The 106,818-nt window shown below is 69.4% G+C and carries 140 protein-coding genes (1 of these 140 cut by a window edge); 103 read left to right on the forward strand and 37 right to left on the reverse strand.

The window, feature by feature from the left end:
• Nucleotides 1-194 precede the first annotated feature (194 nt).
• The 3 genes from ACZ6NZ_RS25205 to ACZ6NZ_RS25215 all read right to left on the reverse strand — a co-directional run bounded on the left by ACZ6NZ_RS25205 (nucleotide 195) and on the right by ACZ6NZ_RS25215 (nucleotide 2,861).
• Nucleotides 195-1,115: an ATP-grasp domain-containing protein gene (locus ACZ6NZ_RS25205; protein ID WP_465860502.1), complete on the reverse strand. Its 921-nt coding sequence runs from the start codon at nucleotides 1,113-1,115 to the stop codon at nucleotides 195-197.
• 13 nt (nucleotides 1,116-1,128) lie between these two features.
• Complete coding sequence (locus tag ACZ6NZ_RS25210) at nucleotides 1,129-1,464, reverse strand: hypothetical protein (protein WP_465860503.1); 336 nt, start codon at nucleotides 1,462-1,464, stop codon at nucleotides 1,129-1,131.
• A 443-nt stretch (nucleotides 1,465-1,907) separates the two neighbouring features.
• The gene (locus tag ACZ6NZ_RS25215) at nucleotides 1,908-2,861 is read right to left on the reverse strand and encodes a heme o synthase (RefSeq protein WP_366613391.1); all 954 of its coding nucleotides are present in this window, start codon (nucleotides 2,859-2,861) and stop codon (nucleotides 1,908-1,910) included.
• Nucleotides 2,862-3,127: 266 nt separating this feature from the next.
• Here ACZ6NZ_RS25215 and tkt point away from each other — a divergent pair, with 266 nt between their 5' ends.
• The 6 genes from tkt (at nucleotide 3,128) to pgl (ending at nucleotide 11,732) form a co-directional block, all read left to right on the forward strand.
• Entirely contained in the window at nucleotides 3,128-5,266 is a 2,139-nt protein-coding gene (gene tkt / locus ACZ6NZ_RS25220; protein ID WP_465860504.1) for a transketolase, read from the forward strand.
• Nucleotides 5,267-5,281: 15 nt separating this feature from the next.
• On the forward strand, nucleotides 5,282-6,457 hold the full coding sequence (tal, locus tag ACZ6NZ_RS25225; RefSeq protein ID WP_465860505.1) for a transaldolase: 1,176 nt from the start codon (nucleotides 5,282-5,284) through the stop codon (nucleotides 6,455-6,457).
• A gap of 141 nt (nucleotides 6,458-6,598) precedes the next feature.
• Complete coding sequence (locus ACZ6NZ_RS25230) at nucleotides 6,599-8,248, forward strand: glucose-6-phosphate isomerase (RefSeq protein ID WP_465860506.1); 1,650 nt, start codon at nucleotides 6,599-6,601, stop codon at nucleotides 8,246-8,248.
• A gap of 2 nt (nucleotides 8,249-8,250) precedes the next feature.
• Nucleotides 8,251-9,804 carry a glucose-6-phosphate dehydrogenase gene (gene zwf / locus ACZ6NZ_RS25235; RefSeq protein ID WP_366613383.1) on the forward strand — a complete coding sequence of 518 codons (1,554 nt, stop codon included), beginning with the start codon at nucleotides 8,251-8,253 and terminating at the stop codon, nucleotides 9,802-9,804.
• A complete protein-coding gene (locus ACZ6NZ_RS25240) occupies nucleotides 9,801-10,817 on the forward strand; it encodes a glucose-6-phosphate dehydrogenase assembly protein OpcA (protein WP_465860508.1) in 1,017 nt (338 codons plus the stop codon). The genes zwf and ACZ6NZ_RS25240 overlap by 4 nt, the downstream gene beginning before the upstream one ends.
• A 144-nt stretch (nucleotides 10,818-10,961) precedes the next feature.
• Nucleotides 10,962-11,732 (forward strand): 6-phosphogluconolactonase, encoded by a 771-nt coding sequence (pgl, locus tag ACZ6NZ_RS25245; RefSeq protein WP_366613379.1) that lies wholly within the window; start codon nucleotides 10,962-10,964, stop codon nucleotides 11,730-11,732.
• A 5-nt stretch (nucleotides 11,733-11,737) separates the two neighbouring features.
• On the opposite strand, the gene ACZ6NZ_RS25250 is transcribed toward pgl, so the two are convergent.
• The 8 genes from ACZ6NZ_RS25250 to rapZ form a co-directional block, all read right to left on the reverse strand.
• Nucleotides 11,738-12,079: an RNA polymerase-binding protein RbpA gene (locus ACZ6NZ_RS25250; RefSeq protein WP_366613377.1), complete on the reverse strand. Its 342-nt coding sequence runs from the start codon at nucleotides 12,077-12,079 to the stop codon at nucleotides 11,738-11,740.
• A 140-nt stretch (nucleotides 12,080-12,219) separates the two neighbouring features.
• On the reverse strand, nucleotides 12,220-12,480 hold the full coding sequence (gene secG, locus ACZ6NZ_RS25255; protein ID WP_121653040.1) for a preprotein translocase subunit SecG: 261 nt from the start codon (nucleotides 12,478-12,480) through the stop codon (nucleotides 12,220-12,222).
• Nucleotides 12,481-12,576: 96 nt separating this feature from the next.
• Nucleotides 12,577-13,368, reverse strand: coding sequence for a triose-phosphate isomerase (gene tpiA / locus ACZ6NZ_RS25260; RefSeq protein WP_465860510.1), 792 nt, complete (start codon nucleotides 13,366-13,368; stop codon nucleotides 12,577-12,579).
• Nucleotides 13,369-14,568, reverse strand: a complete 1,200-nt coding sequence (locus ACZ6NZ_RS25265) for a phosphoglycerate kinase (protein ID WP_366613373.1) — start codon at nucleotides 14,566-14,568, stop codon at nucleotides 13,369-13,371.
• Nucleotides 14,565-15,569 (reverse strand): type I glyceraldehyde-3-phosphate dehydrogenase, encoded by a 1,005-nt coding sequence (gene gap / locus ACZ6NZ_RS25270; RefSeq protein ID WP_278147101.1) that lies wholly within the window; start codon nucleotides 15,567-15,569, stop codon nucleotides 14,565-14,567. The genes ACZ6NZ_RS25265 and gap overlap by 4 nt, the downstream gene beginning before the upstream one ends.
• Nucleotides 15,570-15,835: 266 nt before the next feature.
• Complete coding sequence (gene whiA / locus ACZ6NZ_RS25275; RefSeq protein ID WP_030337350.1) at nucleotides 15,836-16,816, reverse strand: DNA-binding protein WhiA; 981 nt, start codon at nucleotides 16,814-16,816, stop codon at nucleotides 15,836-15,838.
• 54 nt (nucleotides 16,817-16,870) lie between these two features.
• Nucleotides 16,871-17,938 carry a gluconeogenesis factor YvcK family protein gene (locus ACZ6NZ_RS25280; protein ID WP_465860513.1) on the reverse strand — a complete coding sequence of 356 codons (1,068 nt, stop codon included), beginning with the start codon at nucleotides 17,936-17,938 and terminating at the stop codon, nucleotides 16,871-16,873.
• Nucleotides 17,935-18,837: an RNase adapter RapZ gene (gene rapZ / locus ACZ6NZ_RS25285; protein ID WP_465860902.1), complete on the reverse strand. Its 903-nt coding sequence runs from the start codon at nucleotides 18,835-18,837 to the stop codon at nucleotides 17,935-17,937. Before rapZ ends, ACZ6NZ_RS25280 begins: the two co-directional genes overlap by 4 nt.
• Before the next feature lie 253 nt (nucleotides 18,838-19,090).
• Between rapZ and ACZ6NZ_RS25290 the strand changes: the two genes are divergently transcribed.
• Together ACZ6NZ_RS25290 and recQ are read left to right on the forward strand one after the other, a co-directional pair.
• Nucleotides 19,091-19,435: a hypothetical protein gene (locus ACZ6NZ_RS25290; RefSeq protein ID WP_366613369.1), complete on the forward strand. Its 345-nt coding sequence runs from the start codon at nucleotides 19,091-19,093 to the stop codon at nucleotides 19,433-19,435.
• Between the two features lie 73 nt (nucleotides 19,436-19,508).
• The gene (recQ, locus tag ACZ6NZ_RS25295; RefSeq protein ID WP_465860515.1) at nucleotides 19,509-21,353 is read left to right on the forward strand and encodes a DNA helicase RecQ; all 1,845 of its coding nucleotides are present in this window, start codon (nucleotides 19,509-19,511) and stop codon (nucleotides 21,351-21,353) included.
• Between the two features lie 97 nt (nucleotides 21,354-21,450).
• On the opposite strand, the gene ACZ6NZ_RS25300 is transcribed toward recQ, so the two are convergent.
• The 5 genes from ACZ6NZ_RS25300 to rsgA form a co-directional block, all read right to left on the reverse strand.
• Nucleotides 21,451-22,110: a C39 family peptidase gene (locus tag ACZ6NZ_RS25300; protein ID WP_465860517.1), complete on the reverse strand. Its 660-nt coding sequence runs from the start codon at nucleotides 22,108-22,110 to the stop codon at nucleotides 21,451-21,453.
• A 1,255-nt stretch (nucleotides 22,111-23,365) separates the two neighbouring features.
• The gene (gene uvrC, locus ACZ6NZ_RS25305; protein ID WP_465860518.1) at nucleotides 23,366-25,354 is read right to left on the reverse strand and encodes an excinuclease ABC subunit UvrC; all 1,989 of its coding nucleotides are present in this window, start codon (nucleotides 25,352-25,354) and stop codon (nucleotides 23,366-23,368) included.
• Nucleotides 25,355-25,571: 217 nt separating this feature from the next.
• The gene (locus tag ACZ6NZ_RS25310) at nucleotides 25,572-26,063 is read right to left on the reverse strand and encodes a Rieske (2Fe-2S) protein (protein WP_366613476.1); all 492 of its coding nucleotides are present in this window, start codon (nucleotides 26,061-26,063) and stop codon (nucleotides 25,572-25,574) included.
• Nucleotides 26,064-26,224: 161 nt separating this feature from the next.
• Complete coding sequence (uvrA, locus tag ACZ6NZ_RS25315) at nucleotides 26,225-29,170, reverse strand: excinuclease ABC subunit UvrA (RefSeq protein WP_366613474.1); 2,946 nt, start codon at nucleotides 29,168-29,170, stop codon at nucleotides 26,225-26,227.
• Between the two features lie 204 nt (nucleotides 29,171-29,374).
• Entirely contained in the window at nucleotides 29,375-30,445 is a 1,071-nt protein-coding gene (gene rsgA / locus ACZ6NZ_RS25320) for a ribosome small subunit-dependent GTPase A (protein ID WP_465860520.1), read from the reverse strand.
• 178 nt (nucleotides 30,446-30,623) lie between these two features.
• Between rsgA and ACZ6NZ_RS25325 the strand changes: the two genes are divergently transcribed.
• Together ACZ6NZ_RS25325 and ACZ6NZ_RS25330 are read left to right on the forward strand one after the other, a co-directional pair.
• Nucleotides 30,624-31,340, forward strand: coding sequence for a maleylpyruvate isomerase family mycothiol-dependent enzyme (locus tag ACZ6NZ_RS25325; RefSeq protein ID WP_465860522.1), 717 nt, complete (start codon nucleotides 30,624-30,626; stop codon nucleotides 31,338-31,340).
• 7 nt (nucleotides 31,341-31,347) lie between these two features.
• Entirely contained in the window at nucleotides 31,348-31,998 is a 651-nt protein-coding gene (locus ACZ6NZ_RS25330) for an MBL fold metallo-hydrolase (protein ID WP_465860523.1), read from the forward strand.
• 11 nt (nucleotides 31,999-32,009) lie between these two features.
• On the opposite strand, the gene ACZ6NZ_RS25335 is transcribed toward ACZ6NZ_RS25330, so the two are convergent.
• Nucleotides 32,010-32,501 (reverse strand): helix-turn-helix domain-containing protein, encoded by a 492-nt coding sequence (locus ACZ6NZ_RS25335; RefSeq protein WP_465860524.1) that lies wholly within the window; start codon nucleotides 32,499-32,501, stop codon nucleotides 32,010-32,012.
• A 143-nt stretch (nucleotides 32,502-32,644) separates the two neighbouring features.
• On the opposite strand from ACZ6NZ_RS25335, the gene ACZ6NZ_RS25340 reads away from it, so the two are divergent.
• The 14 genes from ACZ6NZ_RS25340 to ACZ6NZ_RS25405 all read left to right on the forward strand — a co-directional run bounded on the left by ACZ6NZ_RS25340 (nucleotide 32,645) and on the right by ACZ6NZ_RS25405 (nucleotide 38,649).
• Complete coding sequence (locus tag ACZ6NZ_RS25340) at nucleotides 32,645-32,929, forward strand: hypothetical protein (RefSeq protein ID WP_465860525.1); 285 nt, start codon at nucleotides 32,645-32,647, stop codon at nucleotides 32,927-32,929.
• A gap of 178 nt (nucleotides 32,930-33,107) precedes the next feature.
• On the forward strand, nucleotides 33,108-33,392 hold the full coding sequence (locus ACZ6NZ_RS25345; RefSeq protein WP_465860527.1) for a hypothetical protein: 285 nt from the start codon (nucleotides 33,108-33,110) through the stop codon (nucleotides 33,390-33,392).
• 84 nt (nucleotides 33,393-33,476) lie between these two features.
• Entirely contained in the window at nucleotides 33,477-33,761 is a 285-nt protein-coding gene (locus ACZ6NZ_RS25350; protein ID WP_465860529.1) for a hypothetical protein, read from the forward strand.
• 35 nt (nucleotides 33,762-33,796) lie between these two features.
• A complete protein-coding gene (locus tag ACZ6NZ_RS25355; RefSeq protein WP_465860530.1) occupies nucleotides 33,797-35,329 on the forward strand; it encodes a DNA cytosine methyltransferase in 1,533 nt (510 codons plus the stop codon).
• Complete coding sequence (locus ACZ6NZ_RS25360) at nucleotides 35,326-35,514, forward strand: hypothetical protein (RefSeq protein ID WP_465860532.1); 189 nt, start codon at nucleotides 35,326-35,328, stop codon at nucleotides 35,512-35,514. Before ACZ6NZ_RS25355 ends, ACZ6NZ_RS25360 begins: the two co-directional genes overlap by 4 nt.
• A gap of 172 nt (nucleotides 35,515-35,686) precedes the next feature.
• Nucleotides 35,687-35,893 (forward strand): hypothetical protein, encoded by a 207-nt coding sequence (locus ACZ6NZ_RS25365; protein ID WP_465860534.1) that lies wholly within the window; start codon nucleotides 35,687-35,689, stop codon nucleotides 35,891-35,893.
• Nucleotides 35,890-36,153, forward strand: a complete 264-nt coding sequence (locus ACZ6NZ_RS25370; RefSeq protein WP_465860535.1) for a hypothetical protein — start codon at nucleotides 35,890-35,892, stop codon at nucleotides 36,151-36,153. The genes ACZ6NZ_RS25365 and ACZ6NZ_RS25370 overlap by 4 nt, the downstream gene beginning before the upstream one ends.
• Nucleotides 36,154-36,177: 24 nt before the next feature.
• A complete protein-coding gene (locus tag ACZ6NZ_RS25375; protein ID WP_465860537.1) occupies nucleotides 36,178-36,459 on the forward strand; it encodes a hypothetical protein in 282 nt (93 codons plus the stop codon).
• A gap of 1 nt (nucleotide 36,460) precedes the next feature.
• Complete coding sequence (locus tag ACZ6NZ_RS25380) at nucleotides 36,461-36,769, forward strand: hypothetical protein (RefSeq protein WP_465860539.1); 309 nt, start codon at nucleotides 36,461-36,463, stop codon at nucleotides 36,767-36,769.
• The gene (locus ACZ6NZ_RS25385; RefSeq protein WP_465860540.1) at nucleotides 36,766-37,365 is read left to right on the forward strand and encodes a hypothetical protein; all 600 of its coding nucleotides are present in this window, start codon (nucleotides 36,766-36,768) and stop codon (nucleotides 37,363-37,365) included. The genes ACZ6NZ_RS25380 and ACZ6NZ_RS25385 overlap by 4 nt, the downstream gene beginning before the upstream one ends.
• A complete protein-coding gene (locus tag ACZ6NZ_RS25390; protein ID WP_465860541.1) occupies nucleotides 37,365-37,661 on the forward strand; it encodes a hypothetical protein in 297 nt (98 codons plus the stop codon). The genes ACZ6NZ_RS25385 and ACZ6NZ_RS25390 overlap by 1 nt, the downstream gene beginning before the upstream one ends.
• Nucleotides 37,648-37,935 (forward strand): hypothetical protein, encoded by a 288-nt coding sequence (locus ACZ6NZ_RS25395; RefSeq protein WP_465860542.1) that lies wholly within the window; start codon nucleotides 37,648-37,650, stop codon nucleotides 37,933-37,935. The genes ACZ6NZ_RS25390 and ACZ6NZ_RS25395 overlap by 14 nt, the downstream gene beginning before the upstream one ends.
• Complete coding sequence (locus ACZ6NZ_RS25400) at nucleotides 37,935-38,231, forward strand: hypothetical protein (protein ID WP_465860543.1); 297 nt, start codon at nucleotides 37,935-37,937, stop codon at nucleotides 38,229-38,231. Before ACZ6NZ_RS25395 ends, ACZ6NZ_RS25400 begins: the two co-directional genes overlap by 1 nt.
• Complete coding sequence (locus ACZ6NZ_RS25405) at nucleotides 38,224-38,649, forward strand: DUF3307 domain-containing protein (protein ID WP_465860545.1); 426 nt, start codon at nucleotides 38,224-38,226, stop codon at nucleotides 38,647-38,649. The genes ACZ6NZ_RS25400 and ACZ6NZ_RS25405 overlap by 8 nt, the downstream gene beginning before the upstream one ends.
• Before the next feature lie 244 nt (nucleotides 38,650-38,893).
• Here the strand turns inward: ACZ6NZ_RS25405 and ACZ6NZ_RS25410 are convergent, their stop codons facing one another.
• Nucleotides 38,894-39,157, reverse strand: a complete 264-nt coding sequence (locus tag ACZ6NZ_RS25410) for a helix-turn-helix transcriptional regulator (protein WP_465860546.1) — start codon at nucleotides 39,155-39,157, stop codon at nucleotides 38,894-38,896.
• Between the two features lie 97 nt (nucleotides 39,158-39,254).
• On the opposite strand from ACZ6NZ_RS25410, the gene ACZ6NZ_RS25415 reads away from it, so the two are divergent.
• From ACZ6NZ_RS25415 to ssb, 22 genes are all read left to right on the forward strand, one after another.
• A complete protein-coding gene (locus ACZ6NZ_RS25415) occupies nucleotides 39,255-40,148 on the forward strand; it encodes a BRO family protein (protein WP_465860547.1) in 894 nt (297 codons plus the stop codon).
• 3 nt (nucleotides 40,149-40,151) lie between these two features.
• Entirely contained in the window at nucleotides 40,152-40,409 is a 258-nt protein-coding gene (locus tag ACZ6NZ_RS25420; protein ID WP_465860548.1) for a hypothetical protein, read from the forward strand.
• On the forward strand, nucleotides 40,409-40,840 hold the full coding sequence (locus ACZ6NZ_RS25425; protein WP_465860549.1) for a hypothetical protein: 432 nt from the start codon (nucleotides 40,409-40,411) through the stop codon (nucleotides 40,838-40,840). Before ACZ6NZ_RS25420 ends, ACZ6NZ_RS25425 begins: the two co-directional genes overlap by 1 nt.
• Complete coding sequence (locus tag ACZ6NZ_RS25430; RefSeq protein ID WP_465860550.1) at nucleotides 40,837-41,055, forward strand: hypothetical protein; 219 nt, start codon at nucleotides 40,837-40,839, stop codon at nucleotides 41,053-41,055. The genes ACZ6NZ_RS25425 and ACZ6NZ_RS25430 overlap by 4 nt, the downstream gene beginning before the upstream one ends.
• A complete protein-coding gene (locus ACZ6NZ_RS25435; protein WP_465860551.1) occupies nucleotides 41,052-42,092 on the forward strand; it encodes a hypothetical protein in 1,041 nt (346 codons plus the stop codon). The genes ACZ6NZ_RS25430 and ACZ6NZ_RS25435 overlap by 4 nt, the downstream gene beginning before the upstream one ends.
• A 17-nt stretch (nucleotides 42,093-42,109) precedes the next feature.
• Nucleotides 42,110-43,297, forward strand: coding sequence for a recombination directionality factor (locus tag ACZ6NZ_RS25440; protein ID WP_465860553.1), 1,188 nt, complete (start codon nucleotides 42,110-42,112; stop codon nucleotides 43,295-43,297).
• Nucleotides 43,294-43,692, forward strand: coding sequence for a hypothetical protein (locus ACZ6NZ_RS25445; protein WP_465860554.1), 399 nt, complete (start codon nucleotides 43,294-43,296; stop codon nucleotides 43,690-43,692). The genes ACZ6NZ_RS25440 and ACZ6NZ_RS25445 overlap by 4 nt, the downstream gene beginning before the upstream one ends.
• Complete coding sequence (locus tag ACZ6NZ_RS25450) at nucleotides 43,692-44,234, forward strand: hypothetical protein (RefSeq protein WP_465860556.1); 543 nt, start codon at nucleotides 43,692-43,694, stop codon at nucleotides 44,232-44,234. Before ACZ6NZ_RS25445 ends, ACZ6NZ_RS25450 begins: the two co-directional genes overlap by 1 nt.
• Nucleotides 44,231-44,716, forward strand: coding sequence for a hypothetical protein (locus ACZ6NZ_RS25455; protein ID WP_465860558.1), 486 nt, complete (start codon nucleotides 44,231-44,233; stop codon nucleotides 44,714-44,716). The genes ACZ6NZ_RS25450 and ACZ6NZ_RS25455 overlap by 4 nt, the downstream gene beginning before the upstream one ends.
• Entirely contained in the window at nucleotides 44,713-45,324 is a 612-nt protein-coding gene (locus tag ACZ6NZ_RS25460) for a hypothetical protein (protein WP_465860559.1), read from the forward strand. Before ACZ6NZ_RS25455 ends, ACZ6NZ_RS25460 begins: the two co-directional genes overlap by 4 nt.
• The gene (locus ACZ6NZ_RS25465) at nucleotides 45,321-45,797 is read left to right on the forward strand and encodes a hypothetical protein (protein ID WP_465860561.1); all 477 of its coding nucleotides are present in this window, start codon (nucleotides 45,321-45,323) and stop codon (nucleotides 45,795-45,797) included. Before ACZ6NZ_RS25460 ends, ACZ6NZ_RS25465 begins: the two co-directional genes overlap by 4 nt.
• Nucleotides 45,797-46,282: an ASCH domain-containing protein gene (locus ACZ6NZ_RS25470; RefSeq protein WP_465860563.1), complete on the forward strand. Its 486-nt coding sequence runs from the start codon at nucleotides 45,797-45,799 to the stop codon at nucleotides 46,280-46,282. The genes ACZ6NZ_RS25465 and ACZ6NZ_RS25470 overlap by 1 nt, the downstream gene beginning before the upstream one ends.
• Complete coding sequence (locus tag ACZ6NZ_RS25475; RefSeq protein ID WP_465860564.1) at nucleotides 46,279-46,644, forward strand: VRR-NUC domain-containing protein; 366 nt, start codon at nucleotides 46,279-46,281, stop codon at nucleotides 46,642-46,644. Before ACZ6NZ_RS25470 ends, ACZ6NZ_RS25475 begins: the two co-directional genes overlap by 4 nt.
• Nucleotides 46,637-46,870 (forward strand): hypothetical protein, encoded by a 234-nt coding sequence (locus tag ACZ6NZ_RS25480; RefSeq protein WP_465860566.1) that lies wholly within the window; start codon nucleotides 46,637-46,639, stop codon nucleotides 46,868-46,870. The genes ACZ6NZ_RS25475 and ACZ6NZ_RS25480 overlap by 8 nt, the downstream gene beginning before the upstream one ends.
• Nucleotides 46,863-47,888 carry a phage Gp37/Gp68 family protein gene (locus ACZ6NZ_RS25485; RefSeq protein WP_465860567.1) on the forward strand — a complete coding sequence of 342 codons (1,026 nt, stop codon included), beginning with the start codon at nucleotides 46,863-46,865 and terminating at the stop codon, nucleotides 47,886-47,888. The genes ACZ6NZ_RS25480 and ACZ6NZ_RS25485 overlap by 8 nt, the downstream gene beginning before the upstream one ends.
• On the forward strand, nucleotides 47,885-48,349 hold the full coding sequence (locus ACZ6NZ_RS25490; protein WP_465860569.1) for a protein-tyrosine phosphatase family protein: 465 nt from the start codon (nucleotides 47,885-47,887) through the stop codon (nucleotides 48,347-48,349). The genes ACZ6NZ_RS25485 and ACZ6NZ_RS25490 overlap by 4 nt, the downstream gene beginning before the upstream one ends.
• Nucleotides 48,346-48,651, forward strand: coding sequence for a WhiB family transcriptional regulator (locus ACZ6NZ_RS25495; RefSeq protein ID WP_465860570.1), 306 nt, complete (start codon nucleotides 48,346-48,348; stop codon nucleotides 48,649-48,651). Before ACZ6NZ_RS25490 ends, ACZ6NZ_RS25495 begins: the two co-directional genes overlap by 4 nt.
• Nucleotides 48,652-48,713: 62 nt before the next feature.
• Nucleotides 48,714-49,184: a hypothetical protein gene (locus ACZ6NZ_RS25500; protein ID WP_465860572.1), complete on the forward strand. Its 471-nt coding sequence runs from the start codon at nucleotides 48,714-48,716 to the stop codon at nucleotides 49,182-49,184.
• Nucleotides 49,181-49,720 carry a helix-turn-helix domain-containing protein gene (locus ACZ6NZ_RS25505; RefSeq protein WP_465860574.1) on the forward strand — a complete coding sequence of 180 codons (540 nt, stop codon included), beginning with the start codon at nucleotides 49,181-49,183 and terminating at the stop codon, nucleotides 49,718-49,720. Before ACZ6NZ_RS25500 ends, ACZ6NZ_RS25505 begins: the two co-directional genes overlap by 4 nt.
• Entirely contained in the window at nucleotides 49,717-50,850 is a 1,134-nt protein-coding gene (dnaN, locus tag ACZ6NZ_RS25510; protein ID WP_465860575.1) for a DNA polymerase III subunit beta, read from the forward strand. The genes ACZ6NZ_RS25505 and dnaN overlap by 4 nt, the downstream gene beginning before the upstream one ends.
• Before the next feature lie 65 nt (nucleotides 50,851-50,915).
• Entirely contained in the window at nucleotides 50,916-51,434 is a 519-nt protein-coding gene (locus tag ACZ6NZ_RS25515) for a hypothetical protein (protein WP_465860576.1), read from the forward strand.
• A gap of 2 nt (nucleotides 51,435-51,436) precedes the next feature.
• Nucleotides 51,437-51,913: a single-stranded DNA-binding protein gene (ssb, locus tag ACZ6NZ_RS25520; protein ID WP_465860578.1), complete on the forward strand. Its 477-nt coding sequence runs from the start codon at nucleotides 51,437-51,439 to the stop codon at nucleotides 51,911-51,913.
• A 285-nt stretch (nucleotides 51,914-52,198) separates the two neighbouring features.
• Here the strand turns inward: ssb and ACZ6NZ_RS25525 are convergent, their stop codons facing one another.
• Nucleotides 52,199-52,462, reverse strand: coding sequence for a helix-turn-helix transcriptional regulator (locus ACZ6NZ_RS25525; protein ID WP_465860580.1), 264 nt, complete (start codon nucleotides 52,460-52,462; stop codon nucleotides 52,199-52,201).
• Between the two features lie 115 nt (nucleotides 52,463-52,577).
• On the opposite strand from ACZ6NZ_RS25525, the gene ACZ6NZ_RS25530 reads away from it, so the two are divergent.
• From ACZ6NZ_RS25530 to ACZ6NZ_RS25640, 23 genes are all read left to right on the forward strand, one after another.
• Nucleotides 52,578-53,273 carry a hypothetical protein gene (locus ACZ6NZ_RS25530; protein ID WP_465860582.1) on the forward strand — a complete coding sequence of 232 codons (696 nt, stop codon included), beginning with the start codon at nucleotides 52,578-52,580 and terminating at the stop codon, nucleotides 53,271-53,273.
• A gap of 14 nt (nucleotides 53,274-53,287) precedes the next feature.
• Nucleotides 53,288-53,722 (forward strand): hypothetical protein, encoded by a 435-nt coding sequence (locus ACZ6NZ_RS25535; protein WP_465860583.1) that lies wholly within the window; start codon nucleotides 53,288-53,290, stop codon nucleotides 53,720-53,722.
• The gene (locus ACZ6NZ_RS25540) at nucleotides 53,719-54,006 is read left to right on the forward strand and encodes a hypothetical protein (protein WP_465860584.1); all 288 of its coding nucleotides are present in this window, start codon (nucleotides 53,719-53,721) and stop codon (nucleotides 54,004-54,006) included. The genes ACZ6NZ_RS25535 and ACZ6NZ_RS25540 overlap by 4 nt, the downstream gene beginning before the upstream one ends.
• The gene (locus tag ACZ6NZ_RS25545) at nucleotides 54,003-55,097 is read left to right on the forward strand and encodes a hypothetical protein (RefSeq protein WP_465860586.1); all 1,095 of its coding nucleotides are present in this window, start codon (nucleotides 54,003-54,005) and stop codon (nucleotides 55,095-55,097) included. The genes ACZ6NZ_RS25540 and ACZ6NZ_RS25545 overlap by 4 nt, the downstream gene beginning before the upstream one ends.
• A complete protein-coding gene (locus ACZ6NZ_RS25550; protein WP_465860587.1) occupies nucleotides 55,090-56,448 on the forward strand; it encodes a replicative DNA helicase in 1,359 nt (452 codons plus the stop codon). Before ACZ6NZ_RS25545 ends, ACZ6NZ_RS25550 begins: the two co-directional genes overlap by 8 nt.
• Nucleotides 56,449-56,462: 14 nt before the next feature.
• Nucleotides 56,463-57,215: a hypothetical protein gene (locus ACZ6NZ_RS25555; protein ID WP_465860589.1), complete on the forward strand. Its 753-nt coding sequence runs from the start codon at nucleotides 56,463-56,465 to the stop codon at nucleotides 57,213-57,215.
• Nucleotides 57,215-57,616 carry a hypothetical protein gene (locus ACZ6NZ_RS25560; protein ID WP_465860590.1) on the forward strand — a complete coding sequence of 134 codons (402 nt, stop codon included), beginning with the start codon at nucleotides 57,215-57,217 and terminating at the stop codon, nucleotides 57,614-57,616. Before ACZ6NZ_RS25555 ends, ACZ6NZ_RS25560 begins: the two co-directional genes overlap by 1 nt.
• Before the next feature lie 203 nt (nucleotides 57,617-57,819).
• Nucleotides 57,820-58,104: a hypothetical protein gene (locus tag ACZ6NZ_RS25565; RefSeq protein ID WP_465860592.1), complete on the forward strand. Its 285-nt coding sequence runs from the start codon at nucleotides 57,820-57,822 to the stop codon at nucleotides 58,102-58,104.
• The gene (locus tag ACZ6NZ_RS25570) at nucleotides 58,101-58,454 is read left to right on the forward strand and encodes a helix-turn-helix domain-containing protein (protein ID WP_465860594.1); all 354 of its coding nucleotides are present in this window, start codon (nucleotides 58,101-58,103) and stop codon (nucleotides 58,452-58,454) included. Before ACZ6NZ_RS25565 ends, ACZ6NZ_RS25570 begins: the two co-directional genes overlap by 4 nt.
• Nucleotides 58,451-59,122 carry a hypothetical protein gene (locus tag ACZ6NZ_RS25575; protein WP_465860595.1) on the forward strand — a complete coding sequence of 224 codons (672 nt, stop codon included), beginning with the start codon at nucleotides 58,451-58,453 and terminating at the stop codon, nucleotides 59,120-59,122. Before ACZ6NZ_RS25570 ends, ACZ6NZ_RS25575 begins: the two co-directional genes overlap by 4 nt.
• Nucleotides 59,123-59,132: 10 nt before the next feature.
• Nucleotides 59,133-59,318 carry a hypothetical protein gene (locus tag ACZ6NZ_RS25580; protein ID WP_465860597.1) on the forward strand — a complete coding sequence of 62 codons (186 nt, stop codon included), beginning with the start codon at nucleotides 59,133-59,135 and terminating at the stop codon, nucleotides 59,316-59,318.
• Entirely contained in the window at nucleotides 59,315-59,671 is a 357-nt protein-coding gene (locus ACZ6NZ_RS25585) for a hypothetical protein (RefSeq protein WP_465860598.1), read from the forward strand. The genes ACZ6NZ_RS25580 and ACZ6NZ_RS25585 overlap by 4 nt, the downstream gene beginning before the upstream one ends.
• Before the next feature lie 19 nt (nucleotides 59,672-59,690).
• Nucleotides 59,691-60,194, forward strand: coding sequence for a hypothetical protein (locus ACZ6NZ_RS25590; RefSeq protein WP_465860600.1), 504 nt, complete (start codon nucleotides 59,691-59,693; stop codon nucleotides 60,192-60,194).
• 20 nt (nucleotides 60,195-60,214) lie between these two features.
• The gene (locus ACZ6NZ_RS25595; protein WP_465860602.1) at nucleotides 60,215-60,448 is read left to right on the forward strand and encodes a hypothetical protein; all 234 of its coding nucleotides are present in this window, start codon (nucleotides 60,215-60,217) and stop codon (nucleotides 60,446-60,448) included.
• Nucleotides 60,445-60,771, forward strand: coding sequence for a hypothetical protein (locus ACZ6NZ_RS25600; RefSeq protein WP_465860603.1), 327 nt, complete (start codon nucleotides 60,445-60,447; stop codon nucleotides 60,769-60,771). The genes ACZ6NZ_RS25595 and ACZ6NZ_RS25600 overlap by 4 nt, the downstream gene beginning before the upstream one ends.
• On the forward strand, nucleotides 60,758-61,018 hold the full coding sequence (locus ACZ6NZ_RS25605; protein WP_465860605.1) for a hypothetical protein: 261 nt from the start codon (nucleotides 60,758-60,760) through the stop codon (nucleotides 61,016-61,018). The genes ACZ6NZ_RS25600 and ACZ6NZ_RS25605 overlap by 14 nt, the downstream gene beginning before the upstream one ends.
• Nucleotides 61,015-61,284 carry a hypothetical protein gene (locus ACZ6NZ_RS25610; RefSeq protein ID WP_465860607.1) on the forward strand — a complete coding sequence of 90 codons (270 nt, stop codon included), beginning with the start codon at nucleotides 61,015-61,017 and terminating at the stop codon, nucleotides 61,282-61,284. Before ACZ6NZ_RS25605 ends, ACZ6NZ_RS25610 begins: the two co-directional genes overlap by 4 nt.
• Nucleotides 61,277-61,540 (forward strand): hypothetical protein, encoded by a 264-nt coding sequence (locus tag ACZ6NZ_RS25615; protein WP_465860608.1) that lies wholly within the window; start codon nucleotides 61,277-61,279, stop codon nucleotides 61,538-61,540. Before ACZ6NZ_RS25610 ends, ACZ6NZ_RS25615 begins: the two co-directional genes overlap by 8 nt.
• A 209-nt stretch (nucleotides 61,541-61,749) precedes the next feature.
• Nucleotides 61,750-62,052 (forward strand): hypothetical protein, encoded by a 303-nt coding sequence (locus tag ACZ6NZ_RS25620; protein WP_465860610.1) that lies wholly within the window; start codon nucleotides 61,750-61,752, stop codon nucleotides 62,050-62,052.
• A 173-nt stretch (nucleotides 62,053-62,225) separates the two neighbouring features.
• Complete coding sequence (locus ACZ6NZ_RS25625) at nucleotides 62,226-62,420, forward strand: hypothetical protein (RefSeq protein WP_465860612.1); 195 nt, start codon at nucleotides 62,226-62,228, stop codon at nucleotides 62,418-62,420.
• Complete coding sequence (locus ACZ6NZ_RS25630) at nucleotides 62,417-63,016, forward strand: hypothetical protein (protein WP_465860614.1); 600 nt, start codon at nucleotides 62,417-62,419, stop codon at nucleotides 63,014-63,016. Before ACZ6NZ_RS25625 ends, ACZ6NZ_RS25630 begins: the two co-directional genes overlap by 4 nt.
• 105 nt (nucleotides 63,017-63,121) lie before the next feature.
• Nucleotides 63,122-63,868: a hypothetical protein gene (locus tag ACZ6NZ_RS25635; RefSeq protein WP_465860615.1), complete on the forward strand. Its 747-nt coding sequence runs from the start codon at nucleotides 63,122-63,124 to the stop codon at nucleotides 63,866-63,868.
• A complete protein-coding gene (locus tag ACZ6NZ_RS25640) occupies nucleotides 63,865-64,290 on the forward strand; it encodes a helix-turn-helix domain-containing protein (RefSeq protein ID WP_465860616.1) in 426 nt (141 codons plus the stop codon). The genes ACZ6NZ_RS25635 and ACZ6NZ_RS25640 overlap by 4 nt, the downstream gene beginning before the upstream one ends.
• A 137-nt stretch (nucleotides 64,291-64,427) precedes the next feature.
• Here the strand turns inward: ACZ6NZ_RS25640 and ACZ6NZ_RS25645 are convergent, their stop codons facing one another.
• The gene (locus ACZ6NZ_RS25645) at nucleotides 64,428-64,754 is read right to left on the reverse strand and encodes a hypothetical protein (RefSeq protein WP_465860617.1); all 327 of its coding nucleotides are present in this window, start codon (nucleotides 64,752-64,754) and stop codon (nucleotides 64,428-64,430) included.
• Nucleotides 64,755-64,810: 56 nt separating this feature from the next.
• Here ACZ6NZ_RS25645 and ACZ6NZ_RS25650 point away from each other — a divergent pair, with 56 nt between their 5' ends.
• The 25 genes from ACZ6NZ_RS25650 to ACZ6NZ_RS25770 all read left to right on the forward strand — a co-directional run bounded on the left by ACZ6NZ_RS25650 (nucleotide 64,811) and on the right by ACZ6NZ_RS25770 (nucleotide 89,839).
• The gene (locus tag ACZ6NZ_RS25650) at nucleotides 64,811-65,500 is read left to right on the forward strand and encodes a hypothetical protein (protein WP_465860618.1); all 690 of its coding nucleotides are present in this window, start codon (nucleotides 64,811-64,813) and stop codon (nucleotides 65,498-65,500) included.
• Between the two features lie 12 nt (nucleotides 65,501-65,512).
• Nucleotides 65,513-67,039, forward strand: a complete 1,527-nt coding sequence (locus tag ACZ6NZ_RS25655; protein WP_465860619.1) for a hypothetical protein — start codon at nucleotides 65,513-65,515, stop codon at nucleotides 67,037-67,039.
• Nucleotides 67,040-67,060: 21 nt separating this feature from the next.
• Entirely contained in the window at nucleotides 67,061-68,785 is a 1,725-nt protein-coding gene (locus ACZ6NZ_RS25660; protein WP_465860620.1) for a hypothetical protein, read from the forward strand.
• A 77-nt stretch (nucleotides 68,786-68,862) separates the two neighbouring features.
• The gene (locus ACZ6NZ_RS25665; protein WP_465860621.1) at nucleotides 68,863-69,186 is read left to right on the forward strand and encodes a hypothetical protein; all 324 of its coding nucleotides are present in this window, start codon (nucleotides 68,863-68,865) and stop codon (nucleotides 69,184-69,186) included.
• Nucleotides 69,187-69,260: 74 nt separating this feature from the next.
• A complete protein-coding gene (locus ACZ6NZ_RS25670; protein ID WP_465860622.1) occupies nucleotides 69,261-70,352 on the forward strand; it encodes a hypothetical protein in 1,092 nt (363 codons plus the stop codon).
• Between the two features lie 23 nt (nucleotides 70,353-70,375).
• Nucleotides 70,376-72,034, forward strand: a complete 1,659-nt coding sequence (locus ACZ6NZ_RS25675) for a hypothetical protein (protein WP_465860623.1) — start codon at nucleotides 70,376-70,378, stop codon at nucleotides 72,032-72,034.
• A 2-nt stretch (nucleotides 72,035-72,036) separates the two neighbouring features.
• Entirely contained in the window at nucleotides 72,037-72,393 is a 357-nt protein-coding gene (locus tag ACZ6NZ_RS25680; protein ID WP_465860624.1) for a capsid cement protein, read from the forward strand.
• Nucleotides 72,394-72,406: 13 nt separating this feature from the next.
• On the forward strand, nucleotides 72,407-73,648 hold the full coding sequence (locus ACZ6NZ_RS25685; RefSeq protein WP_465860625.1) for a phage major capsid protein: 1,242 nt from the start codon (nucleotides 72,407-72,409) through the stop codon (nucleotides 73,646-73,648).
• 2 nt (nucleotides 73,649-73,650) lie between these two features.
• Nucleotides 73,651-74,118 carry a hypothetical protein gene (locus tag ACZ6NZ_RS25690; protein ID WP_465860626.1) on the forward strand — a complete coding sequence of 156 codons (468 nt, stop codon included), beginning with the start codon at nucleotides 73,651-73,653 and terminating at the stop codon, nucleotides 74,116-74,118.
• Nucleotides 74,119-74,235: 117 nt separating this feature from the next.
• Nucleotides 74,236-75,684, forward strand: coding sequence for a glycine-rich domain-containing protein (locus ACZ6NZ_RS25695; protein WP_465860627.1), 1,449 nt, complete (start codon nucleotides 74,236-74,238; stop codon nucleotides 75,682-75,684).
• Nucleotides 75,685-75,702: 18 nt separating this feature from the next.
• The gene (locus tag ACZ6NZ_RS25700; RefSeq protein ID WP_465860628.1) at nucleotides 75,703-77,475 is read left to right on the forward strand and encodes a polysaccharide deacetylase family protein; all 1,773 of its coding nucleotides are present in this window, start codon (nucleotides 75,703-75,705) and stop codon (nucleotides 77,473-77,475) included.
• Nucleotides 77,476-77,489: 14 nt separating this feature from the next.
• Nucleotides 77,490-77,897 (forward strand): hypothetical protein, encoded by a 408-nt coding sequence (locus ACZ6NZ_RS25705; RefSeq protein WP_465860629.1) that lies wholly within the window; start codon nucleotides 77,490-77,492, stop codon nucleotides 77,895-77,897.
• A gap of 4 nt (nucleotides 77,898-77,901) precedes the next feature.
• Nucleotides 77,902-78,330 carry a DUF6093 family protein gene (locus ACZ6NZ_RS25710; protein WP_465860630.1) on the forward strand — a complete coding sequence of 143 codons (429 nt, stop codon included), beginning with the start codon at nucleotides 77,902-77,904 and terminating at the stop codon, nucleotides 78,328-78,330.
• A 13-nt stretch (nucleotides 78,331-78,343) separates the two neighbouring features.
• Complete coding sequence (locus tag ACZ6NZ_RS25715) at nucleotides 78,344-78,697, forward strand: HK97-gp10 family putative phage morphogenesis protein (protein WP_465860631.1); 354 nt, start codon at nucleotides 78,344-78,346, stop codon at nucleotides 78,695-78,697.
• Complete coding sequence (locus ACZ6NZ_RS25720) at nucleotides 78,690-79,136, forward strand: hypothetical protein (RefSeq protein WP_465860632.1); 447 nt, start codon at nucleotides 78,690-78,692, stop codon at nucleotides 79,134-79,136. Before ACZ6NZ_RS25715 ends, ACZ6NZ_RS25720 begins: the two co-directional genes overlap by 8 nt.
• Nucleotides 79,129-79,452 (forward strand): hypothetical protein, encoded by a 324-nt coding sequence (locus ACZ6NZ_RS25725; protein WP_465860633.1) that lies wholly within the window; start codon nucleotides 79,129-79,131, stop codon nucleotides 79,450-79,452. Before ACZ6NZ_RS25720 ends, ACZ6NZ_RS25725 begins: the two co-directional genes overlap by 8 nt.
• A gap of 9 nt (nucleotides 79,453-79,461) precedes the next feature.
• Nucleotides 79,462-79,809 carry a hypothetical protein gene (locus ACZ6NZ_RS25730; protein WP_465860634.1) on the forward strand — a complete coding sequence of 116 codons (348 nt, stop codon included), beginning with the start codon at nucleotides 79,462-79,464 and terminating at the stop codon, nucleotides 79,807-79,809.
• On the forward strand, nucleotides 79,806-80,306 hold the full coding sequence (locus ACZ6NZ_RS25735; protein ID WP_465860635.1) for a phage tail tube protein: 501 nt from the start codon (nucleotides 79,806-79,808) through the stop codon (nucleotides 80,304-80,306). Before ACZ6NZ_RS25730 ends, ACZ6NZ_RS25735 begins: the two co-directional genes overlap by 4 nt.
• 182 nt (nucleotides 80,307-80,488) lie before the next feature.
• Nucleotides 80,489-81,064, forward strand: a complete 576-nt coding sequence (locus tag ACZ6NZ_RS25740; RefSeq protein WP_465860636.1) for a hypothetical protein — start codon at nucleotides 80,489-80,491, stop codon at nucleotides 81,062-81,064.
• A gap of 113 nt (nucleotides 81,065-81,177) precedes the next feature.
• The gene (locus ACZ6NZ_RS25745; RefSeq protein ID WP_465860637.1) at nucleotides 81,178-81,465 is read left to right on the forward strand and encodes a hypothetical protein; all 288 of its coding nucleotides are present in this window, start codon (nucleotides 81,178-81,180) and stop codon (nucleotides 81,463-81,465) included.
• Nucleotides 81,466-81,483: 18 nt separating this feature from the next.
• Nucleotides 81,484-85,131: an HlyD family secretion protein gene (locus ACZ6NZ_RS25750; RefSeq protein WP_465860638.1), complete on the forward strand. Its 3,648-nt coding sequence runs from the start codon at nucleotides 81,484-81,486 to the stop codon at nucleotides 85,129-85,131.
• On the forward strand, nucleotides 85,131-86,519 hold the full coding sequence (locus tag ACZ6NZ_RS25755) for an SGNH/GDSL hydrolase family protein (RefSeq protein WP_465860639.1): 1,389 nt from the start codon (nucleotides 85,131-85,133) through the stop codon (nucleotides 86,517-86,519). The genes ACZ6NZ_RS25750 and ACZ6NZ_RS25755 overlap by 1 nt, the downstream gene beginning before the upstream one ends.
• Before the next feature lie 18 nt (nucleotides 86,520-86,537).
• Entirely contained in the window at nucleotides 86,538-87,956 is a 1,419-nt protein-coding gene (locus ACZ6NZ_RS25760; RefSeq protein ID WP_465860640.1) for a hypothetical protein, read from the forward strand.
• A 36-nt stretch (nucleotides 87,957-87,992) separates the two neighbouring features.
• Nucleotides 87,993-89,114, forward strand: a complete 1,122-nt coding sequence (locus ACZ6NZ_RS25765; protein ID WP_465860641.1) for a DUF5047 domain-containing protein — start codon at nucleotides 87,993-87,995, stop codon at nucleotides 89,112-89,114.
• Nucleotides 89,114-89,839: a hypothetical protein gene (locus ACZ6NZ_RS25770; protein WP_465860642.1), complete on the forward strand. Its 726-nt coding sequence runs from the start codon at nucleotides 89,114-89,116 to the stop codon at nucleotides 89,837-89,839. Before ACZ6NZ_RS25765 ends, ACZ6NZ_RS25770 begins: the two co-directional genes overlap by 1 nt.
• Here ACZ6NZ_RS25770 and ACZ6NZ_RS25775 read toward each other — a convergent pair.
• Nucleotides 89,834-90,412: a DUF3152 domain-containing protein gene (locus tag ACZ6NZ_RS25775; protein WP_465860643.1), complete on the reverse strand. Its 579-nt coding sequence runs from the start codon at nucleotides 90,410-90,412 to the stop codon at nucleotides 89,834-89,836. The genes ACZ6NZ_RS25770 and ACZ6NZ_RS25775 overlap by 6 nt on opposite strands.
• Before the next feature lie 68 nt (nucleotides 90,413-90,480).
• Here ACZ6NZ_RS25775 and ACZ6NZ_RS25780 point away from each other — a divergent pair, with 68 nt between their 5' ends.
• From ACZ6NZ_RS25780 to ACZ6NZ_RS25795, 4 genes are all read left to right on the forward strand, one after another.
• The gene (locus ACZ6NZ_RS25780; protein ID WP_465860644.1) at nucleotides 90,481-91,005 is read left to right on the forward strand and encodes a hypothetical protein; all 525 of its coding nucleotides are present in this window, start codon (nucleotides 90,481-90,483) and stop codon (nucleotides 91,003-91,005) included.
• A 15-nt stretch (nucleotides 91,006-91,020) separates the two neighbouring features.
• The gene (locus ACZ6NZ_RS25785) at nucleotides 91,021-91,905 is read left to right on the forward strand and encodes a hypothetical protein (protein WP_465860645.1); all 885 of its coding nucleotides are present in this window, start codon (nucleotides 91,021-91,023) and stop codon (nucleotides 91,903-91,905) included.
• 25 nt (nucleotides 91,906-91,930) lie between these two features.
• Entirely contained in the window at nucleotides 91,931-92,206 is a 276-nt protein-coding gene (locus ACZ6NZ_RS25790; RefSeq protein WP_465860646.1) for a hypothetical protein, read from the forward strand.
• 109 nt (nucleotides 92,207-92,315) lie between these two features.
• Nucleotides 92,316-92,807 carry a hypothetical protein gene (locus tag ACZ6NZ_RS25795; protein ID WP_465860647.1) on the forward strand — a complete coding sequence of 164 codons (492 nt, stop codon included), beginning with the start codon at nucleotides 92,316-92,318 and terminating at the stop codon, nucleotides 92,805-92,807.
• Here ACZ6NZ_RS25795 and ACZ6NZ_RS25800 read toward each other — a convergent pair.
• Nucleotides 92,795-93,121 carry a hypothetical protein gene (locus ACZ6NZ_RS25800; RefSeq protein ID WP_465860648.1) on the reverse strand — a complete coding sequence of 109 codons (327 nt, stop codon included), beginning with the start codon at nucleotides 93,119-93,121 and terminating at the stop codon, nucleotides 92,795-92,797. The two genes, ACZ6NZ_RS25795 and ACZ6NZ_RS25800, sit on opposite strands and share 13 nt — an antisense overlap.
• Before the next feature lie 41 nt (nucleotides 93,122-93,162).
• Here ACZ6NZ_RS25800 and ACZ6NZ_RS25805 point away from each other — a divergent pair, with 41 nt between their 5' ends.
• Both ACZ6NZ_RS25805 and ACZ6NZ_RS25810 read left to right on the forward strand, forming a co-directional pair.
• Entirely contained in the window at nucleotides 93,163-93,396 is a 234-nt protein-coding gene (locus ACZ6NZ_RS25805) for a hypothetical protein (protein WP_465860649.1), read from the forward strand.
• Nucleotides 93,393-93,755 carry a hypothetical protein gene (locus ACZ6NZ_RS25810; RefSeq protein ID WP_465860650.1) on the forward strand — a complete coding sequence of 121 codons (363 nt, stop codon included), beginning with the start codon at nucleotides 93,393-93,395 and terminating at the stop codon, nucleotides 93,753-93,755. The genes ACZ6NZ_RS25805 and ACZ6NZ_RS25810 overlap by 4 nt, the downstream gene beginning before the upstream one ends.
• Before the next feature lie 346 nt (nucleotides 93,756-94,101).
• On the opposite strand, the gene ACZ6NZ_RS25815 is transcribed toward ACZ6NZ_RS25810, so the two are convergent.
• The 3 genes from ACZ6NZ_RS25815 to ACZ6NZ_RS25825 all read right to left on the reverse strand — a co-directional run bounded on the left by ACZ6NZ_RS25815 (nucleotide 94,102) and on the right by ACZ6NZ_RS25825 (nucleotide 95,077).
• The gene (locus ACZ6NZ_RS25815) at nucleotides 94,102-94,620 is read right to left on the reverse strand and encodes a hypothetical protein (protein WP_465860651.1); all 519 of its coding nucleotides are present in this window, start codon (nucleotides 94,618-94,620) and stop codon (nucleotides 94,102-94,104) included.
• A gap of 126 nt (nucleotides 94,621-94,746) precedes the next feature.
• A complete protein-coding gene (locus ACZ6NZ_RS25820; protein ID WP_465860652.1) occupies nucleotides 94,747-94,899 on the reverse strand; it encodes a hypothetical protein in 153 nt (50 codons plus the stop codon).
• Between the two features lie 25 nt (nucleotides 94,900-94,924).
• Nucleotides 94,925-95,077 (reverse strand): hypothetical protein, encoded by a 153-nt coding sequence (locus ACZ6NZ_RS25825; RefSeq protein WP_465860653.1) that lies wholly within the window; start codon nucleotides 95,075-95,077, stop codon nucleotides 94,925-94,927.
• 125 nt (nucleotides 95,078-95,202) lie between these two features.
• On the opposite strand from ACZ6NZ_RS25825, the gene ACZ6NZ_RS25830 reads away from it, so the two are divergent.
• A complete protein-coding gene (locus ACZ6NZ_RS25830) occupies nucleotides 95,203-95,424 on the forward strand; it encodes a hypothetical protein (protein ID WP_465860654.1) in 222 nt (73 codons plus the stop codon).
• 85 nt (nucleotides 95,425-95,509) lie between these two features.
• Here ACZ6NZ_RS25830 and ACZ6NZ_RS25835 read toward each other — a convergent pair whose 3' ends face one another.
• The 12 genes from ACZ6NZ_RS25835 to ACZ6NZ_RS25890 all read right to left on the reverse strand — a co-directional run bounded on the left by ACZ6NZ_RS25835 (nucleotide 95,510) and on the right by ACZ6NZ_RS25890 (nucleotide 105,009).
• Nucleotides 95,510-95,755 (reverse strand): hypothetical protein, encoded by a 246-nt coding sequence (locus ACZ6NZ_RS25835; protein ID WP_465860655.1) that lies wholly within the window; start codon nucleotides 95,753-95,755, stop codon nucleotides 95,510-95,512.
• A 406-nt stretch (nucleotides 95,756-96,161) separates the two neighbouring features.
• A complete protein-coding gene (locus ACZ6NZ_RS25840) occupies nucleotides 96,162-97,415 on the reverse strand; it encodes a helix-turn-helix domain-containing protein (RefSeq protein WP_465860656.1) in 1,254 nt (417 codons plus the stop codon).
• Nucleotides 97,416-97,654: 239 nt separating this feature from the next.
• A complete protein-coding gene (locus ACZ6NZ_RS25845) occupies nucleotides 97,655-97,900 on the reverse strand; it encodes a hypothetical protein (protein WP_465860657.1) in 246 nt (81 codons plus the stop codon).
• The gene (locus tag ACZ6NZ_RS25850; protein ID WP_465860658.1) at nucleotides 97,897-98,421 is read right to left on the reverse strand and encodes a hypothetical protein; all 525 of its coding nucleotides are present in this window, start codon (nucleotides 98,419-98,421) and stop codon (nucleotides 97,897-97,899) included. Before ACZ6NZ_RS25850 ends, ACZ6NZ_RS25845 begins: the two co-directional genes overlap by 4 nt.
• Nucleotides 98,422-98,537: 116 nt before the next feature.
• Nucleotides 98,538-100,988, reverse strand: coding sequence for a P-loop NTPase family protein (locus ACZ6NZ_RS25855; protein WP_465860659.1), 2,451 nt, complete (start codon nucleotides 100,986-100,988; stop codon nucleotides 98,538-98,540).
• 23 nt (nucleotides 100,989-101,011) lie between these two features.
• Nucleotides 101,012-102,067, reverse strand: coding sequence for a hypothetical protein (locus ACZ6NZ_RS25860; protein WP_465860660.1), 1,056 nt, complete (start codon nucleotides 102,065-102,067; stop codon nucleotides 101,012-101,014).
• A gap of 3 nt (nucleotides 102,068-102,070) precedes the next feature.
• Nucleotides 102,071-102,463 carry a hypothetical protein gene (locus tag ACZ6NZ_RS25865; RefSeq protein WP_465860903.1) on the reverse strand — a complete coding sequence of 131 codons (393 nt, stop codon included), beginning with the start codon at nucleotides 102,461-102,463 and terminating at the stop codon, nucleotides 102,071-102,073.
• A gap of 5 nt (nucleotides 102,464-102,468) precedes the next feature.
• A complete protein-coding gene (locus ACZ6NZ_RS25870) occupies nucleotides 102,469-102,660 on the reverse strand; it encodes a hypothetical protein (RefSeq protein WP_465860661.1) in 192 nt (63 codons plus the stop codon).
• Between the two features lie 239 nt (nucleotides 102,661-102,899).
• Entirely contained in the window at nucleotides 102,900-103,118 is a 219-nt protein-coding gene (locus tag ACZ6NZ_RS25875) for a hypothetical protein (RefSeq protein WP_465860662.1), read from the reverse strand.
• The gene (locus ACZ6NZ_RS25880; protein ID WP_465860663.1) at nucleotides 103,118-103,387 is read right to left on the reverse strand and encodes a hypothetical protein; all 270 of its coding nucleotides are present in this window, start codon (nucleotides 103,385-103,387) and stop codon (nucleotides 103,118-103,120) included. Before ACZ6NZ_RS25880 ends, ACZ6NZ_RS25875 begins: the two co-directional genes overlap by 1 nt.
• 30 nt (nucleotides 103,388-103,417) lie before the next feature.
• Nucleotides 103,418-103,792, reverse strand: coding sequence for a hypothetical protein (locus ACZ6NZ_RS25885; RefSeq protein ID WP_465860664.1), 375 nt, complete (start codon nucleotides 103,790-103,792; stop codon nucleotides 103,418-103,420).
• 95 nt (nucleotides 103,793-103,887) lie between these two features.
• Complete coding sequence (locus ACZ6NZ_RS25890) at nucleotides 103,888-105,009, reverse strand: zinc ribbon domain-containing protein (RefSeq protein ID WP_465860665.1); 1,122 nt, start codon at nucleotides 105,007-105,009, stop codon at nucleotides 103,888-103,890.
• A gap of 195 nt (nucleotides 105,010-105,204) precedes the next feature.
• Between ACZ6NZ_RS25890 and ACZ6NZ_RS25895 the strand changes: the two genes are divergently transcribed.
• On the forward strand, nucleotides 105,205-105,561 hold the full coding sequence (locus tag ACZ6NZ_RS25895) for a hypothetical protein (RefSeq protein WP_465860666.1): 357 nt from the start codon (nucleotides 105,205-105,207) through the stop codon (nucleotides 105,559-105,561).
• 181 nt (nucleotides 105,562-105,742) lie between these two features.
• Nucleotides 105,743-106,818, forward strand: partial view of a helix-turn-helix domain-containing protein gene (locus ACZ6NZ_RS25900; RefSeq protein WP_465860667.1) — the 5' portion only. Its footprint extends 337 nt past the window's final position; 1,076 of the gene's 1,413 nt are visible here — the first part of the coding sequence; the start codon lies at nucleotides 105,743-105,745; its stop codon lies off the right edge, out of view.

Raw genomic sequence — 106,818 nt, forward strand, 5'->3', positions numbered from 1 at the left:
CGCACGGCAGCACGGTGCGCACGGCAGCACGGTGCGCACGGCAGCACGGTGCGCACGGCAGCACGGTGCGCACGGCAGCACGGTGCGCACGGCAGCACGGTGCGCACGGCAGCGCGGTGCGCGCGGCAGCGCACGACGCGTCGGGGCGCAGCGGTGTGGGCGGCCCGTTCGGGAGTTGCTTGCTGGGTGGGCGGTTAGGCGTTGCGGGCCAGGTGAGTGGTGATCGCGGTGGCGAGGCGCTCGGGGGCGCCGTCCGCGTACCCGATGAAGAGCGACGGCTCGGTCAGCTCCAGCTCGACCAGGACCGGCTCGCCGTCCGCGCCGGGGATCAGGTCGACCCGGGCGTAGAGCAGCTGTCGGGTGCCGCCGGGCACCGCCGCGAGGGTCTGCTCGGCCACCGCCAACTGCTCGGGGCGAGCGGCGCGTGCGGTGATCTCTTCGGCTTTGTACAGCCCATCCGGACCGAGGTCCGGCCCGGTCAGCATCGGACCCTTGCGGATCGCGTGGCTGAACGCGAGCCCCTCGGGGCCGGCCAGGAAGAGCAGAGCCGTCTCGCCTTCGGTGTCGACGGCCCGCAGGTACGGCTGGACCATGGTGACTCGGCCGGCATCGGAGAGTCGGCGAACGTGTGCGGCGGCCAGGTCTCGGTGTTCCGGGTCGGCCAGGTCGTACCGGCCGGTGTCCTGGCTGCCGGCGCTGACGGCGGGTTTGAGCACGTACTCGCCGGTCTCGGCGGGCGGCTGCCAGGGCTCCCCCGGCATGATCCACGATGTCGGCACGGTTGGCACCCTGGCGGCGCTCAGCTCGGCGAGGTAGCGCTTGTCGGTGTTCCAGCGGACCACGTCGGCCGGGTTGACAAGTGTCGGCACGGTCGACGCCCAGGACACGAACTCGTCGCGGCGCAGCGCGTAGTCCCAGGGTGAGCGGAGCACGACCAGGTCGTAGGACGACCAGTCGACGTCGGGGTCGTCCCAGACGACGGCGTGGACGGCGACGCCACGGGTGGCGAGCGGGGCGAGGACCAGCCGGTCGTCCGGGTCGAGGGCGGCCAGGTCGGAGCAGGTGACGAGAGCGACCCGGGGTTCCCCCCGGGTCGACTGGTGATATGTGGTCAATTCAGCTGTCTGTTCAGCGGGCCATCGTGCGCCGGGCCATCGACCGCCAGAGGTCGTTGCTCGGACGCATCTGGTCCATCAGTTCACGCTCCCAGGCGTTCTCGACGGTGACTCCCGCCTTGGCGCACGCCTCCCGGGCGGTGACGGTGTCGTCGGCGAACTGGTCGCCCCACTCACCGTCGGCACCGACCAGGACGATTCGCGCGCCGCGCTTGCCGACGTACTCGATGACCGCCTTCGCGCCGCCGTGTCCTGCGGCGAACGCCTTGAGACCCGCAACCAGGCCTTGGGGCGCCTGCTCGCCGGCGGTCTGCTCAGCGGTCAGCGTCGTATCGGAACCATCTGCCATGACGCGAAGCCTAAGCAGACTTGCACCCCGACGGGCGAGAACCATGAACCTTTTGTGATGCCAATTACCTACAGGTTTAAGGACGACCACAGGTTCACTGTCCGTTTATTTACCGACTTTTACGGCCAAACCACGTCGGCAAATCGGCCTCGAACCCTCCCAGGTTGAGCCGATCCGACTCATGCCGAAAGTTACTCTGATGTGACGTTAAACCCGGACAACTCATCTACGTCCATGATTAGTCGGTAGAACAGCGGCATCGATCGCCGCCGACCCGAGTCGCTGCGCGCCAGCGAACGGCCAACACGGCAGACGGACAACACGAGGACCGCCAAGCCGCGGGCCCACAAGCCGCGGGCCCACAAGCCGCGCGCCAACAAGCCGGCAGCCGACGGACGCAGGCCACCGCATTCGACGCGGAGAGCGGAGTCGGGCGGGACGGGTCAGATCAGCGCGTCGAGCGCCACGGCCACGAAGACGATCGTCAGGTACGTCGTCGACCAGTGGAACAGCCGCATCGGCTTGACCGCCTCGCCGCGCGTCGCGCGCCGGCAGAGCCGATGTGCCTCGAGGATGAAGATGGCACCCACCACCAGGGTCGGCACCCCGTAGATCGCGCTGAGCCCCAGCGGCCAGACGGCCAGGGAGGTGAGCACGGTGAGCCACGCGAAGATCAGGATCTCGGCGTTCACCCGGCGGATCGAGGCCACCACCGGCAGCATCGGGATGCCGGCCCGGGCGTAGTCGTCCTTGTACTTCATGGCGAGCGGGTAGAAGTGCGGCATCTGCCAGAAGAAGACCACAGCGAAGAGCCCCCAGGCAGCCGGTGCCAGTGAGCCGGTCACCGCAGCCCACCCGATCAGCACCGGAGCCGCCCCGCAGGCGCCGCCCCAGAAGGTGTTCGTCGGAGTGGAACGCTTGAGCCACAGGGTGTAGACGAGGTCGTAGTAGGCGATCGCGGCGAGGGTCAGCCCGGCGGCCAGCAGGTTGGTGAACACCGCCATCAGGGCCACCGACACCGCCGCCAGCACCAGACCGAAGATCAGCGCGCTTCGCGGCGACACGGTGTGTGCCGGCAGCGGCCGACGCTTGGTACGCCGCATCAGCTGGTCGATGTCGCGGTCGATGTAGCAGTTGAGGACGCTTGCCGCACCGGCGGCGAGCGAGCCGCCGATCAGCACGACGGCCATCAGCCACAGCGACGGCAGTCCACCCTCGGCGAGCATCATCGCCGGGATGGTGGTGACCAGCAGCAACTCGACGATCCGCGGCTTGGTGAGCGACACGTACGCCGAGACAACCGCGCGTACGTCCCGCCGGGCCACCGGGCCCTCGGCCGCCCGCGCCGGGTGTGGCCCGGCCGGGTTGCTCGCGGGGCGCTCGGTGATCATGCTCACGGATTGCCACCTTCCGGCATCGGGCACGGGGAGATCGGATTGGTCGGGACCGCACAGGCCCGCATACCGACCCACACACTACGCGTCGTCGTTTTGGCTGCCCGGCCGACCCGACAACGGTGCGGGCCGTCACACCACCGGGTTGAACCGAGCATCCGGATGGTCACGTAGCGCACACCATGCGCAGATCCCCGGGCGCATGTTTAGGGACGCTCGATAAGGTCATCGGTGAGGGTTCCGCCCATCTGCCGAGGAGCACAACCATCGTGGCTGTTAAACGACCCGAGCACCCCGCACTGAACTGGTCCGACCTCGATCGCCGGGCCGTAGACACCGTCCGCGTGCTGGCCATGGATGCCGTGGAGAAATCCGGCAACGGTCACCCGGGCACCGCGATGAGCCTCGCGCCCGCGGCGTACCTCCTCTTCAACCGCGTCATGCGGCACAACCCGGCCGACCCCAACTGGCCCGGCCGCGACCGGTTCGTTCTCTCCGCCGGGCACTCCAGCCTGACGCTCTACATCCAGCTGTTCCTCTCCGGTTACCCGCTGAGCCTGGACGACCTCAAGTCGCTGCGGCAGTGGGGCTCGCAGACGCCGGGGCACCCGGAGCACGGGCACACGCCGGGCGTGGAGACCACCACCGGCCCGCTCGGGCAGGGTCTGGGCAACGCGGTCGGCATGGCCATGGCGGCCCGCCGTGAGCGCGGCCTGTTCGACCCCGAGGCCGAGCTCGGCGCGTCCGTCTTCGACCACGACATCTGGTGCATCGTCTCCGACGGTGACATCGAGGAGGGCATCAGCCACGAGGCCAGCGCCCTCGCCGGGCACCAGCAGCTGGGCAACCTCACGGTGATCTACGACGACAACGAGATCTCCATCGAGGACGACACCCGCATCGCCAAGAGCGAGGACGTGGCCGCCCGCTACGAGGCGTACGGCTGGCACGTGCAGACCGTCGACTGGCGCAGCGGCGACGCCGACCAGGGCGACTACCACGAGGACGCCGAGGCGCTGTACGCGGCGCTGGTGGCCGCCAAGGCGGAGACCGCCCGCCCCTCCTTCATCGCGCTGCGCACCATCATCGGCTGGCCCGCGCCCAACAAGCAGAACACCGGCAAGATCCACGGTTCGGCGCTCGGCGCCGACGAGGTGAAGGCCACCAAGCGGATCCTCGACTTCGACCCGGAGCAGACCTTCCAGGTCGACGAGGAGGTGCTCAGCCACGCCCGCGCGGTGATGGGGCGCGGCGACGCGGCCGAGCAGGAGTGGACCGCGGCGTTCGACGCCTGGAAGAAGGCCAACCCGGAGCGCACCGCGCTCTACGAGCGGTTGGCTGGTCGCGTACTCCCCGACGGCTGGACCGACGCGTTGCCGGTCTTCCCCGCGGACGCCAAGGGTGTGGCCACCCGGGCCGCTTCCGGCAAGGTGCTGGAGGCGCTCGCGCCGGTGCTCCCGGAGCTGTGGGGTGGCTCGGCCGACCTGGCCGAGAGCAACAACACCACGATGAAGGGCGAGCCGTCGTTCATCCCGGCCACCCACGCCACCAAGGACTTCCCCGGGCACGAGTACGGCCGCACGCTGCACTTCGGCATCCGCGAGCACGCCATGGGCGCGATCCTCAACGGCATCGCCCTGCACGGCGGCACCCGCCCCTACGGCGGCACGTTCCTGGTGTTCAGCGACTACATGCGTCCGTCGGTGCGGCTGGCCGCGCTGATGAAGCTGCCGGTGACCTTCGTCTGGACGCACGACTCGATCGGCCTCGGCGAGGACGGCCCGACCCACCAGCCGGTGGAGCACCTGACCGCGCTGCGCGCCATTCCCGGCCTGGACGTGGTCCGCCCGGCCGACGCCAACGAGACCGCCTGGGCGTGGCGGCAGGCGCTGGAGCACACCGACCGGCCCACCGCGCTGGCGTTGAGCCGTCAGCCGCTGCCGACCCTGGACCGCGACGTCCTGGGCAGCGCGGAGGGCGTGGCCAAGGGTGGCTACGTGTTGGCCGAGGCGTCCAACGGCAAGCCTCAGGTGATCATCGTGGGCACCGGCTCCGAGGTGCAGCTCTGCCTGACCGCCCGGGAGCGGCTGGAGGCCGACGGCACCCCGACCCGGGTCGTCTCGATGCCGTGCCAGGAGTGGTTCTACGAGCAGGACGAGGCGTACCGGGAATCGGTGCTCCCCCGCGGGGTAAAGGCACGGGTGAGCGTGGAGGCGGGCATCGCGATGTCCTGGCGCGGCATCGTCGGTGACCTGGGCGAGAGCGTCAGCATCGAGCACTACGGCGCGAGCGCCCCGCACACCGTGCTCTTCGAGCAGTTCGGGTTCACCGGTGACCGGATCGTGGCGGCGGCACACGCCTCTCTGGCCCGGGTGGGCGACATCACCGGTTTCACGACCGGCAACTGAGGGAGCGTGGACGGCATGACCGACAAGCTGAATGAGCTGACCGCCGCGGGCGTGGCGGTCTGGCTCGACGACCTTTCCCGGGTACGACTGAGCTCCGGCGGGCTGGACCAGCTCCGCCGCGAGAAGCACGTGGCCGGCGTCACCACCAACCCGACGATCTTCGCCAAGGCTCTGAGCGACGCCGACGAGTACAACTGGCAACTGCGCGACCTCGCCATTCGTGATGTGGACGTGGAAGAGGCCGTGCGCATGCTCACCACGTACGACGTGCGGTGGGCGTGCGACGTGATGCGCCCGTCGTACGACGGCAGCGACGGCGTCGACGGCCGTGTCTCGATCGAGGTGGACCCCCGCAGCGCGCACGACGCGGACAAGACCGTCGCCGAGGCCAAGGCGCTGTGGTGGCTTGTCGACCGGCCCAACCTCTACATCAAGATCCCGGCCACCGAGGAGGGCCTGTCGGCCATCACCGACACGCTCGCCGAGGGGATCAGCGTCAACGTGACGTTGATCTTCGGCCTGGACCGCTACTCGGCGGTCATGGAGGCGTTCCTCGCCGGCCTGGAGCAGGCCAAGGCCAACGGCCACGACCTGTCGAAGATCGGCTCGGTCGCGTCCTTCTTCGTGTCCCGGGTCGACGCCGAGGTCGACAAGCGGCTGGAGAAGATCGGCTCCGAGCAGGCCAAGTCGCTCCGGGGTAAGGCCGCCGTCGCCAACGCCCAACTGGCGTACGAGCGCTACACCGAGGTGTTCGCCTCGGACCGCTGGAAGGCGCTCGCCGCCGCCGGCGCGCACCCGCAGCGGCCGCTGTGGGCGTCGACCTCGACGAAGAACCCGGACTACCGGGACACCATCTACGTCGAGGAGCTGATCGCCCCCGGCACCGTCAACACCATGCCGGAGTCGGTCGTCAACGCGTACGCCGATCATGGCGAGACCCGCGGTGACACCGTCACCGGGGCCTACGACGCGGCCCGGAAGGTCTTCGCGGACCTGGAGTCGGTCGGGGTCGACCTGGCCGACGTGATCGCCACCCTGGAGCGCGAGGGCGTGGAGAAGTTCGAGGTCAGCTGGCAGGAGCTGCTCGACGGGGTGACCAAGTCGCTGAAGGCCGCGGCGCAGGGCACCGGCGCGCCGAACAAGGCCGCCAAGGGCAACGCCAAGGCCGCCGACAAGGCTGGTGGAGCATGAGCGAGCGAATCAGCAGGCTCAGTGCAACGACTCATGACGGCACGCAGCGAAGCGGAGTGACGGCATGAGCGAGCGCAGCGAGCGAATCAGCAGGCTCAGTGCAACGACTCATGACGGCACGCAGCGAAGCGGAGTGACGGCATGAGCGACCTGCTTGCGGGGCCGGTGGAGGCAGCCGCCGGGCTCTCCGTGTACGGCGCGGACGCGGTCGACAAGGCCGCGCCGGCCTCGACCCGGGACGCGCTGGTCAAGGCCGGCGTCCCGGGCAAGCTGGCGGGCAAGGACGCCAGCCTGTGGGGTCCGGACGCCGAGGCCGAGGCCAAGATCCGGCTGGGCTGGGTGGACACCCACCGGCGTAGCCGGGAGCTGCTGGCGCAGTTGGCCGAGCTGAAGGCCGAGCTGGCCGACCTGGATCACGTGGTGCTCGCCGGCATGGGCGGCTCGTCGCTCGCGCCCGAGGTGATCACCCAGACGCTGGGCCGCCCGTTGACGGTGCTGGACACCACCGACCCGGGCCAGGTCCGGGCGGCGCTCGGTGACCGGCTGGAGCGCACCGTCGTGGTGGTGGCCAGCAAGTCCGGGTCGACGGTGGAGACCGACAGCCACCGGCGCGCGTACTGGCAGGCGTTCCTGGACGCCGGGATGACCGAGGCGGAGGCCGGCCGGCACTTCGTCATCGTCACCGACCCGGGTTCGCCGCTGGAGGCCACCGCGGCCGAGATGGGTGCGTTCACAGTGCTCGCCGACCCGAACGTCGGCGGCCGCTACTCGGCGCTCACCGCGTTCGGTCTGGTGCCCTCGGCGCTGGCCGGGGTCGAGGTCGCGGAGCTGCTCGACCAGGCCGACGCGCTGGCCACGTCGCTGGGCGCGGACCAGAACAACCCGGCTCTGGCGCTGGGCGCCGCCCTGGGCGCGGCGGCCACGCTCGCCCGGGACAAGGTCGCCCTGGTCTCCGACGGCACCGGCATCGACGGGCTCGGCGACTGGGCCGAGCAGTTGATCGCCGAGTCGACGGGCAAGGCCGGGGTGGGCATCCTGCCGGTGGTCGTGGAGTCTCCGCAGAGCCCCGGCGCCACCGGCGCGGACGTGCTGACGGTCAGCTACGGCGGCGCGCTGGCCCCCGGTGACGTGCCGGGCGGCGGGGCCAACCCCGACGTGGCCGTCAACGGCCCGCTGGGCGCGCAGTTCCTCGCCTGGGAGTACGCCACCGCGGTGGCCGGCGTGGTGCTCGGCATCGACCCGTTCAACCAGCCGAACGTCACCGAGTCCAAGGAGAACACCAACAAGATCCTGGCCTCGGGCCTGCCGGCGGAGACGCCGTCGTTCACCGAGGGCGCGATCGAGGTGTACGCCCCGCAGGGCGCCCCCGGGGACCTGGCCGGCGTGCTGCGCTGGCTGCTCGACGGGCTGGGCGACGACGGTTACCTCGCGGTGATGGCGTACCTCGACCGGTTCGCCGACGCCGACACAGCCAAGCTGCGGTCACTGCTGGCGCAGGCGGGTGGCCGACCGGTCACCTTCGGCTGGGGTCCGCGCTTCCTGCACTCGACGGGCCAGTACCACAAGGGCGGCCCGCAGGTGGGCAGCTACCTCCAGGTGACCGGCGCGGTCGCCGAGGACCTGGCGGTGCCGGGCAAGCCGTACACCTTCGGTGAGTTGCAGGCGGCGCAGGCCGCCGGTGACCGGCAGGCTCTCGCCGGTCGGGAGCGGCCGGTGCTGCGCCTGCACCTCACCGACCGGGCCGCCGGTGTCGCCCAACTACTGGACGCGGCCGGTGATCTGCGGGCGTGAGGATGGACGACGTGACTGAGGCGGAGCGAGGAGGCGGTTCGGTGAACCCGCTGCGCGACCCGCAGGACCGCCGGTTGCCCCGAATCCCGGAGCCCTGTGCTCTGGTGATCTTCGGGGTGACCGGCGACCTGGCCCGCAAGAAGCTGCTCCCTGCGGTCTACGACCTGGCCAACCGGGGGCTGTTGCCGCCGGGCTTCGTGGTGCTCGGTTTCGCCCGCCGGGACTGGGGTGACGGCGACTTCGAGACCCTCGCGTGCGAGGCTGCCCGCAAGCACGCCCGCACCCCGTGGCGGGACGAGGTGTGGGCGCGGCTGGCCGGCAACATCAAGTTCGTTCCTGGCTCGTTCGACGACGACGCCGCCTTCGACACCCTCGCCTCGACGCTCGACGATCTGCGCCAGACCCACGGCATCACCGGCAACGCGGCGTTCTACTTCTCCATTCCGCCGGCCGCGTTCCCGGTCGTGCTCAAGCAGTTGGCGCGCACCGGGATGGCCGACAACAACAAGTCCGGCGGTTGGCGCCGGGTCGTGGTGGAGAAGCCGTTCGGTAACGACCTGCCGTCGGCGAAGGCGCTCAACGACCTCGTCGACGACGTGTTCACCCGGCAGGACGTCTTCCGGATCGACCACTACCTGGGCAAGGAGACGGTCCAGAACATCCTCGCCCTGCGGTTCGCCAACAACCTGTTCGAGCCGCTGTGGAACTCCAAGTACGTCGACTCGGTGCAGATCACCATGGCGGAGGACGTCGGCATCGGCACCCGTGCCGGCTTCTACGACACCGTCGGCACCGCCCGTGACGTGCTGCAGAACCACCTCCTGCAACTCCTCGCCCTGGTGGCGATGGAGGAGCCGACCAGCTTCGACGCCGACGAGATCCGGGCCGAGAAGCTGAAGGTGCTCAAGGCCATCACCCTGCCCACCGACGTCGCCCGGGACACCGTGCGCGGTCAGTACCTGCCGGGCTGGGTCGGCGGCGAACGCGCTGTCGGTTACCTGGACGAGCGGGACGTCCCCGCCGGCTCCACCACCGAGACGTACGTGGCGGTGCGGTTGGGCATCCAGAACCGCCGCTGGGCGGAGGTGCCGTTCTACATCCGGGCCGGCAAGCGGCTGCCCCGGCGGGTCACCGAGGTCGCCATCATGTTCAAGAAGGCGCCGCACCTGCCGTTCAACGACGCCGACATGGAGTCGCTGGGCAACAACCAGCTGGTCATCCGGGTGCAGCCGGACGAGGGCGTGGTGCTCAAGTTCGGCTCGAAGGTGCCGGGCACGACCATGGAGGTCCGCGACATCGCGATGGACTTCCAGTACGGCGAGGCGTTCACCGAGTCCAGCCCCGAGGCGTACGAGCGTCTGGTGCTGGACGTGCTGATCGGCGACCGCACCCTGTTCCCGGACGCGGCCGAGGTCGAGCAGAGCTGGCAGGTGATCGACCCCCTGGAGCACGCCTGGGAGGGCACCACCCCGGAGCCGTACCGGGCCGGCGAGTGGGGCCCCCGGGCCTCCGACGAGATGCTGGCCCGCGAGGGCCGCGCCTGGAGACGAGCATGATCGGGCTGTGGGACACCACCGGCAACGAGGTGGTCAAGGCGCTCGCCGCCGAGCGGCGCAGCGCCGGCGGGGTGGCCAGCGGCATGGCGCTCACCCTCATCGTGGTCGTGGACGAGAAGCGGGTCCGGGAGGCGGAGGCCGCGGCGACGATCGCCGCCGCGGCGCACCCGTGCCGCCTCGTGGTGGTGGTCCGCTCGGAGATCGAGCGGGACCGCAACCGACTGGACGCGGAAATCGTGGTCGGTGGCCGGCTCGGCCCGTGCGAGGCGGTGGTCACCCGGATGTACGGCCGGCTGTCCCTGCACGCCGAGTCGGTGGTGATGCCGCTGCTCGTCCCCGACGTACCGGTGGTCACCTGGTGGCACGGCGAGCCGCCGGCGGAGATCGCCACCGACTTCCTCGGGGTGGTGGCCGACCGGCGGATCACCGACGCCGCGCAGGCCGCCGACCCGGTGGAGGCGCTGCGGCAGCGGGCCCGGGACTACGCCCCGGGCGACACCGACCTGGCGTGGACCCGGATCACCCCGTGGCGCACCCTGGTCGCCGGGGCCTTCGACACCACCAACGCCCAGGTCACCGAGGCGACGATCACCGCGCCTCCCACCGACCCGACGGCGGCGCTGATGGCCGGTTGGCTGTCCAGCCGGCTCGGCATCACCCCACGCCGGGTGGACAGCGACGAGTTCCCCCGGATGCGGGAGGTGCAGCTCAGCTGCGCCAACGGCGATCAGCTGACGCTGACCCGCGAGGACAGCATGGCCGTGTTCCGGCGCACGGGCCAGGACGATCGGGCCCTGCCGCTGGTGCGCCGCCCGCTCGGCGACGAGCTGGCCGAGGAGCTGCGCCGGCTGGACGCCGACCAGGTGTACGCGGAGGCGCTGGGCGCGACGGTCGGGCTGCGGGGGCTGGATCAGCGCCCCCCGCAGCGGGTCCACGTCTGGAAGGATCCGGCCACCGCACAACGCGCCGAGGCCGGGGTGACCGCGCACGTCGGCACGAGCGGCGAGGGCTGAGCCCAGCCGGGGGCACAACGTCGGGCAGGGCCGGTACGCACCGGCCCTGCCCCGCACTCTCCGGGGTTTTCGCCCCACCACCTCGGGCACACCGCCCCAGGCACGACAGCGACCGCCTCGCGGTCGGGAAACGAAGGCGCAACCATGAGTGAGGCGAGTGTCGCCGTCCACGCCGACGCCGACCTGCTGGCGCAGGCCGTGGCGGCCCGGTTGCTGGTGAAGCTGCTCGACGCCCAGGCCGACCGGGGCGAAGCCTCGGTGGTGCTCACCGGAGGTCGGGTCGCCGCGGCGGTCTACCGGGCGGTGGCGACGCTGCCGGCCCGCGACGCGGTGGACTGGTCCCGGGTCGACGTGTGGTGGGGCGACGAACGGTTCCTGCCCGCCGGTGATCCGGACCGCAACGAGACGCAGGCCCGGGCCGCCCTGCTGGACGTGGTGCCACTGGATCCGGCCCGGGTGCACGCGATGCCGGCCTCGGACGGCCCGGCCGGCAACGACCCCGAGGCGGCGGCTGCCGCGTACGCGCAGGAGCTGGCCCGCGCCGCCCGGCCCGGGCACGCCACCCTGCCACACTTCGACGTGCTGATGCTGGGCGTTGGCGAGGACGGCCACGTGGCCTCGGTCTTCCCCGAGCACCCGGTGGGCTACGAGACCCGGCCGGTGAGCGCGGTCCGGGGTAGCCCCAAGCCGCCGCCGACGCGGACCACCCTCACCCTGCCGGCGATCAACACCGCCGAGGAGGTCTGGCTGGTGGCCGCCGGCGCCGACAAGGCCCGCGCGGTGGGTATGGCGTTGGCCGGCGCAGGACCGGTGCAGTTGCCGGCGGCCGGCGTGCACGGCGTGCACCGCACCCGCTGGCTGTTGGACCGGGCAGCGGCAGCCGACGTGCCCGCTCGACTGCGCAGCCTGCGCTGAGGCCGTTACTCGCCGCGTCGACGGCGTAGTGCGGCGAGCGCCTCGGCGAGCAGGGCCTCTCCCTCCTCGGCGGTGCGCCGCTCCTTCACGTACGCCAGGTGGCTCTTGTACGGTTCGGCGCGGACCCGACCTGGCGGGTTCTGGGCATCCCGACCGGCGGGTAGGCCACAGCGGGGGCAGTCCCACAGGGGTGGCGGTTCGACATCCGCGGCGATCCGGATGTCGATCCGGTGGTCGTTACGGCACCAGTAGGTGACGTCCTGTCGGGGGGCGGGTTGGTGCCGCTCGTCGGGGCGCATCGGCGCGGACCCGACCCGGGCTCCCCGGATAACGTTGCCATTCGGCACGGCTGCTCGCTCCTGTCGTCGGAGGGGACCCGCCGTCTTCGGGGGTGGAGCGGCGGGCGACGCGGTGCAGCGGAGAAAAGCCTGCGCGCGGCCCGTCGAGTGACGAACCGCGCGCAGATTGTACGACTTACTGAGCCTGCTCAGGCGCCGCTGTTCATTTGGAGGCGCAGCCAGAGCCCGAGCCCGATGATGGCGGCGAACCAGACGACGCTCACCAGGACGGTGTAGCGGTCCAGGTTCTTCTCCGCCACCGAGGAGCCGGCGAGGCTGGAGCTGACGCCACCGCCGAACATGCTCGACAGGCCGCCACCCTTGCCGCGGTGCAGCAGGATCAGCAGGGTGAGCAGAATGCTCGTGATGACCAGCAACACGATCAACGTGTATGCGAACCAGATCGGCATGGCTGGGGTCAGTTCCTCTCGTAGCGATCCTCGCCCGGTCTGATCGGGCACGGCGGCACCGACCGGCGGACGGGCGGTGTCCAGGATACCGAGCGATCAGCGGGCGAGGTGCTCCGGGAACCGGCAGATTTGAGCGAACTCCTCCGCGTCCAGGCTGGCGCCCCCCACCAGGCCCCCGTCCACGTCCGGTTGGGCCATGATCGAGGCGATGTTCGACGCCTTGACCGAGCCGCCGTAGAGAACCCGAACCTGGTCGGCGGTCTCCTGGTCGAAGCGCTCCGCCAGTCGCTGACGAACCGCCCCGCAGACCTCCTGGGCGTCGTCCGGGGTCGCGGTCTTGCCCGTGCCGATCGCCCACACCGGCTCGTACGCGATCACGACCTGCCGCACCTGCTCGGGGGTGAGCCCGGCGAGGCCGCCGTCGAGCTGGTCGGAGCAGTGCGCCACGTGGGTGCCCTGCTCGCGGACGTCCAGCCCCTCCCCCACGCACAGGATCGGCGTCAGACCGTGCGTCAGCGCCGCCTTGACCTTGGCGTTGACCAGCGCGTCGTCCTCGTGGTGGTAGGCCCGCCGCTCGGAGTGCCCGACCACCACGTACGTGCAGCCGAGCTTCGCCAGCATCGGCCCGGAGATGTCCCCGGTGTACGCGCCGGACGCGTGCGGGGAGAGGTCCTGCCCGCCGTAGCCGATCAGCAGTTTGTCCCCGTCCACCGCGGTCTGCACGGTGCGCAGGTCGGTGAAGGGTGGCAGCACCACCGTCTCGACGTCGGTGAGCTGCTTCTCGGTGAGGCTCGCCGCCAGCTTCTGCACCAGCAGGTTGGCCTCGAGGTGGTTGAGGTTCATCTTCCAGTTGCCGGCCATCAGCGGCCGGCGGGTGGTGCTCGACATTCAGTTCTCCAGGGCCGCGATGCCGGGGAGGGTCTTGCCCTCGAGGTATTCCAGGGAGGCGCCACCACCGGTGGAGATGTGCCCGAAGGACGACTCGTCCAGCCCCAGGGCCCGGACGGCCGCGGCGGAGTCACCGCCACCGACGACGCTGAACGCGTCCGCCTTGGTGATCGCCTCGGCGATCCCCCGGGTGCCCGCGGCGAAGGCCGGCATCTCGAACACGCCCATCGGGCCGTTCCAGAAGATCGTCTTCGCCTGGGACAGCGCGGCGCTGAAGCCGGCCACCGTCTCCGGGCCGACATCCAGGCCGAGCCGATGGCTCGGGATGCCGTCGACCCGCACCGTGTCGTGCGCCGCGTCCGGAGCGAACGCGTCCGCCACCACCACGTCGACCGGCAGCAGGATCTTGCCGTTGGCCCGCTCCAGCAGGTTGCGGCAGGTGTCGACCATCTCCTTCTCCAGCAGCGAGGTGCCCACCTCCAGGCCCTGGGCCTTGAGGAAGGTGAAACACATCCCGCCACCGATGAGCAGCCGGTCGACGGTGGGCAGCAGCGCCTCGATCACGGCGAGCTTGTCGGACACCTTCGACCCACCGAGCACCACGACGTACGGGCGCTCGGGGTCACCGGTGAGCTTGGAGAGCACCTCGACCTCACGCAGCACCAGCCGACCCGCCACGTGCGGCAGCCGGGCCGGCACGTCGAAGACGCTGGCGTGCTTGCGGTGCACGGCACCGAACGCGTCGTCCACGTACGCGTCGCCGAACGCGGCGAGCTGGTCGGCGAAGGCACCCCGCTCGGCCTCGTCCTTGCTGGTCTCGCCCGCGTTGAAACGCAGGTTCTCCAGCAGGGCGACCTGGCCGTCGGCCAGGTCGGCGACGGTGGCGCGGGCCGACTCACCGACGGTGTCGGTGGCGAAGTGCACCGGAGCGCCCAGCAGCTCACCGAGCCGCCCGGCGACCGGGCCCAGGCTGAACTGTGGGTCCGGAGCGCCCTTCGGGCGGCCCAGGTGCGAGCAGACGACCACCTTCGCGCCGGCCTCGACCAGCGCGCCGAGGGTCGGCAGCACCGCGCGGATCCGCCCGTCGTCGGTGATGGCACCGGTCTGCTTGTCGAGCGGGACGTTCAGGTCGGCGCGCACCAGCACGCGCCGACCCGACACCCCCTCGGCGAGCAGGTCGTCGAGGGTCCGGATGCTCACAGCGACGAACCGACCAGCTTGACGAGGTCGACGAGGCGGTTGGAGTAGCCCCACTCGTTGTCGTACCAGCCGACGACCTTGACCTGGTTGCCGACGACCTTGGTCAGCGGCGCGTCGAAGATGCACGACGCCGGGTCGGTCACGATGTCGGTGGAGACGATCGGGTCCTCGTTGTAGACCAGGATGCCCTTGAGCGGGCCGTCCGCGGCGGCCTTCAGCGCGGCGTTGACCTCGTCCACGGTGGTCTCGCGACCCACGTTGACGGTGAGGTCGGTGACCGAGCCGGTCGGGATCGGCACCCGCAGGGCGTAGCCGTCGAGCTTGCCCTTGAGGTCCGGCAGGACCAGGCCGATCGCCTTGGCGGCGCCGGTCGAGGTCGGCACGATGTTCAGCGCGGCGGCCCGGGCACGACGCAGGTCCGAGTGCGGCGCGTCCTGGAGGTTCTGGTCCTGGGTGTACGCGTGGATCGTCGTCATCAGACCGTGCTGGATGCCGAACGTGTCGTGCAGGACCTTCGCCATCGGCGCGAGGCAGTTGGTGGTGCACGAGGCGTTGGAGATGATGGTGTGCTTCGCCGGGTCGTAGGTGTCGTGGTTGACACCCATGACGACGGTGACGTCCTCGTTCTTCGCCGGGGCGGAGATGATGACCTTCTTGGCCCCGCCGTCGACGTGCGCCTTGGCCTTGGTGGCGTCGGTGAAGAAGCCGGTCGACTCGATGACGACGTCGGCGCCGACCTCGCCCCACGGCAGCTTCGACGGGTCCTTCTCGGCGTACGCCTTGATGGTCTTGCCACCGACGGTGATCTCGTCGGCGGTGGCCTTGACCTCGAACGGCAGGCGACCGAGGATGCTGTCGTACTTGAGCAGGTGGGCGAGCGTGCCGTTGTCGGTCAGGTCGTTCACCGCCACGACCTCGATGTCGGCGTCAGACGCCAGCACTGCCCGGAAGAAGTTACGGCCGATTCGGCCAAAGCCGTTGATGCCAACCCGGATGGTCACAGGTCCCATCTCCTCGCGTTCTGGTCCGCCGGCTTCAGACAACGGGCCGGCGGGAATGGTGTGCGCCGACCGTTGGAGCCGGCCGTCGACGGTTCATCTCGGCCACCCCGCCGCGCGGTCTGAGGACCTGACCGCCCGAGGCGGTGGGCACGACGAGAAAGGCCGGTGTCGGCCCCCTTGCCGTACTCAGCGACCTTATCCGAGCGTGCGGGACCACGCTGCGCCGGGTCGTGCTCCCGGGCGCACCGTGCGGCCCCACCGTCCTATCAGACCACGAGCATGTCGGGCGTGACTGCCGCTTCGGTATCCGGGATGCCAAGGTCGCGGGCCCGCTTGTCGGCCAGCGCCAGGAGCCGGCGGATCCGTCCCGCGATGGCGTCCTTGGTCAGCGGGGGGTCGGCCAGGGCGCCCAGCTCCTCCAGCGACGCCTGCCGGTGCTCAAGACGCAGCCGACCGGCGTCGGTCAGGTGGTTGGGCGCCTCGTCGGCGAGGATCTCCAGCGCACGGGTGACCCGGGCGGCCGCGGCGACCGCCGCCCGCGCCGAGCGGCGCAGGTTGGCGTCGTCGAAGTTGGCGAGCCGGTTGGCGGTGGCCCGCACCTCGCGGCGTACCCGACGCTCCTCCCAGGCCAGCACGCTGGAGTGCGCGCCGATCCGGGTGAGCAGCGCGGCGATCGCGTCGCCGTCCTTGACGACCACCCGGTCCACCCCGCGTACCTCGCGGTTCTTCGCGGTGATGCCGATGCGGCGGGCCGCGCCGACCAGCGCCAGCGCGGACTCCGGCCCCGGGCAGGTGATCTCCAGCGCGCTGGAGCGGCCGGGCTCGGTGAGCGAGCCGTGGGCCATGAACGCGCCCCGCCACGCGGAGACCGCGCAGCAGACGTTGGCCGCCACCACGTGCGGGGGCAGCCCCCGCACCGGACGACCGCGCACGTCGAGCAGGCCGGTCTGGCGCGCGAGGGCCTCGCCGTCCTTGACCACCCGCACGATGAAGTGGCTGCCCTTGCGCAGCCCACCGGAGGCCAGCACGTGGATCTCGCTGGGGTAGCCGTAGACCTCGGCGATCTCCCGGCGCAGCCGCCGGGCGACCGCCCCGGTGTCCAGTTCCGCCTCCACCACCACGCGGCCGGAGACGATGTGCAGCCCGCCGGCGAAGCGCAGCAGCGCGGCCATCTCCGCCCGCCGGCAGCAGGGCTTGGGCACGTCGACCCGACTCAGCTCGTCCTTGACCGCGGCCGTCATCGCCATTGTGCGTCCCCTCACGGACCTGTTCCGGCGTGTCGCCGGAGATTACGTACGTGTCTAACGATCGGCGCCCAGGACAGGCACCAGCGCGGCGCCCAGGGCAGCCGGATCATGGCGGGGAGTCCCGTCGACAACGGCGACGGGGGCGAGGACCAGGCGGGCACCCAGCGATTCTGCCGCACGTTCGACCGGTTCGGGGTCACCCACCGCCTTGGCATCGGCGAGCACAAGATCGACCTTGAGTTCGGGCAGGTACCAGTGCAGCGCCGCGAGATGATCGGCGACGGAGAGGCCCAGGGTCTCCTTCTCCGCGGCGAGGTTCAGCGTGACCAACCGCCGGGCCGAGGTGGACACGATCGCGTCGGCCAACTGCGGCACCAGCAGGTGCGGAAGCACACTCGTGAACCAGCTGCCCGGCCCGAAGATCAACCAATCGGCCGCCCGGATCGCCTCGATCGCCTCGGCGCACGCCGGAGGGGCGCTCGGGGTGAGGCGCAACGACTCGACCCGCCCGGTGGTCACGGCCACCTGGTGCTGGCCACTGACCGTGCACACGTCGTCCGGGGCGGCCGGGTCGGCACCGCGTACCCGCGCCTCGATGCCGACCGGTTGGCGCGACATCGGCAACACCCGGCCCACCGCGCCGAGCATCGCGCCGGCGTGCTCCAGCGCGGCCACCGGGTCGCCGAGCAGCTCCATGAGGCCGCAGAGCACCAGATTGCCCACCGCGTGCCCGGTCAGACCGTCGGTGCCGGCCGACGCCCCGTCGGTGCCGCGCGACGCCGCGCCGTGCCGGCCCGCGTCGCCGCCCGCGGCCGGGCCCGGCCCGGTCGCCCCGGATCCGGGTACGCCCACCGGCGCGGCGGCGAAGCGGTGCTGGAACAGCCCGGCGCTGCGCCGGGTGGCCGGGTGGTCACCGGCCAACGCCACCAACGCCTGGCGCAGATCTCCCGGCGGCAGGCCACCCCGCTCGGCCCGCAGCCGACCACTGGAGCCACCGTCGTCACCCACCGTGACCACAGCGGTGATGTCGAGGTCGAGTTCGGGGGCACAGTGGCGCAGCGCACGCAACGAGGCGGACAGACCGTGCCCGCCGCCGAACGCCACCACCCGCCGGGTCGTCATTCCCGCCCCAGGTCGCGGTGCTGGGCGTTCGCCGCCAACCCCGAGTGACGCAGTCGGCTGGCCAACTCCTCGGCGATGGCCACGCTGCGGTGCTTGCCGCCGGTGCAGCCCACGGCGACGGTGAGGTACCGCTTGCCCTCCCGCTCGAAGCCGGTGGTGGTGGCGTTGACCAGGTCGGCGTACGAGGCGACGAAGGCGTCCGCGCCCTCCTGGCCCAGCACGTACGCGCTGACCGCCTCCTCCCGCCCGGTGTGCTCACGCAGCTCCGGCACCCAGTACGGATTGGGCAGGAAGCGGGCGTCCAACACGAAGTCGGCGTCCGGCGGCAGGCCGTACTTGAAGCCGAACGACAACACGGTGACCCGCAGCCGACGGGCGTCCTCACCGCCGAAAAGCTCCTCGATGCGGCGCCGGAGCTGGTTGACGTTCAGGTGGCTGGTGTCGATGATCACGTCGGCCTGGTCACGAGCCTCCTCCAGCAGGCCGCGCTCGACGGCGATACCGTCGGCCAGCCGCCCGTCACCCTGCAACGGATGCGAACGGCGGACGCTCTCGAACCGCCGGATCAGCACCTCGTCGTCGGCGTCGACGAAGACCACCCGGGGCGAGAAACCGCGCTCCTTGAGCTCCCGGATCGCCCCGGCCAGGTCGGTGGAGAAGGCCCGCGACCGCACGTCCAGCACCATCGCGGTACGCCGAGCCGCGCCGCCCGCCTTGAACGCCAGCTCCGCCATGTCCAACATCAGGGCCTGCGGCAGGTTGTCCACGACGTAGTAGCCGACGTTCTCCAACGCCCGGGCCACAGTGCTGCGGCCACCCCCGGAGAGGCCGGTCACCACCACCAGGGTGGTCTCCGACTCAGCCGCCACCTGTTCGTCACCGGCATCCGGGCCGTCCATCCGGTCCCCGGCTGTGCGCGCCTCGCTCACCCGTACCCCCAAGCCGTGGCGCCGCGGCCGCCGTCGGCCGCGATTGGTCAATCAGCGACTCTATCCCGCCACCCGGTCAGCGCCGGGCACCCGTGGCCGGACGGCACACACCGAGCGCCCGGCGGTCGCGCTCCCGACAGAGCGCGCACTTGATGACGATCAGTAACTGTCTATACGCTCCTTGCGATAACCGCAGGTCAAGGCCGATATCTGGGAGGGTGCGATGCACGACCTGGCGGACAAGAACACGTACGTGGGCTTCCTGTTCATGCGGATCAACCCCGAGTACTTCGCCCTCGGACGGGAGGGCATCCACGAGATCTCCGCCGAGCACGCCCGTGATCTGGGCCGCTTCGCCAAGCAGCTCACCCACGTCGTCTGCACCGGGGTCAACGGCACGTACGACCAGGTCACCATGGTCGAAGCCGACACCCTGGAGGAGATCAACGCGGCGGCCACCGCCTTCCGCATGGGCAACAAGGCCCGCTACATCGAGATCGTCGACATCGTGGTCGGGATGAAGGCCCCGCCACGCGGCCTGGCCAACCGATCCAGCCAGCCCGGCTGACGCCACCCGTCCGGCCCACCCGACCCGGGTGCGCCGGGCGGGTGCTGTCGGGGTCGGCTCGTAGACTCCCCGGATGGCTTCTCCCACCGACCTGCGTAGCGCCTCCGACGCCCTCGACGCGCTGCGCCGGGTGTTCGGCTACGACGCGTTCCGTGGTTTCCAGCAGGACGTGATCGATCACGTGGTCGATGGCGGCGACGCGCTGGTGTTGATGCCCACCGGTGGCGGCAAGTCCCTGTGCTACCAGATCCCGGCCCTGGTCCGCGACGGGGTCGCCGTCGTCGTGTCCCCGCTGATCGCGCTCATGCAGGACCAGGTGGACGCCCTCACCGCGGTCGGCGTACGCGCCGGGTTCCTCAACTCGACCCAGACCCTGGACGCCCGGCGGCGGGTGGAGGCGGCCTTCGTCGCCGGCGAACTGGACCTGCTCTACCTCGCCCCGGAGGCGCTCGGCGTCCGTTCCACCCTCGCCCTGCTCGACCGGGGCCGCATCTCCCTGTTCGCGATCGACGAGGCGCACTGCGTGTCCCAGTGGGGGCACGACTTCCGCCCCGACTACCTCGCGCTCTCGATGCTGCACGAACGCTGGCCGCAGGTGCCCCGCATCGCCCTGACCGCCACCGCGACCAGCGCCACCCGCACCGAGATCGCCACCCGGCTCAACCTCGACGACGCCCGGCACTTCGTGGCCAGCTTCGACCGGCCCAACATCCAATACCGGATCGTGCCCAAACGCGAGCCCCGCAAGCAGTTGCTGACCCTGCTGCGCGACGAGCACCCCGGCGACGCCGGCATCGTCTACTGCCTGTCCCGTGCCTCGGTCGACAAGACGGCGGAGTTCCTCACCGCCAACGGGGTCGCCGCGCTGCCCTACCACGCGGGGCTGGACGCGGGCACCCGCGCCCGCAACCAGCAGCGCTTCCTGCGGGAAGACGGCCTGGTCATGGTGGCCACCATCGCCTTCGGCATGGGCATCGACAAGCCCGACGTGCGGTTCGTCGCCCACCTCGACCTGCCCAAGTCCGTCGAGGGCTACTACCAGGAGACCGGCCGCGCCGGGCGTGACGGCCTGCCGTCCACCGCCTGGCTGGCGTACGGGCTCCAGGACGTGGTCCAGCAACGCAAAATGATCGAGACGTCCGACGGGGACCTCGCCCACCGCCGCAACCTGGCCACACACCTGGACGCGATGCTCGCGCTCTGCGAGACGGTGCGCTGCCGCCGGGTCCAACTGCTCGAATACTTCGGCGAGACGACGACGACCGCGTGCGGCAACTGCGACACCTGCGTCACCCCACCGGAGTCCTGGGACGGCACCGTCGCCGCGCAGAAGCTGCTCTCCGCCGTCTTCCGCCTCGACCGCGAACGCAACCAGCGCTTCGGCGCCGGGCACTGCATCGACATCCTGCTCGGCAAGCAGACCGACAAGATCAGCCAGTACGGTCACGACTCGCTGACCGTCTTCGGCATCGGCTCCGAGCTCAGCGAGGCCGAGTGGCGGGGCGTGGTCCGGCAACTGCTCGCCGAAGGGCTCCTCGCCGTCGAGGGCGACTATGGCACGCTGGCGCTGACCGAGGCGAGCGCCGACGTCCTCGCTCGCCGCCGTACGGTCACCATGCGCCGCGAGCCGGAGAAGCCGGCATCGAGCCGCTCATCGAAGCCGCGCGGCGCGCCCACCGTCGTGGCCGAGCTGACCCCGGCCGCCGCGTCGCTGTTCGAGCGGCTGCGAGCCTGGCGCGCGACCACCGCCAAGGAACAGGGCGTCCCGGCGTACGTCATCTTCCACGACGCGACGCTGCGCCAGATAGCCAGCGACGCACCCGGCACGCTCGGTGATTTGTCCAAGGTCAGCGGGGTCGGCGACAACAAACTCGCCAAGTACGGCGAGCAGATCCTGGCCGTCCTCGCCACCGACTGACCTCGCCGCCGACTGAGCTCATGCCGAAGGGCCGGGCCCCGTGGTGGGGGTCCGGCCCTTCGGTGCTGGTGCTGGTGCTGGTGGTGGGGTGTGGGGGTCAGCTGGTGGCGTAGCCGCGGGTGGCGATCCAGTCGGCGAGGTGCTCGACGCTGATCTGGTAGGCGGCCTGGTTGGCGTCGGCGGAGTCGGCGATGGTGACGGTGTCACCGTTGTCGCGGTAGCCGACGACGCTGATGTAGTGCCCGCCTTCGTAGGAGTGGCTCACGCCGGTGGTGTCGGTGCTGGTCCCGGCGATGTTCGCGACCACGGCCCTGCCGTCGTCGACGGTGCGGACGATGTCGGCGCGCAGCCGGTCGGTCTGCGTCGCGTCGGCGTCCGGGGTGCTGATCTCGACCGACCGGTAGGCGTTGTTCTTACCGGTCTCCTTGTTCAGCACCGGGGTGATGTCGTTGATCGAGTTCGTGCCGGCCTCGGTGGTGCCCATCTCCTTGGCCATGTCATCGACGTTGATGTTCTTACCCTGCACACTCAGGGCGTTACGGGTCGCGGCGGGCCCGCAGTAGTAGAAGTTCGGCTGCGCCTCGTACCGCACACCCAACTCCCGCTCACCATGACCCTTACGGTCAGTCTGCGCCTGAGTGGTGGGCTTGGCATCGGACATGGCGTAAGCGGCGGTCACCGGCCCGGCGATCGCACCACCGGCGAACGCGAGCCCAGCGGCGGTCAGGGCGGTCTTACGGATCAGATCGGTACGCATGATGGCGTGCTCCTCTGCCTTAGGGGGAAACCCACACCACAGCGGGGGATGGTGGCGCGGGAAAGTTCTTGCCCGGCGACCCGCAACGGGGTCGGCGTCGGGACAGGGGCGTAACCGGTCGCGGTGGCCGGTCATTCCGGCCTGACCGCGAGGGGATCAGCCTGTTGTGGTGCTCGGCCGGTCCGGGGGTGTAACCGGGGCGGGCTGCCGGGTGTTCCCGGCGGCAGCCCGCCGGCCGTGTGGTGCTCGGCCGTGCGCGGGCGCAACCGGGGATGCCTGGCGGGTGTTCCCAGTGGTTGCCCGGCCGTTGTGGTGCTCAGCCGGTGCGGGGGTGTAACCGGGGCGGCCTGGCGGGTGTTCCCGGAGGGGGCCGCTGCCCGCGCTCTGCGACTCGCCGGTCGCGGTGATCTGCCAGGTATAACGACCCCGACTGGCCGCCGATTCCGCCGCCGGGGTGGCCCCGACCACCCGACATTCACCCCGAACCCGACAAAACGCCCGACCAGCCGCCCTGCGGAACCCCGACGCAACGGCCACCGCGGCATGATCCACTCGGGTTCCCTGAAAACGCGCTGTCCCGATGCCGGAGACCCCCCGACATCACGGAAGCCGAGTGGATCATGCCCGTGTGCACCGTTCGTCGGTCCGCTGCCGAGGGAGCGGGGTGGGCCGAGCAGGCGGGCGCGGCCAGACAGGCGGGCGTGTACCGGGTGGCCCGCCCCGCCCCACCATGCGTGCGTGCCGTGGGCGTGACCGGGCAGGCGGGCACGCGGGCGTGACCGGGCGGACCCACGGGGCGGACGGGAATGCGGGGTCGGATAGGCGTGCGGGGCCGAGCAAGCCCGTGACCGGGCAGGCGGACGTGACCGACCAGCCCGCGGGGCCGGGCGGGCGTGACCGGGCGAGCCTGCGGGGCCGAGCGGGCTGCGGGGCCGAGCGGGCGGGGCTCGCCTGATACGGCGGGTCGGACGGGCCAGCCCGGGGTGGGCAGCCCGCCGCGCGGCACCGCCCTCATGATCGTGCTCAATCCAGGAAAGAGGCCCCTCCCGGCGCGACGAGGCCACTACATCCAGGAACGAGCACGATCATGAGGGGCGACCGCCCACCAGCGGGTCGAGCGAGGGCGACCAGCGGGCCCCAGGCGGCCGCCTCCGCTCCGGCAGGGAGCGAGCGACGGCGCTCCGGCAGGGAGCGAGGGACGGTGCTCCGGCAGGGAGCGAGCGACGGCGCTCCGGCAGGGAGCGAGCGACGGTGCTCAGCTGCTGGGCTTCGCCCCCGCGCCGTCGCCGGCCTTCGTGTCCTTGTCCAGGGCGGCCAGGATTGCCTCGGCGGTGCGCCGCCCCACCCCGGGCACCTCGGTGATCTCGTCGACCGTTGCTGCCGAGAGTCGCTTGAGTGAGCCGAAGTGCCGCAGCAGCGCCTTGCGACGCACCTCGCCCAGGCCGGGTACGTGGTCCAGCGCTGACTCGGTCATCCGCTTGGACCGGCGCTGCCGGTGGAAGGTGATGGCGAACCGGTGGGCCTCGTCACGCACCCGTTGCAGCAGGTAGAGCCCTTCCGAGGTGCGCGGGAGGATGACCGGGAACTCGTCGTCCGGGAGCCACACCTCTTCCAGCCGCTTGGCCAGCCCGCACAGGGCCACGTCGTCGATGCCGAGGTCGGCGAGGGCCTGCGCGGCGGCTGCGACCTGTGGAGCGCCGCCGTCGACGACCACCAACTGTGGCGGGTACGCGAACTTTCGGGGCCGGCCGGTGGTCGGATCGATCAGGACGCCGACCTGGGGCTCGACCGCGTCCGTGGGGGCGGCCGAGTCGTCTGCCGACTCCACGCCCACCTCACCCGTCTCGGCCCTGGCGTCCAGGTAGCGGGCGAAGCGGCGACGGAGCACCTCGGACATCGCGGAGAGGTCGTCGGTGGCGCCCCGGACGATGAACCGCCGGTACTCGCTCTTGCGGGGCAACCCGTCCTCGAAGACCACCATGCTGGCGACCACGTCGGTGCCCTGGATCTGGGAGATGTCGAAGCACTCGATGCGCAGCGGCGACGTGCTCATGCCCAGCGCCTCGCTGATCTCGTCCAGCGCCTTGCCTCGGGTGGTCAGGTCACCGGAGCGCTTGAGCTTGTGCCGGGCCAGCGCGTCCTTGGCGTTGCGCTCCACCGTCTCCATCAGTGTGCGTTTGTCGCCACGCTGCGGCACCCGCAGCGACACCCGACTGCCCCGGTGGTTGGAGAGCCACTCGGCCAGCGCGTCGGCGTCAGCCGGCAGCTCAGGGACCAGAAGTTCGCGAGGAACGTCGGCCTCGCCGTGCTCGCCGCCGTACACCTGGGTGCAGAAGTGGTGGACCAGGTCTCCGGTGGTCAGCTCCTCGGTCTTCTCCACCACCCAACCGCGCTGGCCGCGGACCCGGCCGTCGCGCACGTGGAAGACCTGCACGGCCGCTTCGAGCGGGTCGTCGGCGAACGCGACGACGTCCGCGTCGGTGCCGTCGCCGAGGACCACGGTCTGCTTCTCCATGGCCCGGCGCAGCGCGGCCACGTCGTCGCGCAGCCGGGCGGCCCGCTCGAACTCCAGCTGCTCGCTCGCCTCGGTCATCTCGCGTTCGATCTTGCGGACCATGGTGTCGGTGCGCCCGGCCATGAAGTCGCAGAACCCGTCGACGATGGCGCGGTGTTCGTCGGCGGAGACGGTGCCGACGCACGGCGCCGAGCACTTGCCGATGTAGCCCAGCAGGCAGGGACGACCGACCTGGCCGGCCCGCTTGAACACCCCGGCGGAGCACGTGCGCGCGGGGAACACCCGCAGCAGCAGGTCGAGGGTCTCCCGGATGGCCCAGGCATGCGAGTAGGGACCGAAGTAACGCACGCTCTTGCGCTTGGCGCCGCGCATCACCTGCAGCCGGGGGTACTCCTCGTCGAGCGTGACAGCGAGATAGGGGTACGACTTGTCGTCGCGGTAGCGGACGTTGAACCGCGGGTCGTACTGCTTGATCCAGGTGAACTCCTGCTGGAGCGCCTCGACCTCGGTGCCGACGGTGATCCAGTCCACCGACTCGGCGGTGGTGACCATCTGCCGGGTGCGCTCGTGCAGGTTCCAGACGTCACCGAAGTAGGAGTTGAGTCGGCTGCGCAGATTTCTGGCCTTGCCGACGTAGATCACCCGGCCGGTGCCGTCGCGAAAGCGGTAGACCCCCGGTAGCTCCGGGATGGTGCCGGGTGCGGGGCGGTAGGTCGAGGGGTCAGCCACGCCGACAAGCCTAGTCCGCAGCACCGACAGCCCACCGCAGGCGTGATCCACTCGGCGCCCCGGAAGTCGGGGTGTCAGCACGTGCCGAACACCCCGACTTCCCGGAACACGAGTCGATCTTGCTGCGCCACGCAACCCCCCGCGCCACGCAACCCCGCGCCAACCAGGCCCAGCCAAACGGGCCCAGACAGCCGGGCCTGCGGGCCGCGGCGTCGGGTCAGGCCAGCGAGATCTGGTCGCCGGTGACCTTGATCTCCTTGGGCGGCAGCGGCTTGGTGGCCGGGCCGGCCTTCACCGAGCCGTCCTCGATCGAGAACTTGCTGTTGTGGCAGGTGCAGTTGATGGTGCCGCCGTCGACGTTCGTCACCGGGCAGTTCTGGTGCGTACAGATCGGGCTGAAGCCTTTGAACTGGCCGGCCGTGGGCTGGGTGATGACCACGCCCTGGGCGGCCAGGACCTTGCCGCCGCCGACCGGGATGTCGGCGGTGGTGGCCAGCGACTGGGCATCCTGCCGGTCACCGCCGCCGGCGTCGCCGGTGCTGGGCACGGCGGGGCCACCGCTGGTGGGAGCGTCACCGCCACTGCCGTTGCCGCCGTCGTCACTGCCGCAGGCAGCCAGGACGACGGCCGCGCCGACCGCCCCGACGCCGGTGAGCAGGTTACGGCGTGTCTGCGTACCCGGTCCGGTCAGCGCTTGATCGTCACTCATGCCTCGCCTCTCCCTAGCCCGCTGCCGGTCGAAAGCCGGCCACACTTCTCCACACGGGCAACTGTGCCGGATGGTTCACCACGGCATCCGCTCGACCCAACAAATGGGGTGGGGCGGGTCGGATGACGACCTGCCCCACCCCATCAGCACGCGGAGAGGGGTCAGCGCGCGGCAGCCGGCACCTTACGGCTGGCCCGCGCCTTGGTCACGCCGTTGGCCTTGGCAGCCCGGGTGGTGGCGGCTGCCGCACCCTTGGCCTTGCCGTCGAGCTTGAGCACCTGGCGCAGGAACTCGCCCGTGTGGCTCTCGGCCACCTCGGCGACCTCCTCGGGGGTGCCGGTGGCGAGCACGGTGCCGCCCCGGTGGCCACCCTCGGGACCCATGTCGATGAGCCAGTCCGCGGTCTTGATCACGTCGAGGTTGTGCTCGATCGTGATCACCGTGTTGCCCTTGTCGACCAGCCCTTCCAGCACCATCAGGAGCTTGCGGATGTCCTCGAAGTGCAGACCGGTGGTCGGCTCGTCGAGCACGTAGACCGTCCGCCCGGTGGAGCGCTTCTGCAGCTCGGAGGCGAGCTTGACCCGCTGCGCCTCACCGCCGGAGAGGGTCGGCGCCGGCTGACCGAGGCGGACGTAGCCCAGGCCGACGTCGACCAGGGTCTTCAGGTGCCGGTGGATGGCCGGGATGGCGGAGAAGAACTCGGCGGCCTCCTCGATCGGCATCTCCAGCACGTCCGAGACGGTCTTGCCCTTGTAGTGCACCTCCAGGGTCTCCCGGTTGTACCGGGCGCCCTTGCAGACCTCGCAGGGGACGTACACGTCGGGAAGGAAGTTCATCTCGATCTTGATCGTGCCGTCACCCGAGCACGCCTCGCAGCGCCCGCCCTTGACGTTGAAGGAGAACCGACCCGGGCCGTACCCGCGCACCTTCGCCTCGGTGGTCTCGGCGAAGAGCTTGCGGACGTGGTCCCAGACGCCGGTGTAGGTGGCCGGGTTGGAGCGCGGCGTGCGGCCGATCGGCGACTGGTCCACGCCGACGACCTTGTCCACGTGCTCCAGCCCGGAGACACGGGTGTGCCGGCCAGGCACCAGCCGGGCGCCGTTGATCTGGTTGGCCAGCACCGCGTAAAGGATGTCGTTGACCAGCGTCGACTTGCCCGAGCCGCTGACCCCGGTGACCGCGATCAGCTGGCCCAGTGGGAACGAGACGGTCAGGTTGCGCAGGTTGTGCTCCCGCGCCCCGTGCACCACCAGCTCGCGGCCCGGCTCCTGCGGACGGCGGCCCGTCGGCGTCGGGATCGACCGACGCCCGGACAGGTACGCCCCGGTGATCGACTCCTTGTTCTTCAGCAGCGCCGGCACCGAACCGCTGTGCACGATCTTGCCGCCGTGCTCACCCGCGCCGGGCCCGATGTCGACGATCCAGTCGGCGGTGCGGATGGTGTCCTCGTCGTGCTCCACCACGATCAGCGTGTTGCCGAGCCCACGCAGCCGGATCAGAGTCTCGATCAGCCGGTGGTTGTCGCGCTGGTGCAGCCCGATCGACGGCTCGTCGAGCACGTAGAGCACGCCCACCAGGCCCGACCCGATCTGGGTGGCCAGTCGGATGCGCTGGGCCTCGCCGCCGGAGAGCGTGCCGGCCGCCCGGTCCAGGGAGAGGTAATCCAGGCCGACGTCGAGCAGGAACCGCAGCCGAGCGTTGATCTCCTTGAGGACCCGCTCGGCGATCAGCTTCTGCCGGTCGGTCAGCTCAATGCCGGCCAGCAGGTCGGCGCACTCCCCCACGGACAGGTTGCAGACCTCGGCGATGCTCTTGCCGGCCAACGTGACCGCCAGCACCTCGGGCTTGAGCCGGGCACCGCCGCACGCCGCGCACGGCACGTCGCGCATGTAACCCTCGTACTTGTCGCGGGACCACTCGGACTCGGTGTCGGAGTGCCGGCGCTCGATCCACTGCACCACGCCCTCGAAGCCGGTGTAGTAGGAGCGCTCGCGGCCGTACTTGTTGCGGTAGCGCACGTGGACCTGGTCGTCGGAGCCGTGCAGGATCGTCTTCTGCGCCCGCGCCGGCAACGCCCGCCACGGGGTGTCGATGTCGAAGTGCTGGGCCTCGCCGAGCGCCTCCAGCAGGCGCAGGAAGTATTCCAGGTTGTGCCCGGTGGACCAGGGCTGGATGGCGCCCTCACGCAGGCTGCGCTCCGGGTCGGGGACCAGCAGCTCCGGATCGACCTCCTTCTTGGTGCCCAGGCCGGTGCACTCCGGGCAGGCGCCGTAGGGCGCGTTGAAGGAGAAGACCCGGGGCTCGAGATCCTCGATGGCGAGCGGGTGGTCGTTGGGGCAGGCCAGGTGCTCGGAGTAGCGGCGCTCGCGGTCCGGGTCGTCCTCGGGAAGGTCGACGAAGTCGAGCAGGACCAGGCCGCTGGACAGGCCGAGGGCGGCCTCGACCGAATCGGTGAGCCGCTGCTTGGCGCTCGGCTTGACGGTGAGCCGGTCGATCACCACCTCGATGGTGTGCTTCTCCTGCTTCTTGAGCTTCGGCGGCTCGGTCAGCGGGTGAACCACGCCGTCGACCCGGGCCCGGGCGTAGCCCTTGGCCTGCAGCTCGGCGAAGAGGTCGACGTATTCGCCCTTGCGGCCCCGGATCACCGGGGCGAGCACCATGAACTTGGTGCCCTCGGCCATGGCGAGGACCCGGTCGACGATCTGCTGCGGGCTCTGCTTGGAGATGCGCTCACCACAGACCGGGCAGTGCGGCTCGCCGATGCGGGCGTAGAGCAGACGCAGGTAGTCGTAGACCTCGGTGATGGTGCCGACCGTCGAGCGCGGGTTGCGCGAGGTGGATTTCTGGTCGATCGAGACGGCCGGGCTCAGGCCCTCGATGAAGTCGACGTCTGGCTTGTCCATCTGGCCGAGGAACTGCCGGGCGTACGACGAGAGCGACTCGACGTAGCGGCGCTGCCCCTCGGCGAAGATCGTGTCGAAGGCCAGGCTCGACTTGCCCGACCCGGACAGCCCGGTGAACACGATGAGCGCGTCCCGGGGCAGGTCGAGACTGACGTCACGCAGGTTGTGCTCGCGCGCGCCACGGATGATCAGTCGGTCGGCCACGGTGCGTGTACTCCCGGGAGAAGACGAAGCAAAGGATCTGTCCCACTCTGGGTGGTCTTGAGTGGTCGTGCGGGCGCGGAAAACACGCCTCGGCAACTCTAGCCCCGAGGTACGACAGTTTCCCTCGCCCGCACATTCCCCCAGCTCAGCCCGGTCGGCCGCGCCGCCCGGAACCCCGGCCGGCCCGCACCTACGGGCACCCGGTCAGTAGCCGCCGGGCGCCGGCGGACGCGCGGCCCGACGCCGGGCCGAACGCCACCCGCCGCGACGCTCCGCCGCCACCCGGGCCTCCCGCCGTCGGCTCTCGTGGGCCACCTCACCCTGCAGCCGCCGCCAGCTCTCCCACCGACGGGTGGAGAGTTCGCCGGTGTGCAACGCCTCCCGAACCGCGCAGGCCGGCTCGCCGTCGTGACCGCAGTCGGCGTACCGGCAGCCCTCGGCCAACCCGGCGATGTCGGCGAACGCCCGGTCGAGCCCGGCCGCGCCGTCGAGCAGGCCGACCGCCCGGACACCGGGCGTGTCGATCACCGCACCGCCACCGGGGATCGGTACGAGCGCCCGCCAGGTGGTGGTGTGCCGACCCTTGCCGTCGACGCGCCGGATCGCCTGGGTGGGCATCATCACCGCTCCGACGAGAGCGTTGACCAGGCTCGACTTGCCGGCACCGGACGGGCCGAGCAGACCGAGCGTGCGGCCGGGCGTCACCTCGGCGCGCAGCGGTGCCAGCCCGAGGCCACGCTCGGCGCTGACCGGCAGCACCGGCACCCCGGGTGCCGCGGCGGCCAACTGGCGGGCCAGCGCGGCCGGGTCGGCCGCGAGGTCCGCCTTGGTCAGTACGACAAGCGGCCGGGCGCCGGACTCGTGGACCAGGGAGAGCAGCCGCTCGATCCGACCCACGTCCGGCTCGGGGTGCACCGGCTCCACCACGGCGGCGGCGTCGAGATTGGCGGCCAGCACCTGCCCACTGGCGTCCTTGCCGGCGGTACGCCGGATCAGCGCGCCCCGCCGCGGCAGCACCGCCTCGACGGTGACGCGGCGGTCCGGCCAGTGGGTGAGCAGCACCCAGTCCCCGGCGCAGGGCAGCGCGGCCGGGTCCCGCGCGGCGACGGTCAGCACCGCCCCACCCAGACTGGCCCGGACCGGGCCGACCGCGGTGAGCACCGTGCAGACCCCCCGGTCCACCCGGGCCACCCGACCCGGCTGGTGCTCGCCGCGGCGCGCGGCGTACGCCGTCCGCTCGGCGTCCCAGCCGAGGGCGGTCACATCGATCGTCATAGCATCCTCATCGGTGTCGAAGCTGGTGATGGCGGAACACGCGTGCCACGTCCGGCATGATCACCACCTCCGTCCGATGTCCCGGTGCCGCGTCTGCCGCTGACGGTAGGTCGCGCGACGACGCGCCGAAAGCGATTTCCCCGGCGACGGCGCGACGGCGGACCGCTAGGGTCGACGGGTGACCACGGATCCGCTGTTGCTGATGGGCGAGGTGGACGCGGCCACCAGGCGGCTCCTGCGTACCGCCGCTTCTTTCGACGCCGCGGACCTCGCCGCCGCGTCGCTGCTGCCCGGCTGGACGCGCGGGCACGTGCTGGCGCATGTGGCGCGCAACGCCGACGGTTTCGTCAACCTGCTCACCGCGGCCCGCACCGGGGCGGCGCTGCCGATGTACGCCTCGCTGGACGCCCGCGCCGCCGACATCGAAGCCGGTTCGAGCCGGCCGCCGGCCGCGCACCTGGACGACCTGCGACGCACCGCGGACCTGTTCGCCGAGGCGGTCGCGGCGATGCCGGCCGACGCCTGGGCGGCGACGGTGCAGGCGCGTTTGGGCCCCTGGCCGGCGGCGCTGCTGGTCTGGGGTCGACTGCGGGAGATCGAGGTGCACCACCTCGATCTGGCCGCCGACTACCGGGCCGCGCACTGGTCGGAGACGTTCGCCCACCGCCTGCTGCGGGAGGCGGCCAGTCATCACGCCATGGGGCCGACACCACCGTCGATGGTGCTGCGCCTCGACGGTGGTGAGCACGAGGTGGTGATCGGGGAGCGCGTGGACGCCCCGATCGTCGTCGGCCCCGCCCCCGACCTCGCCGCCTGGCTGATCGGCCGCGCCGACGGCACCCTGCTCTCCGTCACCCCTGACGGTCCCCTGCCTACTCCACCGGAATGGATATAGAAACGTCATGACATACAGCGGAGACGTCACGCACGGCGGCGCACCGGCGGTTCGGGAGCTGGACGGGCTGACCATCAGCAAGCTGTCGGTGGGTCCGATGGACAACAACGCCTACCTGCTGCGCTGCACGGGCACCGGTGATCAGGTGCTGATCGACGCCGCGAACGAGGCGCCCCGGCTACTCGAACTGATCGGCGACGGTGGGCTCACCGCCGTGGTGACGACCCACCAGCACATGGATCACTGGGTGGCGTTGGAGGAGGTCGTCGCCAAGACCGGCGCCCGGGCGTTGGTGCACGCCGATGACGCGTCGGGGTTGCCGATCGAGGCGGAGCGGCTGGCCGACGGCGACACCGTGGCGGTCGGCGACTGCGCGTTGGAGGTCATCCACATCAAGGGGCACACCCCGGGTTCGATCGCGCTGCTCTACCGCGACCCGGCCGGCACCCCGCACCTTTTCACCGGCGACAGTCTCTTTCCCGGGGGGCCAGGGAGGACAACAAGCCCTGAGGAGTTCGCGCAGGTCATGGACGGCCTTGAGGGGAAGGTGTTCGGCCGCCTGCCGGACGACACGTGGTTCTACCCGGGCCACGGCAAGGACTCCACGTTGGGTACGGAGCGGCCGTCGTTGGCGCAGTGGCGGGCGCGCGGCTGGTAGTCCGCGAACGGCTAGGACGCCCGGGGTTGGCCTGTGCCGGCCCCGGGCTTTCCCGTGCCCGGGTTGTTGGCGCGGAGGTAGCGCAGGTATTGCAGGGCGCCGCGTTTCGCTTCGTCGGACATGTCGGGGTCTTCGAGGATGGCGATTGCTTCTTCAACGGTGGGTGTGAAGGTGCGTGCTGGCGCGGGTGGCAGGTCGAGTTCTTCGCGGGTGACGTGTCCGAGCGCGATGGGGATTTCGAGGACGCTGATGCCGAGGGCTTTGATGATGCTGCGGACGAGTTCGGAGTCGGGGTCTTTGATTTTCCCGTTTTCGTAGCGCTTGATGGTTTCGAGGCTGGCCCCGGATTCTTCGGCAAGGTCTTTTTGGGTCCAGCTTTTGTCTTGGCGTGCACCTCTGATGAGTTGGCCTAGACGCAGGACCCCAGACCCGTCGTTTGGCATGCGGTCACGATAGTGCAGGTCAGAAGGCAAATCAGGTGTCAGTTGTGACACTTCCAGCATCGCGGCTCCCCAGCCTCAGCCAACGCCCTGTCACCGAACGTGAGACCGCCAGCACCTAGGCGGCATAGATTACCGCCTCTGCGTGTCAGATGGGTGACCCTCACGTGCTTGCGTGTCAGAGCTGACACCTGCATGATGGTGTCATGTCAGACACCCTTGCTGCCGCACCCGGGGTCACCACAGACCCCACGCCGCAGTACCGGCTCACCGATGAAGCCGTCGAACGCGCCCGCCGGGTCTTCGGCCTGCGCCGCAAGGAAGACATCGCAGCGCGACTCGGCATCTCCCGCCGCAGCTTCTTCCGCCTCCTCGACGGCACCTACCCCATCAGCCTCGGCCAGGCGGCCAACTTCGCCGACCAGATCGGCTGGCCCATCGGCCGCGCCTTCAAACCGTGCGACGACGCCGACATGCGGAAGGCAGCCTGATGGCCCGGTACCAGCTTGACGACCCCCGGCTTGAGGCCGCGTTGGAGGAGTTGGCCGAGCGGGACACCGCCGACTGGCCGGATCCGGACACTGAGGCCCGCGCCCATCTCGCCCGACTCCTCAAGCCACTGCCGCAACCTGCCCGCCCACGTGTGGCCGCTCCAAGGCGGAACGCCGCATGACTGCCGCCACGATCCGCCACGAAGCCGGCACTGCGACGCCTCTGCTGACGATGCCTGGCTGGTTCAGCGTCGAGATCAACGGCGATTGGATGCCGTCGATCGTCGAAGGCCAGCAGCGCGTCTTGGAGCTGTTCGACGCGCGAGCCGCCGCAATGACCACCCGCACCCTCCCGTCGGGTGAGGTGCCGACGCCCGGCCTTGCCACCTGCACTGCGACGCAGGTGCGCGAAGCGGTGACCGCGCCAACGGTCACGGCAGGCGACTACTTCCACTCCCCCTGAACGAGCTGAACGCCCACCGGCCGCAATCCGGGGGCGTTCGCTGCTCCGCCATCACAACCGACCTATGCGAAGGACTTCGGCCTGATGACTGACTTAAAGGTACGGCACGGCGACCGAACGGCTGATACCACCACCCGGGTTCTGCCCGGCCCGTCCGACTCGCAGGCGTGGACCGTGGACCTTGTTGCCGACCTGGCGGGAACAACCCCGGACCTGGCCGCGCACGCCCTCGCCCACCCGGTGCCGCAGCACGGGTGCCCGTACGGCGGGTGCGCTGGTGTGCAGGTCGCCTACCGCAACCCCGGGGCCGAACTGACGTGGCGTGAGGACGCCCGGGTGTCGCCGGTCCGGCACGAGGTGGGCGTGTGACACCCCGTGCTGGTTCGTTGTGCTCCGGCGGCGGGATGCTCGACCGCGCGTTGGAGAAGCTGTTCGGTGCCACCCTCACTTGGCAAGCCGAACTGGACACCGCCGCCGCGCGGCTTCTGGCGCACCGCTGGCCGGGGGTGCCGAACCTGGGCGACATTGCCAACCCTCCGGGCGGGCCGTATGGGCTTCCCCGCCGTCGCCTGACCGCACCCCGTCGGATGCGCCAAACGGCGAAGCGTCACGCCCGGAGGGTGCGCGGCTGGTCGGAGATGGCCGAGCGGGTTGACATTCTTGCGGCTGGCTTCCCCTGCCAGCCGTTCTCTTCGGCTGGAAAGCGTGGCGGTTCCGCCGATGAGCGGCACCTATGGCCAACCGGTGTCCTGCCGGCCATCGAGGCTCTGTTGCCGTCGGTGGTGGTGTTGGAGAACGTGCCGAACCTGCTGCGCATCGAGCAGGGCGAGGTGTTCGGCGCCGTGCTGGCCGATCTGGATCGGCTGGGCTACACGGTGGCGTGGACGGTTGTTGGCGCGTGCCGTGTTGGTGGTTGCCACCACCGTCACCGGTTCTTCGCCCTCGCGGTGCGTGGTGCCGACGTGTCGGTTCCGTCGGGTGAGCCGTTCGGCGAGCGGGCCGGGCAGGGGTGGCTTCCGCCGCAGCGTGCGCTGTTCGGTGCTGTCGACCCGTTGAAGTGGCCTTCCTCGGGTGTGTCGCGGGCGGGTCTGGTCTGGTCGCTTCCGGTGCAGACGTGCGGCGCGGACGGGGTGGTATTGCCGACGCCTAACGCGGCCCTCGGACGGGGCACCGGCTTCCCGTCGCGGGAGACAGCGCAGGCCCGTATGAATGCGGGGCGTCGTTTCCTCGATGACGCGGTCGCGCTCATGTTGCCGACGCCGCGTGTTGCCGCATCGCGGACGGGCCGCTCGGCGATCCTCGGGTCGTCGTCTTCCCCGTCGATCGATCAGGCGTTGGAAATTGCCCGGGGTGAGCTTCCGCGAGAGTTGGAGTCGTGGGATGAGGCTCCACCGTCGTGGCTGCCGACTCCGCGAGCGTCGGACACGGGCACCCCCGGCCGCCGCGCTTCCGACGGGTGGCGGCCACCGCTCTCTCAGGTGCTGCTTGGCGCAACATCCGCGGTCGTGGCATCGGACGCCCGCGGCGTCGCCATGATGCCGACGCCGCGGGCGTCCGATGCCACGAAGGGCGGCCCGAATCAGCGGGGCAGAGCCGGCGATCTGATGCTGCCGTCGGCGGTGCAGCCGCTTGTGTTCGGCCAGTACGAGTGGGCGGTACGTCGCCAGGAGTCAGCGTTCGGGTTCCCGGCGCCGGAGCCGACGGAGCTGGGTCGTAACGATTCGCCTCGTCTGGCGGCGGTGTTCCCCGAGTGGATGATGGGCAACCCGCCCGGCTGGATCACGGATCTGGTGGCGTCAGGGCTGATCACCCGCAACGACGCTATCCGAATCGCCGGCAACGGTGTGGTGGAGCAGACGGTGCTGTACGCGCTGCCCACGTTGCCGACGTTCGCGGCGGCACTGTCGCTGCTGTCGCGGGTTGAGGTGACTGCGTGAGCGCCCCCACCTTCGACCGCGGCTCGGTGCCGTCGATGCCCGAGTCGGAGCGCCTGGCCAGCGATGAGCATTGGCGGGACGCGCGCAACCGGTACGTGAACCGGCTGTTGGCCGTGGCCGGTGTGGTCGCGTTTGTGGTGTTGCCGGCGGCGTACTGGTTGCTGAACGGCGGCGAGTGGTCGTGACCGCCGGCCTGTTGGTGTTGGTGTCGGCGGATGGCCGCCCTGCCCGTGTGGTGCCGTTCGGCCCGGGTGAGCGCCCGGATGCGGAGCGCCCGCTAGACCGCCTGGCCGGGTTGGAGTCGGTGCGGTCGGGTCGGCGCCGTGTGGAGATCGTGCCGGCGGGTGGTGAGGCGGCATGATCCGCGCCCGCCACGAAGGCCACCCCAGCACGTGCAAGCACTGCCGTGAGCCGGTGGTGCGGTTGCAAGCCGACGGGTTCGAGTCGGTGTCGGTGTGGGTGCACACCCCGGACCGACTGCACTGCATCAGCCAGTTGACCCGGGAACGGCTGCCGACGGTCGCTGAGCCTGCGGTGCCGTCGGTGTTGCGGGGTGGCCGGTGAGCCGCCTCACCGCCTGGTTCACCACAGTTGCCCGTTTGCGCGCGGAGGTGGAGCGCAAGGACGCGCGGATTGCCGCGCTGGAAGACCACCTGACGTTCCACTACGACTGCGAAACCTTGGCGCGGTTCGCCGACGACTCTCGCCTGCTGCCCGATTCGGGTGACCGCCCTGATTGGGCGTCGATCAACCGCAAGCCCGGGGCGAACACCGCCTCTCCTGTGCGTGACGCCTCACCGTCGCGTGCTGTCACCAATCCCTGACCGTCCCTTTGAGGGGAGTTCGACGTGAACCTGTGGACTCGTTTGACCGGCAAGTTGCACAACGCAATACGAGAAGCCCTCACCCCCGCTCCCCTGCCCGCGAACGTGCTGCCCATGGTGGCGACCGGCCGCGCCACCGTTCGTGTGCCCCGGGTGCGGGAGATCGACGGGCCCACCGCCCGGCTGCCCCGCGTCGGTGACCCGGGTGTGAACGACGGCCGCCGGTACACACCCCGCGTTGGCCGCCACCGGACCCCGGACATCAACAACGTGCCGGCCCGGTTCACACGGCAGCAGGTGGCCTGACATGGGCGGACTGTTGAGCGACCCCGCCGTGATCGTGTACGGCCTGATCGCCGGGCTGCTGGTAATGACCGTGGCGCTGGTGCTGGCTGGTCCGCGCCCCCGCCGCCGGGACCGGGAGGTGGTGCTGCTGACCCTGCCCGCAGGCCGCCCCACACTGGAGCGGGCGGAATACCCGTCCGGGCTTGAGGGCGCGTACGCCATCCACTGGGAGATGCGCCTGTGGTTGGACGCCATCGCCGGCCTGACCGACTTGGCTGCTGTCACCCCGCGCATTGAGTCCGCGTACCTGCCGGTGGGGGTGACCCGATGATCGCCGCCGCCCCTGTTGCTGACGCGAGCACCCGCCTGGTCCTGATGTGGGTGGTGGGTGTGGGCATCCTGCTGCTGCTCGCCATGTGGTTGCACTCCCGCATCACCCGGGTGTCGTCGACCCGGCCCACGCCTAAACCTGACCCGGCGTGGGGTGAGGCGTCGGGTTCGGAGTCGACCCTGTTCCCGACAACCACGGAACCACCCGCCCCGACGTGGACGGAACGGCTGCTTGGTTACGCGTTGGACGCGTTGGCGGTGCTGCGCGGGTTGGTGGGCCGCGGTGACCGGTTCGCCGAATCGTCGGGCAGGCACACGCACACGCAGGGGTGGTCGCCTCGTGAGGTGCGGCGCCAGCTTGAGGCCCGCGCCGACCTGTCGGCGGCGATGGTCGCCCAGGTGCAGCGGGAGTTCATCGCCGCCGGCCTGCCGCCGCTTGCGGTGACACCTCGGGCGGTTGGTGTGGCGCAGGTGGTGGAACGCCCGTCGTGGGAGGACATCAACCGGAAGCGCGCCGAGCAGAACGCCTGGTTGGCGGACCCGGACCGCACCGGCTGGATGCCGTTGGTGCCGAATCGCCGGGACGGTGGCCAGTGATGCGGTTGTGGCGGCGGTTGCGGGCGTGGCTGTCCACCCGCCGGGCACTGCTCAATTTGGTGGAGCGACTGTTCGCCGACCTGGACGCGTCGCGGCTCCGCCATCAGCGGCGGGACGCCACCGAGCAGGTGTTGCGGGAGCGGGTTGCCGAGCTGCGGGCCGAGGTCACTGCCGTGGATGCCGCACGTTCGGCCGCGTGGGACTTCGCTGGTCGGCTTCCTGATGCTCTTGCCGCCGAACTGCGCGGACTTCTCACTGCCCCGTTGGCGGATTCGTTGGAGGTTGATCGTGCCTGAGCAGATTCTGATTGTGGTGACCCCCGGCGCGGTGCTGGTGGGGCTTGGTGCGCAGCTGGTGTTGGTGTCGTTGGCGTTCCTGGGTGGTGTGTGGGCGATGCGCCCGGAACGGTCGCCCGCCCCTGAATTGGTTGCGGGTTCGGTTGAGTCGGCGGTGACTGAGGAGTTGCCGCGCGACCGCCCGGCCCTGAACACGGGCACAGTTCACGCCGGGCAGTACCGCCGGTCGGATGGCAACGCGGCGACCGTCGAGCGGGCGGGGTCACTCCGGTGATGGGAACCCTGTTCAACCCCAGCCCGGTTTGGATCGTGCTGGGCGGCTTGGCCGTGTGTGTGGGCTGGGTGATGTTGTGCCGTGCGGTCGGCCGGCGGGTCACCTTCTCCGCCCGTCAGGCTCACGCTGAGGCGGTCGCCGAGATCACAACAGCCCCGCCCGTGGTGCCGCAGCCGTGGCATCCGTCGTTCGGTGAGCCCCGCCCGGAGGCGGCAACGGAGCTGTTCTTTCTGCGCGTCGATGAGCCTGACGCCACGTTGGTCATTCCCCGGCAGCGGGCGGTGCGGCGTGGCTGAGGCTGCGGTCATCGCCGCTGTGTTCTGCGCCCTGTTCGCCGGCCACCACCTGGGCGATCACGTCATCCAGACCGACCACCAGGCGAAGCACAAGGCCGGGCCGGGCTGGCTGGGTGTCCGCGCCATGGCCGGCCACCTGCTCGGCTACCACGCCTGCATGGTCGCCGCCCTGCTCGGGCTGGTTGCCGCTGGCGTGCCCCTGACCTTCCAGGGCTGCGCGGTCGGACTGTTGTTCTCGGCTGTGACTCACGGGTTCCTTGACCGCCGGTGGCCGGTCCGCTGGATCCTCGAACACACCGGGTCGCGGGCGTTCGCCGCCTCACAGACACCACTGCACGGCGGCTACCTCGCCGATCAGAGCCTTCACATCGCGTGCCTGTTCGTGGCGTCGCTGCTGGTGGTGATCGTCAGTGGCTGATCGCACACGTGCATTCACGGTCGCTGACCGGGTGGCTATCGGCGTGACGCTGACCGCCTGCGGTGCCGGTGCCCTCGCTCAGAGCTGGCCGCTCGCCGGTTCTGTGGTGGGGACTGGGCTCGGCTTCCTGTTGGCCGGCGTCTTCCAGTGGCGAGCTGAAAGTGTCCTGAGGGAGCAGCGGGATCGGCTAACTCGGGGCGGTGGCCGGGTGGGCGGCCGAGATGGCGGGTGCGCGGTGAACGCGTCAGGCGTCGTCGCGCTTGTTGCGGCCGTGCCGGCGTCCGAGCGGCTTGTCCCGCTCCTCTTCCTCCGGCCCCGGGTCGTCGGGCCGGTTGGCCCGGATCCACTTTTCGACGTCTTCGGTCCGCCACACCTTGCCCATGGCGAGCACCACGAAGGGCTTCGGCCAGTCGGGGCGGGCGACCAGTTGTTGGACGCGCTGGCGGCTGACGCCGAGGCGATCGGCGATCTCTGCCTGCCCCATCAACACGGCCATGGTCGCGAACATAGTCAAAGGCTAATGGTCGCTTGACTAGAGGGCAACTGTGGGTAAGACTGTACTTGGCAAGTGACTAGTAGGTATCAGACCAGAGCGAAGGACCGCAGTGACGCAGCTCGACATCATCACCGCAGGCCAGGAAGCCGCAGACCCTCGCGTCTTCGCCTTCGCCGCAACCGGCGACCGCATCGAGACGATCACCGTCAACGGCGCGCTCTGGATGGTCGCCGGACCCATCGCCCGCGCACTCGGGCACCGGGACGCCGCCGACATGATCCGCAATCTCGACGCGGACGAGAGGGGTACGCGCGCCGTGCGTACCCCTGGCGGCACCCAGACCGTCTCGGTCATCAGCGAACCCGGCCTCTATCGGGTGCTCGCCAACCGACGCGCCGGGGCGGTCAAGAACCCGGAACTGCGGCAGAAGGTCGAGCGGTTTCAGCGGTGGGTGTTCCACGAGGTGATCCCTGCGGCTGCCCGCGAAGGGTTCAACACCAACACCGACCGCCAGCAGATCCCGCAGTCGTTCGCCGATGCCCTACAGCTCGCCGCTGATCAGGCGCGCGAGATCGAGCGGCAGCAGACTGCCATCGCCGAGCTTGAGCCACGCGCCCAGCAGGCCGACCACTTCCGCGCCGCCGACGGCTTGGCTGCTATCGCGAGCTTCTGCAACGACCTTCAACTGTGGGCGTACGAGAACCACCGGGTGAAGCTGCGCCACGAGGACATCCGCGACTTCCTCGGCGACATCGGCCTGATCATCCGCACGGGCAGCCTGCGCCGCAACGAGCCGTACGCGGAGGCGATCAAAGCCGGTTGGGTGCGTCCGAAGCACTCCACGTACGGCACGAACACTCGCGGCGATCAGGAGGCGACGTCGGCTCGCCTCACCCCGAAGGGCTGGGGTTACGCGTGGGACCGGGCGGTGCGACGTATCACCGACCACGGGTCGCTCGCGCCGACGACCTCCGTCGCCACCACCAACCTTGAGCGGAGCTGACTCATGCCCGACTTCGACACGAAGCCCGAGAACTGGCAGATGCCCCTGCCGATGCGCCTAATCGACGTCGCCGCAGCCGCTCGGGAGATGTTCGGCATTGAGGGTGCCGCCATTCTTCGCCCGGACATGCCCGACCACGACTACCGCTTTGAGGCGGTCACGCCGACCGGCGGGACGATCACCTTCAACCAGGGTGCCACCGCCGCCGATATCGCTGCCTGGCTCACGCGCGAGGGTGTGGACCTGGGCGGCGAGCGCTGATGTCCGCCGACGTGGAGTTGCTGCGCGAGGCCGCCCGGCTAATGCGGGAGCGGGCTACCGCTGCCACACCGAGCCCATGGACGGCGACCAGCAACCGCAGCATCGAGGCACCGGCTGGATGCCGGGGGCGGGTGGTGGCGTCCGTCGGCGCGTACGAGTGCGGCTGGCCTTCCACCGCTGACGCTCAGCACATCGCGTCGTGGGATCCCGCCGTCGCCATGTTGATCGCCGCCTGGCTGACCAACGTCGCCGCACGAGCGCCGTACGCGCGCCGCGAGACACCTGAGCTGTCGCACGCGATCACCATCGCCCGCAAGTACCTGCGGCTGTGCACCTGCACGATCGATCCGGACGGTGCCCGCAACACGGACGGCTGCGTGACGTGTGACCTGCCGCCGTGCGGGTTCCTGGTCGACGAGGTCGGCGAATGACTACCACCACCCCGGCCCGGCCGACGACCCCGCCACGGCCTCTGCCGATGCCGCCGTGGAAGCCGGGCGGTCCCAGCCTCGCCACCCAGCGGGCGACCTGCCCGACGTGTGGTGCCCCGGTGGCCGACCTGCTGGCCGCGTGCTTCGCCACGAAGGCGTGCCTCAAGAACGACCTGGACTACGACGCCGCGATTGACGCGAGGTACGACGCATGAGCATCACCGCCGAGCGCACCGGGCCGGTCTTCCACGGGGTGGAAGAAACCGACGACCGGCGCTTCTACCTGATCGGCGATCACCGGCTCATCTCCGCCACCACCGCCACCGGGGTCATCGCGAAAGACGCCCTGATGCAGTACGCCGCGCACCAGGCCGTTCAGGCGGTGTTCGCCGAGCTGCCCGCGATCGTCATCGCCTCGCGCATCAAGCCGTGCGGGAACACGTACAACAGGTGCGATCACGACCGCACCGAACGGTGCGACCGATGCCCGTGCGTCGAATGCAAGGCGTGTGTAGGCCGCTGGGTGGCCGACCGGCACAAGGTGAACACGGCCCGCCGCGCCGACGAGGGCACCCGCGCCCACGATGTGGCCGAGTGGTGGTCGTACACGGGTGAGATCAAACCGCACGATCAGGACATCGCACCGTACGTGAAGGCATTCGAAGCGTTCGTTGCCGAGTACGGGCTGACCCCCGAATCGTTCCTGCTGTCTGAGGCGCTGGTCGTCAACCGGGGGGCCGGCTACGCGGGCACAACGGATGGGGTGGTGCGGCTCCGCGCCGACGCCACGCAGGCCGCCGCGAAGCTGGTGTCACGGGTGACGGGGATCCCGTGGAAGAAGGCCGCGAAGCTTGGCCTGACCGTCGACCTGGTGGTGGATTTCAAGTCCCGCGAGGGCGAGGGGCCGCAGTTCTACCCGGAGCAGGCGTTGCAGCTCACCGGGTACCGGCACGCCCCGATCCTGCGGTTGAAGAACTCCGACATTGAGCACCCGATGCTGCCCACCGACGGCGGCATGTTGGTGCAACTCCGCCCCGACGGTGTGACCGCCCGCCTGGCGGTGACCACCGAACGCACGTACCGGCGCGGGTTCCTGTACGCGCTCGGCTTGACGAAGTGGCTGATCGAGGAAGGCCCGGCCGCGGTGTCGTCGCACACGTTCGTGTTGCCGGAGACGATCGCCGCCCGCAAGCGCAAGGCCGCGAAAGAAGCCGCCGCTCCTGCTACTGAGCCGGCCCCGGCCGCCGCCTGATTCTGAGGAGAACACATATGCCTATCAAGACTTTGCAGCGCCGCCTGACCCAGGTTGGTGTGATCCGTCTCGGGGAGAAGCGCCTGTCGCAGCGCGGCAAGGAGTACCCGGCCAAGTTGGAGACGTTGCGGTTCACGTCCCCGTCCCAGTCGCTGATTGAGGCGGTGGCCGCAAAGTACGGCGGGCAGGTGAAGCCGTGGCAGCACACCACCGGCCCGCAGTTCGAAGTGGTCACCGACGCGAAGACGATCCCGGTGCTGGTGCCGCCCCAGCAGATCGACCCGAACTACGAGCTGTGGGGCAACGGGTTCAAGTCGCGGCACTGCGACGGGGAAACGGAGAAGATCCGCAACCAGTCGTGCCTGTGCGACCCGATCAAGGCTGCCGCCCAGGCGGCGAAACGGGATGTGAAGCCGGGCGACGTGTGCAAGCCGACCACCCGCATGTCGCTGATGCTGGCGGAGATCCCCACGCTCGGCACCTTCAAGCTTGAATCTCACGGCTGGAACGCCGCCGCTGAACTGCCGATGCTGGCCGAGGCTATCGCCGCCGCCGCGCAGCCCATCCCCGCCCGCCTGGAGTTGCAGCCCCGGGAGAAGAAGCTGTTCCACCCGGATAAGGCGCAAAACGAGCAGATCGAGTCGCGGACGTTCCTGGTGCCGGTGTTGCACTTCGAGTTCGTCACCCCGGCGCAGGCGTTCGGCGGGCAGATCGGGCAGGCCGCCCGTCAGGCGATGGTGGCGCAGCACCTGGCGGCGATCGGCGCCGCACCCGAGCAGACCCCTGACCCGGAGAAGCTGACGGAGGCGCAGGTTCTTGACGCCGCGAAGCGGGTGTCGTCGATCCCCCAGTTGCAGGAGTTGTGGAACACCGCAGGTAAGGACGGTGCGCTGACGGATGCGGCGAAGGCGGCGTTGAAGGCCCGTGCCGCCGAGCTGGACCCGCCGAAGCCTGCCAACGCTGAGGCCGTGCCGACTCCCACCCCGGCCCCGACTGTGGGCGCTGGTGAGCCGGTGGATGCGGAGGTGGAACCGAACCCGGACGCCCTGTGGGTGCAAATCCAGGCGGTCGCCGGGCAGCGGAAGTGGAACGCGGCAGCGCTTGAGGAGCGCATTACCGCCCGGTTCAACAAGCCATCGGATGAGATCAACGGCTTCCACATGGCGACGTTCCTCGCCGAGGTGCAGAGCGGGGCCATCGCGTGAGCTACGACTGGGAGTCGGCGACGTACGAGGCGTGGACGCCGGTCGACGCTGAGAACGCCATGCGCTGGGTGCTGCGGGCGATGCACGACACCCAGCAGCAGTTGAAGGAAGCACGCATGGCTGAGGTAGATGCGAAGCACGCGTTCGAGTCGGCCAAGCGGTCGGCGTTTTTCTCCCCGGATTGCCCGAAGCCGGAGCGGGGCGGGCACACGGTCGCTGACCGTGAGGCGCACATCGAGCGGGCGACGGTTGGGCAGCGACAGGCGTACGAGATCGCCACGGCCACCCGTGAGGCAGCGGCCGACCATCTGCGGGTTCTGGACAAGCAGTCGGTGGTGTTGGCGTCGCTGAACAAGAACGTCCAAGCGGCGTTCAACATGGTCGGGGCACGCTGATGGAGCGCCGCACCCGGTTGCAGCCGATGTCGCAGCGCCGCCGTCAGGAGTTGGCGGAGCAGGGCAACCCGAACCCGTTCACGACCTTGTCGCCGGCTGCCCCGATCAACCGTGCCGGTGGCGGTCGGATGGCGGCGCTGGACCGGAAGCCGGCCAAGAACACCGGGCCGACCGCTGCTGTGCGCACGCTCGTCAACGAGCGTTCCGGCGAGTGGTGTGAGTGGCCTGCCTGCCCTCGCCCCAAGGCCGACTTGCACCACCGGCTGAACCGCAAGAGCGGCGGGCGTCACGGTGCGGCTGCGGTGCGCATCAACGGTGCGGCATGGCTGTTGGCCGCCTGTCGCCCGCATCACGAGCGGGTGACGAACCCGTCCGGTGAGGTGCGGGATGAGGCGCAGCGGATGGGCTGGATTCTCCGCGAGAACCAGGACGCCGAGACGACGCCGGTGTTGACCCGCCACCACCGCATGCCGGTGCTGCTGACTGCCGCCGGCACGTACACGACGCACTCCCCCAACCACATTCAGGAGGTCACCGCATGAGCAACGACGAGAACAACAACAGTCCGTGGGTCGCGTACCTCGCCGACTCCGATGGCTTCGTGTACCTGAGCGTCGCCGACGCGATCGATGACCTCGGCGACGAGGGAGAGGTTCGCGTCGGTGTGGCGCGCGGTTCGGCGGCACCGACGGAGCGCGACGGCGGCCTGCGGCTGCCGGGCACCCACCAGAGCGGCGACCAGGTGTTCGAGTTGGAGACGTACATCGACGGTGAGGGCGACGACTCGGTGAGCGCGGTCGCTAGGTACGCGCAGGCGCAGGCGATGGCCGCCGGGCTGAACGCTGCCGCCGGACTCCCGGCGGTGTCGATTGAGCGGCCCGACGACGAGAACGTTGAGGTCCATGTCAACGGGTCGGTTGTGGCAACCGCGAACCACGACGAGCACGGCTGGTCGGGCATGGATGCGGTGGTGAAGACGGCGCTGTCCGTCTCCCGCGCGTTCGGGGCGGCGGTGCCGGTATGACCTCCCACCTCGTGCACGACGACACGTTCACTGCGCTCACCGTCGCCGACAAGGCGGGGGCGACCCTCAACGTGGAGCGCACCGACGACGGCCGACTGTCGGCATGGATCGCCCCGCCGGGCGGTAACGACGGCCCTTCGGTGGTCATCGACGAAGCGGACGCGATCGGCCTGGCCGCGTACCTGACTTCCGGCCGTGCCCGCGCGACCGCCCCCGCTCAGAACGAGTCGTGTGTTCAGGCTGGCCGGTTCCGTGGTGACAACGAGTCGCTGCGCAAGGCCAACCAGGCGTACATCGCCGAGAACGCCCGCCTGCGGCTTCGGGTCGCCGAGCTGGAGCCGATCGTCAAGGCCGCCGAGTACCAGTACGGCGACCTGTTCTGCATCAACGGCGACTGCGACCACGCCGCCGAGGTCAACGACGACGCGCCCGAGGGCGCGGCGTGCCCGCTGGTGGAGACGCGGTACGCCACCGGCGCTGAGGTCACCGCTCTCACTCCGCTGCTGATGAGCACCGACGGCGATCAGCTCGACGACGGCGACGAGATCCCGGTTGGGGAGATCCGCCGGGTGCTCGGCGAGGCCCGTGAGGCGGTGAACGCCCGATGACCCCCGCGACTGTCACCCACCACCTGGCCACCGAATACATCGGCAACAGGGCTCGTGCCCGTCGGGTCTGCCCGTGCGGGTACGAGTCGCAGCCGTGGGTTGTCGTCCCCGGCCACCCCAACCTGACCTCTGACCCGCACGCGTGCCCGAACGACGACACCGTCCGCTCCCTCGTGACGCTTCAGTTCGCCTCTGGCGGGCTGGTCGACGCGAAGCCGGTCGACGGGTGGGCGGTGCACCTTGTGCGCGGGGCTTACCGGGGCACACCCGGCCCGACCCTGTGCGGCATTGACCGGTTCGCGCCGGGCTCGGCTGGCTGGTCGGTGGGCGGTGGCGTGAGCGGGCCGGGCATCAAGCACGTCCCGTGCGAGGGCTGCGCTGCGGTCGCCGTCCGGGACTTCCCGGGGCTGCCGGTGCGTGGGTCGGTTGGCAGCCGGGAGATGGCGGCGGCGCTCGCGGCGGTGAACGTCTGATGACCGCCGCCGTCAAGGCCATCACCATCCGCCGGCCGTGGTCAACGTGCGTCGCCTCTACCGAGCTGGGCGCGAAGCGGGTCGAGAACCGGAGTGCCCTGACCTCGCACCGAGGCATGGTGTTCGTTCACGAAGCTGTCGCCATCAGCCCGCACGCCTACTGGGACCTGCGGGTGATATCGCTGCTCGACCCGGTGGTGGACGCGCACCTCACCGAGACGGGAGCCGGCGCTGTCATCGCCGTCGCCGACCTGATTGACGCCCACACCGCCGAGGACATCCCGACGCTGACCGGCCCGGCGGGGACGTGCTGCGAGCCGTGGGGTGAGCGCACGTACAACGGGGTTCAGGCCCGCCACCTCGTGTTGGCGAACGTGCGGCGACTGGCCAAGCCGGTTCCGTGCCGGGGTGCGCTCGGGTTGTGGACGCCGCCGGAGGACGTGACCGCGCAGGTGCTGTCGCAGGTCGGGCAGGTGACCCGATGAGGCGCGGCACCCCCGAGAACGACCTCCAAAAGGATGTCCTCGATCTGTGCAAGGTGCTCGGATTGCACACCGCCCACTTTCGGCCCGGCCTCACCCAGTCTGGGAACTGGCGGACTGCGGTCAGCGGCGACGGGAAGGGCTGGCCGGACCTGACGATCGTAGGGCCGGGCGGGATCCTGTTCCGTGAGTTGAAGTCGGCGACCGGGTCGCGCACCCCAGACCAGCGGAAGTGGGCCGCGTGGCTGGGTGAGGCTGGCGCGGATGTGGCGGTGTGGAAGCCCCGGGATTGGCCGCACCGCATCCGCCACGAGCTGGAGGCAATCCGCCGGGGCCGTGTGATTGCGGGGGTGCCCGGTGCCTGACGCCACCGTGATCGCCGCCCACCGCCCTGTCCTGCCGTACGACGCGAACGGCACCACCGTCACCTGCGTCGATGACGTCATCTACCTCAACTGCCGGCCGCTCGCCCCGTGGGCTGCGCTGGAACTGTCCGCCGCCCTGGCCCGCGCCGCCCACGCCCTGGGTGAGCAGCGTGCCGGCGGCAACCCCAACCACACCGCACCGGCCGAGGAGGTCACCAATGCCTGACACAAAGATCGAATGGGCCGACAAGACGTGGAATCCACTTCTCGGCTGCGAGCGCGTCTCCGCTGGTTGCGACGGCTGCTACGCCATCTCCACCGCCACCATCCGCGCCGGCAACCCCCACCCGAAGATCGCTGCCGCGTTCGCCGGGCTGACCGAGCGGCGTGACGGCCGCCTCGACTGGACGGGCCGCATAAACCTGCTTCCCGACCGGCTCAACCAGCCACTGCACTGGCGGAAGCCGGTCAAGGTCTTCGTCAACTCACAGAGCGACCTGTTCCACAAGGACGTACCGGACTACTTCATCGCGCAGGTGTTCGCCGTCATGGCGGTCGCCCACCAGCACACGTTCCAACTGCTCACCAAGCGGCACGGCCGGATGCGGTCGCTGCTGTCGTCGCCCGACTTCCACCGGATGGTCGCCGACACCGCCCCGATCTTCGGCGGCAGCAACCCTGACCTGGCGCAGGACTACGTCAGCACCAACTGGCCGCTCCCGAACGTGCACGTCGGCGTGTCGGTGGAGGATCAGAAGGCGGCCGACCTGCGCATCCCTGCCCTGCTCGGCACCCCGGCGGCTGTGCGCTGGCTGTCCTGTGAACCGCTGCTCGGCTCGGTCGACCTGACGAAATTCCTACATCGGCGGCCGATCGGGGAGAACCTGCGGGACGCTCCGCTGCCGCCGTCGTACGCCGAGGCGTGCGGCCTGCCGGCCCTGCGTTGGGTGGTTGTCGGCGGCGAGACGGGGGCGAAGTCGCGGCCAATGCGGGTGGACTGGGCTCGCAGCCTTCGTGACCAGTGCCTCGATGCCTCGATTCCGTTTTTTTTCAAGCAGTGGGGTGACTGCGTCCCTGTTTCGCAGATGACCGAGGACATGTTCATGAGCTGGGACGTCGACAACGGCACCAGCGCGTGGCACCCGGACACCCCGTGGCGGGTGGGTAAGAAGCGCGCCGGCCGACTGCTGGACGAGCGCACCTGGGATGAGTTCCCGGCCAAGCGTGTGGCGGTGACCGGATGAGCGGCGTGCCGTACGCCCCCGACGGGTGGAACGAGATCATCCCCGGCCTGTTCCAAGGCGGACACGACCGGCTCGACCCCGACGGGACCATCCCCGACGTGATCGTGGCCGACGAATTCGACCTCGTCATCTCCCTGTACCGGCGGCACGGGTTCGGCCCTGCCGCCCACGTTGAGCACCACTACCTGAACATCCCCGACGGGCTGCTGCTGGCCGATGACGCCGTCCGCTGCGGGGAACTCGCCGACCTGGCAGCGGCTGCTGTCACCGACGGGCGGCGGGTCCTGATCCGTTGTCAGGCTGGGTACAACCGCTCCGGTCTGGTGACCGCGCTGACCTTGATGCGGCTCGGGCACACCGCCGAGCAGGCCATTGACCTGATCCGCGAGAAGCGGTCGGTGTACGCCCTGTTCAACGAACACTTTTTGGCGCACCTGCGGCAGCAGGCGGTGACCGCATGACCCGCCACTCTTCCCGCTACGTCAGCACCCGCATGGACAGCGAGCCCGCCGACGACTGGCGGCACCACTCGAAATGCCGTGACGAAGATCCGGAGCTATTTCACCCGGTAGGCACCGCCGGTCCGGCCCTCATGCAGACCGAGCAGGCCAAGGCCGTCTGCCGGCGCTGCCCCGTCACCGATGAGTGCCTGGAATGGGCTCTCGGCCACATCGAATTCGGGGTGGCCGGCGGCATGTCCGAAGACGAACGCCGCAGTCTCAAGCGCCGCGGTGGCCTGCGTGTTCTGCGGACCGCCCAATGACCGCCAGCACCATGGCCCGCCCCACCACCGGGGCGGGCCCCGCACCCAAGGAACCAAACCGCGTGACCAGCAACCGAACCTTCGAGCGGCTCCTCATCGGTGCACGCGCCGGCACCGTCCGACTCGACCGCGACTACCGGTACCGGGCGGCGAACGGCACCGACATGGACGAAGCCACCTACGAAGCCGCATCGCCGGAGAAAGGCTGGGTGACCCTCGCCCAGGGGATGCCGCCACAGATCACCGCCGCCGGCCGGGCGTGGCTCAACGCCCGGTACGAGCAGTACGGGCCGTCGCCCACCCGCCCGGTGTTCCTCGCCCCCGACCCGGAAGCCGCCCAACTGCGGCAACCGTCCGGCGAGTACCGGGGTGAGCGGATCCACACCGCCCGGCTCACCGAAGACAACGTGCGGGACATTCGACGGCGGCTGGCCGCAGGTGAGGGAAGCGGCAGCGTCGCCCGGGTGTACGGGGTCGCCAAAGCGACCGTGTTGCGCATCAAGACCGGGGTGAACTGGCGGCACGTCTCGTGAAGACCATCCCCGACCTTCACCCCGACGACACGGTGGCCCGCCACGCCCTCGCCGAACGCCTACGCGGCATCCGTCAGGGCGCGAACATGTCGCAGGCTGTCGCCGCCGAACGGTACGGGTGCAACGAGTTCGCGTTCTCGCAGATTGAGCTGCGCCGGTCATGGCTGATCCCCACCGTGCAGGCGTGGGCGAGGGTCTACGGGTACCGGCTGAACTTCACCCTGGCCGGGCTGACTGTTCCCCGCGATGGTGACCCGCTGGCCGCCGTGTATGAGGCGCAGCAGCCCACCACGGAGCGCGGAGAGGACCAACTTGACCTGCGGGTCACCGTCAACAACCTGACCCGCATCCGCCGCGCGTCGGGGCTCACCCTCGCCCAGCTCGGTGCCGTCATGGGCTGCACGGAGTCGTCGGTGTGCCGCCGCGAGGCCAGCCCTGACCGGCTGTTGGTGTCCACCCTGCAACGCCACACCCGCGCCTTGGGCGGGGTGCTCGACCTGACTGTTGTCCCCGCATGGCAAGGAGTACCCGCATGAAGCTGACTGTTGAGCGTGACGCGTTCGCTGACGCTGTCACCACCGCCGCGAAGGCCACCCCCAACCGGCCGTCTGTGCCGATCCTCGCCGGGGTGAAGCTGACCACCACCGATGACGGTGTGAACGTGTCCGGGTTCGACTACGAGGTGTCCCACCAGGGTTGGGCGCGCGGCACGGTCGCCGACCCGGGCACCGTGGTGGTGGCCGCCCGACTCCTCGCCGAGATCACGAAGGCGTTGCCGGCCAAACCGGTCAGCCTCGCATCCGTCGGTGCGCACCTGGAGTTGGTGTGCGGGTCCGCCCGGTTCACCCTGCCCACCATGCCGGTCGAGGACTACCCGGCGCTGCCCGGTCTGCCCGCCACCGTCGCCACCGTGGACGCCGCCGCACTCGCACAGGCCGCCGCCCAGGTGGGTTTGGCCGCCGGCCGGGACGAAACCCTGCCCATGATGACGGGGGTTCGCCTCGAATTCCGGGGCGACACCCTGTCGCTGCTGGCCACCGACCGGTACCGGCTGGCCCACCGCGACCTCACCGTCACCCCCACCGACCCGAACTTGAACGTGGACGTTCTGGTCCCGGCCCGGGTGCTCACCGACACGGCCAAAACGTGGGGTGCCGGCACCGTGGACATCAGCTACGACCCCGACGCGCACGGGCTGGTCGGGTTCGCCATCGGGCACCGCAAAACCACCACCCGGCTGCTCGACGGGGCCAACTACCCGCCGGTGCGGTCCCTGTTCCCCGCCTCGTACCCGTCGGCCGCGGTGGCACCCGTCGCGCCCCTCGTTGAGGTCGTCAAGCGGGTCGCCCTGGTCGCCGACCGGGCTACCCCCGTGCTGCTCACCTTCACCGACGGCGGGGACACCGTGGTCGTGGAGGCCGGCGGAGCGGAGGAAGCCCGCGCGTCCGAAGCCATGGGCATCACCAGCTACAGCGGTCAGGACACGTTGACCATCGGGTTCAACCCGCAATACCTGATCGACGGGCTGACCAGCCTCGGCACGACCACCGCACACATCGGGTTCGTCGACGCGTTCAAACCGGCCGTCATCTCCGGCGCCGACGACGACGGGAAGCCGGGCGGCGGGCACCGCTACCTCATCATGCCGATCCGTGTGAACCGCTGATGGGCACCACCGTTCCCGCCGCCCGAATGTCCCCCATCGGGGCCAGGCGTCGACTCCAAGGACTCGTGGCCAACGGTCACCCCATCGCCGCACTCGCCCAACATCTCGGGACCACCGAACGGTCCATCCAGCGCTGGATCGCCGGCCACACAGGCGTCCACCGCAGCCGCCGCGACGCCATAGACGCCCTCGCGTCCAAGCTCGTTGGCGTGCCTGGCACCTCGCGGCGGGCACGCACCATCGCACACGGGTACGGGTGGGTTCCCCTCGCCGCATGGGATGACATCGACGACCCGAACGAGACGCCGAAAACCCGCACGGCAGCGCACGCCCGCGATGGGCGCGTTCTCATCGGCCGCGCCCTGAACGGTGTCGCCTCCATCGACGTGCTCACCGTCGGCGAGCAGCACCGCCTGTGGCAGCGGTGGGCGGACGAGCGACGCCAGCAGAAGCAGCCCAGCGGGTCTACCAGCTTCGCCCGCCACTTCGGCATCAGCGAGGAACGCGCCCGACGCATTCTTGCCGCCGCCCAGCAAACCCCAACCACCGCGGCCGACGGTCGCACCAACCGAAAGGTGGCCTGACCATGGCCAACGAACCACTGATCACGATCATCGGCAACGCAGTCGGAGACGCCGAGCTGCGTTTCACCCCCAGCGGTGCCGCCGTCGCCAACTTCACCGTCGCTGTAACCCCACGCGTCAAGCGCGGCGACGAGTGGGCCGACGGGGACACCGCATTCTTCCGCTGCACGGTGTGGCGGGAGATGGCCGAGCAGGTCGCCGAGACGGTCACGAAGGGGATGCGCCTGATCGTGCACGGCCGGTTCAAGACCCGCCAGTACGAGAAGGACGGGCAGACCCGCCTGTCGGTGGAGATCGACGTGGACGAGGTTGGTCCGTCGCTGCGGTACGCCACGGCGAAGGTGCAGAAGGCGTCCCGGTCGGGTGGCAGCTCGGGCAACTCGAACGGCGGCGGGATGGATGACCCGTGGTCGACGTCGGCGCCCACCCCGGCCCGTACCGGTGGCGGCAGCAACTTCGACGAAGAGCCTCCGTTCTAGATCAACTCCCTCGGGTTCGGCCTGTCGAGGGGGCAGGCCGCACCCCCAGCCCCGACCGGAGGTGACCCCCATGACCGCCAAAGTGATCCCGCTCGACTCCCGGCGACGCACCCCTTCTGCCGAACGACCCGCCCCACCCACCAAGCCGTGCAATGCGGGGGTGACCGCGTGCGGGAAGCAGCCTGCCCGGTTGTACGCCTGCGGGTGGCGGTGCGACAGGTGCGCGCCGGGGGCAGCACGAAAGCCCGACACCGGGGCGGGGTCGGGTGATGTGGCGTGAGAGGGCTAGTCGGTGGCGGGCTTGCGCCGTCCGCCCCGCTTGACGGGGGTGACGGTCGGCCCGGCCTCGGCGTCGTGCAGGGCGGGCCGGTTTTCGCGGATCCACTCTTCGACGTCTTCGATGCGCCACACCTTGCCCATGGCGAGCACGTCGTACGGCTTCGGCCAGTTGGGTTGGGCCATGAGTTGGTGGACACGCTGCCGGGACACGCCAAGTCGGTCTTCGATCTCGCGTGCGCCCATCAGGTGGCGGCCCATGGTCAGGAGCATAGGCGCAACCCTACTAGGCACTTGCCTAACCACGCAATCCCTGATAGGACTAGACATGTGCCTAGCTAGGCACTTCCCTAGGCAGTCCCGCACCACCAAGCACCGGGGAGCCCCCATGATCGATCGCACGCTCGACCGGCGTCCCGAAGACGCCCACCACGTGATCAGCGACGCCCTCGAAGTTCTCGGCCGCCACGTGTACAGCCACCGCCTGTACGCCAACGAGGCCGCTGTCACCCCCAACGGATCCCGCTACGACTTCGACACCGACACCGACATGGGCGGTCTGCCGGGCATCCGCCTCGAACTGACCCGCACCGAGTTCCTGCTGTGGTGCGAGGCGCTGAACGCCCCTCGCGTCGGCGTGGCCCGCCGTGCCGGGCGCACCGAACTGTCCGCCAGTCTGCGGCGCGACGAATGTTCGTGGTGGTTGACCGCCACCATCGGCCACACGAAGGGCGACGATCGTCTGCCCGGTGCCCGCATCGCATGGAACCGCAACGAGACGGGACGTCGACTCTCGGACGGCTACACCACCGTCGGTGACCTTCGGAACGCGCTGGCCGCACTCGGCTACAGGTACGAGACGCCCGCCGGGGACATCAGGTTGGTCGAGCCGCACGGACCAACCACGCCACAGATCGTCCGCTACGGCCATTCGGCGTTGGAGTCCCCGAGCCGACCGAACTGGCGGCCGGTGCCGTGTACCGACTGCGGGGCCGAGATCCCGGCTGGCACCCGGCCACCGGTGTGGACCGACGACGCGACCACCTGCCCGGACTGCACCGACAAGCGGCGCGTGAACCCATGACCGGACGTACCCCCATGACCGCTGACGTTGACCTGGACGCCCTTCGCGCCCAGACCGATCCGTTGATCGCCAACCTCACCGAGACGGTCGAGCAGGTGAAGGCGCACGACCACCCCTCCAGCGGTGGGGACATGTACTGCCTGAACCTCACCAGCTATATGGGCGACCGGATGCCGACCGTGCTGCGTCGCCTCGCCGCCGAACAAGCCGAGGTCGACCGTCTGCGCGACGAGTGGGACCGATTGGTCAAGGAGCGGGCCGCGATGCTCTCCGTTGTCCGCGTTGCCGAGGAATGGGCCGACGCGCACGACGAGGGCACCGTTCGCCGAGTCCGTCGGCCATCCGCTCCCGTTCCGGCCATCGCTAGCCTCTACGACGCCGTGGAGCAGTACCGGCTGGACCGCGCCGACGCCGCCGCCCGCACCGAGCACCCAGAGGCCACCCTGTGACCGACACCGATCAGCACCACCTCATTTGGTCCAACCACCACAAGGCGTGGTGGGGGCCCAACGGCAGCGGCTACTACAGGGACCCCGCCAGGGGCGGCAGGTACGCGATCCCCGACACCACACGGTGGCTGGGACGGGGCTGCGGCTGCTGCAAGGTTCCCGAGGTGGTGATCCCCGCCGCCAAGGTGGACGGCAAGAGTGTCCGGTCGATTCGGAGCGTCATCGCTGCCGCTACCCGCTCGGTCGTCAAGTCGGGCCGCACGAACCACTACTACGGCCAGTGACCTATGCGCTCGATGCCGGGGTGGCCCTGTTCGACATCCCGGCGCACCTCCCGCCCGCTACCGGGCTCGGACCTCTCGACACGAAAGATCAAACGCTGATGGTGTGGTTCAAGGTCGACGACTCGTTCTACGACCACCCGAAGACCGAAGAACTGTCGGATTCGGCGGTTGCGCTGTGGACGCGCGCCGGCTCGTACTGCGCCAAGCACCTCACCGACGGCTTCATCAGTCATCGCAAAGCCGATCGGATGTGCGATGACCCAGCGACTGCCACCACCGAACTGGTGGAGGCGGGGCTGTGGGAGAAGGACGCCGACGGGTACCGCTTTCACGACTGGCACGACTTCCAGCCGACCCGGGAGGAAGCTCTTGCTGCCTCGAAAGCGAAGTCGGTTGGCGGGGCTGTGGGGAACCATCGCCGCTGGCATGTGGAGGGCGGCAAGGTCGACCCGCAGTGCCGGTACTGCAAGCCCGGTTCTGATCGGTTATCCGATCAGTCCAGCGATCGGATAACCGATCAGTCGACCGAGTCGCTAGCGAGTCGCCCGACCCGACCCGACCCAGCCCATATACAACCTCCTTCGGAGGTTGCCGACGACGCTGCGTTGTTCGAGCAGCCGGAGTCGAAGGCTAAGTCGCGCGCCAAGCCCAAGGAGCCGGCAGGGGACCCTACTGAGACGCAGCGTGCGTTCGGGCTCGCTCGCCAGTGGGCGGACTTCCGCGAGAAGCAGGGAACTCCCATCGTTGTCGCTGGCAAGGGCGAGAACCTTGACCTGCACAAGCTCCGCAACCTGATCGAACCCTTCCTCAAGAAGGGCTACAGCGACGACGACGTGAAGCGCGGGCTCGTCGCCACCGACGAGGGAATTCCCAGCACCGCCAGCCTTGACCGCGCCTTGACCCGACTGCGCAACCAGCAGAACGGGCGGATGTCGGGTGGGATGCGTCCTGCTGCCCCGCCGTCGAACGCCCCACGCCGGATCCCGGCGGACGAGGTGTGCCCGAAGCACCGGGGCCAGCGTGCCGGGAAGTGCGGCCTGTGCCGGGCTGAGGCGAACGGTGTCCGCTCGGAGGTGGCCGCCGATGCCTGACAGCCCGAACCTTGCCGGTGCTGAGGCGCAGCAGCAGCAGATGGCCGACGTTGCCGCCGAACGCACAATCCTCGGCGCAATGATGATCAACCCCCGTGCGTGTGATGACGTCATGGAAGCCGTCAGCAGTTCAGACATGTTCCTGCCAACCCACGGACCCATCTTCGTGGCGATCCTCGAACTGTGGGCGCGGGAACAACCCACCTCCCCCGTTGCGGTCGCGCGAGCCCTCGACGAGGGCAAGGACCTGGAACGCTGCGGTGGCCTGCCATACCTGACCGCACTCACGGAAGAGGCGATGCGCAACCCGGGAACCCCCGGCTACTACGCACGGATCGTCAAAGACTGGTCGCGGCGGCGGAAGGCCCACGAGTCGCTGTTGAAGGGCGCCTACCAAACCCGGGACCTGTCGAGGCCGGTGGACGCGGTTCTTGACGCCGCGCAACGGGACCTCGCAACCGCGGCTGCCGGTGCGGCTGCCGTGGACGGTGTTGAGCGGGTCAGCGAGTTCTCCGACGACGAGATGGCGCACCTGGAACGGGTCGCGGCCGGGGATGTGCCGCACGGCATTACCACCGGTCTGGGGCAGGTTGACCAACTGATCGGCGGGTTCCTCCCCGGGCAGCTCATCATTCCGGCCGCCCGCCCGTCCGTCGGGAAAAGCACCTTGGCTCTCGGGTTCGCCGTGGTGGCTGCCCGCAAGGGGCTGCCGGTGCTGGTGAACACCCTGGAGATGAGTAAGCGGGAACTGTGGTGGCGGTTGCTGTCCCGTGAGGGCGAGATCGACCTGAACAAGTTCACCACCGGGCGGTTGGACGCCCACGACCTGGACCGGGTGCGTGAGGCGAAGAAAACCGTTGACGGTTGGCCGATCCACATTGACGACCAGGCGCACACGATCGAGGCGATCCGTTCGTCGGCGCGGCGGTTCTACCAGCGCGAGGGAGCCCTTTCCATCTGGCTGGTCGACTACTTGCAGCGGATCCGGTCGTCGCAGAAGTTCGACCGCCGGGACCTTGAGGTGGGTTCGTGGGCGCGCGAGTTCAAGACGTTGGGCGGCGAGTTGGGGGCGGCGGTGATTCTGCCGTCGCAGCTGAACCGTGGTTCTGAGCAGCGCACCGACAAGCGCCCACAAATGTCTGACATGCGCGACTCGGGCGAAATCGAGCAGGAAGCGGATGTGGTGATCCTGCTGCACCGCGACGACTACTACGACCCGGAGTCGGAGCGCGCCGGGGAGGCGGACCTGATTTTCGCCAAGAACCGCAACGGGCCGAAGGACACCGTGACCGTGGCCGCGCAACTGCACTACGCCCGGTTCACCGACTGGACCGATGAGACGTACCGATGATCGGAGGATCTTCTATGCCGACTTTGACCACCCGCAACGCTGAGATCCGCACCGCCGCCGTGGAGATCAAGACCCTGACCGTGTCCGGACGTCAGGTCACGCAGGCGGTGTTCCGGCAGCTTCCCGAGACGCCGGTGATCGGCGACGACGGCAACCTGCGGGGCGTGCCGTGGGGGCGCGTCAACTACCACCCTGACCCGAAGACCTGCCCGGATGGGGACCACATGCACGTGGTGTGGCAGCACGGCACCGACCTGCACCGGGCCACCGTCTCGGGGGTTTACCAGCCGCCGCCGATGTTCACTCCGCCGTCGGACGTCGCCTACATGGACGCCTACGCCCGGGAGGTGTGTTGGAACAACATGCCGTCGCGGGTTGACTTCCGCGACGACGTGGTGCGCCGGATTGAGGTCGGTATCCCTGTGGCGTTGCGGATCAGCGACGCCGCCCGCGACGCGGTGAGTGTGTACGGGAGCCTGACGGACGCGTTGGCGTTGCTGAAGAAGGACGGCCCGGATGCGCCCACCTTCCTGATCGACTCGAAGGTGCGAGGCGCGGGACGGCTGGGGCGTGGGACGGCACGTCAGGCCGTCGACCAGTGGCGTGCCCGACTGGACGAGTACACCGAAGCACTCAGTGTTCTGCGGCTCGGCGACGCGTACGAGGCGGTTCTGTCGGAGGTTCGTGCGGAGGTGCAGCGGCGAGAGCAGCACGGGGCCACCCGCCGTGCCCTCGCGGACCTCCCCCAGCTTTTCATCGCCGTCTGATGGGCGCCGACGTGTCAGGTGACCAGATCGCGTGGACCTGCGGCACCTGCGGCGGGCCGGCAACGGCCGGGGTTCTTCACGTCAACCTTGCCAAGGTGACTGAGTCGCAGGCCGCCGAACGTGAGTGGCAGCAGAGGTACCCCGAAGGATCCGCCCTCGACCTTGTGGACATCTTTGCCATGCCGGAGCGGGCGCAGTGGCAGGTGTCGTGTGAGGGCTGCGCCCACGACTGCGACGGCTGCTATTCGATCGAGCTTCAGCGGTGCCGCACGTGGACTGCTGCGATCGGTTGGACCGCGCACCTGTACGACAAGTCGTGGTTCGGTGCCACCAACTGGATGGCATTGCTTGGCCGGGTGGCCCAGGACCACGCCCCGAGCGAGTCGGTGGGTGTGTGGTGAACGGCACCGCGCTGGTCGGTGGGGTTGGTGTAGGTGACGCCGCCCGCGCCGCGTATGTGGCGGCGTTCCCTGCGGTGGGGCCGCTCGGGGTTCACTGCCCGGCCTGTTCGGCTGCCTCTCGCCGGTCGTGCCTCACCGATGGTCGGAGTGTCGCCGCGCACCCGGCACGTGTCGCGCTGGCGCAGCGGGTCACTGACGAGCGGATGGCAGAGGCGGATCGCGCGGCCGAAGCGGCCTGCCGGATCGCCGACCGGCTGGCTGCTGGTGCCACCCCGTCTCAGATGGGCCGGGTTGTGGGCCGTGAGCTGCGGGTGGCGTACCTGATGGCGTGCGGGTGGAGGCCGTTGTACTGCACCGTCTCGTCTCCGTGGCGCGCGCCTCACCCGCAGATGCCGGACCGGTACAGCTTGTCGTTCGCGTTCGCCTGGACGGTCCAGGAACATGCCAGGTTCCTCGGCCCGGACCTGCGCGACGGGGAGGTGTCGTGACGGACAACGTGCACCCGTTCGGCCCGCGCCCGACGAAGACCACCCGCCGACGCACCCCGAGGGCCGGGACCGCCACCCCGACCGCCGTTGAGGTGGCCGCCGACTTCGAGCCGTACCGGCTGGTTCATGCCCGCCACCTGGCCGCGATCGGCCGTCAGGACTTGGCTGCCGCCGTCGGTGTTCCGCCGTGGCGAATCCTCCACTGGGAGTCGCACGTCTCCACCCCGGTCGCCTACGAGGTGGAGACGTTGGCGAAGGCGCTCGACGTTCCGGTGGGGTTCTTCAAGGGTGGCCGCCCAATGGCGTACCTGTCTGTGTCGGACGTGCACTGGTGCGGGGGTGGCCGGTGACCGCCCCGATCTGGTCGACGGTGATGGTGACCGGCCACCGCCCGCAGGACATCCCCGAGGACGCCCACAGCTGGGTGCGGGACCGGTTGGATGCGGGCGCGGTGTGGTTGCGGGATGAGCGCGGCATGACCACCGGCATCACGGGCATGGCTCTTGGGTCGGACTTGTGGTGGGCGGCCAGCCTGCACCGTGCGGGTGTGCCGTTCGTGGCGCACATCCCGTTCCCGCAGCAACCGGACCCGTGGCGGAAGCGCAACCCGGAGGCGGTGGCCGAGTGGCACCGGTTGCGCGCCCTCGCCGTATCGGTGGTGCCGTACGGGAACCTCGCCGGTTTGGCGGAGCACGCCCGGAAGCGGGTGGTGGTGTCGCTGCTGCACAAGCGAAACGACGGGATGCTCGCCGCGACCGCTGAGGCCGGCGGCGCGGTCTTGGCGGTGTGGTGCCCGTCGAAGCGTGACGGTGGCACCTACTCGGCCCTCAAGAAGGCCCACCAGCTCGACCTGCCGGTGATCCTGATCAACCCGGAAGCCCGAACCACGTCGTCGCCCAGCCGGTCACGGCTGGGCGACCTGCTGTACCGGGACCAGCCCTCACCGCTGTTTGACCCGTCTTTGGGGCAGCCGACAGCGTGTCACTCGCCCCAAACCCTGACGCAAACCGAAGCCTGAGGAGGCAATCATGACCGAGCTTTGGTACACGATCACCGTCGTCAAGCACGACATCCACCCGAGTTTGCGAGACAGGCACGCTGACGCCCCGGCCCCCATTGAGGTCGTCGCCGCGACGGTGCTGCCACAGCTCGCCGGAGACATCTTGCGGGCGACCGCCGACCAGATCGCCCCGAAGAAGCCGGTGACCCGATGACCGACAACCCAGCAGCCGAACTGTCACCGACTCTGCCTCCGGAGCTGATCCGGTACTTCGCTGCCCGCCGGCAGCAGCGCGCCGACACCGTCAGCCGGGCGCTGGCCACGCTCCGCCCGTACGAAAGGCGACTAGTGCGGGAAGCCGCCGTGATGGGCTACGTGCGCGGCACGATGGCCGGTCGCGTGGACGCTCACCAGGGCCGCGACACGGAGATCCCCAAGGATTCGGCCGTCCTCTTCGAGGTCGTTGACGCGTGCATCGCGATGGACGACCTGTACCCGTACCTCGCCGAGGCGGCCGAGGGTCGCCGCCGCCGGATCACCAAGTCGAGGCGGTGGCCGGGTGAGTGATCCAACCGGGGGTGAAGCCGTGAACGAGATGGCCAACCGGACCTGCGACGCCCTCTGCCGGGATGTGGAAGCCGACCGGGACCAGCTCCGCACCGAACTCGACTTCGAGCGCGCCCGCCTCGCCGAGGTGCAGGGTGCCATCCACCGCATCCACTACCCGCACGGTGACCCGGCCACTGAGGGCAACGTGTGGTGCGCCTGCGACAAGCTGTGGCCCTGCGAGACGGTTACCGCGATTAGCCAGGTCACCGCCGCCGGTCGTCTGCTGCCGGACCTCACAGCGGTGACCGTCGAATGCGACATCGACTGGACTGACCTGCGATCCAGCCGCCCCGGTGCCGATGTTCAGGCCCGGTCGTACGAGTGGCCTTTGGACCAGTTCGACGCGCTGCTGGCGACAGAGATCCGGGCCGCCGAACTGTTCCACCGTGCGCCTGTGCGCATCCGCAAGCGGACTGTGAAGGCGTACGCGGACGGGTCAAAGTTGGTCCGGGCGTGGACTCCGGTGGCGGTGCCGTCATGATCGGGCCAACGTCTGACGCCTTGACCGCATGGATCCTGGGCGGCATCTACGTCGCGGGCTGGCTGCCCGCCTGCCGGGTGCTGGTCCGCTACCTGCCGGACGTCGCCTACGGCGGGCTGAACCCCGACGACCCCGACAATGCACCCCTGCTGCCTCTCGCGGCCGGGTCTGTTGCGTTGCTGTGGCCCGTCATGGCCGTGCTCGCCGTGTTCGCCCTGCCGGTGTGGCTGGTCACTCGCGGGGTGAACCGGTGACAGCCGCCGAAGCCGACTACAACACGGAAGTCCTCACCGCCCGGTGGACTGCGGTCGTCAACGACGAGATTGGCGGGTGGGCGGTCAGCACCGACGGCCTCGGCCCGCTCGACGGGGGCAGGATGGCCGCCGACCTGGTGATGACCCGCGAACTGGCCGAACACATCGCCGAGGTGCACAACCAGTGGTTAACACGGCAAGACGTGGGCGTGCCGGTCGCCACGGGGTGGATCACTACCGCCGTGGTGCCAGCGCCGTTCTGGCGTCCGCTGCTGCGCCGGATGTTGCGCCGAAAATCCGGTGATGTTGATGTCCAACCGTGACGGCTCGGACCGGCGTCGCCTGTTCAAAGCCCTGCGCCGTGCCCGGTGGAGGGTGGAGATCGCCAAGTCCGGCCATTGGAAGATTTGGAATCCGCGCGGGCTGCTCATCACCACCACCCCGTCCAGCGCGTCTGACACGAACAGCTTGAACGCGTTGCGGCGGGACCTGCGGAAGGCCGGGTTCCTGCACAACGGGCGCGGCCAGCAGCCGCAGCGCAAGATCCCGAACCAGAGGAGCCAACCGTGACCGTCACCGACCCGGCCGCCCACGGCGTGTTCGTCGACGCCTACCGGCGGATCGCCAAGCACGCCGCCGAATACCGCGCCGCCACCGTGTACCAACGCGCACAAGAACGTGCCCGGACCGGCGATCCGCAAGCCCGCCGGCAGGCCGCCATGCATCGGGCGTTCGCGCGCGGCATCGAGGCCGCCGGGGAAGACATCGCCGTCATGCTCGGCATCCCCGAACACGAGATTGAGACACCCGACAAGAGGGACAACGACCATGGCTGACGCCACGACCCCCGACCCCAGCCTGCCGCGCAAGCCGGACATGGCGGCCTTCGCCCGAGCCGTGCGCCTTCGCGAACGTGCGGTCAGCGCCGCCCTGGATCACTTCGCCCGCATCGATATGCGCCCGGAGAGCACGTACGCCCGCGCGGCGTACGACGCAATGGCAGAGCTGATCCGCCAGGACGAGCGGGAGCGGCTTGCTGAGGCTGGTCGACTGCTACCCGCCCAAACCCCTGAGACAACGCCGACCCAATGACCCTGCCCCTGCTGCTCGACGTCCCCGAGCCCCGCCACTGCGACTCCTGCGGACGCCCGGTGCCCAAAGGGCCGCTCGTAGCGGGGCTCGGGTCGAGCTGTGCGAGAGAGCACGGCATCACCCCACCCGCCGCGCCCCGACCCCGCCACGAAGGACAGGACGGGCCAACCCTGCTCGACCTACTCAACCAGCCCGAACGGAGAACCCCGGTGACTGAAACCATCGAACACGCCACCTGCCGGCAACGCGCTTCGGGCGAAGACCTAGCCGTGTACCGGGCGCAGCAACGCCGTCGTCCGGACGAAGAACTGCACGCGCAGATGTCCCACCCCGGCTGGGAGTACGAGACCACGGAGGGTCCCCGCAAGCAGTGGGACCACTCGCATGTGCCACCCGAAGGCGACGGGTGGGTGCGCAACGTTCGCGCGGGCCGGGGCGGCTGGGAGCGGTACGACTACACCGAGGAGTCGTATTGGATGCGGCCCAAGCGCCGAGGCCCCGACGGTGGTTGACCGCAGTGAGGCAGGCCGGTGGATGCGCCACGCCGAAATTGTCAACCAGCACCGGCGGCTGTACCGGCGGCGACTGCGGGCCAGACAGGTCGGCCGATGGTGCCGGTGAACCCGCCGATGTGGATCGACCGTGGCACACCCTGAGCAGGTAGAATACGAGCAGGAGGTGACGTATGCCCACCAGCCGAACACCACACGGCCGGCGCACCGTCAACTTCCGCACCACCTGGGCGGCAGTCAACCTCATCGAAGCAACCGCCACCGATGAGAACGTCACCGACGACAGCGGCGAACCGAACCGCTCCGAGATGATCCGCATCATGCTGGCTTACGCCGTGCGTCACCGACCGAAGGGCTGGCGGCCATGACCACCACCGTGACCTGCGAACTCCCCATCAGCTACAACAACCCCGCACCCTGCTCCGTAGACGCGGTGGGCCGCTGCTCCACCGACGGGAAAGCGTTCTGCACCTCCCACCGGGCCATCCGCCTCGGGGTGCCTGTTGTTGACATGTGCGTGGTGTGCGCCGCCCCCCGCCCCGGTGCCAAAACCCGGCAGGCGGTGGAACGGGAAGCCGAAGAGGAACGGCGTGGGGCGTTGAAGCAGGCGGTGAAGCGGCTCCGTGACCTGCGGGTGCCCATGTCGGAGCGCAACGCGTTCTCCGCCTGGAACGAGCCCGGCTTTTTCGGCAGGTTGAGCGGTGCCCGCGCCACCCCGATCATCAAACAGTTGAGCCCGGTGTGGTTGGTGGGCCGCTACGAGTGGGATCAGACCGAGTTTTGGGACCGGGGCTCCAGCGACTGGTACGAGACTGGGGTGACGGTGTCGGGTGAGATCGTGGCGATCGGTAACCCGCCCAACTACCAGTTGCGGGAGGTGCACCGGCTCAAGAACGCCAGTGACAGCTACCGGATCACTCGGGCGTTGGAGGAAATGGCGGACGAGGCCGAGCGGCACCAGTAACGGCGGCAGCGGCCGGACCGCGAATCCGACCGCCGCCAATCCCACCACCCCGAACTCCTACGAGGTCTTCGCCAGCGTAACCGCGCCGATCGGAGACCCACCACCATGCACGACGACACCAGCGGACGGCACTGCGTCTCCGACATTCGCTGCCGGGCCTACGACCGCTTGGCGAAACCGCCGGCCGCCGCACCCGTCACCACAGCCCCCCTGTGCGAAGACTGCTTGGCCGCCGCCGAACGGGACGTGCGCAGCCTGGTCTACGACTACGTGGACCTCGAACAGTTGCAGTCACCCAGCTTGTCGCAGGCGTTGAACATGCAGCCAGCCGGCAAGGCAGCCCCAGCCATGCCCCTCAACGGCGGCGCCGAGGCGCTACAAGCCGAGATCGTGCACGTGGCCACCACCTGGGAAGAGGTCATCCGCGAACACTGCGGACTCAGCACCTGGGTACCCAACCACCCACGCCGCCCCGGTCGGCGACTCGACGACGCTGTTCGCGTCCTACTCCCCCGCCTCCGGCAGCTCGCCGCCCTCGACGCAACTGACGTGTACCCCACCGGCTGCGAAGACCCCGTCACCGACATGACCGGGTGGGAAGCCATCCACCACCTCCAACACCTGCACGCCCGCGCCCGCGGCATGCTCGGCCGTACCCACCGCACCCGGCAAGTCCCCGGCACCTGCCCCGACTGCCACGCCGACCTGCACCAGGACGACCCCCGCGAAGCCGACGACCCCACCCCCGTCTACTGCGCCCAACAATGCGGTTGGCAACTGACCCGCGACGAGTACGAGACGTGGACCGTCGGGATCCTCACCGCCCCCCGGCCGCGCAAGGTGGCGGTGTGAACGCCGACTACGACCGGAAACCCACCCGGCAACAGTGGCTGTACCCCGGCGACACCGAGCTGCAAAAGGCCCGCCGGTATGTGCACGCCTACCGGCAGCACCTGCACACCGCCAACCCCGACGTGTGCGCCGCCCTCGACGCGGCGGCCCGCGCCTACGGCGACGACTGGGTGTGCGGCGGACTGATCACCGTCCCCGACGACCAGATGCTCACCACCGCCCAGGCCGCCGAATACGCCGGGGTGGACGTGGAGACGATCCGGCAGTGGCGCAAACGCGGCTACATGTCCCCCACCGGTGCCCGCGAACACCTCCAAGTTCGGGGGCTCACCGAACGCGGGTGGCCCATGTTCAAAGCCGGCGAAGTGAAAGAGGTCGCCGACACGACGCGCCGCAACCGGCTCAGCAAGACTGAGTCTTGACCTTGCACCTGGGACGGTGCTAGGTTCCGCCCAAGCCGAACTGTCTCTTCGTCCGGCTTCGACTTACCGCCACGCCCGCCTGAGCCTCACGGTTCGGCGGGCGTTCGGCATTTCCCCCCCAGCCTCGGGGTCGAAGCTCAGCGGTCCGCCGCGATGACCAGCTTCACGGCGCCCAACCATCCGACGACCGCAAGGGCACCGTCGTTGATCGTGTCCGCCGCCACAAACCCGCGGGCGTGGGTAACGCCTGCTGCTTCGAGGATTGCGGCCCGCAAACGTCCGGCATCAGCCGCCGCCTCCTCGGCGGTGTCTCGTTTGGTCTTGCTTTGCGCCGATATCACGATGTCCTCGGCGTTCACTTTCAGCTCCCAACCCATCGTGTTGGTCGACCAAGCTCCGCCCCACAGCTTCGCCGAATCAATCTCGGCACGAGTGAGCGCCATCTCCTGCAACACCGTCGCCATGGCGGCCACCTGACCCGCCGAGATCGTTGATCTGGTCATGTCTCTCCAATCGTTTGATGGCACCGTACTGGCACTGGCGGACATTGGGCGGGGGCAAGTCGGTCATGACAGCAGTCGACCAGCCCGCCGGCCGTGATAAGCCCAAGTGCGGCGGCAAGCGGCGCGGTGAAGGCGCAGGGCAGTTGTGCACCCGTCCCGCCGGCTGGGGTACCGACCACGCAGGAACCGGCCGATGCAAGCTCCACGGCGGGTCCACCAAGTCCCACACGGTTGCCGGGCAGAAAGCGCTGGCCGAGCAGGCGGTGAAGACGTTCGGCTTGCCCCGCGAGGTTGACCCCCGGGACGCCCTCCTCGAAGAGGTCCACCGGACGGCTGGGGCGGTGGCGTGGCTGCACGAGCAGGTGCAGGCGTTGCAGGCCGCCGACGTGGTGTGGGGTGTCACCGAAGAGGTCGACAAGATGGCGGGCGAGTTCCCGGGCACTGACACGAAGCGCGCCGCAGAGGTGAACGTCTGGGTTCAGTTGTGGCGTGCCGAGCGAGCCCACCTGGTGAAGGTGTGCGAAAAGGCGATTGGCGCCGGTCTGGAAGAACGCCGCGTCAAGCTGGCTGAGCAGCAGGGCGCCATGCTCGCCGGGGTGATCAAAGCGATCCTCGGGGACTTGGACCTGTCGCCGGAGCAGCAGGCGAAGGTGGCCACGGTGGTACCGATGCGGTTGCGGGCAGTCTCCGGGCCGATGGCGGCGTAGCCGGGAGGTCGGATGTCGGCCTCCGTGTTCGCGCCACCTGTTGACCCGTTCGAGGCTGCGGCCCGCATGTTCGAGCCTGCGCCCGTGTCGCCGTACCTCAACGATCCGGTGGGGTGGTGTCAGCAGCGGCTCGGTGAGCACCTGTGGAGTAAGCAACGGGAGATCGCCGAGTCGGTGCGGGACAGCCGGCGGACGGCGGTGAAGTCGTGCCACAACGCCGGCAAAAGCTGGATCGCCTCCCGCATCGCCGCCTGGTGGTTGGACACCCACCCGCCCGGTGAGGCGTTCGTGGTGTCAACGGCGCCCACGTACAAGCAGGTGCACGCGATCCTGTGGGAGGAGATCCGGGCGGCGGCGAAGAAGGCCGCAGGGCGTGGCGAGCCGCTGCCGGGCAGGGTGTTGCAGTCCGATGAGTGGAAGCTCGACGATGGCACCCTGATCGGGTTCGGGCGAAAACCAGCGGACACGGACGAGCACGGGTTCCAGGGCATTCACCGCAGGTACGTGCTGGTGATCCTCGACGAGGCGTGCGGTATACCCGCCCAGTTGTGGACCGCCGTGGAGGCGATCACCACCAACGCTGACTGTCGGATCCTCGCTGTGGGTAACCCCGACGATCCGGCCACCGAGTTTCACCAGGTGTGCAAGCCGGGCTCTGGGTGGAATGTCATTCGCATCTCCGGGCTCGAAACCCCGAACATGACAGCGGAGCGGGTTGCCGCGGAGCCCGGCTTGAAGGATCTGTTCGACAGGCTGGGGTTGGCGCCGTCGACCGAGTTCGTGCCCGAGGGTTTGCGCCCTCTCATGTTGGATGCGGGCTGGGTTGCGGACAAGATTCGCCGGTGGGGTGTGGAGTCACCCCGGTTCACGTCGAAGGTGCTGGGGGAGTTCCCCGACATCGGCGAGGACGTGCTGATCTCACCCGCGTGGATCCTGGCCGCGCAGGAACGTTCGTGTGCCCCGGGTCCGTGGTCGATCCTCGGTGTGGATGTGGCCCGGTTCGGGTCGGACCGGACGATCCTGCTGGTTCGGCAGGGCGCGGTGGCGCGGGTGATCGGCGACTACGCGAAACAGTCCACGACCGAGACGACCGGCCGTGTCGTTCAAGCCGTCCGTGACCGGGCGGTTGATGAGGTTCGCGTTGACGGTGTGGGTGTCGGCGGCGGCGTGGTCGACCAGCTGGTTGAGCACGGACTTGACGTGGTGGACATGCAGGCCGGCAGCGGCGCCGTTGACCGGGAACACTTCGTCAACGCCCGCGCTGAGTGGTATTGGAGCCTGCGCCAGCGGTTCGAAGACGGCGACTTGGACCTTGACCCGGATGACGATGAGCTTGCCGCCCAGCTTGGGTCGATGAAGTACAAGTTCACGTCGCGGGGTCAGATTCAGATCGAGTCGAAGGACGACATGCGTAAGCGCGGGATGCCGTCGCCGGACAAGGCGGACGCGTTGATGTTGACGTCCCCGCCGACTCCGGTGAGTGAGCAGGACGTGTACGAGGACGCCGACGACGCTGACTTCGAAATTTCGCCCGTCTGACCGGCTGGGGGGTGACCTGCTGTGCAGGAAACCGCCGAGGTGACCCCGTCCGCTGAGGTGGACTTGCACGCCCGCATGGAGAAGTTGGTTGTCCGCCTGGAGCAGGAGGTCAACAACAACGAGCTGCTGCAAGAGTCGGTGGCCGACTTGCAGCGGGCGTTGTACGAGCCTGGTTGGATCCGGCTGACCGCCCAGGGTGAGCACGAGTTTTCGCCTGAGGCGATGACGCAGATGCGGGCGATTTGTCGCCTGTTCGCAATCAAGCAGCCGCTGATCAAGCGCGGTTTGAACCTGCGGTCGGCGTACGTGTGGGGTCAGGGTGTGGAGATCACCGCCCGCGCGAACGGCCGTAAGACCGGTGAGCAGGATGTGCAGGCGGTGGTGCACGCGTTTTTGACGGACCCGTCGAATGAGCGCACCGCCACTGGTGCTGCCGCGCGGGACCAGTTGGAGACGTTCGGGCTCGGCTGTGACGGGGAAGTGTTCCTTGCCTTGTTCACCCGCCCGACGACCGGGCATGTGCAGGTGCGCACGTTGCCGGCGGATGAGATCGCGGAGATCATCTCCGATCCGGAGGACGCCGCCACCCCCTGGTTTTACCTGCGCCGGTGGACACACGTCGGGCGTGATGAGCACGGCAACCCGGTGCGGGAAACCCGGGAGCAGTTGTACCCAGACGTCGACTACCGGCCCACCTCGCGGCCCGGCACGTATGCCAGGAAGAAGGTCGACTGGTTCTCCCCCGTCCTGCACGTCCCGGTGAACCAGCCGTTGGGTTGGCAGCGGGGCATCCCCGACGCGTACGCCGCGGTGGACTGGGCGAAGGCGTACAAAGAGTTCTTGGAAGACTGGGCGCGTTTGATGCGCTCCCTGTCCCGGTACGCGTGGAAGGCCAGCGCCCCCGGTGGTCGTAACGCCGCCGTGCGCACCCGACTCGCCGGTCCGCCTTCCCGCGACCCTGGCACTGGGGAACCGTTGCACGCCGGGGCGACCGCTGTACTGCCCCCCGATGTGCAGTTGGAGGCGGTGTCGAAGTCCGGTGCCACCTTGGACGCCGACTCCGGCCGCCCCCTCGCCGCGATGGTCGCCTCAGCGTTGGACATTCCGGTGACGTGGCTACTCGGTGACCCCGGGGTGACCGGCAACCGTGCCACGGCGGAAACCCTGGACAAGCCCACTGAGGGCACCATGAGCCAGCGCCGCGACCTGTGGGCTGCCGTGCTGCACCGCCTGCTGCGGTATGTGATCACCGAGTCGGTGCGGGCCACCAAGGGCAGGTTGAAGGGCAGCATCACCGCCGACCCGTGGACGGGCCGTGAGGTGGTCACCCTCGCCGGGAACACCGACCCCACCATTGACATCACGTGGCCGCGCCTCGACAAGGTTGACCCGGCCACCGTGGTCAAGTCGGTGGTGGAGGCCAGCGGGACGGGGACCATCCCACCGGAGGTTGTGGCCCGCCTGCTGCTGACCGCTCTGGGTGTGCGCAACGTCGACCAACTGTTGGAATCCATGGTCGGCCCGGACGGCGAATTCTTGTGGCCCACACCGTTGGGTTCACCTGCTGCCGACCGGGAACGGGCCGGCGGTGACCCCGCCGACGCCGGCCCGGGGCGGATGGCCCCCGACGACGAACCAGACGGGGACGACAACGAACCGGACCCGGGTGACGGGCCGACCACCGAACAACTCGCACTCCCCATTCCCGCCCCCACCCGGCGGCGGGCACACCGACGACGGGGGTGACCGGCATGTGGGGCTACCTACAACGCCGCCTCGGAATCGCCGAGGTGCGCACAGCACTACACAGGCAGGAGATCAAAATGGGTAAGTTCAGCGACGAGATGGGTGACCTCCAGACCCGGCTGACCGGGCTCGCCGACGCGCAGGCCGCTTCGGCGACGAACCTGCGGGACGCGATTGCCCGGCTGGAGCAGCGGGTCATCGACCTCCAGGACGGTGAGCTGACCTCGGAGCAGCAGGCGATCGTGGACGGCATCAAGGCGGACGTCGAGTCCCTGCGCACCGCCGTGGAGTCGGCGGACGACGGCTACGAGCCGCCCGTCGTGGAGCCGGCCCCGGTCCCGGGTGTAGAGGGTGAGCCGGAGCCGGGTTCCGTGGCGGACCGGCAGCGCGGCGGCCTCTGAGCCTCCGCATGATCGTGTCGGGGTGGTCGTCTACGGTGCGGCCACCCCGGCGCCACACCTGAACGTGCCCGGGGGTGACGGTGGCTGTCACCTCCCGCACCCTCAACCTGCTCCGCTCCATGCGCGCCCGCATCGGCGGGTACGCCGACGACGCCGTCCGTGACCTCACCGGACGGTGGGTGAAAGCGTGGGACACCCTCACCCCCACCTGGGCGACCGCCGCCGACCTGCTCGCTTTGTGGGCGGTTGACCGGGGGCGTTGGCTCAACCCGGTCGAGTTGGCGCGCATCGAACCCGTGCAGTACGCCCTCACCGTCACCGACGACACCCTTGACGTGTTGGGTGCCGCAACCGGCAGCGTGGTCACCGCGGCGTCCGGCCTGGCCATCGACGCCACAGCCGCCGCCGAACCTGCGGTGATCGCCTCGCAGGTGCCGGCCGCCTACCGGGACGACACCGCCGAACGGGTTGCCGCGCGGATCCTCCCCACAGCGTTGGACGCCATCCGGGTTCGCACCGCTCAGGCCATCACCGCGCAAACCCGGCCCCTGTCGGCGGACGCGTCGGCGGCGATCCGCCGGGAACTGGTTTCCGGGGTATCCGCCGGCAGCAACCCAACAGAGATCGCCCGCCGCGCTGTCGCCGCCGTTCAGGGCCGCTTTGAGGGCGGCTTGGTGCGGGCAACGAATGTGGCCCGCACGGAAGTCCTCGACGCTCACCGCACCGCAGCCCGGTACGCGGACGAAGCCAACGCCGACCTGCTCGACGGGTGGGTGTGGCTAGCCACCGTCACCGGCAAGAACGCAGCGAAGACATGCCCGAGCTGCTGGGCGATGCACGGCACCGTATGGCCGCTAGAACAAGCCGGGCCGTGGGACCACCAGTCGGGCCGATGCTCTAGAGCCCCGAAAGCGAAACCGTGGCGGGCGCTCGGTATCGACCTCGACGAACCCGCCGACGCCACCCCCGACCGGCAAGCCGCCTTCGACGCCCTCAGCGACGAGCAGCAAGCCGCGGTGATGGGTGCCAACCGGTTGGCCCTGTTCCGCGCCGGCCTCATCGGCTGGGATGACCTGCCGCAGCGCCGCGACAACCCGGCGTGGCGCACCTCGTACACCCCGCGCCCGTTGGGCGACCTCAACCGCATCGCCGACCAGCGGCGCTAACCCACCCTGGGAGGCGAACCCCCATGCCCCAGCGGCCAACACCCGCGCGGGTCACCGCACCTGCCGGCTACTCGCAGGACGCGTTCACGTCAGCGCTGCGAGGCCGCCTGCCGGTCGCCGAGTCCGCGCCGACCGTGGAAGCACCCGACGACACCACCGCTGAGGCCGCCACCGGCGGTGCCCCAGTCGAACGGGTCGCCATCCGTGAAGCGGACGCCTCCGGTGCCACCGTCACCCAGCCCGGCCGACTCGCAATCCGGCTGATACGTGCCGGGTGGAGTTTAAACGGGAACCTGTATCCGGCCGAGGTGCTGCGCCGCGACGGGCCGTCCGCCTGGCCGCAGGGCACGTTCTGCTACGTCGATCACGCCACCGACGAGGAAGACGCCGCCCGCCCCTCCGGCAGCATCCGCAACCTCGCAGCAGTCACCACGACCCCGGCCCGGTGGGACGAAGCGGAACAGGCACTCACCGCTGAGGTGCGCCTGTTCGCCCCGTGGCGTGAAGCCATCACCGACATGGCCGACACGATCGGCATGTCCATTCGGGCATGGGTGACCGGTGAGCACGGCGAACGCGACGGCCGTGAAGGGTTCATCGTCCAGTCGATCCCCGAAGGCCGCTCCGTTGACTTCGTCACCAAACCGGCGGCCGGGGGTGGCATTGTGTCCGTCCTAGAATCCGTCGGCAACACCGTTCCGGCGGCTGAGGCGCGCAACGTCGCCCACTGGTTCGAAGCCCGCCTGCACAGTGACTTCACGCAGCGCGCCGACAACATGTTCGGCGACGGGCGGCTCACCCGCGACGAGCGCATCACCTTGTCGGGGGCTGTCGGTGACGCGTTGTCCGCGTTCGCAGCCCGCGTTGAGGCCGACGCGCCGCAGCTCCTCTCCCGGGATTTGTGGGAGGAACCCGCTCAGCCGCAGACGGCCCCAGCAGCGGAGACCGCGCCGCCCCCCGGCCCGGCCGACGCCGCGCCGACCCCCACCACCGAGGCCGTTTCGGCGGCCTCCCACACCGTGACGGACGGCGCCCCGCCGACCGCACCCAACCCACCCATCGAAGGAGGACCCGACATGTCGGGTACCACGACCGGTATTGCGCCGGTTGAGGCGGGGACGGCACCGGTCGTCGACACCGCCCCTGTCACCCCGCCGGCCCCGGCGGCGGAGGCCACCCAGCCGCGCGTTGACGTGCAGGCTGCTGTTGCCGCTGCGCTCGCGGAGGCCCTGGCCCCGCTGACGCAGCAGCTCACCACCGTGCAGCAGGCGCTGAACACCCAGCAGTCGGAGAACCTGGCGCTGCGCAACCGTGGCCGGGCGTCTGAGGCTGTTGCGGCTGGGCTGCGCGCCCCGGAGTTCGCGGATGTGGCCGCGCAGATCGGCCCCCGGGTGACCGCCCGGGTCCTCGCGGATGTTCCGACCACGGCTGAGGGTGCGGTGGATGACGCCGCCCTCGGTGAGCGGATCACCGCCGCCATCGCCGACGAGGCCACCTATGTGCGGGGTGCCCGCGCGGAGGCCCTGGAGGCGGCCGGTGTGGGCCAGCCGTACGGGCTGGGCGCTGTCCGGCAGGAGTCGCCGCAGGACGACGGCTTCGAGAAGGAACTCAACAGCTTCTTCGGCGACACCCTCGGGCTCGCTTCTGAGGCCGCGAAGATCGCCGCGAAGGGACGTGCCTGATCATGGCGAAGAACACCGTCATCATGTGGACCGAAAGCCTGGCGCTGGTTTGCTCGCAGCCGGCCGTCCCGCAGTCCGGTGACCCGGTCATCTACGGGCAGCTCCCGGGCGTGGCGCTCACCAACGAGGACTCCAACGGTGTCACCACTGTCGCCGTCAACGGCGTGTTCGACATCCCCGTCAAGGGCGAGACGACCACAGACGCTGCCGTCGTAGCCGGAGACATCCTCTACTACGACACGGCCGCCACCCCGCACAAGCTGAACAAGGACAACACCAACGGTGTCCGTTTCGGCTACGCAATGGCCGCCGTGGCGTCCGGCGCGACCACCACCATCCCTGTTCGCGTCGGCTACTAGGAGACCAGCGCACATGACTACCGCCCTGCTCGACGCTGGCTCCCACACGCTGGGGCAGCTCGACACCTTCCAGGCCGGCACCGAGGGTGCCGCCACGAACAACATCTACAGCACCGAAGGCATGCTGCTGTCCGGCGGCAACCGGCGCCAGCGGCGCCAGGAGTCCCGCGACTACCGGCAGCGGCTTGTCGGCCTCACCCGCCTGTACCGGGGCATGATCGAGGGCGACCGCCGCGCCGCCCTCGCCTTCCAGGAGGCCATGTCCCGCGCGGACTTCACCTACCTGTTCGGTGACATCATCGACCGGCAGCTCCTCGCCTCGTACCAGACGCGGCCGGTGCAGTGGAACATGTTCGCCAAGCGGGGTCGGGTGCGGGACTTCCGTACCGTCAAGCGGTTCACCCTCGACGGCGGCGAAGCCGTCCTGAACCAGGTGAAGGAACTCGCGCCGTACAAGGTGCGCAAGGTCGCCGACGGCTCGTACGAGTACGCGGTTGCCAAGTTCGGTGACCAGATCGCCGTGTCGTGGGAAACCATCGTCAACGACGACCTCGACGCCCTCACCGACCTGCCGACCCGCCTCGGCAACGCCGCCCGGCGCACGGAGGAGCGGTTCGCCGCCGCCCTGTTCTCGGACAGCACCGGCCCGAACGGCACCTTCTTCTCTACCGCCAACCGCAACGTCATCAACACCACTGTTGTCGGGTCGACGGTCACCCCGAACCCGGCGCTGACCATTGGCGCGGTGCAGCAGGGCATGCAGGTGCTCGGCCAGCAGAAGGACACCGACGGGGGCCCCATTTACATCGAGGGTGTCACCCTGGTCGTTCCGCCGGCCCTGGAAGTCCCGGCGATGAACATCATCAACGCGACGGAGATCGAGGCCGCGTCGGGTGGCGGCAACGGCACCGGCAACGACCAGCTTCGGGTGACGAACTGGATGCGTAACCGCGTCCGGGTCGTCGTGAACCCGTGGCTGCCGATCGTGAACACCACCAACGGCAACACCGCCTGGTACCTGTTCGCGGACCCGCAGGTGGGCCGCCCGGCGATGGAGATCGGTTTCCTCATCGGCCACGAAACCCCTGAGCTGTGGGTGAAGAGCCCGAACGCGATGCGGGTCGGCGGCGGGCCGGTGGCCCCGGAGGAGGGCGACTTCGAGCACGACTCGGTGCAGTACCGGGTGCGTCACGTCCTCGGTGGGACGCTGATGGACAGCAAGAGCGCCCTCGCCTCGAATGGGACTGGGGTCTGATCATGGCTCGGCCCCGCCCGAACCTGGGTACACCGTTCGGCACTGACGGGCCGTGGCTCGCCGCGATCCTCGACACTCTCGGGGACATCGCGGACCTGCTCGACGCCCGGCTCCCCGCCCCCGCTTCGGCGGACGGTGGGGGGCCGGCGTCGGACGGGCCGGTCCGGATCAGCGAACCCGCCCCCGACCGGAAACCCGACAAGACGGTCACACCCGTGTCGGAGCCTGCCGTCGACGAACCACCCGCCGCGGATGACGACACCGACGACGAGCCGGTTGAGGTGACCGAACCGGCACCGGATGACCGCCCGTCACTGCCACCCCCACCGCCCCGCAGCGGCAAAGGGTCCGGCATTGACGCCTGGCAGGCGTTCGCGAAGGTCGCCAAGGTCACGCACCCGGCGGACGCCAACCGCAACGACATCATTGCCGCGTGCATCGCCGCGAAGGTGATCAGCGCAGACGCGTAACCCCCCCGGCCCCAACCTTCGGGGCTGCCTCTCCCCCGCACCTCGCCCCACCGCTGCCGCGCCGCCCACCGCCGCGCGGCCATCCGGCCTGCCCCGAAAGTGAGATCCACTATGCCCGTGCCCGCTGGTGGGAACCCGTCAGGCGGTTCGTCGCGCCTGACCGGCCCGGATGAGGCGTACCGCGTCGTCTACTTGCAGGACGGTCGCGCGAAGGCACGCGGCTACCCGGTGCCCCTGTTCGCCGACGAGGGCGGCTCCGTCCCCGCCGACGTGTTGACGATGACCGGGGAGGAGATCCCGGAGTCCACCCTGATCGTGGACGTCCACTCCCGCATCCCGCTCTTTCAATACCCGGAGGGCGCGGACGTCGTCTACACCAGCATCAACGGCGGGCCGATCGTCCCGTTGTACGCGCGCACCGACGACCGCATGGACACCCTCAGCGAGGTTGTCGCCTCGTCGTTGGACCGGTCGTCGCACACCGGAACCCAGTCGTACACGACAATCACCGGCCTCGGTGATGCCGCACTGCGCGGGGTGGGCACCGCCAACGGCACCGTGGCCGCCGGCAACGACGCGAGGATCGTCGGCGCCGCCCAGAAGAGCGCGAACCTCGGGGACCTGGCGAACTCGGCCACGGCCCGCGCGAACCTCGGGTTGGGCAACGTCGACAACACCGCCGACGCCGCCAAGCCGGCATCAGGCCCGCAGGTCACCGCCATCAACAACGCCATCGCCGCAGCGGCTACCGCCGGGGCACCGGACGTGCAGACGTTCACCGCCGACGGCACGTGGACGAAGCCGGCCGGCGCGAAACTGGTGCAGATCATCGCGATCGGCGGCGGCGCCGGTGGTGGGTCCGGCCGTCGGGGTGCGGCGACCACGAACCGCGGCGGCGGCGGCGGTGGCAGCAGCGGCAACATGCTGCCCCCGGTGTTCCTGCCCGCCAGCCTGCTCCCGGCCACGGTCGCTGTGACCGTTGGTGCTGGTGGTGCGGGTGGCGCGGCGGTCACCGTGGACGACTCGGGCGGCCAGAACGGCGCCAACGGTGGGCACTCGGTGTTCACCGGGTTTGTGACCGCGTACGGCGGTTTGGGCGGTGGCGGTGGTACGACCGCTGGTGGCACGGCGGGCGGCAACTTCTCGGGCCTGAACGCGGCGGGTTCGGCCGGTGGCACGGGTGTGGGTGTGTCGTCCGGCAACCCGTCCTACGGCCCGTCTGGTGGCCCCGGTGGCGGTGGTATCAGCACTGCTGATGTTGCCTCGAACGGTGGTGGCGCGAACCAGATCGTGTTCGCCAGCGCCGCTGGTGCGGTGAACCGTGGCGGGCAGGTTGTGGGCGGTGCTGTGGCGCTTGCCGGCGGCTCCGTCCCGGTCGGCACCCCCTTGCCCGGTGGCGGCGGTGGTGGTGGTGCGGCGAGCATCACCGGCCCGGCCGGGGCTGGCGGCAACGGCGGCCTGTACGGGGCTGCCGGTGCGGGTGGTGGGGCGTCGCTGAACGGCAACGCATCGGGCAAGGGCGGCGACGGTGCCCCCGGCATCGTCGTTGTCGTCAGCTACTTCTGAGACGGGGAGTAGCTGACGATGGCGCGTCTCATTGGTCCTGACGAGTCGATGCGGTTGGTGTACCTGCGTGACGGGCGTGCCCGCGCCGGGGGGCTGCTGGTGCCGTTGTGGGCTAACCAGCAGTGCACCATCCCGGCGGATGTGTTGACCGTTGATGGTGATCCGATTCCCACCTCAACGGTGACCGTCGACGAGTACAGCCGCATCCCGCTGTTCCGCTACCCCGACGGTGCGGACGTGGTGTACACCGCCATCAGCGGCGGTCCTGTGACCGAGCTGCGGGCTGGCACGGACGCCCGGGTGTCCGCCCTGGCGGAGCAGGTCGGCGGCGTTGTCGGCCAGGTGTCGACGGCGATCTCGGACGTGGCGGCGAAGTCGGCGAACCTCGCCGACTTGCCCAGCCCGGCGACTGCCCGCACGAACCTGGGCCTCGGCAATGTGAACAACACCCCCGACTCGGCGAAGCCGGTGTCGTCGTTGCAGCAGACCGCGATCAGCAATGTGCAGTCGGCGTTGACGGCGGAGATCGCATCGGTGCAGGCGGCGGCAGCCGCACCCATCGAGGTGGCGGGCAGCAACCTGACCGGGTTGGCGTTGCAGGCCAAAGGCGGCAGCATCGGCACCGGCGGGAAGCCTGTCGTGTCGATCCGTTTCGACCACCACCTGACGAACTTGCGGAACACCATCTGGCCGCTGTTGGTGGCCCGGGGTATGCCAGCCACGGTGGGTGTGGTGTCCCGCTGGCCGACCGGGGACAGCCTGTCGACGGGTGTGACGTGGGCTGATTTGCGGGCCATGTGCCGGCAGGGTTTGGAGGTGTGGTCGCACTCGGCGACGCACGCCGACGCCGCCACCCCGCAACGCCTGGTGGAGGAAATCGTCACCAGCAAGGCCGAGATCGAAGCCCAGGACATCTCGGTGTGGGGTTGGCAGGTCCCGGGCCTGGAACCGACCGACCCGTCGTGGCGGTTGGAAACGAACGCCCACCTCGCCGGGCTGGCGGGCCGACTGATCGCCCAGACGTACCCGTTCTCCGAGGGTTACAGCCTCGGGTCGACGTGGCGGTCCATGCCGCACCGCTCGTACCACGGCCTCAACCACTTGACGATCGAGTTGATGGGCCAAGCTGCGGTACAGAACACGGTCACGCAGGCCCTCGCCTACGGGGCGGGCATCCAACTCATGCTGCACCCCGGGTACATCGGCCTCAACGGCTACATGTCCCTGAGCGCGTTGACCGGGGTGTTGGACTGGCTGGCGGCAAGGCGGGACGCCGGGGACTTCGAGATCATGACCGCTACCGGTTTGATCGCCGCCGACCCCAACCACACCCGCAAGCTGAACTTGCTGGGCAACAGCTCGTTCGATCCGGACTATGCCGCGTTCTGGACGGGCTGGTCGCACGGCACAGGCGTCAGCTTGCGCACCACCGGCGGCCACACCGGGGCGAACTTCGTCGAGTTCACGACCAGCGGGACCGCCAAGTTGCAGCAGATCACCAGTGCCCTCACCTACACCGGGTCGCAAGGTGGCACGTTCCGGGTTGAGGCGTGGATCCGGGCCACCGGCGCACTGCCGGCGACGGGCACCATCCGACTGGTCGACAACACCAACGCCAGCCGGTACGACGAGATCCGCTCGTTCACCCCGTCCACGCTCAACGTGTGGCAGAAGGTTTGGTGGAACACCAGCCTCCACCCCGCCACCATGCAACTGCGCATCGAGCTGGGGCGGGCGACCGGGGTTGAGCAGCCCATCCAGTTCGACGACATCACCATCACCCCCGTCTGAGAGAGGGGGCGACTGTGCCGGTTCCCGCTGGCGGCGATGAGCTGATTTTCAGCAACGACCTGACCCAACCGGTCGGGATGGTGCGTTTGCTCATCACGGACACGTCGGACACCCCTGCGGACCAGTTGTTCACCGACGAGCAGTTGTCGGCGTTGCTGGTGATGGAAGGCGGCGGGGTCAAGCGCGCCGCCGCCGCCGCGTTGGAGATCATCTCCCGGTCTGAGGTACTGGTCAGCAAGAAGATCACCACCCAGGATCTTTCCACCGACGGGCCAGCGGTTGCCGCCGAACTGCGGGCCCAGGCGAAAGCGCTACGCGAGCAGGCACGGCAGGACGACGACGACGCGGTGAGCGGGTCAGACGCGTGGGCGATCTCCGTCGCCGACTTCAACCCGAACGCCGCCTACTGGTGCGGGTGGTGAGGCTGTGCCGCTCCCGAACACCCACCTGATCCACCCCCGCTTCGAGCAGCACCACCGTCCGGTCGCCGACCGGCAAGCCACCGCCACCTGCCGGGTGGAACGCCCCGCCCAAAAGGCGGTGTGGGATGACGAGGCCGGCAAGAACGTGTACCCGCCCCCGGTGCTGCTGTACGAGGGCCCGTGCCGCTACCAGTACCTGTCGGCGGCCGGAGCGCCAGTCGTTGCGGACACCACCACACCCCTGGCTGATGTGCGGGTCACCCTGCCCGTGAGTGGAGTGGTGTACAAGGCCAACGACCTGGTGACGCTCACCGCGACCGCCACGAACCCTGACCTTGTCGGGCGCACCTTGTCCGTGGCAGCCGTGTCCGGCAGCAGCGTTTCGTGGCAACGCGACCTGACCTGCCAGTTGAGGCAGCCCACCACCCGATAGCAGGGGGTGAGCGGTGGACGACTTTGACCGGCTCGCCGACGACATGGACGACAGCCCGGACAAGCTGGGTCGCGAGGTACACGCCTTGGTGCGGGCATCAACGCTGCGGACGGAGCAGTTGGGTAAGGCCAAGGCTCCGGTTCGCACGGGTCACCTTCGGTCGTCCATTTCCTCCGACTTCGACGGCGGGCCGGGTTCGGCTGTGATCACCGGCGAGACGGGGCCAACCGCCTCGTACTCGCACTTCGTTGAGCACGGCACTTCGAGGATGGCCCCTCAGCCGTTCATGGGGCCGGCGGCGGATGTGGTGGAGCCCTTGTTCTACGCAGGGGCTGAGGCGTTGGCCGGGCAGGTGTTGGATGGCTGACACCGATGTGGGGTGGGCGCACGCCCAAGGGTTGGCGGACCTACTCGACCCCCTGCCCTACCAGGTGTTCGTCGGCCAGGTCGACGAGGTGGGCGGGCCGCTCGAATACCCGCACCTGATTCTGTGGCCGCCGCCAGCAACCCGGCCCACCATCACCCTCAACGGGTACGGCGGTGAGGTCACCACCACCACCCAGATCACAGCGGTCGGCCGTGACCCGCGTGAGGCCATCACCGCGTTGGATCGGGCGTCCGAGCTGCTGCACCGCCGACGCCCCACCATCGCGGGCCGACTCTGCTCGGTCATCACCCAGCAGCCGGAAGCAGCCGGGCCACCGCAACCGCAGAGGGATGAGCAGGCACGCACCCCCGACGGTCATCCCCCGTACTTCACGTTCGCCCTGTTCACCCTGCACTCATCACGGAGCCCCAATGGCTGAGATCCCCGTCCGAACACCCTCATATGAGGGTCTGAACCTGAACCTGACGCAGGCTGCGGCGAACGACACCGCGAAGTGCGGTGCCGGGTATTCGCTGCTGGTCAACAACGGCTCCGGGTCGCCGATGACGGTGACGGTCGCCGTGCCCGGCAACACCACCTACGGGGTGGCCGCACCGGACAAGGTGTTCACCATTCCCGCCGGCCAACTGTGGGAAATCCCGCTGCTGGACGTGTACCGGGATCCGGCGGACCGGCTGGCGCACCTCACGTGGTCGTCGACGACCACGGTCACTCGCATCGTCGTGAAGCGGTAAGGGGGCGTCGTGCCGAAGTGGATCAGAGTCCGTGACACGAACACGGGGCACACCTTCGATATTGAAGCCCGCGCGTTGGAGCACCGCCGTGGTGTGGAGCCGGTGAACGACCCGGAGCGATGGCCGGACATCGAGGGGCCTCGGGTGCATCCCCGACCGCCGAAGCCGTTCGTCGGCAAGGACGGGCGGACCCGCACCAGCAACCCCGACGCGACCTCCGACGGCGGTTCCGTCGACACCAGTCAGGTGCCGGAGAGCAACGAGCAGGCCGGCGAGGACGGCCGTCAGGCCCGTCGCAGCAAGACCACCAGTGACCCGGCGGGACCGTCGGCTGACACCAGCAAGGAGCAGCAATGAGCCAGCCCGCAGCCGTACCTGCCGATGGTAACCAGGCCGTCTGGTGGGTGCCCGCCCTCGCCATCCCGTCGAGCCCCACGGTCGGCGAACTGACCTCCGGGTCGGTCATCGACGCGTCGTGCTACCTCACCGCTGAGGGGTGGACCCCGTCCACCGACGAGCAGGTTGTGGCCGACCAGCGGCTGTGCTCCACGTCCGACTACGAGCAGCCCGGACGCCTACAGCACACCCTCGCGATCAGCTACGTGCACAACCCGGACTCCCCGGCCGACAACGAGCTGTACCTGGCGCTCACCCGGCTGACCACGGGGTTCTTCGTGGCCCGCATCGGTGTCCCCTACGACCAGGCCATCGCGGCCGGAGACATCGTGGACGTGTACCCGGCGAAGATGGGTTGGCGGACGAAGAACCCGGGCGCGGCGAACGCTGTGCTGACCGTGTCGCAGAAGCCGTTCATCAGCGGGCCGGTCGTGCAGGACGCCGTGGTCGTCGCCTGACATGCGGGTGGCCCGGGGAGCCAAGTTCCCGGGCCGTGCAGCGGCCTCACTGCGGTTCGTCGATCCCGATCAGGCGTAGCCATCGGCGATATTACCCCCTCTGAGCTGGCGGTGTGGGCTTGCAGCCCTTGCCCACACCGCCTTCAACCATGTCCAAGGGCTGCACAGGAAAAGGGCTGACCATGACTACCAGAACCACCCAGAAGGCGGCACCACCCCCGCCGAGCACCAAGGACCGGTTGCAGGCGGCGAAGCTCCCCGAACGCACCGTCGACATTTGCCTGCGCGGGGACCTGCAAGCCGAGTGGGAGGACCTGCACCGCCAGTTGGCGGACGCCGAGGTTGCGGCGGCGAAGGACAAGCGCCTTGCCGGCAACACCGCTGTGCAGGACATCGGCGACATGATCACCGCAGTGCAGGATCAGATGCGTGCCGACACCCTTGTGTTCCGGATGCGTGCCCTGTCCCGCAAGGTGTGGGGCGAGCTGATGAAAGCCCACCCGCCGCGCAAGGACAACGACGAAGACCAGCAGTTGGGGTACAACGTCGACAGCTTCATGGTCGCCCTGATCCGGGCGTCCACGTACGCCCCCGACGACCTTGACGACGAGACGTGGGCGGATCTGCTCGACGAGCGAATCACCGAATGGCAGTTCGCCCAGTTGCAAAACACGGCGTTGGCGTTGAACGTGCGCAAGGTTGACGTCCCAAACTCGTTCGCCGTCTCACGGATGACCCAGCCCTCCGGGCGCGGTTAGAAGCCGCGAGACGGCTTGGGCTGTCACTGCGCGAGTTTGAGGGCTGGACCCCGGAGCGGGTCACCGAGCACGAATACGACGCCACCGGCCGGCTCATCCGCTCCACGGAGTGGGTGGAGTCGGCGTGGGATGAGCAGCAACGCGGGTGGATGCTCGCGTTGGGTGAGTACGACGCCGACGTGTGCCCCCACTGCGGCGGCCCCTCCGACGTCTGCCAGTCCAAGGACGCCGACCGGAACAACCCGCGCGCGCAGTGGATTTACTGGCCCATCACCCCCGCCGAGTGCGCGGTGACCACGGCCATGCGGTTGCACAAGCAAGACCCGGAGGATCGGCGAGCGCTGATCCCCCGGGTGGTGCGGGTACGCCGCGGTTCCCCGAAGCCGAAGAACGCCATCTAGCGGGGCGGGGGGTGGCCCGTGCGCCGCATCGCCGTCGAGTTCCGCGCCGAACTGGCCAAGTTCCGCCGCGACATGCGCGACGGGGCAACCGACGTGCGGCGGCTCCGCGACGAATCCAAGGCGGCACAAGCTGAGGTGACCGCCCTCGGTGTGGCCGGGGAGAACGCCGGCCGCCGACTGGGTGACGGGTTGGTGCGTGGCGCCGGCCGGTTCGCGTCGGCCGGGCAGGACGCAGGGCGGGCGTTCGGCGACGGACTGACCCGCGACGCGTTGGGTCGGATGCGGTCCGCTGACGGCAGGTTCGCCGCTGAGGGCCGCCGCCTGGGTGCGTCCGCCGGCCGGGGCATTTCCGGGTCGCTGGGCAACTTCAATTCGGTGACGGCCGGCGGTCGGGCATTCCTCATCCTGTCCGGCGGGGCTGCCGCCGCGGTCGCCTCGTTGCAGGGTGTCCCCCCGGTGCTGTCCGCGATCGGCGGCAGCTTGGCGGCGATCCCCGGGTTGGCCGCTGGTGCTGCCGCATCCCTGGCCACCCTCGCCCTCGGCGGCATGGGTGTGGGGTCGGCGATCGGTGAGGTGTTCAACCCACCGGCCGGCGGTGGTGGGGGCGGCGGCGGTGGGGGTAATGGGGCGGCGAACGCGCGCGCTATCGCTTCCGCCGAACGAGGCTTGGCCCGCGCGCAACGCGAATCACGGTTGGCCCAACTGGATGTGAACCGGGCCCGCCGGGACGCCACCCGCGAACTGCGGGACATGCGCGTTGCGTTGGGTCGGGTGGCGTTGGACGAGCGTGAAGCCGCCCTGTCGTTGGAAGAGGCCCAGAAGGAACTCAACCACCTGCGGGAGATCAACGCCGAGTCACCCGGGCTGGTGCCCGAGGCGGACATGCGGCGGGCGGAGTTGGCGTACGACGACGCCGTCCAGTCGATGACTGAGGTGTCGATCCGGGCGAAGGATCTGCGCCAAGACCAGTCCGAGGCGGCGAAGGCGGGCGTTGAGGGCTCCGAGCAGGTGCAGTCGGCGTTGCGCCGGCAGCAGGACGCCGCTGAGGCGGTCATCGACGCTACCGACGCTTTGGCTGCGGCGCAGGAGTCGGCGGCTGCCGGTGGGGCGTCGGGTGGGGCTGCTGTTGCCACCGCCTACGACAAACTGTCGAAGAACGCGAAGCTGTTCGTGGATGAGATCGCCCGGTTGAAGCCCGAACTGGTGGGGTTGCAGCAGCTCGCCCAAGATCGGGTGTTCGCCGGCCTGAACACCGAGCTGCGGGAAACCGCTGAGGTGGCGTTGCCGTTCGCCCGCCGTCAGGTGATGCGTTTCGGTGACACGTGGAATGACACGTTCACGCAGGTGTTCCGCCTGGGCCGGGATAAGCGGTTCCTGTCCGGCTTGGATGCGGCGTTGGCGTCGTCGGACCGGTTCTTCGACAAGGTGAACGCCCGGATTCCGTCCACCGGTTTGGCCCTCGCGCACCTGTTCACCGGCAGCGCCCCGTTCGTGGACGCGTTCGGGGACAGCCTGTTGCAGTACATCGACGACTTCAACTCGTGGATCGACCGGTCCGCCCGCAACGGCAATCTGGAGCGGTTTTTCGAGGATGCCGCCGAGCAGGCCGACGCGCTGCTTGACCTGACGCGTGAAGTGTTCGTGCTGGTGGGGAAGATCGGCGGGATGCGGCAAGGGTCGACGTTGCTGCGGGACATGGCTGATGCTGTGGCCGCGTTCAACGATGAAGCCCGCGACATGCGCTCCCTTGAGGGGATCATCGCCACCGGCAACGCCGCCATCCGGGGCACCGTTGAGGTGCTGATGGTGCTCGGTGAAACCCTTGGGGAGACCCTGGCCGACCCGGGCACCCGGGCCGCCGTGGAAATCTTCTTCGACGTGCTGAAGGTGGGCGCGGAGACGGTCGGTGAACTCGCCGAACTGTTCAGCCTCCTCCCCGACGGGGTGCAGGCCGTTGTTCTGGCCGGCGCCGCCCTCGCCCTTTTGGGCAGCCGGGTCACGTCCGTGTTCGGTCGGGCGCAGGATGCTGTTGGCCGGTTCAGCGGGAAACTGGACAACCTGGGTCCGGTGGGTGAGCGGGCCGGGCGTGGCCTGGAGGCCACCACGAAGTGGGCTGGTCGGGCTGCTGGGGCGTTCATCGCGTTGCAGGCCGCCGGGGTGGTGTTCGACCAGTTCCGGGCTGCTGCCCCCGATGTGGAGCGCCTGACGAAGGCGTTGCAGGAGTACGCGGTCAGCGGCAAGGTCACCGGTGAGGCCACCCGCGTCTTCGGTGACGGCCTGGGTGACCTTGGGCAGGACGCGCAGGCCGCCTCCGACTCGTGGTTCCCCAAACTTGGGCGGGCCATTGAGGGCATCATCCCGGGGGCCCGTGAGCTGAACGAGGTGTTCTGGGGCGGGTCGTGGACCGGCAGCGCGGAGAACATCAAAGCCCTGGATGAGTCCCTGGCCCGGCTGGTCGAAACGTCCGGCAAGACCGCCGGTATTGAGGCGTGGAACCGGGTGCTGTCCGAGTCGGGCATGAACGCCGACGAGCTGATCAAACTGCTGCCCGCGTACGAGCAGGCCATGAAGGACGCCGACATGGCGGCCGGCAGCGCCAACGCCAAGCAGCAGTTGCTCAACGGCAGCATGCAGGACGCCATGACCACCATGGGGTCGTACTCGCGGGCGTGGCAAACCCTCAACGGGGTGCAGTTGGACGCCGACGAGGCCGCCCTGTCCGCCATCGACGCCATCGACTCTGTGCGGGACGCGTTCAAGAAGAACAAGGACACCGTTGACGGCAACAGTCGGGCTGCCGTTGAGAACCGGATCGCTGTCGCTAGGGCTGCGAAGGCGGCTGCCGAGGCGGCGCAGAAGCGGTACGACGAAACCCAGTCGGTGGATGAGGCCACGGCCGCGTACAACGGGCACATCGGTGCGCTGCGGGGCGTGTTGCAGCAGACGAACCTCACCGACGCGGAGATTGAGCTGCTGCTGGAAACGTTCGCGAAGATGCCGCCGGTGAAGGAAACGGCGGTGTCCGCGCCGGGTGCTGTGGCGGCGAAACGTCAGGTGGAGGATTTCAACTTCACCGTGAAGACGGTGCCACCCAGTAAGACGGTGCCGTTTTGGGCTGACACCCAGTCGGCGAAGGCTGCCGTCGAAGTCCTCAAAGCGAAGATCAACGAACTCAAGGACAAGAAGATCTACATTGAGGGCACTGTCCGGTGGACCAGCAAGGGTGACCTGAAAGTCCCCGGCGGCACCCTCCTCAAAGACCGCTGGGGTGGGGTCCACGAAGGCGGCTACATGAAAGCCGCCACGGGTGTGCTGCGCGAGGCGGCAACGTTCGGGCCACGCTCCCCCGGCCGGTACATGATCGCCGAACCGGAAACCCAAGGTGAGGCGTTCATACCCAAGGTCGGAAACCGGGAACGTGCCATCAGCATCGGCCGCCGCGCCATGGAATGGCACGGCATGTCTGTCGTCCCGAAGGGATGGTTGTCCGGGCAGCCGGGCAGCATCACCACCACCCCCAGCACCACCCCGCAGGTCAGCGAAGGCGACACCCACGTGTACGTCGAGATCGACGGCCAACAGTTGGAAGGCCGCATCACGCGGGTCGTGAAGGACACCAACCGGCAGTTGAAACGCAACGTTGGCGCCGGGGCGGGGAGGCGATAGTGGCACGGCTTCTCGGCCCCGACGCCGGCACCCGGTACGCCTACCTGCCGTCCGGTGCGCCAGCGGGCAACGCGAACGCGGTCGTGTACGCCGACAGCGGCGGGTTGACCCTCGCGGACATTCGCACCTACGACGGGTCGGAAACACCGGGTGCGGTCATCCTCGCCTCACAGGTCACCACCGACGGGAACGGGCAGCTTCAACTGTTCTGGTTCCCCGACGGGGTTGACCGGCTGTGGGTGCGCGTCGGCGACGGACCCCTGTTCCCGGTCGACGCGGACAACAACCGCCGTTTGGACCTGCTGTCCGCCGCGGTGGACGGTGCCGGGCACAACCGGTCGTTGCGGCGCTGGTATGGGGCGTTGGCCGCCCGTCACGAGTCCATCGCGTCGGTGGTGGTGATCGGTGACAGCAACTCGGAAGGGTCGGGGGTGACGGCGCTGCGCCGCCGGTGGCAGCAGGTGTTGCAGTTGGAGTTGCGGGCGCGGTTCCAGCCGGCGGGGGTGGCGGGGGCGACGACGGCGTACATTTCGGCGTCGCCGCGGCTGAGCCCGTTGCCGGGTGACTACCCGCGCACGGCAACAGGTGGGGTGACGACCGGTTCGTACGGGTTGGGGTTGCGTGCCGCCGCCGTCATTGCCGGCGAGTCGGTGACGTTCACGTTCACCGGCACCCGTGCCAAGTTGTACGGCACCAAGGGCGCGTCGGTTGGCAAGTATTCGATCAAGCTGAACGGTGGCGCGGAGACGGTCGTTGATGGGGCTAACGCGTCGGTGGTCAGCGGCCAACTGATCTGGGACTCCGGCACCCTCACGGTTGGGGCGCACACGGTGGTGGTGGCCCGCGCGGCGTCCACGGTGACCAGCCCCGGCCCCGTCTACCCCGAGGGTTTGATGACCTACAACGCCGATGAGGCGTCGGGTGTGCGGGTGGTTGATGCGGCACGGCACGGTGCCACGCTGGCCACGTTCACGGGCAGCACCGCATGGCAGACGGCGTTCACCGCGATCGAAGGCAAAGGGCTACTGATCATGCCGTGGGGGGCGAACGACTCCACCTCCGGCACCAGCCCGGCAGCGTTCCGCACCAGCCTCGAAACGCTGATCTCCGCCGCCCGCACCGCCGGATTCGCGGGCAGTGTGCTGCTGGTGCAGATGCCGAAACGGGGGACCGCCGTCGAACAAACCTGGGTGGACTACCTGGCGCAAATCGACGCCCTGGCCGCCGCCGACCCAGACGTGGCCACCCTGAACCTGCGGGCCAGGATGCCCGACCAGGGCACCTCGGAGGCGACCGCGTTGGGTTTGTACGCCGATGAAGTCCACTACAGCGACAAAGGCCACGGGTGGATCGCCGACCAAATCGCCACCGCCATCCTGCCCCGCTAGTCGGACGGAGGTGAACCTGTGCCGATCCCCGCAGGCGGCGGAACCCCACCCGTCATCCCCACCGGGCCCCTGTACTACGACCCGGTGTTGTCGCGGGTGCGGTTGACCGCGACGGGCCTGCTCGACTCCGAGCCGTGGACGGTGCAACGGTCCACCGACCTGATCCGCTGGGCAACCGTGCGCGGCGGCACGGCACTCACACCGGTCACCGGCACGGTGCAGGTCGACGACTACGAGTTCTCCCCGAACATCACCAACCACTACCGGGTGATGGGCCCCACGTGGTGGGACACGTTCAGCCGCACCGTGGCCGGCGGGTGGGGCGGCTCGTGGGTCACCTCCGGCGGCACCGGCGCCAACTACGCTGTTCCCGGCGGCGTCGCCCAGCACCTGCACACCTCGGCCGGCACCCTCCTCACCTCGCTGGTGAATGTGGGCGTCACCTCCGGCACCCTGCGTGTTGACGTGAACGTGCCGGTCACCCCCACCGTCGCACCGATCACCGTGTGGGTGCCGGTGCGGGCCACCGGCCTCGGTGATTACTACGTCGCCCATTTGACGTTCGGCACCGACGGGTCGGTGAAACTGTCCCTCGGCAAACGGGTCGGCGGGGCACTGACTTTCCCCGTTAGCCTGGTGCCGGTGGGTACGAACAACACGGCGTTCCGGTGGCAGATCCGGGTAGACTGGCAGGGTTCCACGGTGCGGGCGCTCGCCTTCCAGGGCAACTTTGTGCCCGACTGGCAGGCCACCATGACTGACCCGGACATCACCGCCGGCACCCAGGTTGGGGTGTTGACCCGCCTGGAGTCCGGCAACACCAACGGCGCGGTCACCATCACCGTGGACAGCTTCGTGATCATGTCCCCCCAGGCGGCGGCGTTCACCGGCTCGATCGTCCCCGACCTGGACACGGTGTGGCTCAAGTCGATCAGCAGGCCGTTCCTGAACCGGGCGGTGGTGGTGCGCGACTACTCGGATGTGGGCCGCCGCTCCCGGGCCGGGGTGTTCGACGTGAAAGGCCGCACCCTGCCGGTGGCCGTCACCGACGTGCGCGGATCCCGGCAGTGGACCCTCGATGTGAACACCTACGACGAGCAGGAACGCTCGGACCTGGATTTGCTGCTGGCCGCCGGTGACATCCTGCTGGTGCACGTGCCCGCGAACAGTGGGCGGATCTCCGCCACACCGGGCGGGTACGTGTCGGTGGGTGACACCAGGGAGGCGACCCCACCCACGGCGGAACTGGAGTGGCGGGTGTTCACCCTGCCGATGACGGAGGTCGCCGCCCCCGGCCCCGACGTCATCGGGTCAACGTCAACGTGGCAGACGGTGCTCAACGCGTACGGCACATGGGGTGAAGTGCTGGCCGCCCACACGTCGTGGGCTGACCTGCAAGACCTCATCGGCGACGGCACTGAGGTCATCGTTTCCTGACAGTCGGCGGCTTCCAGCTCGACCGGGGGTGTGCTCATGCGCCCGGTCACCGACGCGTTCCTCCGATCCGTTCGGGGCTCACACCGGGCTGTGTTCGAAGCCCGCGTTGTCACCCCCGGGCAGACCGGTGTCAACCCCACCGGCACCACCATCCCCATCCACGACGGTGACGTGCAGTTAGACGGCACCGCCGACATTCGGTCAACCCTGGAGTTGACCACCATCGACACCAACCTGTGGCCCACCGGGGCGGGATCCCTCCTCGCCCCGTACGGCAACGAAGTGTTCGTCCGCCGGGGCATCGCGTTCGGTGACGGCACCACCGAATGGGTGTCCCTCGGATACCACCGCATTGACACGTCCGAGCAAGACGACGCACCCGACGGGCCCATCAGGGTGTCCGCCCGCGACCGCATGGCCGGCATCGTTGACGGCCGGCTCACCGCACCCAAAGCGTTCCCCGCCGCCACCACCCGAGGTGCCCTACTGTCCGCCCTCGTCACCGAGATTTACCCCTGGGCGACCATCGAATGGGACGACACCGCCGACCGGGACGCCCCAATCGGCCGGCAAACCATCGCCGAGGAAGACCGCTACGCCGTGTGCAACGACCTGGTGACCAGCGCCGGCAAAACGTGGTGGTGGGACCACCGGGGCATCCTCGTGGTCCGCACCCCCACCCCCACCAGCACCCCCGTGTGGGACGTCAACCACGGCGAAAACGGGGTGCTCGTCGAGTTGGGCCGGCGGCTCACCCGCTCCGGCGCGTACAACGCGGTCGTGGCGACCGGGGAAGGCGCGGACACCGCATACCCGGCGCGGGCCGTCGCCGTGGACACCAACCCCAACTCGCCCACCCGCTGGGGTGGGCCGTTCGGGAAAGTCCCCTACTTCTACAACAGCCCGCTGCTCACATCTGTGGCGCGGGCGCGCGCGGCTGCGGCGACCACCCTCGCCCGCATGGTCGGCCTGCCCTACTCGGTGGACCTCACAGCCGTCCCCAACCCGGCGTTGGAACCAGGCGACCCCATCCGGGTTGTGTACCCGGGCCGCGCCGAAACGCACGTCATCGACCGCATGACCATCCCCCTCGACGTGAACCAACCGTTGACAGCGTCCACCCGCGAACAGGCCACCGTTCTCACCGGGGAGGGCTGATGGCGTCCTACGGCACCGACGACCTCACACCTGTTCTGGCCGCCCAACCGGCCCTGGGGCTCGGCTACCGGCAAGGCATCCTCCAAGCCTGGAACACGGTCAACGCCGAAAACGTCGTTGAAGTCGCCGGGATGCTCGTCGAAAACCTGCCCATCCTCAACACCAACAACGACGCCCTCCAACTGGCACCCGGTGATGTGGTGGGCATCCTGACCACCGGCCCGGCAGCGTCCTCGTGGATGATCCTCGGCCGGGTCACCATGCCGGGCACCCCCGCCGCCGAATCGTTGCTGTCGCAGGTGTCCAGCGGCATCGACGCCGCCACCGTCGTCACACAACAAACCACCACCTCAACCACCTACACCGACCTGGCCACGGTCGGCCCGTCAGTGTCAGTGACCATCCGCCCATCCGGGAAAGCACTGGTGGTGGTGTCAGCCCAACTGGCGTTCTCGGAGTCCGGCACCCAGGAAACGGGGGCGGCCGTGTCGTTCGTCGCCTCCGGCGCCAACACCCTCGGCACGTCCCCGCAACGGTCGCTGAACAACTGGTTGTCGGTGGGCGGGCCGGCGGCGAGTATCGGCCTCACCGACCAGATGGGGGCCACGTTCTACCTGTCCGGCCTCAACCCGGGGTTGACGACGTTCACGTTGAAGTACCGGACGCAGATGTCGGGGAAGATCGCCTACTTCGCCGACCGGGTGTTGGTGGTGTGGCCGCTATGAGGGGTGCACCCACACGTTGAGGTCGCAGCCGTCCAACGCGTACGTTGCCCGACGCATCACCGGCGCAGGTTGGCCGGGTGCGGGGCACCCCTCGTGGTCGATGCGGCCGAGCATGTGCCCCAACTCGTGCAACACCACCCACGTGCGCTGGTCATCCAAGCTGCCACCGACGGCGGCGAAACGCGGCCCCACCCGCACCCACGCGTCAGCGGTCACCACCGCGTACCCCTCATCGACGAACGCCCTACCAATGTCCTGCCCAATGCCGTTGGTGCCCCGATACCCGGGATGCACCAGTCGCACCGTGAACTGCCCGAGGTCGGTGCGCCACCCCCTCGGGTCGTCCACCACCCGCTGCACGTAGGCGGCGAACTCGGCCAGGTCCACGCCCACCCCGTCGGCCACCTCCGTTGCCGGCGGCACGTACCGCACCGGCTGCCTTGTGGGGGACCCCACCGACAGCGGCACCGGGACGGGAACTGGGTCGGGGTCGGCGAGTACCCGCACCCACACCAGTACCGCCGCGACGACGAGCACCGCGGCGAGCACCCCTGACCCAACAACCCGCCTCACTGTCACCCCCTGGGCTGATTCAGGCACCGACAGTAGCCACCCTTTGCCACCCGTGACAGGAGGCGCACGTGCCGGGAACCACCCCCACCTTCGGTCTGCCGTATCAGACGACCAACGACGCCCCGAACGGGCCGATCCTGGGTCAGCAGTTGGCGGAGGCTGTGGAGTCGACGCTGCTGGCGAAGCAACCCCTCCAGGGCACCGCCACCCTGTCCAGCCTGTTCACCCTGACGACCACCACCACCGACCTGCCAGGATGTTCGATCACAAAAAATGTGCCCCGCGCGAGTGCGGTGGCGTTGCTGACGTGGACAGCGGACTGTGTCCTCACGGGCGCTGGCACCGCGTCCCTGCTGGCCGTGGTCAACGTGATGATCGACGGCGTTGATCAGGCGTTCCCGCAGTCGGTGTGGGGGCCAGGCAACCTTGCGGTGCAGGCCAACACGCGTGGCACCACGTCCGGGTCAATGACCGTCGTGCTGTCGGGGTCAGGAAACCACACGTTCAAACTGCGCGGCGCGGCGTCGTCGGGCACAGGGCAGATCAAGCTCAACGCCCAACACACGAGTCTCTCCGTCGTCATCCTTCCCTGACCTGAGAGGACACCGATGCCCACATATCCTCAGTTGCAGGCCGAGTCCTACTGGACGCGGGAGATCGTCACCGACGAGATCGACTGGCTCGGAGACGAACTGTGCCGGCGCACCAACCGGCCCCGCGTCGCGTTCGGATCCAAGGGCGACAACGCGCACCTACGCGGCGCGCACCGCTCTCAGGAGTGGTTGCTGAAGTCCCGCTACTCGACCAGCCGCACCTACACCGTGCAGTCCGGGCTGACCGCCGAGCAGGCGCGCCACGTCGCCGGCATCGACTTCACGCCCGGCTCCGACACCCAGATGATCGCCCAGTGCAAGCGGCTCCTCGCCGCGATGAAGGGCGGACGGCTCGACGAGGTGGTCGAGTTCTACGGCAACGTCAACGGCGACAAGATCGTGGACGGCTGGGACAACCCACGCGACCGCCCCGCAAGCTCGGACAGCTCCCACCTGTGGCACTGGCACCTGACGATCGACCGGCGGCACTGCCGGAACCGGAAGTTGATGGAGCGGATCCTGGCCATTGTGCTGGGGCTGACAGTGGAGGACGACGACATGACCCCCGAAGAGCACAACTGGTTGGCCACCGTCCACAAGAACCTCACCGTCCTGGACGGCCGCAACCCGATCGGGCAGATCTACACCCGGATGGCCATGGGTGAGGACGCCACCGCGGCGAAGTACACCCCCGCGCACCCGACGCTCAAGTCCCTCGGGGAGCAGATTGCCGCGTTGCAGACGGCGTTGACCGCCCTCGCCGCCCGGGACTTCACCGACGAACCGGCGATCGTCCAGGGCGTGTTGGCCGGGCTCGACGCGACCGCCATCGCGGACGCGATCCCGCCGACCGTGGCCAAGCAGGTGGCGGACGAGCTGGCCCGCCGGCTCGTCGCCTAACCCAACAACACACACGGGGGCCCGCGTGACGACCGCCCGCAGTCGGCCCGAGCAGGTGCGCGACCTGATAATGATCCTGGTACTGGCCATCTGGGTGATCTACGCCGGGGCGGCCGTCACCCAACTGTTCCTGTCCGGGGCGAAAGTGCTGGAGTCGCTGCCCCCGTTCTGGTTCTGGGGCATCCCCCTCGCCCCATATTCGGCCCTGTACACGCCATGGATGCGCACCGCAACGGGTACAGGACCACCCGTGGAACCTGCACCGCCGACACCACCGCAACCCTCGGAGTCCGCGCCGTGACCCCGATCCAGTACGTCCTCCTCACCGTTGCCTGCGGCGGCGGATACCTGCTGTTCGGATGGGCGGCCCGCCGTGCTTATGACCGCACACGACGCAATGGGGGTCCACGATGACAGTGCCTGAAGCTCTCGCCCCACGCCGGGTGTGGACGTGGCTGGGCACACCCGGGTCGGTGCGTGTCATCACCGCCGGCATGGTCGTGTACGCGCTGCTCATCGGCGCCCTGGTTTTCGGGTACGCCCGGGTGTCGTCGTGTCTCGCCCAGTACGCGGACGCGTCAGCGCGGTCGACGGCGGCGAGGGCGCAGGCGGCGTCGGAAGATCGTGCGGTTGATGAGGCGGACCGTCGGGTCAACGACCGGGACCGGGCTGCTGCGGCGCGGGCGGATGACGCCTTGGACAAGGTGTTGTTGTCGATGGCAGCCGATGACCGGGGAAAGACGCAGGCGGCGTTCGCGGAGTTGTTGCGGGTGCGCGCTGAGGTTGCTGATGTGCGGGCGGAGTCGGCGGCTGCCCGGGTGGCGAACGACGCGACCCGGGTTCGCAACGATGAGGCCCGGAAGCAGAACCCGGTGCCGCCCCCACCGTCTCAGTCCTGCTGACCGTCGCGCATCCAGGTCCCGCCGCGGCGCACCCATCCTTCGGCCCGCCCGTTGGCGCCGATGACGGCGGGCACCTCAACCCACGCCCCGTCCCACATAAGGCGGGCGATTTCACGTTCGGCGCGCTCGCGGCTGCGGTAGGTGTGTGAGCCGACCCGAATGTCGGTGTGCTCCACCACCCAACGCTCGTCGGTGGTGCGCCCGAGGGTGATGTGTCGGCTGTCGGAGCCGGCGGTGTGACCTGACTGCCAGCGGCGCACCCGTTGCAGGCCGGGCAGCAGCCACGGTTCGACCTTCTCGCCACCGTCCATCACGCCGCCCAGCTTAGGCGGCCCTTTGTCATGGGGAGCGATCCATGCAGCACCTCAACGGCCGGCACCAGGCCACCGTCAGCATCGCCCGCTACTTCGCGTTCGACCATCTGCCGCCGCACCTGCGGGCGATCAGCCAGCCATTCCATCACCTGGCCCAGCACCTGATCGGCGTTTTGCCTGACGGGCCAGAGCTGACGGCCGGACTTCGCAAGCTCTTGGAAGCCAAGGACTGCGCAGTCCGGGCCGCCCTCGACATCCCCAAGGAGGACTCATGAACGACGTTCCCGAGCTGCCCGTGTACGGCTTCGCCCCGAACCTCGGCGGCCTGCTGTCCCTGGCCATCACTGTCCTGCTGCCGATCCTCGTCGGCCTGGTCACCCGTCAGTCCACGTCCGCCGGCACGAAGGCGGTGCTGCTGCTTGCCCTGTCGGCGGTGAACTCGGTCCTCTCCGCTTGGTTGCAGGCGGAGAACACGGCGGCGGTGTTCGAGTGGATCCCGGTGGTGTACACCACGGCGATCAGCTTCGGTATCGCTGTGGCCGTGCACCTGGGCTTCTACCGGCCGACGGGTGTGGCCTCGGCCGCGCAGAACAGCGGCGTGAAGGACCGGCCTCTGTCGGAGCCCACCGCCTGACGTTCCGCCTCACGATCTGGTGCCGTTCCTACTCCCCAGCGGCGGCACCTCACCGGCCACCCTCACATCTCCCTGCCTGCCGTTGCGCGGGCCGGAGGTGTGGGGGTGGCCGCTCTTTCGCGTTTAGGGGCGAGTTCGGCGTCGGCGCGCAGCCGGTACCAGCAGGGGAAGAGGGCGTACCCGCAGTCACGGCATCGGCGGGGTTCCACGTCGCAGCGTCCATGCCGTGCCGCGAGCGCCCGCCAATGCTCACGATCCACCCCGACCATGTACCCGTGACCTGCGGAAACGAAGCGCCCCCACCTGGCCTCACAGCTGGTCGGGGGGCGCTGCTTGCTGCCTGGGGTCACATGGGCTGGTGGAACACCTCGCCGCCCAGCGTCCGGGCCACCTTCCGGCACGCCGCCTCGTCTGGGCAGCCCACCGTCCAGTTCCGCCCCAACACGAGGTTCACGTCGGCGACGTCCTCCAGCAGGATGGCCATGGACCTCGGCTGCTGTCGGGCCTGCGCCTCCGTCTTGTAGATGCCGATGGTGTACTCCTCGCCGTCGACGTAGCAGCTGCCCCGGGCGACTGCGCCCGTCGGGCTCGCAACGGCCGAGTAGTCCACGCAGTCGATACCGCCGGGGCTGAGCGCCTCGATGAGCCGCATGGGGTTGGCGTACTTGCCGCCGTCGACCGGCGGCTTCGGGGGCGCGGGGGTGGGTGAGGGTGTCGGGCTGGCGCTCGGCGACGGCGACGCTGAGGTGGGCGACGGGGCGGCGCTCGTCGCGGCTGCGGCCGGCTCGGGGTCGCCGTCGCCACCGCAGCCGGTCAGAGCCACAGCGAGCGTTAGGGCGGTGACGCTCAGGCGGGTACGGATCATGCCGGGCACCGTATCGACCAGCGGCAACGAGACAGCGCGATCGTCGGGTAGGCGACCCGTAGTCCACCCAAACGAGCGCGCCCCCTGGCCGTGTGGCCGGAGGGCGCGCCCTGTTCGGGTTTGGGGTCAGCGGTCGCGGAGTCGTCGTTCGATCTCGTCGATCAGGCGGTACGCCCTTCTCTCCGTTTCCGCCGCATGCCGGTTTCCGGTGAGGTCTTCCCTGGCCGCCGTGTCCATCGTCCGGCCGTACTCGCGGATCAGTTCCAGCAGCTCGTTCATCGGTGCCTCCTTCGGGCGGGGCGGGTCAGTTGACGGTGACGGTGGCGGTCGCGCCGGCCGGGGTGTTGGTCCGTGCCCAGCGCCGAAGGTGCGCGACCCGCTCGGGGGTGGCGTTGCGGACGGTCCGCTGCTTGGTGCCGTTGGCGGTCTCGATTTCGATGCGCACCGTGTGGGTCATGTCCGCTCCCCTGCCTCGTTGTCCTTTGTGCCATCAGCCTACTGCTAGCGCTAGTATCAGCACAAGCACTAGCACTCATCCGAACGGAGGATTTATCGCACTAGTGCTACCGCTAGCATCAACCCATGAGCGACCTCGACGACCTCGGCCGACGCCACAAACAACTCCTGCGCGAACTCGCCGAACTCAAAGCACCACTCCACGCCGCGATGATCGCCGAACGCGCCGCCGGCACCACCCAGAACGACATCCGCGAACGGTCGGGTTACAAAACCATCCAGCAGGTGCGCGTCATCCTCGGCGAAGCCCAGCCCTCCAAGCGCAGCGGCAGCAAGCCATCCGAATGACCCGCACACACAGAACCGGCCCGGACTCAACGGGGAAGAGTCCGGGCCGGTTCCGTCGGGTGCAGTAAAGATCAGTGGACGGCGTTCACCGGGAGCCGTTCTGGTTCGCACGGATCGCCGACACCAACACCCGCGCCTCAAAACACCACCCCTTGGCGCACTCACCCTCAGCCCCGCACGTGTGACCGTGAAGTCGCACCATCCCGGCGGTGGCATCCCGGTGCACCGCCACCGCCCACACCACCTCATCACGGCGGGTCGGGTTGGGGTCAATCTCATGGGAAAGCAGGTGCAGGCGGGTTCCGCGCGGCACATCCATTTCAACGATCACCGCGACCGCCTCGGGTAGCGGTGACCCCGGTTGCGGGCGACCCGGCAACCGGACGACCCGCACGCGAACAGGTGGTCGGCGTCCAGGCGGGTGTTAGCTTCCGTACCCCTCGGGGTCGGGGTGCCGCCGCGCACCGCCCTGCCGTTGTGTAACCGCCACGCGTCCACTGTGAGCCCCTGTCGCGCGTTGGGGTGGGTGGCGGCCGGAAGGGCTGGGGAGCCAACCAGCCGCCACGCCGTGAGGTCGGCAACACCGGCCCTCGCCGTCCCGGCCACGAGCCACTGCGCCATTCCCGTCAGCAACATGTACTGACATGTTGAGAATGACCTGCCCGGCGGAAGAAAGGCAGGTACCCCACGTACCGCAAACCACCGTCAGCGACCGGAGTGGTACACCATGTGCGACCTCAAGGCGTGTAGCCGACCACCGCCGCCAGATCCGCCAAATCCTCCGTCATCGCCCGACGCCGACCGTCCGAAATGACATTCACAATGTCTCGGGCGTAGCGCTGCTGCCGCAACCACGCCGGCGCAAGATGCCGCAACTCCACCAACACACCAGTCGCCTCACCGTGCTCCCGGCGCTGCGCATACGCCCACGCCACGTCCAGGCGGTGACGCTGCCAGCTCGACCCCACAGGCGTCGGCCCCGGCGGCACCAGCCGCGCCAAGTCCAACACCTTGCCCGGGTCGCCGGCCACCGCGGCGTTCTCCACCCGGGCCATCTGCACACGAGCCGCATCGAACCCGCCGACCATCATCAGGTGCTCGCCGCCGGGAGCGCGCTCGCCGATCCGGACGGCGGCGGCCTGTGCCGAATCAACCAAGTCTGCGGCGCGGTCCGGTTGGTTGTCGCGGGCGAACGCGGCAGCACCACCCACCAGCAGCCACCCCCAGGCGGCAAGCTCCCCGGGGGTGGCCCGGGAGAATCGGGGTTCCACCGCATCGGCGGTGGTGGTGGCCAACTCGGCGGCTTCGACGAGGCGACCTTGGCGCATCAGCAGCCAGCACATGCCCTGGATGACCGTGGCGGCCACAACCCGGTCGCCGGACTGCCGGGCGGCGTCGAGCGCCCCCGTCAGCGCGGTCTGCGCCAGGTCGGCCGCGCGCAATTGGATGAGCAGGTTCCCGGTCAGGTGTTGGGTGCGTGCCAGCAAAGCGTAGGCGGCCTGCCGGTCCTGGTCGGTGGCGATGTCGGTGGCGGCGCAAACATCGGCGAGCAGCGGCGGCAGAAGCGACAGTGCCTCCGCGTAGCCGTTGCGCTGGTAGGTGCGGTCAACGGCCCGTAGCCGCCCGGTGAGCACGTCGAGGGTGGGTGGGTCGCCGGCAGGTGCGGTCAGCAGTGCGCCGTCGAGCCCGCGCACGGGGGCGACGACACGGCGTATGGCGGCCAGTGACAGTGGCCGGTGGTCCGGTTCGGCGCGGGCTGCGGCTTCGGTGGCGTCGCCGATCAGCGCGGTGGTGGACACGTTGAGGGCGCGGGCGAGCGCGTGGAGGGTGGCGAGGTTCGCGGAGCGGCGCACGTTTTGCTCAAGTTTCCGAATGATCTCGACGCTGAGGTTCGCGCGTTCAGCCAATTGGTCTTGGGTGAGTCGGCCGGCTTTGCGGTGACGCTTCAGTTTGTCGCCAATGGTTTGGTTGGCGGGTGTTTTGCTTGTCATGGGTTGCTCCCGGTAGAGGTCGGGGGCGGGGCCGTCGGCCTCTACCCCGACGGCCCGCCAGTTTCCACGCTACCTGTGGCCAACGATCGTGGCCGCATACGCGCGTCCAACGCCGCTGACCTTTGCGCCGCCTCCGACAGGTCGAGCAGCCCCCGCAAGCACCGCTTGAACGGCCCAAGGTGCCGGGTGTACACGCACGTCAGCCCAGGTGTCAGCGGGTGCGGTCGCATCCGCCCACGCTACCGGCGGGCATCCTCGACCACGCTCAACCATTCGTCCGCGCACGCCCAACCCTCAGCCGTGTCGTCGCACGCCAACACCCGCCAACCCCGCAACCGGCCGTAGTCGGGGGCGGCCCGCACCATCATCCGCGCCAGAATCAGGTTGGCGGCTTTGTCGGGGGTGTCCGCCCACGGATCCGTCAACGTGTTCTCCGCCCGCAGCACACCGGCAGCGTCGAACGACCTCCACCGCCACACGCTCACCGGCGGGACCTGCGACGGCGCCGCCGCTTCCCCGGCAGCAGCAAACCAACCGCTGTCGTAGCGACACCAGCCCCGTAGGCGACCCCGTCACCGGCGGTGGCCACCGGGCCGGAGGCAGTCTGCCAACCCACCACGCAGGCGATCACCAACCATCCAGCAGCCCACGCCGCGACCCGGATCCGCCCGGGTGTCCACTCCCACGACCACGCTGATGCAGCCGTAGGCGCGCTTGCGGCCCGGGTGGTGCGCCGCTGGCGGGGAGCCCGGGTGCCCTTGGCCGGAGGCTGCCAGCCCGGCTCGCGTGCCTGCCGCTGCGCCACCGCCTCCCACGGCTTCACCCGCAGCGGGTTCCCCATGTTGTGCTCGATGTTGTACAGCGGGCGCTCAGCCTCGATTGCCGCCTTCTCCGCCGCCAACACGGCAGCCTTCCCTGCGTACGTGGTGGAGTCGACCTCCCACCGGACGATGGTGTCCGCCCACGGCTGGTCGTAGATGTGCTCCATCAGCCGCACGAACGGCATCCGCACCGTCTCCCCCACATACCCGAGGACGATTTGCCCGGTGAGGGGGTGGCGCACCCAGAAGCGGTACAGGGCGCAATCACGGCGGTCTGCGCCAGGCGTGAACGGCTGCGCGGTCACTTGGATCCCCCCGCAGGCTCGAACAAAGTAGCAGCGGCACTTCCGTAGCCTGGCACCTCATACAGCGCGTTCTTGATTCGCCGAAGCTTCCCGTCCGCCATCAGGTCGGTGAGCGCCTTATCGCGGGTGCCGTCCTTCATCGGCTCGGCCATCGCGGCAAGCCTGGCAATCAGCTGATCCCTGGTGACCACACCGCGCTCATTCGCGGCAGTTCGGGCGGCCTCAAGCACCACATCACGGGACACCCGGGCCACCTTCTGCGCGGCCGGCGACGGCTGCTCCGGAGGGCGCTGCGCGGCCGGGGTGGCTTGCGTAACCGCCGCAGCCTCCAACAGCTCGATGGCCTTACCGCCCGACAGCAGATCAGCATCCGAGCGGCCCGCCGCGAGCAACCGGCGGGCACGTTCCTTCCGGTCACCCCACAACACGCCAGACTCCTGCTGCGCCTCCCGGCCAAACACCCCCGGCGTCAACGTCGACTGGCCCTCGCCGTCGACCAGCCACACACCCATGTCGTCACCAGTGAAATCTGCGCGCCCGTACACGTCACGGCCGTTGACACCCTGCACGAACATCAGACCGGCGGTCGTCTCCCCTGCGGCACAGGTGTTCGCACCCCACACCGACGGCAGCTCCGTCGGGTCAACAGGGCAATCACTGTCAACGGCGGACCGGCCGGCAACATCAGTCATCGCCCGGAAGATCAACGTCTGACCGGCCTTCAACTGCTCCTTGATGTACGTAGAACCACCCAGGTTGTACGCCGCCGGGATCTGCGTGATCAGCCGCATCTTGATGCCGCACTTGCGTCCCATGCCGACCAGCTTCTCCACCAACTCCAGAATGATCGGGTCGTCGATGAACGACTGCACCTCATCAAGGGTGATGACCAGCAGCGGCATGTCTCGGGTGGGGTACCACGTCTTGATGTTGTTCTCGGACAGTTCGTCGTTGCGGCGCAGCATCTCCTTGAGCGCGGCCAACAACATCAGCTTGATCTCGGAGGTGTCGCGGGCAAACCAGTCGACGGCCTCCTTCAACTGCCCGTACGACTGACCTCCCTGCGGGTCACCCACCCAGTCAAGGACACGCCCATCCGAGTGCAGAGACGCCAGCAGCAGTTGCGCCACCAACTCGGACTTGCCGGAGCCGGTGCACCCGGAGATCAGGTCATGGACGGCGCCCTGCTTCGTCCACCACTGGTACCGGATGTCTCGGCTGTCGTCGAAGCGGCCAATGCGAGATCGCCCGTTACGCCAGTCGTTGGCAACCTTTGGGCCCGGCCAGATTTTCGTCTCGGCCAGCAGGTTGTCTGGCTGCACCCGCAACCAACCGATGGACAGGTCCGACTCGTCGGCGGTGAACGACACGTCGGCGTAAGTACACCCGTAGGCAGCGGCGATGCGGCCCAGCAGGTTGGGGCGGGACTCCCGCATGTTGATGGACCCGGGAACCTTCGCGACGACCTTCGCCGTCCAGTTCGGCAGCCGTGTGCGGGTGGCCGCACCAACCTCACACGCGGGTAACTGCTTGTAGTCGACCAGCTCGGTTCCCGCGAGGGGGCCCCCGGTGAGGCCAATGAGCATCGCCCAGGTGCTGACGGCACGCAGCCGCAGGGGGTCGGGTGCCTCCACAGGCTTGTCGGCAACAGCCACATCCACGGCAACCGGGGCGGGTTCGATCTTCCGGCGGGCATCGGCGGCATCCCACCACGGCTTCATGCTGAACGCCCACCGGATCATGCCGGCTGCGGCAACGATGCGACCCGCCCAGGTGTTGATGTCGGTGGCGGCGACCGCGGTCGCCCACAGCCCGGTTTCCCCAGCGGTGATCGCCGCCTGCTGCGCCCGACGGTTGATGTCCCGGATGCGACGGCCGACCCGCTGCCCTTTCTCGATGCGATTTCGGGCCACCGCCCGCTTGGTGAGGGTCCGCTTCGTCACCACATACACGGCGCCAGTAGCGGCGGGGACAGTGAGACCCACGTGGGCGGCCGACAAGTCAGCGAGCGCCGCAACCACGTCGGCGGCTGCCGCGGTGGCCGGCAACCCCCACGCTGCGGCGGTGCGGGCATGCAACCGCTTCGCCTCGCCGATCAACTGGCTGACCTTCGGCGCGTCCTGCGGCGGGTCCAACCGCTCCCCGTGCCGCTGGCAGAACTGCGGCGGGTCCGTGGGAAGCAGCCAGGCGTACTCCTCGCACCGCTCACGTCCGCCGCCGTTGAGGTTGCGCATCTTCGGGCACTGGTGGCGGACGTGAGCGGTGCGGTGGTTGTCGTGGTCGACGGGCACCAGGTACGGCATGCGCTTACGCCTGTCGTCTGCGGCGTCAATGAACCACGGTTGCATTGCCGCCGCCCCCACAGGTACCGGCGTGGGGGTCGGCCTCGTCGTCGGGGTGGGCGCGCTGGTGGGCAGCGCTACCGGCCGGTGCGTCGTCACTGCCATGGCGTCCTCCTCGTCCGTACGGGTCAGCTGTTGATGCGGTCGAAAGCGCGGGCGACGGTGCCGAGAAGCGGCTCCACCTCCGAGGTGCAAGCGCGGGCGTTCGCGGTCGCCGCAGCGGCGGCCTCAGCCGCAGCGGCCGTGTTGGCGACGACATGCGACTTGCCCGACATCTGGACGGTGCCCAGGGTCTGCTCACCGAGGGAGTAGATGCGGGCTCGTAGCCGGTTGAGATGCGCCACGTACTCCTCCGTGGCGTGCATGAGAGCGGCCTGTATGGCGCGGGCCTCGGCGGCGCCGGAAACAACACCCGTGACGGCCTGCTGTGCAACAACGGACATGGTTCCTCCTGCGGTGATCGCCGCGAGCGCGGCGGGTTGGGTGTTACTGCTGGCGGGGGCGCCGACGGTGGCGTCCACCCGGATGGGTTCCCGTTCAGTGGGGGCGGTGGTGCCAGTTGGGGGTGCATCGCGCACCCAACTGGTGAAGGTGTCGTCGTGTTCTTGGCCGCCGCTGCGGGGGACGTCTGTGTCGTCGCCGTGAACCGTGCTGGCCGGCGGTGCGTCGTCGGGCTGCTGCCCTGCTGTCGCCCCGCCTCCATCACGGTCCGGGTTGGGGCCGCCGTCGGGTTGCGGGATGGTGTCCCCCGGTGCCCCGGGCGGGACGGGCTTCCCGCCATCAACAGTTACCGGTGGGACAACGTCGGAGGGTTCACGGGTCCGCCACCGCTCCGCCAGCCGGGTGGTCTCATCGTCCAGGCGCGACTGCATCCGCTCCCGCCGGGACAGCACCTCCCCGGCGGCTTCCTTGTCGAGCCGGCCGGCACGCCGCTGGGTTGCCTTCGCGTCGGCGTCAAGCCAATGCTCCCGCCACCGGTTACCCACGTACTGGCGCATCGGCCCACCCGCCGCCGGGTCAATGCCGGCAGCGATGAGCCGCTGCCGGCGGGCTGCCGCTGCTGGGGATGTCTCACCTTGGCGGGCAGCCCGCCACTCCTCGGCCATCCCCCCCGCCCACTCCGGCGACCTTTTCAACATGCCGTAGATCGCCAGGATGGTGAGGCCAATGGAGATCGGATCCACAGGTCACATCCCCATGAAGCCGCGCAGGCCCGCAACGATGCCATCGAACGGGGTCAGCAGCACGTCGTAAAGGTTGCCCAGGTTCCCGCCCGTGACCCGCATCAGCGTCGGCGCGAGGCAGATGAGAACGAACGCCGGCCAGTCGGGGCGCCGATCCGCGACGTCCACAGCGATGAACAGCAGAGCCACGACCGAGGCGACGGCAGCACCACCGGCTGAAATGCCGACGGCGTTACCGAAGTCGCTGGACATGGCGATACCGCCCAACAGCGCCCCGCCCCAGGCGATCCACGAGAAGACCTTCGACACCTTCGCGTGCTTCAGCCGCTTGGAGATGAGGAACTGTGCGGTGATGGCGATGATGACGAGGCCGAAGCCGATACCAACGTTGAACATGGCAGTCACCCCTTTCCGAGGGCGAAGGTGGCGGCGAACGCCGCGAGGATGAGGTAGAACGCCCACCGTCGGGTGGGGCGTGCGGCGAGCCACCGCAGCGGCCCGGTAAGGAAGGTCGGGGCGACGGCGAGGGCGGCGAACATGACCAGACGGTCGGTCCAGTTCGACACCTGCCACGCGATGCGCAGGGCGGCCACGTTGCCGGGGATCCGCTTCGGGTCGACCGCCGAGGCGGCCCACAGGTCCCGCAGAGACGCAGGCCGGGCGGTCCACGCCCACCACGACGCGCACGTAGAACGCGCAACAGTCCACGCCTTGCTGAAACTCAGCGTGATCGGTATCCTCGCGCCCGCACGTGCGGGCGCGGGCGGGCTGTCCAACAGGGGAACCCGCCCATTGTGGGGGGATCGAATTTCACGCTCGGTGACAGTCGTCGTCATCGGGTCGCCTCCTTCCTGGCCTCAGTCAGTTCAGTGATCCGGTCGCGAACCATCACGGTCGCGGCCTGGAGTTGGTCAGGTCCGGCGTGGAACGCCTCCGCCACCAGCCAGTGGCACAGCGCCCACAACTTCTCCTTGGGGGTGCGGGCCTCGGCGACCCGCCGCTCATGCCACTGGTGGCGGTTGACCTCGGGTTTCCTTGAACGCCCGGCCATCACGAGTCCTCCGATGCGGGCATCACCCAGCGGAACAGCACCGGGCCGCGCCCCTTGCCGGCAGCATCGATGTCCCGAAATTCCAGGTGGAAACGGTGCATGTCGGCGCGGTGAGCGTTGGCCCGTCGTGCCGCGCCGAGCAGATGTTGGTTCAGGGTGCGTTCGGTGGCTTCGCCGTCTTCGAGGTCGACAGGCGCCAGGAACGCCGGCATGTCCCGCACCGGCCGCTGATCCTTGAAGACGTTGATCTCATAGATTTTCGATGGCATGGCGTCTCGAATTCCTCGTATTTGCGCTGGTCAGGGGGTCGATGCGGGGTTGCCGTCGTACGGTTCGTCGGACTCGGCGTACACCCACCGGCGGCCCTCCCGGTACTTCTCGGCGAGCAGCCACACGAGCACCCCGACCAGGGCGCCCGCGATGACGGCGAGCGTGTGGGATACGGCCAGCAGCGTGTTCGTGGCCATCCCACCGACCGCGGCGGCGGCGGTGAACGCGGCGGCCAAGCCGACGACCTCGGAGGCGACGTGCCGCCAGTCCTTGTGGGCGTGGATGTTGGCGTGGTCCAGCGTTTCCCCGGCTGGTGCGGGTGCCTCGTCGACAACGATGCTGATCTCGGGGGTGCCGGTTGCCGCAACCGTGGTGGTGCGGGCGGGCAGGGCGCTAGTGGTCATCGGGTTCCTCCTCCGGTTCGGTGATCAGGTCGGGTAGGTGTTTCGGGAAGCACTGCCACACCTCGCGGAGGTACGCGGCGGCTTCGGCGCCGGTGTCATCCGGCATGTGCGACAGGTCCAGCAACCGGCCCCTCCGTGGTGTCGTCGGAGGCGTCAGCGGTGACGCCCCCGGATGTGGCGGAGGTGCCCTCCGCGGTGGTGGTGGAGGTGCCGCCGGAGTGGCACTCCGCGATGGCCTCCAAAAGCCTCGGGGCGCGCCCCCAACCGCAGCCGACGATGCGAACGATCTCGCCTTGCGTCCACGGAAAGTTGGGCTCCGGGTGTTCGGCAACGCACTTCTGAACTGCTTCTTCGTCGCTGAGGACGACACGGGAACCCGACCCGGTGGTGGTCTTCGCCTTACCTCCGGAGGCGTTTCGGCGGGTGCCACCGGAGCGCCGGTCGTCGAGGTGCGGGAGACGCGCCTCCGCCCTCACCCGGGCCAACCGCTCCGCCGCATCCGATCGCACCTTCGCAAGCGCTGCGGTGTGCTCGGTGGCGGTGACCTCCGCAGCCGCCCGGAGGGTGACCACCTTGGCCTCCGCTGCCTCCAACCGCTGCCGGAGGATGCCCACCTCCGCGTCCGCTTCGGCGCGAATGCGTTCCACGTCGGATGCGGCGGTGGCCTTCACGGAGGCGACCTCCGACTCTGCGCGGCGGTTCGCGGAGGCGGCGTCTTCGGTGTACTGCTGCTCCCGCGCCTCCGCCGCCCGAAGGTCCGCTTCGAGGCGGCGGAGGCGGTCGGCCATGTCGGTGCGCTCTGAGGCGTCCTTCGCGGCTTGGGCGTCGAGCGCGGACAGTTTCTCTTCCATGCGGGCGATGGCTTTGCCGGTGCGGTGTTGGAATTGGGCGGCACCTTCGACGAGGACGAACAGCATGAGCGGCCCGGCTGTGTGGGTGGCGACACCCAACCAGTCGACGCCGCCAGGGTTGGTCCACGGGCCGGCGGTGTTGAGGCCCCAGGTGGTGATGCCGGCAACCCAGCGGATGGCGCCAACCCAGCCGTAGGGCTGGTTGAGGCGGGCGAGGACGTTGGTGGCGATGATGCCGACGGCGAGGGCTCCGTCTACGGCGGGGCTGAGAAGCCAAGCCAAGCCTTTGGGGACTTGGTGGTCGACGAGCAGTTCGTACACGATCGGGATGCCGTAGATCATGATGACGACGGCGACGGTCCACACGATCCAGCTGACGACTGTCAGGGACCGCCGGGCGTCGGCGATCTCTGCGGTCAGCTTGGCTCGTTCGGTCACGTCGGGCTCCCCAGGTTGGACTGTTGGCTGTTCGCGTTACGGGCTTCCCTGTGTCAGACTTGCGAACAGTTCGACCAGTGCGAACAGATTGAACACTAGCACGATCGAAGCGGAAGGGCATCAATGGCAGCGGCGGTGATCGCGAACACCTGGAACAGTGGGTACGCTCACCGCAAATTCCAGCGGCTGAGAGCAGTGGTGATGGGGGACGAGCAGCGCGCCGAGCGCCCGCAAGACGAGGTCGCCGACCTTGAACGCCGGGTGCGTGCCGGCGAGTGGTTGAAGACCGGATCGGTTGCCACGCTGCTCGGGATGGGTCGGACGAAGGTCCACACGCTGGTGACGGCCGGGGTGATCGGGCATCGGAAGATTCCCGGCGCACCCCAGAAGCCGCAACGCGAATGCAACCCCGTCGACGTGTTGAAGCTGTTGGACGAGCGGCGCCGGGTGTTCCACGGCGACTCCGAAGACCAGACCTGACGCACTCCCCCACCTCCCCGATGACCGCCTGCCGTGCTGATGACCCCAGCGTGATCCGGGCCACCCGGCGTCGGAACGGCGTTCCGTGGGCGACCGGTGGGCACCTTGTGGGCGTCGCCCAGCACGCGCCCATACGCTGGTCAGGTAACGCCAACGCAACGACCAGTCGGGGGCGGCAACCATGACAGGCATCGAGGCACCGAACCGGCTCGCCGAACTGCGGCTAGCTGCGGCCCTCACCCAGCAGGAGGTTGCTGACCGGGTGGGGTCGGCTGTGTCGGCCGGTCAGGTGTCTCGATGGGAGCGGGGCGAGCAGGCCCCGTCGTTCCGGTATCGGCATCGGCTGGCGGAGGTGTTCGGGGTGCCTGTGGCGCAGCTCGGTATCCCCGCACCGTCGGCGCCGCTTCCCCGTCAACGGTCGAGCGCAGAGGATGAGTGGTTCGTGGGCGATGAGCAGGATCCCCGGGTGTTGCAGTCGCAGGATGAGTGGCGGCGCACCCGCGCCCTCTTGAACAGCAACCGGCACCGCCTGTCGCAGGTTGCCGCCGGCCTGTACCCCCGCCACCGCCTGGCCGACACCGGCCTGATCACGGGGCCGGGGTGGATCCCCGACGCGCCCGCTGACCTGGCGGACATCACCCTGGCCGAGCTGCCGGGCGCACCGGAACCCGCGTTGGACGGCACGGAACGGGAAGCGTCCCGGTGGCTGCCGGACCAGTCGCTGACCCGCCCATTCCCCCGCTACACGACCGCTGTTCGTGACTTGGCCCGGCCGCGGCTGTTTGAGGATCGGGTGTCGTGGCGGTTGACGGGGGTGGACTGGTCGGACGGCAAAGGGTCGATGGGGTTCGCGGACACCACGTACTTCGCGGCGGTGGACGTGTTCGAGCCGACCGCCCACGAGTTGGCGTATGTCGCGTTGGACGCGGACGGCGGGTTGGCCGGGCATCCGACGTTGCGGGATCTGCCGTTCCGGAAGCTGATCGGTGATGAGCCGTTCGTGTTCTCCCGCCGCCCGGTGATGCCGGCGGTTTCCACGTTGACGATCCGCCGCGACGGGGACCGGGCGGAGTTTCTGATGCACCGCCGTGACCCTCGCGCGGTGGCTGCCGCCGGCGGCATGTTGCAGGTGATCCCGTCGGGCATCTTCCAACCGTCGTCGCTGCTGCCTGCTGCTCGGGCGGCTGACTTTGACCTGTGGCGGAACATCCAACGGGAGTTCTCCGAAGAGTTGTTGGGGATGCCGGAGTGCGATGG

Source organism: Micromonospora sp. NPDC047756 (assembly GCF_055587245.1).

Coding starts and splice junctions, on each gene's coding strand:
- ACZ6NZ_RS25210 (WP_465860503.1), bottom strand. CDS start 1,464: ATGGCAGATGGTTCCGATACGACGCTGACCGCTGAGCAGACCGCCGGC.
- tal (WP_465860505.1), top strand. CDS start 5,282: ATGACCGACAAGCTGAATGAGCTGACCGCCGCGGGCGTGGCGGTCTGG.
- ACZ6NZ_RS25230 (WP_465860506.1), top strand. CDS start 6,599: ATGAGCGACCTGCTTGCGGGGCCGGTGGAGGCAGCCGCCGGGCTCTCC.
- zwf (WP_366613383.1), top strand. CDS start 8,251: ATGGACGACGTGACTGAGGCGGAGCGAGGAGGCGGTTCGGTGAACCCG.
- ACZ6NZ_RS25240 (WP_465860508.1), top strand. CDS start 9,801: ATGATCGGGCTGTGGGACACCACCGGCAACGAGGTGGTCAAGGCGCTC.
- pgl (WP_366613379.1), top strand. CDS start 10,962: ATGAGTGAGGCGAGTGTCGCCGTCCACGCCGACGCCGACCTGCTGGCG.
- secG (WP_121653040.1), bottom strand. CDS start 12,480: ATGCCGATCTGGTTCGCATACACGTTGATCGTGTTGCTGGTCATCACG.
- tpiA (WP_465860510.1), bottom strand. CDS start 13,368: ATGTCGAGCACCACCCGCCGGCCGCTGATGGCCGGCAACTGGAAGATG.
- whiA (WP_030337350.1), bottom strand. CDS start 16,816: ATGGCGATGACGGCCGCGGTCAAGGACGAGCTGAGTCGGGTCGACGTG.
- ACZ6NZ_RS25280 (WP_465860513.1), bottom strand. CDS start 17,938: ATGACGACCCGGCGGGTGGTGGCGTTCGGCGGCGGGCACGGTCTGTCC.
- rapZ (WP_465860902.1), bottom strand. CDS start 18,837: ATGGACGGCCCGGATGCCGGTGACGAACAGGTGGCGGCTGAGTCGGAG.
- ACZ6NZ_RS25290 (WP_366613369.1), top strand. CDS start 19,091: ATGCACGACCTGGCGGACAAGAACACGTACGTGGGCTTCCTGTTCATG.
- recQ (WP_465860515.1), top strand. CDS start 19,509: ATGGCTTCTCCCACCGACCTGCGTAGCGCCTCCGACGCCCTCGACGCG.
- ACZ6NZ_RS25300 (WP_465860517.1), bottom strand. CDS start 22,110: ATGCGTACCGATCTGATCCGTAAGACCGCCCTGACCGCCGCTGGGCTC.
- ACZ6NZ_RS25310 (WP_366613476.1), bottom strand. CDS start 26,063: ATGAGTGACGATCAAGCGCTGACCGGACCGGGTACGCAGACACGCCGT.
- rsgA (WP_465860520.1), bottom strand. CDS start 30,445: ATGACGATCGATGTGACCGCCCTCGGCTGGGACGCCGAGCGGACGGCG.
- ACZ6NZ_RS25330 (WP_465860523.1), top strand. CDS start 31,348: ATGACATACAGCGGAGACGTCACGCACGGCGGCGCACCGGCGGTTCGG.
- ACZ6NZ_RS25335 (WP_465860524.1), bottom strand. CDS start 32,501: ATGCTGGAAGTGTCACAACTGACACCTGATTTGCCTTCTGACCTGCAC.
- ACZ6NZ_RS25340 (WP_465860525.1), top strand. CDS start 32,645: ATGTCAGACACCCTTGCTGCCGCACCCGGGGTCACCACAGACCCCACG.
- ACZ6NZ_RS25345 (WP_465860527.1), top strand. CDS start 33,108: ATGACTGCCGCCACGATCCGCCACGAAGCCGGCACTGCGACGCCTCTG.
- ACZ6NZ_RS25350 (WP_465860529.1), top strand. CDS start 33,477: ATGACTGACTTAAAGGTACGGCACGGCGACCGAACGGCTGATACCACC.
- ACZ6NZ_RS25355 (WP_465860530.1), top strand. CDS start 33,797: ATGCTCGACCGCGCGTTGGAGAAGCTGTTCGGTGCCACCCTCACTTGG.
- ACZ6NZ_RS25365 (WP_465860534.1), top strand. CDS start 35,687: ATGATCCGCGCCCGCCACGAAGGCCACCCCAGCACGTGCAAGCACTGC.
- ACZ6NZ_RS25380 (WP_465860539.1), top strand. CDS start 36,461: ATGGGCGGACTGTTGAGCGACCCCGCCGTGATCGTGTACGGCCTGATC.
- ACZ6NZ_RS25385 (WP_465860540.1), top strand. CDS start 36,766: ATGATCGCCGCCGCCCCTGTTGCTGACGCGAGCACCCGCCTGGTCCTG.
- ACZ6NZ_RS25390 (WP_465860541.1), top strand. CDS start 37,365: ATGCGGTTGTGGCGGCGGTTGCGGGCGTGGCTGTCCACCCGCCGGGCA.
- ACZ6NZ_RS25400 (WP_465860543.1), top strand. CDS start 37,935: ATGGGAACCCTGTTCAACCCCAGCCCGGTTTGGATCGTGCTGGGCGGC.
- ACZ6NZ_RS25410 (WP_465860546.1), bottom strand. CDS start 39,157: ATGTTCGCGACCATGGCCGTGTTGATGGGGCAGGCAGAGATCGCCGAT.
- ACZ6NZ_RS25420 (WP_465860548.1), top strand. CDS start 40,152: ATGCCCGACTTCGACACGAAGCCCGAGAACTGGCAGATGCCCCTGCCG.
- ACZ6NZ_RS25425 (WP_465860549.1), top strand. CDS start 40,409: ATGTCCGCCGACGTGGAGTTGCTGCGCGAGGCCGCCCGGCTAATGCGG.
- ACZ6NZ_RS25430 (WP_465860550.1), top strand. CDS start 40,837: ATGACTACCACCACCCCGGCCCGGCCGACGACCCCGCCACGGCCTCTG.
- ACZ6NZ_RS25435 (WP_465860551.1), top strand. CDS start 41,052: ATGAGCATCACCGCCGAGCGCACCGGGCCGGTCTTCCACGGGGTGGAA.
- ACZ6NZ_RS25440 (WP_465860553.1), top strand. CDS start 42,110: ATGCCTATCAAGACTTTGCAGCGCCGCCTGACCCAGGTTGGTGTGATC.
- ACZ6NZ_RS25450 (WP_465860556.1), top strand. CDS start 43,692: ATGGAGCGCCGCACCCGGTTGCAGCCGATGTCGCAGCGCCGCCGTCAG.
- ACZ6NZ_RS25455 (WP_465860558.1), top strand. CDS start 44,231: ATGAGCAACGACGAGAACAACAACAGTCCGTGGGTCGCGTACCTCGCC.
- ACZ6NZ_RS25460 (WP_465860559.1), top strand. CDS start 44,713: ATGACCTCCCACCTCGTGCACGACGACACGTTCACTGCGCTCACCGTC.
- ACZ6NZ_RS25465 (WP_465860561.1), top strand. CDS start 45,321: ATGACCCCCGCGACTGTCACCCACCACCTGGCCACCGAATACATCGGC.
- ACZ6NZ_RS25470 (WP_465860563.1), top strand. CDS start 45,797: ATGACCGCCGCCGTCAAGGCCATCACCATCCGCCGGCCGTGGTCAACG.
- ACZ6NZ_RS25475 (WP_465860564.1), top strand. CDS start 46,279: ATGAGGCGCGGCACCCCCGAGAACGACCTCCAAAAGGATGTCCTCGAT.
- ACZ6NZ_RS25485 (WP_465860567.1), top strand. CDS start 46,863: ATGCCTGACACAAAGATCGAATGGGCCGACAAGACGTGGAATCCACTT.
- ACZ6NZ_RS25490 (WP_465860569.1), top strand. CDS start 47,885: ATGAGCGGCGTGCCGTACGCCCCCGACGGGTGGAACGAGATCATCCCC.
- ACZ6NZ_RS25495 (WP_465860570.1), top strand. CDS start 48,346: ATGACCCGCCACTCTTCCCGCTACGTCAGCACCCGCATGGACAGCGAG.
- dnaN (WP_465860575.1), top strand. CDS start 49,717: ATGAAGCTGACTGTTGAGCGTGACGCGTTCGCTGACGCTGTCACCACC.
- ssb (WP_465860578.1), top strand. CDS start 51,437: ATGGCCAACGAACCACTGATCACGATCATCGGCAACGCAGTCGGAGAC.
- ACZ6NZ_RS25525 (WP_465860580.1), bottom strand. CDS start 52,462: ATGCTCCTGACCATGGGCCGCCACCTGATGGGCGCACGCGAGATCGAA.
- ACZ6NZ_RS25530 (WP_465860582.1), top strand. CDS start 52,578: ATGATCGATCGCACGCTCGACCGGCGTCCCGAAGACGCCCACCACGTG.
- ACZ6NZ_RS25535 (WP_465860583.1), top strand. CDS start 53,288: ATGACCGCTGACGTTGACCTGGACGCCCTTCGCGCCCAGACCGATCCG.
- ACZ6NZ_RS25550 (WP_465860587.1), top strand. CDS start 55,090: ATGCCTGACAGCCCGAACCTTGCCGGTGCTGAGGCGCAGCAGCAGCAG.
- ACZ6NZ_RS25555 (WP_465860589.1), top strand. CDS start 56,463: ATGCCGACTTTGACCACCCGCAACGCTGAGATCCGCACCGCCGCCGTG.
- ACZ6NZ_RS25560 (WP_465860590.1), top strand. CDS start 57,215: ATGGGCGCCGACGTGTCAGGTGACCAGATCGCGTGGACCTGCGGCACC.
- ACZ6NZ_RS25565 (WP_465860592.1), top strand. CDS start 57,820: ATGGCAGAGGCGGATCGCGCGGCCGAAGCGGCCTGCCGGATCGCCGAC.
- ACZ6NZ_RS25580 (WP_465860597.1), top strand. CDS start 59,133: ATGACCGAGCTTTGGTACACGATCACCGTCGTCAAGCACGACATCCAC.
- ACZ6NZ_RS25585 (WP_465860598.1), top strand. CDS start 59,315: ATGACCGACAACCCAGCAGCCGAACTGTCACCGACTCTGCCTCCGGAG.
- ACZ6NZ_RS25605 (WP_465860605.1), top strand. CDS start 60,758: ATGTCCAACCGTGACGGCTCGGACCGGCGTCGCCTGTTCAAAGCCCTG.
- ACZ6NZ_RS25615 (WP_465860608.1), top strand. CDS start 61,277: ATGGCTGACGCCACGACCCCCGACCCCAGCCTGCCGCGCAAGCCGGAC.
- ACZ6NZ_RS25625 (WP_465860612.1), top strand. CDS start 62,226: ATGCCCACCAGCCGAACACCACACGGCCGGCGCACCGTCAACTTCCGC.
- ACZ6NZ_RS25630 (WP_465860614.1), top strand. CDS start 62,417: ATGACCACCACCGTGACCTGCGAACTCCCCATCAGCTACAACAACCCC.
- ACZ6NZ_RS25635 (WP_465860615.1), top strand. CDS start 63,122: ATGCACGACGACACCAGCGGACGGCACTGCGTCTCCGACATTCGCTGC.
- ACZ6NZ_RS25645 (WP_465860617.1), bottom strand. CDS start 64,754: ATGGCGACGGTGTTGCAGGAGATGGCGCTCACTCGTGCCGAGATTGAT.
- ACZ6NZ_RS25650 (WP_465860618.1), top strand. CDS start 64,811: ATGGCACCGTACTGGCACTGGCGGACATTGGGCGGGGGCAAGTCGGTC.
- ACZ6NZ_RS25655 (WP_465860619.1), top strand. CDS start 65,513: ATGTCGGCCTCCGTGTTCGCGCCACCTGTTGACCCGTTCGAGGCTGCG.
- ACZ6NZ_RS25665 (WP_465860621.1), top strand. CDS start 68,863: ATGGGTAAGTTCAGCGACGAGATGGGTGACCTCCAGACCCGGCTGACC.
- ACZ6NZ_RS25675 (WP_465860623.1), top strand. CDS start 70,376: ATGCCCCAGCGGCCAACACCCGCGCGGGTCACCGCACCTGCCGGCTAC.
- ACZ6NZ_RS25680 (WP_465860624.1), top strand. CDS start 72,037: ATGGCGAAGAACACCGTCATCATGTGGACCGAAAGCCTGGCGCTGGTT.
- ACZ6NZ_RS25685 (WP_465860625.1), top strand. CDS start 72,407: ATGACTACCGCCCTGCTCGACGCTGGCTCCCACACGCTGGGGCAGCTC.
- ACZ6NZ_RS25690 (WP_465860626.1), top strand. CDS start 73,651: ATGGCTCGGCCCCGCCCGAACCTGGGTACACCGTTCGGCACTGACGGG.
- ACZ6NZ_RS25700 (WP_465860628.1), top strand. CDS start 75,703: ATGGCGCGTCTCATTGGTCCTGACGAGTCGATGCGGTTGGTGTACCTG.
- ACZ6NZ_RS25720 (WP_465860632.1), top strand. CDS start 78,690: ATGGCTGACACCGATGTGGGGTGGGCGCACGCCCAAGGGTTGGCGGAC.
- ACZ6NZ_RS25725 (WP_465860633.1), top strand. CDS start 79,129: ATGGCTGAGATCCCCGTCCGAACACCCTCATATGAGGGTCTGAACCTG.
- ACZ6NZ_RS25735 (WP_465860635.1), top strand. CDS start 79,806: ATGAGCCAGCCCGCAGCCGTACCTGCCGATGGTAACCAGGCCGTCTGG.
- ACZ6NZ_RS25740 (WP_465860636.1), top strand. CDS start 80,489: ATGACTACCAGAACCACCCAGAAGGCGGCACCACCCCCGCCGAGCACC.
- ACZ6NZ_RS25765 (WP_465860641.1), top strand. CDS start 87,993: ATGCGCCCGGTCACCGACGCGTTCCTCCGATCCGTTCGGGGCTCACAC.
- ACZ6NZ_RS25770 (WP_465860642.1), top strand. CDS start 89,114: ATGGCGTCCTACGGCACCGACGACCTCACACCTGTTCTGGCCGCCCAA.
- ACZ6NZ_RS25785 (WP_465860645.1), top strand. CDS start 91,021: ATGCCCACATATCCTCAGTTGCAGGCCGAGTCCTACTGGACGCGGGAG.
- ACZ6NZ_RS25795 (WP_465860647.1), top strand. CDS start 92,316: ATGACAGTGCCTGAAGCTCTCGCCCCACGCCGGGTGTGGACGTGGCTG.
- ACZ6NZ_RS25805 (WP_465860649.1), top strand. CDS start 93,163: ATGCAGCACCTCAACGGCCGGCACCAGGCCACCGTCAGCATCGCCCGC.
- ACZ6NZ_RS25810 (WP_465860650.1), top strand. CDS start 93,393: ATGAACGACGTTCCCGAGCTGCCCGTGTACGGCTTCGCCCCGAACCTC.
- ACZ6NZ_RS25815 (WP_465860651.1), bottom strand. CDS start 94,620: ATGATCCGTACCCGCCTGAGCGTCACCGCCCTAACGCTCGCTGTGGCT.
- ACZ6NZ_RS25820 (WP_465860652.1), bottom strand. CDS start 94,899: ATGAACGAGCTGCTGGAACTGATCCGCGAGTACGGCCGGACGATGGAC.
- ACZ6NZ_RS25825 (WP_465860653.1), bottom strand. CDS start 95,077: ATGACCCACACGGTGCGCATCGAAATCGAGACCGCCAACGGCACCAAG.
- ACZ6NZ_RS25830 (WP_465860654.1), top strand. CDS start 95,203: ATGAGCGACCTCGACGACCTCGGCCGACGCCACAAACAACTCCTGCGC.
- ACZ6NZ_RS25840 (WP_465860656.1), bottom strand. CDS start 97,415: ATGACAAGCAAAACACCCGCCAACCAAACCATTGGCGACAAACTGAAG.
- ACZ6NZ_RS25850 (WP_465860658.1), bottom strand. CDS start 98,421: ATGCCGTTCGTGCGGCTGATGGAGCACATCTACGACCAGCCGTGGGCG.
- ACZ6NZ_RS25855 (WP_465860659.1), bottom strand. CDS start 100,988: ATGGCAGTGACGACGCACCGGCCGGTAGCGCTGCCCACCAGCGCGCCC.
- ACZ6NZ_RS25865 (WP_465860903.1), bottom strand. CDS start 102,463: ATGTTCAACGTTGGTATCGGCTTCGGCCTCGTCATCATCGCCATCACC.
- ACZ6NZ_RS25875 (WP_465860662.1), bottom strand. CDS start 103,118: ATGGCCGGGCGTTCAAGGAAACCCGAGGTCAACCGCCACCAGTGGCAT.
- ACZ6NZ_RS25880 (WP_465860663.1), bottom strand. CDS start 103,387: ATGCCATCGAAAATCTATGAGATCAACGTCTTCAAGGATCAGCGGCCG.
- ACZ6NZ_RS25885 (WP_465860664.1), bottom strand. CDS start 103,792: ATGACCACTAGCGCCCTGCCCGCCCGCACCACCACGGTTGCGGCAACC.
- ACZ6NZ_RS25895 (WP_465860666.1), top strand. CDS start 105,205: ATGGCAGCGGCGGTGATCGCGAACACCTGGAACAGTGGGTACGCTCAC.